The organism is Streptomyces sp. NPDC088124 (assembly GCF_040685895.1).
Lineage (GTDB): Bacteria > Actinomycetota > Actinomycetes > Streptomycetales > Streptomycetaceae > Streptomyces.
In genome coordinates this window covers 1-89,684 of the sequence record NZ_JBFBJB010000039.1, presented here as the reverse complement: position 1 = coordinate 89,684, position 89,684 = coordinate 1, and the positions used below count along the sequence as shown (strand labels likewise).

At 70.4% G+C, this 89,684-nt stretch carries 85 protein-coding genes and 4 pseudogenes; 43 read left to right on the top strand and 46 right to left on the bottom strand.

Translation table 11 applies throughout. The annotated features are described in order from the left end of the window. A partial coding sequence (locus AB0P17_RS28920) for a TerD family protein (protein WP_365815179.1) occupies nt 1–442 on the bottom strand: 442 nt, incomplete at its 3' end. A 207-nt stretch (nt 443–649) separates the two neighbouring features. On the opposite strand from AB0P17_RS28920, the gene AB0P17_RS28915 reads away from it, so the two are divergent. Then, a complete protein-coding gene (locus AB0P17_RS28915; RefSeq protein WP_365815177.1) occupies nt 650–1,063 on the top strand; it encodes a BlaI/MecI/CopY family transcriptional regulator in 414 nt (137 codons plus the stop codon). Between the two features lie 5 nt (nt 1,064–1,068). After that, on the top strand, nt 1,069–2,064 hold the full coding sequence (locus AB0P17_RS28910) for a M56 family metallopeptidase (RefSeq protein ID WP_365815174.1): 996 nt from the start codon (nt 1,069–1,071) through the stop codon (nt 2,062–2,064). 40 nt (nt 2,065–2,104) lie between these two features. Here AB0P17_RS28910 and AB0P17_RS28905 read toward each other — a convergent pair whose 3' ends face one another. The 5 genes from AB0P17_RS28905 to AB0P17_RS28885 all read right to left on the bottom strand — a co-directional run bounded on the left by AB0P17_RS28905 (nt 2,105) and on the right by AB0P17_RS28885 (nt 8,930). Then, complete coding sequence (locus AB0P17_RS28905; protein WP_365815172.1) at nt 2,105–3,625, bottom strand: FAD-dependent monooxygenase; 1,521 nt, start codon at nt 3,623–3,625, stop codon at nt 2,105–2,107. A 158-nt stretch (nt 3,626–3,783) separates the two neighbouring features. Next, entirely contained in the window at nt 3,784–4,194 is a 411-nt protein-coding gene (locus AB0P17_RS28900) for a PTS fructose transporter subunit IIA (protein ID WP_365815170.1), read from the bottom strand. After that, nucleotides 4,191–4,841 carry a dihydroxyacetone kinase subunit DhaL gene (gene dhaL / locus AB0P17_RS28895; protein ID WP_365815168.1) on the bottom strand — a complete coding sequence of 217 codons (651 nt, stop codon included), beginning with the start codon at nt 4,839–4,841 and terminating at the stop codon, nt 4,191–4,193. Before dhaL ends, AB0P17_RS28900 begins: the two co-directional genes overlap by 4 nt. 90 nt (nt 4,842–4,931) lie before the next feature. Beyond that, nucleotides 4,932–5,924 carry a dihydroxyacetone kinase subunit DhaK gene (gene dhaK, locus AB0P17_RS28890; RefSeq protein WP_365815166.1) on the bottom strand — a complete coding sequence of 331 codons (993 nt, stop codon included), beginning with the start codon at nt 5,922–5,924 and terminating at the stop codon, nt 4,932–4,934. A gap of 1,827 nt (nt 5,925–7,751) precedes the next feature. Continuing rightward, complete coding sequence (locus AB0P17_RS28885) at nt 7,752–8,930, bottom strand: aldo/keto reductase (protein ID WP_365815164.1); 1,179 nt, start codon at nt 8,928–8,930, stop codon at nt 7,752–7,754. Nucleotides 8,931–9,447: 517 nt separating this feature from the next. Here AB0P17_RS28885 and AB0P17_RS28880 point away from each other — a divergent pair. Together AB0P17_RS28880 and AB0P17_RS28875 are read left to right on the top strand one after the other, a co-directional pair. Further along, on the top strand, nt 9,448–9,804 hold the full coding sequence (locus AB0P17_RS28880) for a helix-turn-helix transcriptional regulator (RefSeq protein WP_365815162.1): 357 nt from the start codon (nt 9,448–9,450) through the stop codon (nt 9,802–9,804). Continuing rightward, entirely contained in the window at nt 9,804–10,238 is a 435-nt protein-coding gene (locus tag AB0P17_RS28875; protein WP_365815160.1) for a hypothetical protein, read from the top strand. The genes AB0P17_RS28880 and AB0P17_RS28875 overlap by 1 nt, the downstream gene beginning before the upstream one ends. A 221-nt stretch (nt 10,239–10,459) precedes the next feature. On the opposite strand, the gene AB0P17_RS28870 is transcribed toward AB0P17_RS28875, so the two are convergent. Together AB0P17_RS28870 and AB0P17_RS28865 are read right to left on the bottom strand one after the other, a co-directional pair. Continuing rightward, nucleotides 10,460–11,791 (bottom strand): metallophosphoesterase, encoded by a 1,332-nt coding sequence (locus tag AB0P17_RS28870; protein ID WP_365815158.1) that lies wholly within the window; start codon nt 11,789–11,791, stop codon nt 10,460–10,462. Nucleotides 11,792–12,058: 267 nt separating this feature from the next. After that, nucleotides 12,059–12,574 carry a cyclophilin-like fold protein gene (locus AB0P17_RS28865; protein ID WP_365815156.1) on the bottom strand — a complete coding sequence of 172 codons (516 nt, stop codon included), beginning with the start codon at nt 12,572–12,574 and terminating at the stop codon, nt 12,059–12,061. Between the two features lie 100 nt (nt 12,575–12,674). Here AB0P17_RS28865 and AB0P17_RS28860 point away from each other — a divergent pair, with 100 nt between their 5' ends. After that, a complete protein-coding gene (locus AB0P17_RS28860; protein ID WP_365815154.1) occupies nt 12,675–13,556 on the top strand; it encodes a helix-turn-helix transcriptional regulator in 882 nt (293 codons plus the stop codon). A 252-nt stretch (nt 13,557–13,808) separates the two neighbouring features. Here AB0P17_RS28860 and AB0P17_RS28855 read toward each other — a convergent pair whose 3' ends face one another. Then, nucleotides 13,809–14,675, bottom strand: coding sequence for a helix-turn-helix transcriptional regulator (locus AB0P17_RS28855; protein WP_365815152.1), 867 nt, complete (start codon nt 14,673–14,675; stop codon nt 13,809–13,811). A 747-nt stretch (nt 14,676–15,422) separates the two neighbouring features. Here AB0P17_RS28855 and AB0P17_RS28850 point away from each other — a divergent pair. From AB0P17_RS28850 to AB0P17_RS28820, 7 genes are all read left to right on the top strand, one after another. Next, a complete protein-coding gene (locus AB0P17_RS28850) occupies nt 15,423–16,190 on the top strand; it encodes an SDR family NAD(P)-dependent oxidoreductase (RefSeq protein ID WP_365815150.1) in 768 nt (255 codons plus the stop codon). 25 nt (nt 16,191–16,215) lie between these two features. Beyond that, nucleotides 16,216–17,196, top strand: coding sequence for an aldo/keto reductase (locus AB0P17_RS28845; RefSeq protein ID WP_365815148.1), 981 nt, complete (start codon nt 16,216–16,218; stop codon nt 17,194–17,196). 42 nt (nt 17,197–17,238) lie between these two features. Further along, a complete protein-coding gene (locus AB0P17_RS28840) occupies nt 17,239–18,216 on the top strand; it encodes an aldo/keto reductase (RefSeq protein ID WP_365815146.1) in 978 nt (325 codons plus the stop codon). 43 nt (nt 18,217–18,259) lie between these two features. Next, the gene (locus AB0P17_RS28835) at nt 18,260–18,631 is read left to right on the top strand and encodes a DUF2255 family protein (protein WP_365815144.1); all 372 of its coding nucleotides are present in this window, start codon (nt 18,260–18,262) and stop codon (nt 18,629–18,631) included. A gap of 117 nt (nt 18,632–18,748) precedes the next feature. Then, the gene (locus tag AB0P17_RS28830) at nt 18,749–19,414 is read left to right on the top strand and encodes an SDR family NAD(P)-dependent oxidoreductase (protein ID WP_365815142.1); all 666 of its coding nucleotides are present in this window, start codon (nt 18,749–18,751) and stop codon (nt 19,412–19,414) included. A gap of 56 nt (nt 19,415–19,470) precedes the next feature. Then, the gene (locus AB0P17_RS28825; protein WP_365815140.1) at nt 19,471–20,508 is read left to right on the top strand and encodes a hydroxyacid dehydrogenase; all 1,038 of its coding nucleotides are present in this window, start codon (nt 19,471–19,473) and stop codon (nt 20,506–20,508) included. 11 nt (nt 20,509–20,519) lie between these two features. Then, a complete protein-coding gene (locus AB0P17_RS28820) occupies nt 20,520–21,197 on the top strand; it encodes an HAD-IA family hydrolase (RefSeq protein WP_365815138.1) in 678 nt (225 codons plus the stop codon). A gap of 28 nt (nt 21,198–21,225) precedes the next feature. On the opposite strand, the gene AB0P17_RS28815 is transcribed toward AB0P17_RS28820, so the two are convergent. From AB0P17_RS28815 to AB0P17_RS28780, 8 genes are all read right to left on the bottom strand, one after another. Next, nucleotides 21,226–22,290 carry a zinc-binding dehydrogenase gene (locus tag AB0P17_RS28815; RefSeq protein WP_365815136.1) on the bottom strand — a complete coding sequence of 355 codons (1,065 nt, stop codon included), beginning with the start codon at nt 22,288–22,290 and terminating at the stop codon, nt 21,226–21,228. A gap of 67 nt (nt 22,291–22,357) precedes the next feature. Next, complete coding sequence (locus AB0P17_RS28810) at nt 22,358–23,080, bottom strand: nitroreductase (protein ID WP_365815134.1); 723 nt, start codon at nt 23,078–23,080, stop codon at nt 22,358–22,360. A gap of 89 nt (nt 23,081–23,169) precedes the next feature. Next, nucleotides 23,170–24,156, bottom strand: coding sequence for an NADP-dependent oxidoreductase (locus tag AB0P17_RS28805; RefSeq protein WP_365815132.1), 987 nt, complete (start codon nt 24,154–24,156; stop codon nt 23,170–23,172). A 159-nt stretch (nt 24,157–24,315) separates the two neighbouring features. Beyond that, complete coding sequence (locus AB0P17_RS28800; protein ID WP_365815130.1) at nt 24,316–25,428, bottom strand: NADH:flavin oxidoreductase/NADH oxidase; 1,113 nt, start codon at nt 25,426–25,428, stop codon at nt 24,316–24,318. A 195-nt stretch (nt 25,429–25,623) separates the two neighbouring features. Continuing rightward, nucleotides 25,624–26,493: a helix-turn-helix domain-containing protein gene (locus AB0P17_RS28795; RefSeq protein WP_365815128.1), complete on the bottom strand. Its 870-nt coding sequence runs from the start codon at nt 26,491–26,493 to the stop codon at nt 25,624–25,626. A 114-nt stretch (nt 26,494–26,607) separates the two neighbouring features. Beyond that, the gene (locus tag AB0P17_RS28790; RefSeq protein WP_365815126.1) at nt 26,608–26,826 is read right to left on the bottom strand and encodes a hypothetical protein; all 219 of its coding nucleotides are present in this window, start codon (nt 26,824–26,826) and stop codon (nt 26,608–26,610) included. 20 nt (nt 26,827–26,846) lie between these two features. Beyond that, nucleotides 26,847–27,251, bottom strand: coding sequence for an XdhC family protein (locus AB0P17_RS28785; RefSeq protein WP_365815124.1), 405 nt, complete (start codon nt 27,249–27,251; stop codon nt 26,847–26,849). 546 nt (nt 27,252–27,797) lie between these two features. Beyond that, a complete protein-coding gene (locus AB0P17_RS28780; RefSeq protein ID WP_365815122.1) occupies nt 27,798–29,009 on the bottom strand; it encodes an asparaginase in 1,212 nt (403 codons plus the stop codon). A gap of 126 nt (nt 29,010–29,135) precedes the next feature. Here AB0P17_RS28780 and AB0P17_RS28775 point away from each other — a divergent pair. The 3 genes and pseudogenes from AB0P17_RS28775 to AB0P17_RS28765 form a co-directional block, all read left to right on the top strand. After that, nucleotides 29,136–29,511: pseudogene (locus AB0P17_RS28775) on the top strand (transposase family protein); the annotation flags it as partial. Between the two features lie 308 nt (nt 29,512–29,819). Further along, a complete protein-coding gene (locus tag AB0P17_RS28770; protein WP_365815120.1) occupies nt 29,820–30,671 on the top strand; it encodes an SDR family oxidoreductase in 852 nt (283 codons plus the stop codon). 85 nt (nt 30,672–30,756) lie between these two features. Then, on the top strand, nt 30,757–31,524 hold the full coding sequence (locus AB0P17_RS28765; RefSeq protein WP_365815117.1) for a glucose 1-dehydrogenase: 768 nt from the start codon (nt 30,757–30,759) through the stop codon (nt 31,522–31,524). A 452-nt stretch (nt 31,525–31,976) separates the two neighbouring features. Here AB0P17_RS28765 and AB0P17_RS28760 read toward each other — a convergent pair whose 3' ends face one another. The 4 genes from AB0P17_RS28760 to AB0P17_RS28745 form a co-directional block, all read right to left on the bottom strand. Further along, nucleotides 31,977–32,210: a hypothetical protein gene (locus tag AB0P17_RS28760; protein WP_365815114.1), complete on the bottom strand. Its 234-nt coding sequence runs from the start codon at nt 32,208–32,210 to the stop codon at nt 31,977–31,979. Between the two features lie 375 nt (nt 32,211–32,585). Then, nucleotides 32,586–33,440: a recombinase family protein gene (locus AB0P17_RS28755; RefSeq protein ID WP_365815112.1), complete on the bottom strand. Its 855-nt coding sequence runs from the start codon at nt 33,438–33,440 to the stop codon at nt 32,586–32,588. Between the two features lie 73 nt (nt 33,441–33,513). Further along, nucleotides 33,514–33,654, bottom strand: a complete 141-nt coding sequence (locus AB0P17_RS28750; protein WP_365815185.1) for a recombinase family protein — start codon at nt 33,652–33,654, stop codon at nt 33,514–33,516. Nucleotides 33,655–34,201: 547 nt separating this feature from the next. After that, nucleotides 34,202–35,110 (bottom strand): helix-turn-helix transcriptional regulator, encoded by a 909-nt coding sequence (locus tag AB0P17_RS28745; protein WP_365815110.1) that lies wholly within the window; start codon nt 35,108–35,110, stop codon nt 34,202–34,204. 137 nt (nt 35,111–35,247) lie between these two features. Here AB0P17_RS28745 and AB0P17_RS28740 point away from each other — a divergent pair, with 137 nt between their 5' ends. The 3 genes from AB0P17_RS28740 (at nt 35,248) to AB0P17_RS28730 (ending at nt 38,777) form a co-directional block, all read left to right on the top strand. Next, nucleotides 35,248–36,489, top strand: coding sequence for an MFS transporter (locus AB0P17_RS28740; RefSeq protein WP_365815108.1), 1,242 nt, complete (start codon nt 35,248–35,250; stop codon nt 36,487–36,489). A gap of 159 nt (nt 36,490–36,648) precedes the next feature. Further along, nucleotides 36,649–37,671: a zinc-dependent alcohol dehydrogenase family protein gene (locus AB0P17_RS28735; RefSeq protein WP_365815105.1), complete on the top strand. Its 1,023-nt coding sequence runs from the start codon at nt 36,649–36,651 to the stop codon at nt 37,669–37,671. Between the two features lie 134 nt (nt 37,672–37,805). Further along, entirely contained in the window at nt 37,806–38,777 is a 972-nt protein-coding gene (locus tag AB0P17_RS28730; protein ID WP_365815103.1) for an NAD(P)-dependent oxidoreductase, read from the top strand. A gap of 204 nt (nt 38,778–38,981) precedes the next feature. Here AB0P17_RS28730 and AB0P17_RS28725 read toward each other — a convergent pair. Next, nucleotides 38,982–39,845, bottom strand: a pseudogene (locus AB0P17_RS28725) (beta-galactosidase); the annotation flags it as partial. Nucleotides 39,846–39,945: 100 nt separating this feature from the next. Here AB0P17_RS28725 and AB0P17_RS28720 point away from each other — a divergent pair. The 7 genes from AB0P17_RS28720 to dgoD all read left to right on the top strand — a co-directional run bounded on the left by AB0P17_RS28720 (nt 39,946) and on the right by dgoD (nt 45,365). Continuing rightward, on the top strand, nt 39,946–40,227 hold the full coding sequence (locus AB0P17_RS28720; RefSeq protein ID WP_365815101.1) for an SDR family oxidoreductase: 282 nt from the start codon (nt 39,946–39,948) through the stop codon (nt 40,225–40,227). A gap of 64 nt (nt 40,228–40,291) precedes the next feature. Then, nucleotides 40,292–41,002, top strand: coding sequence for a FadR/GntR family transcriptional regulator (locus AB0P17_RS28715; protein WP_365815099.1), 711 nt, complete (start codon nt 40,292–40,294; stop codon nt 41,000–41,002). A gap of 263 nt (nt 41,003–41,265) precedes the next feature. Continuing rightward, nucleotides 41,266–41,904: a hypothetical protein gene (locus tag AB0P17_RS28710; RefSeq protein WP_365815097.1), complete on the top strand. Its 639-nt coding sequence runs from the start codon at nt 41,266–41,268 to the stop codon at nt 41,902–41,904. Beyond that, complete coding sequence (locus AB0P17_RS28705) at nt 41,904–42,848, top strand: sugar kinase (RefSeq protein ID WP_365815095.1); 945 nt, start codon at nt 41,904–41,906, stop codon at nt 42,846–42,848. The genes AB0P17_RS28710 and AB0P17_RS28705 overlap by 1 nt, the downstream gene beginning before the upstream one ends. Continuing rightward, complete coding sequence (locus AB0P17_RS28700; protein ID WP_365815093.1) at nt 42,845–43,588, top strand: IclR family transcriptional regulator; 744 nt, start codon at nt 42,845–42,847, stop codon at nt 43,586–43,588. The genes AB0P17_RS28705 and AB0P17_RS28700 overlap by 4 nt, the downstream gene beginning before the upstream one ends. Next, nucleotides 43,585–44,217, top strand: coding sequence for a bifunctional 4-hydroxy-2-oxoglutarate aldolase/2-dehydro-3-deoxy-phosphogluconate aldolase (locus AB0P17_RS28695; RefSeq protein ID WP_365815091.1), 633 nt, complete (start codon nt 43,585–43,587; stop codon nt 44,215–44,217). The genes AB0P17_RS28700 and AB0P17_RS28695 overlap by 4 nt, the downstream gene beginning before the upstream one ends. Next, complete coding sequence (dgoD, locus tag AB0P17_RS28690) at nt 44,214–45,365, top strand: galactonate dehydratase (RefSeq protein WP_365815089.1); 1,152 nt, start codon at nt 44,214–44,216, stop codon at nt 45,363–45,365. Before AB0P17_RS28695 ends, dgoD begins: the two co-directional genes overlap by 4 nt. 475 nt (nt 45,366–45,840) lie before the next feature. Here dgoD and AB0P17_RS28685 read toward each other — a convergent pair whose 3' ends face one another. Next, entirely contained in the window at nt 45,841–46,434 is a 594-nt protein-coding gene (locus tag AB0P17_RS28685; RefSeq protein ID WP_365815087.1) for a hypothetical protein, read from the bottom strand. Nucleotides 46,435–46,786: 352 nt separating this feature from the next. After that, entirely contained in the window at nt 46,787–48,193 is a 1,407-nt protein-coding gene (locus AB0P17_RS28680; protein ID WP_365815183.1) for a glycoside hydrolase family 76 protein, read from the bottom strand. A 240-nt stretch (nt 48,194–48,433) separates the two neighbouring features. Here AB0P17_RS28680 and AB0P17_RS28675 point away from each other — a divergent pair. Further along, nucleotides 48,434–49,838: pseudogene (locus tag AB0P17_RS28675) on the top strand (VOC family protein). On the opposite strand, the gene AB0P17_RS28670 reads toward AB0P17_RS28675, so the two are convergent. From AB0P17_RS28670 to AB0P17_RS28640, 7 genes and pseudogenes are all read right to left on the bottom strand, one after another. Continuing rightward, nucleotides 49,831–51,369: a tripartite tricarboxylate transporter permease gene (locus AB0P17_RS28670; protein WP_365815085.1), complete on the bottom strand. Its 1,539-nt coding sequence runs from the start codon at nt 51,367–51,369 to the stop codon at nt 49,831–49,833. The pseudogene AB0P17_RS28675 and the gene AB0P17_RS28670 sit on opposite strands and share 8 nt — an antisense overlap. Nucleotide 51,370: 1 nt before the next feature. Next, a complete protein-coding gene (locus AB0P17_RS28665; RefSeq protein WP_365815083.1) occupies nt 51,371–51,883 on the bottom strand; it encodes a tripartite tricarboxylate transporter TctB family protein in 513 nt (170 codons plus the stop codon). Continuing rightward, nucleotides 51,880–52,299, bottom strand: coding sequence for a tripartite tricarboxylate transporter substrate-binding protein (locus tag AB0P17_RS28660; protein ID WP_365815080.1), 420 nt, complete (start codon nt 52,297–52,299; stop codon nt 51,880–51,882). Before AB0P17_RS28660 ends, AB0P17_RS28665 begins: the two co-directional genes overlap by 4 nt. A gap of 56 nt (nt 52,300–52,355) precedes the next feature. Further along, on the bottom strand, nt 52,356–52,778 hold the full coding sequence (locus AB0P17_RS28655) for a helix-turn-helix domain-containing protein (RefSeq protein ID WP_365815078.1): 423 nt from the start codon (nt 52,776–52,778) through the stop codon (nt 52,356–52,358). Between the two features lie 44 nt (nt 52,779–52,822). Beyond that, a pseudogene (locus AB0P17_RS28650) lies at nt 52,823–53,176 on the bottom strand (DJ-1/PfpI family protein); the annotation flags it as partial. 165 nt (nt 53,177–53,341) lie between these two features. After that, nucleotides 53,342–53,992 (bottom strand): NAD(P)H-binding protein, encoded by a 651-nt coding sequence (locus AB0P17_RS28645; protein WP_365815181.1) that lies wholly within the window; start codon nt 53,990–53,992, stop codon nt 53,342–53,344. A 353-nt stretch (nt 53,993–54,345) separates the two neighbouring features. Then, entirely contained in the window at nt 54,346–54,804 is a 459-nt protein-coding gene (locus AB0P17_RS28640; RefSeq protein WP_365815076.1) for a hypothetical protein, read from the bottom strand. 4 nt (nt 54,805–54,808) lie between these two features. On the opposite strand from AB0P17_RS28640, the gene AB0P17_RS28635 reads away from it, so the two are divergent. From AB0P17_RS28635 to AB0P17_RS28620, 4 genes are all read left to right on the top strand, one after another. Next, the gene (locus tag AB0P17_RS28635; RefSeq protein ID WP_365815074.1) at nt 54,809–55,102 is read left to right on the top strand and encodes a hypothetical protein; all 294 of its coding nucleotides are present in this window, start codon (nt 54,809–54,811) and stop codon (nt 55,100–55,102) included. After that, nucleotides 55,099–55,530, top strand: coding sequence for a hypothetical protein (locus AB0P17_RS28630; protein ID WP_365815072.1), 432 nt, complete (start codon nt 55,099–55,101; stop codon nt 55,528–55,530). Before AB0P17_RS28635 ends, AB0P17_RS28630 begins: the two co-directional genes overlap by 4 nt. Before the next feature lie 77 nt (nt 55,531–55,607). Further along, on the top strand, nt 55,608–56,339 hold the full coding sequence (locus AB0P17_RS28625; RefSeq protein ID WP_365815070.1) for a TetR family transcriptional regulator: 732 nt from the start codon (nt 55,608–55,610) through the stop codon (nt 56,337–56,339). A gap of 173 nt (nt 56,340–56,512) precedes the next feature. Then, nucleotides 56,513–57,376 (top strand): 3-hydroxybutyryl-CoA dehydrogenase, encoded by an 864-nt coding sequence (locus AB0P17_RS28620; RefSeq protein WP_365815068.1) that lies wholly within the window; start codon nt 56,513–56,515, stop codon nt 57,374–57,376. Here AB0P17_RS28620 and AB0P17_RS28615 read toward each other — a convergent pair. The 7 genes from AB0P17_RS28615 to AB0P17_RS28585 form a co-directional block, all read right to left on the bottom strand. Beyond that, nucleotides 57,364–58,017 (bottom strand): TetR/AcrR family transcriptional regulator, encoded by a 654-nt coding sequence (locus AB0P17_RS28615; RefSeq protein ID WP_365815066.1) that lies wholly within the window; start codon nt 58,015–58,017, stop codon nt 57,364–57,366. The genes AB0P17_RS28620 and AB0P17_RS28615 overlap by 13 nt on opposite strands. A 120-nt stretch (nt 58,018–58,137) precedes the next feature. Beyond that, complete coding sequence (locus tag AB0P17_RS28610; protein WP_365815064.1) at nt 58,138–60,798, bottom strand: family 78 glycoside hydrolase catalytic domain; 2,661 nt, start codon at nt 60,796–60,798, stop codon at nt 58,138–58,140. 43 nt (nt 60,799–60,841) lie between these two features. After that, on the bottom strand, nt 60,842–62,215 hold the full coding sequence (locus AB0P17_RS28605; RefSeq protein WP_365815062.1) for an MFS transporter: 1,374 nt from the start codon (nt 62,213–62,215) through the stop codon (nt 60,842–60,844). Between the two features lie 201 nt (nt 62,216–62,416). After that, on the bottom strand, nt 62,417–64,228 hold the full coding sequence (gene uidA / locus AB0P17_RS28600) for a beta-glucuronidase (protein WP_365815060.1): 1,812 nt from the start codon (nt 64,226–64,228) through the stop codon (nt 62,417–62,419). A gap of 80 nt (nt 64,229–64,308) precedes the next feature. Continuing rightward, nucleotides 64,309–65,232 carry an SDR family NAD(P)-dependent oxidoreductase gene (locus AB0P17_RS28595; RefSeq protein WP_365815058.1) on the bottom strand — a complete coding sequence of 308 codons (924 nt, stop codon included), beginning with the start codon at nt 65,230–65,232 and terminating at the stop codon, nt 64,309–64,311. A 27-nt stretch (nt 65,233–65,259) separates the two neighbouring features. After that, nucleotides 65,260–66,483: a family 1 glycosylhydrolase gene (locus AB0P17_RS28590; protein WP_365815056.1), complete on the bottom strand. Its 1,224-nt coding sequence runs from the start codon at nt 66,481–66,483 to the stop codon at nt 65,260–65,262. Between the two features lie 406 nt (nt 66,484–66,889). After that, a complete protein-coding gene (locus AB0P17_RS28585) occupies nt 66,890–67,588 on the bottom strand; it encodes a pyridoxamine 5'-phosphate oxidase family protein (RefSeq protein ID WP_365815054.1) in 699 nt (232 codons plus the stop codon). Nucleotides 67,589–67,828: 240 nt separating this feature from the next. Here AB0P17_RS28585 and AB0P17_RS28580 point away from each other — a divergent pair, with 240 nt between their 5' ends. Together AB0P17_RS28580 and AB0P17_RS28575 are read left to right on the top strand one after the other, a co-directional pair. Further along, nucleotides 67,829–69,358: an AAA family ATPase gene (locus AB0P17_RS28580; RefSeq protein ID WP_365815052.1), complete on the top strand. Its 1,530-nt coding sequence runs from the start codon at nt 67,829–67,831 to the stop codon at nt 69,356–69,358. 193 nt (nt 69,359–69,551) lie between these two features. Further along, complete coding sequence (locus AB0P17_RS28575) at nt 69,552–70,457, top strand: universal stress protein (protein ID WP_365815050.1); 906 nt, start codon at nt 69,552–69,554, stop codon at nt 70,455–70,457. 102 nt (nt 70,458–70,559) lie between these two features. On the opposite strand, the gene AB0P17_RS28570 is transcribed toward AB0P17_RS28575, so the two are convergent. From AB0P17_RS28570 to AB0P17_RS28560, 3 genes are all read right to left on the bottom strand, one after another. Beyond that, nucleotides 70,560–70,841 (bottom strand): DUF1876 domain-containing protein, encoded by a 282-nt coding sequence (locus AB0P17_RS28570; protein WP_365815048.1) that lies wholly within the window; start codon nt 70,839–70,841, stop codon nt 70,560–70,562. Nucleotides 70,842–70,916: 75 nt separating this feature from the next. After that, complete coding sequence (locus tag AB0P17_RS28565; RefSeq protein ID WP_365815046.1) at nt 70,917–71,780, bottom strand: universal stress protein; 864 nt, start codon at nt 71,778–71,780, stop codon at nt 70,917–70,919. A gap of 55 nt (nt 71,781–71,835) precedes the next feature. Continuing rightward, on the bottom strand, nt 71,836–72,822 hold the full coding sequence (locus AB0P17_RS28560) for a nitroreductase (protein WP_365815044.1): 987 nt from the start codon (nt 72,820–72,822) through the stop codon (nt 71,836–71,838). A 236-nt stretch (nt 72,823–73,058) separates the two neighbouring features. Here AB0P17_RS28560 and AB0P17_RS28555 point away from each other — a divergent pair, with 236 nt between their 5' ends. The 5 genes from AB0P17_RS28555 (at nt 73,059) to AB0P17_RS28535 (ending at nt 78,057) form a co-directional block, all read left to right on the top strand. Then, the gene (locus AB0P17_RS28555; RefSeq protein WP_365815042.1) at nt 73,059–73,748 is read left to right on the top strand and encodes a CBS domain-containing protein; all 690 of its coding nucleotides are present in this window, start codon (nt 73,059–73,061) and stop codon (nt 73,746–73,748) included. Beyond that, nucleotides 73,745–74,623, top strand: a complete 879-nt coding sequence (locus AB0P17_RS28550) for a universal stress protein (protein ID WP_365815040.1) — start codon at nt 73,745–73,747, stop codon at nt 74,621–74,623. The genes AB0P17_RS28555 and AB0P17_RS28550 overlap by 4 nt, the downstream gene beginning before the upstream one ends. Nucleotides 74,624–74,693: 70 nt before the next feature. After that, a complete protein-coding gene (locus tag AB0P17_RS28545) occupies nt 74,694–75,119 on the top strand; it encodes an Hsp20/alpha crystallin family protein (protein ID WP_365815038.1) in 426 nt (141 codons plus the stop codon). Between the two features lie 41 nt (nt 75,120–75,160). Then, nucleotides 75,161–76,207: an alcohol dehydrogenase catalytic domain-containing protein gene (locus tag AB0P17_RS28540; RefSeq protein ID WP_365815036.1), complete on the top strand. Its 1,047-nt coding sequence runs from the start codon at nt 75,161–75,163 to the stop codon at nt 76,205–76,207. Between the two features lie 128 nt (nt 76,208–76,335). Then, a complete protein-coding gene (locus AB0P17_RS28535; RefSeq protein ID WP_365815034.1) occupies nt 76,336–78,057 on the top strand; it encodes a GAF domain-containing protein in 1,722 nt (573 codons plus the stop codon). Nucleotides 78,058–78,090: 33 nt separating this feature from the next. On the opposite strand, the gene AB0P17_RS28530 is transcribed toward AB0P17_RS28535, so the two are convergent. The 4 genes from AB0P17_RS28530 to AB0P17_RS28515 form a co-directional block, all read right to left on the bottom strand. Next, a complete protein-coding gene (locus AB0P17_RS28530) occupies nt 78,091–78,795 on the bottom strand; it encodes a response regulator transcription factor (RefSeq protein WP_365815032.1) in 705 nt (234 codons plus the stop codon). Nucleotides 78,796–78,909: 114 nt separating this feature from the next. Next, nucleotides 78,910–79,371, bottom strand: coding sequence for a cyclic nucleotide-binding domain-containing protein (locus AB0P17_RS28525; protein WP_365815030.1), 462 nt, complete (start codon nt 79,369–79,371; stop codon nt 78,910–78,912). Nucleotides 79,372–79,383: 12 nt separating this feature from the next. Continuing rightward, complete coding sequence (locus AB0P17_RS28520) at nt 79,384–80,046, bottom strand: CBS domain-containing protein (protein WP_365815028.1); 663 nt, start codon at nt 80,044–80,046, stop codon at nt 79,384–79,386. Between the two features lie 268 nt (nt 80,047–80,314). After that, entirely contained in the window at nt 80,315–81,193 is an 879-nt protein-coding gene (locus AB0P17_RS28515) for a universal stress protein (protein WP_365815026.1), read from the bottom strand. 543 nt (nt 81,194–81,736) lie between these two features. Between AB0P17_RS28515 and AB0P17_RS28510 the strand changes: the two genes are divergently transcribed. Beyond that, on the top strand, nt 81,737–83,098 hold the full coding sequence (locus tag AB0P17_RS28510) for a nicotinate phosphoribosyltransferase (protein ID WP_365815024.1): 1,362 nt from the start codon (nt 81,737–81,739) through the stop codon (nt 83,096–83,098). Nucleotides 83,099–83,165: 67 nt separating this feature from the next. On the opposite strand, the gene AB0P17_RS28505 is transcribed toward AB0P17_RS28510, so the two are convergent. Continuing rightward, on the bottom strand, nt 83,166–83,594 hold the full coding sequence (locus tag AB0P17_RS28505; protein ID WP_365815022.1) for a cyclic nucleotide-binding domain-containing protein: 429 nt from the start codon (nt 83,592–83,594) through the stop codon (nt 83,166–83,168). 357 nt (nt 83,595–83,951) lie between these two features. Here AB0P17_RS28505 and acsA point away from each other — a divergent pair, with 357 nt between their 5' ends. From acsA to AB0P17_RS28480, 5 genes are read left to right on the top strand one after another with little or no spacing between them, the layout of a single operon-like run. Beyond that, complete coding sequence (gene acsA, locus AB0P17_RS28500; protein ID WP_365815020.1) at nt 83,952–85,742, top strand: acetate--CoA ligase; 1,791 nt, start codon at nt 83,952–83,954, stop codon at nt 85,740–85,742. Continuing rightward, entirely contained in the window at nt 85,739–86,869 is a 1,131-nt protein-coding gene (gene pdhA / locus AB0P17_RS28495) for a pyruvate dehydrogenase (acetyl-transferring) E1 component subunit alpha (RefSeq protein ID WP_365815018.1), read from the top strand. The genes acsA and pdhA overlap by 4 nt, the downstream gene beginning before the upstream one ends. Beyond that, the gene (locus tag AB0P17_RS28490; RefSeq protein ID WP_365815016.1) at nt 86,866–87,861 is read left to right on the top strand and encodes an alpha-ketoacid dehydrogenase subunit beta; all 996 of its coding nucleotides are present in this window, start codon (nt 86,866–86,868) and stop codon (nt 87,859–87,861) included. The genes pdhA and AB0P17_RS28490 overlap by 4 nt, the downstream gene beginning before the upstream one ends. Before the next feature lies 1 nt (nt 87,862). Continuing rightward, nucleotides 87,863–89,233 (top strand): dihydrolipoamide acetyltransferase family protein, encoded by a 1,371-nt coding sequence (locus AB0P17_RS28485; RefSeq protein ID WP_365815014.1) that lies wholly within the window; start codon nt 87,863–87,865, stop codon nt 89,231–89,233. Then, entirely contained in the window at nt 89,230–89,475 is a 246-nt protein-coding gene (locus tag AB0P17_RS28480) for a phosphopantetheine-binding protein (protein WP_365815012.1), read from the top strand. The genes AB0P17_RS28485 and AB0P17_RS28480 overlap by 4 nt, the downstream gene beginning before the upstream one ends. The last annotated feature ends 209 nt before the right edge of the window (nt 89,476–89,684 follow it).

Genomic DNA, 89,684 nt, shown 5'->3' with positions numbered 1-89,684 from the left:
CCTCGCTCAGGTCGTAGCGGGCCAGCTCGGCGCCGCCCGCCTGGTTGACCACCCGGATGTACGCGTTGCGCACCTGACCGAAGCTCTGGCCGCGGTTCTCGGCGTCATGGATCGACACGGGGAAGACGATCTTCGAGACCTGGGCCGGCACATTGGCCAGGTCGACCTTGACGGTCTCGTCGTCGCCGTCGCCCTCACCGGTCAGGTTGTCACCGGTGTGCTCGACGGAGCCGTCGGGGCTCTTGAGGTTGTTGTAGAAGACGAAGTGCTGGTCGGAGGCGACCTTGCCGGACTCGTCGACCAGCAGCGCGCTGGCGTCGAGGTCGTAGTCCGTACCGGTCGTCGTCCGTACGTCCCAGCCGAGGCCGACAAGGACCGCGGTCAGTCCCGGTGCCTCCTTGCTGAGCGAGACATTGCCGCCTTTGGACAGGGAAACTCCCACGCTGCTCCTCCTGAGCTGAGCTGGTTCGGTCATGCGAAAGTAAAATCTACAGCAGTGTAGAAGTAAAACGGGAGCGAGATCCGGCCCGCTCCCCGGCCGGTGTCCGACCCCTTCCCCGCCACCCGGCCGGGTGGCGCCCGCCCCCGGCTCCGTAGCATGGACGCGCATGCGTCGTGGTGCGTCCGCGAGGCCGGAGGGGAGACAGCGGTGACGGAGCACGGGGGCCCTGACGAGCGCCCTCGCAGGCGCGGCCAGGGCGAGCTGGAGTCGCAGGTGCTGGCCGCGCTGCGGCAGGCACCCGGGCCCGTCACGGCCGCCTGGGTGCAGGAGCGGCTCGGCGGGGACCTCGCGTACACGACGGTGATGACCATCCTGACCCGGCTCCAGGCCAAACGGGCCGTCACCCGGGAGCGCGCGGGCCGCTCGTTCGAGTGGCGCGCGGCCTCGGACGAGGCGGGGCTTGCCGCGCTGCGGATGCGCAAGGTGCTGGACGGCGAGACGGACCGCGAGGCCGTCCTCGCCCGCTTCGTCACCACGCTCTCGGCGGACGACGAACGGCTGCTGCGCGACCTGCTCGCCCTCCCGGAGGACGGCTTCCCCGAGGGCGGGGCGGAGGGCTGACGGCGATGGGGGTGTTCGTCTTTCTGCCGCTCGTACTGCCGCTGACCGCGCTGCCCGTCGCGCGCCTCGCCGCACTCCATCTGCACCCCCGGGTCGCCACCCGCCTGCTCTCCGTCCTCGCCGCCGTCCTCGCGGTGTGCAGCACGCTCTGCCTGGGGCTGCTGGTGGTCGTCGGTACGGCGCAGCTCCCCGGCAACCCGCTGCCCGACGCCTGGTCGGACCCCGAGGTCCGCGAGGCGGTCCCGTACGACGAGATCGCCGGCAAGGCGGCCATCGTGGCCCTCGCCGCGGCCGGAGCGGGGTGCGCCGGCGCCGCCTGGCGCCACCGGCGCGTACGCCGCCGCGCGCAGGAGGCGCTGGCCGGTCTGCCCGGCGGCGAGCTGGCCGTCCTGGCCGACGAGGCACCGTACGCCTACGCGCTGCCCGGTCCCGCCCGCGCACCCCGCGCCGCGGCGGGGGAGGGCGACGACCCCGGCGACGGGCCCCGCGGCCCCGGGCGGATCGTGGTCTCCACCGGGATGCTCGCCTGCCTCGACGAAGCCGAGCGGGACGCCCTGATCGCCCACGAACGCGCCCATCTCGCGGGCCGGCACCACCGGTTCCTGCTGACGGTACGGCTCGCCGCCCGCGCCAATCCGCTGCTGCGCCCGCTGCGTGCGGCGGTCGCCTACACCAGCGAGCGCTGGGCCGACGAGGAGGCCGCCCGGGTGACCGGCGACCGCACCGTCGTGGCCCGCGCCATCGGCAAGGCCGCGCTCGTCTCCCGGGGCACCCCGGCGCCGACGCTGGCCGGGTTCTCCGCGCCGAGCCCCGGACCCGTGCCACGCCGGGTCGCCGCGCTGCTGGGGCCCGCGCCGTCGGCCGTCCACTGGCCCTCGGTGCGCAGCGCGGTGGGCCTGGCCGTCTGGGCGGCGGCGGCCGGAACGGTCGGCTCGGCCCTGTCCTCGGCGAACGCCACGGTGACGCTCTTCCTCGTCCTCCACGCGGCCACACCGTTCTGAGCACGGGATCGGCGCCCGGCCGCCGCCCGCCGGGGCCGGGTCAGCCGCGCACAGGCCGCGCCAACCCCGGCTCCCGCTGCGGCTGCGGCTCCGCGAGCTCGGGCCCGACCGGTGTGAAGAGCACCGCGCGCAGGACCCGCGGTGTGAAGAGCACACCGACCGTCGACGTCAGATGGGTCACCTGCCGGAACGCGTCCCCGACGACCGGATCACCGGCCGCGCGCGCCACCACCCGGCCCAGGTACCAGGCCCCCGGCCGGTCCGCCGCACGGATCCGCGCGGCGTTGCCGCGCGCGCCGGGCAGCGGCCGGTCGGCTCCGGCCGAGAGGTCCCACGCCTGCCGCGACGCCTTCAGCAGCGCGCGCTGCACGCGCCGGGTGGTGGGTGTCCGGCGGGGATCCGAGAGCGCGTTCCCCAGCGCGAGGGCGCCGAGCGCGGCGATCGTCATGCCCTGCCCGTACACCGGGTTGAAGGCGCACAGCGCGTCCCCGGTGGCGAGGAATCCGGCGGGCCGCCGCCCCGGCCGGTCGTACCGCCGCCGTACGTTCGCCGTCGAACGGAACGCGTGCACCGGCGACGCCGGCTCCGCCTTCAACAGCCATTCGTGCAGCGCCGGATGGGGGAGCCGGGTGGCGAACTCGGCGAAGGCCTCGTCGTCCGAGGGCGGTTCACCTCCGCGCAGCCCGGTGAGCGTGACGATGTGCAGACCGCCCTCGACGGGCAGGACGACACCGCCCTCGGCGTGGTCCTTGTCCCCGACGAAGAAGTAGCCGTGGCAGTCCGGTCCTTCGCCGTTCTCCGGGGCCCGGTAGAGCCGGGACGCGTAGGCGAGCCCCGTGTCCAGCGTCTCCTCGTGGGGCGGCTCCGCGCCGATCCCGGCCAGCCAGTCCGGGGCGCGGGTCCCGCGCCCCGAGGCGTCCACGACCAGGTCGGCCGCGAGCGGGCGCACGTCGTGACGCGTCCCCGCCCCGCGCTCACGCAGGCGTACGCCCCTGACCCGGGTGGCGTCCCCGACCAGCCCGACCACCTCCGTGCCCTCCACCACGGTGATCCGCGGATCGGCCAGCACCCGGCGCCGTACCAGCCACTCCAGCATCGGGCGTGAACCGGTGAGGAGATGGGTGGACGCCGGAGTGCGCCGGTAGAAGCTCCCGCTCTGCCACTGCACGAGATCGTCGGGCTGGCCGACCCGGGGGGAGCCGTTCTCGCGCAGTTCGTCGAGGATCCCGGGCAGTAACTCCTCCATGGCCCGTTGCCCGCTCGCCAGCAGCACATGGAGGTGGCGGCTCTGCGGGACCCCCGCCCGGGGCTCGGGACCGTCCGGGAAGCGGTCGCGCTCGACAACGGTCACCCGGTCGGCGTGGTCGCTCAGCACCCGGGCCGTCAGCAGGGCCGAGAGACTCCCTCCGACGACGACGGCGTGCCGCGCCCGGCGGCCCAGGGAACGGTCCGTCCCCCCGGGCCTCTCCTCGGCCGCCCCGGCGCCCGTTCCCCCATCCGTCCCCTCGCCCCTGCCGTGCGCGTCCTGTGCGCCGGTGTCCACGCCCGCCGAGTTCGCCATGCCTGTCCTTCCGGAAGTTCTGGACCGCCACCGGCGCGGAAGGCGCCGGTGCCTGCGTGACGGCTCAGTATTCCGGTGGCGCGATGCCCGGATCACGACGACTCCGCGCCTTTTCCCGGTCCGGGGCCGATTCCGGGCGCATGCCGTACGGGTACGGGTCACTCCTTGCGGTACCGGTACGCCTCCTCCGCCGCGGCCACCACCGCGTCCAGATCCCCGCCGGCCGAGGCGGTGACGTACGCGGCCACCGCTCCCTCCACGAACGGCGCGTCCACCAGCCGGGCCCGCTCCGGCAGTTCGTCGCCCTCGGCGAGCAACGCCTTCACCGTCAGCACGGCGCTGCCGAGATCCACCAGAAGAGCGACCCCCGCACCGCGGTCGACCTCCGCCGCCGCGGCCGAGATCAGCTCGGAGCTGGTCCCGAGCCCGCCGTCCCCGGTGCCGCCCGCGGGCGCGATCGGGGCCGCGCCGCCGCCGCCCGCCAGCCCCCGCGCGAGCGCGGCGACAGCCGTGGCGACCGCCGCGCTGTGGGACACCAGCACGATGCCGACCGGCGCTCCGCCACTCACCGTGCCGCCTCCGCCGTGTCGGCGAGGGCGGCGATCAGCAGCGCGGACGACGTGGCGCCCGGGTCCTGGTGCCCGATGCTGCGCTCGCCCAGATAACTCGCCCTGCCCTTGCGCGCCCGGAGGGGCACGGTCGCCAGGGCGCCCCGCTCGGCGGCCTCGGCGGCTGCCCGGAAGGACGGGCCGGCCGGTGCCGGGGCCTCCAGCGCCTCGACCGCCGGCTCCAGCGCGTCGATCATCGTCTTGTCCCCGGGCGCGGCCCCGCCGAGCTGCGTCACCGCCGTGACTCCGGCCCGCAGCGCCTCGGCGAACTGCTCGGGCGTGACCTCGGCGGCATCCCCGAGCGCCTTGCCCGTACGGCGCAGCAGTGTCCCGTACAGCGGTCCGGACGCGCCGCCCACGGTGGAGATGAGCTGGCGGCCCGCCAGGATCAGCACGGCGCCCGGAGAGGCGGGCGCGTCCTTCTCCAGCGTGGCAGTGACGGCCCGGAATCCGCGCTGGAGGTTGCTGCCGTGGTCGGCGTCCCCGATGGCCGAGTCCAGTTCGGTGAGCCGGTCCGCGGCACCCTCCACGGCCTTCGCCGCGACCACCCCCAGCCAGCGGCGGAAGAAACCCGCGTCGAGCGTGCGGTCCGATGTCTCGTCGGTCACGTGATCTCCTCACCCCGTGGAACGTTTCCTCACGTCCCTTGTCCTGCCTCGCGTCGCCGTACCGTCGCGTGCCGCCGTGCTGACGGGCGCTCAGCGGCCCCAGCGCAGCGCAGGGGTCTCGACCGGCGCGTCCCACAGCCGCAGCAGCTCCTCGTCGACCTGGCAGAGGGTCACCGAGCAGCCCGCCATGTCGAGCGAGGTCACATAGTTGCCGACGAGGGTACGGGCCACCGCCACACCGCGCTCGCCCAGCACCCGCTGGACCTCGGCGTTGAACCCGTACAGCTCCAGCAGCGGCGTACCGCCCATGCCGTTCACCAGGGCGATCACCGGTCCGGAGGGGCGCAGGTCGTCCAGTACGGTGTGCACCGCGAAGTCCGCGATCTCCCGCGCGGTCATCATCGCGCGCCGCTCGCGCCCGGGCTCACCGTGGATCCCGATGCCCAGCTCCAGCTCGCCGTCGGGCAGGTCGAAGGTGGGGCTGCCCTTCGCGGGCGTGGTGACGGCGCTCAGGGCGACCCCGAAGGTCCGGGACAGCTCGTTCACCCGCCGCCCGATCGCCTCGACCCGCTCCAGCGGCGCCCCCTCCTCGGCGGCGGCGCCCGCCATCTTCTCGACGAACAGCGTCGCACCCGTACCGCGCCGCCCCGCCGTGTAGGTGCTGTCGGTCACCGCCACATCGTCGTTGACCAGCACTTTCGCGATCTGGATGCCTTCGTCCTCGGCCAGCTCGGCAGCCATGTCGAAGTTCAGGACGTCGCCCGTGTAGTTCTTGACGACGAACAGCACCCCGGCACCGCTGTCCACCGCGGCGGCGGCCCGGACCATCTGATCCGGCACGGGGGAGGTGAAGACCTCACCGGGGCAGGCGGCAGCGAGCATTCCGGGCCCGACGAACCCCCCGTGCAACGGCTCGTGCCCGGACCCGCCCCCGGAAACGATCCCCACTTTCCCGGCCATGGGCGCGTCGCCGCGTATCACCACACGCCGTTCGACATCGACGGACAGCTTGGGGTGCGCGGCGGCCATGCCCCGCAGCGCGTCCGCGACCACGGTCTCCGGCACATTGATGAGCATCTTCAACGGTATCTCCCAGGTAGGCTAGTAGATGTGCCTCTGGTCAGCGTTATTGCAGGTCAAGATGCGTGTGAGCGCTTGGTGATCTTGGCGGTTCTCGGCGCTTCCGAGCGGGGTCCAGCGGTACTGACGCTGGCCTCATGCCGACTTTTCTGATACATCGCCAGCTCCCTGGGGCGCGGTCCGGCGCGGCGGTCTGCCGCCCGATTCCAGTATCGATCGAACCTGGCCAGGTGGCACGGCATGCGGCGAGATCGGGGGCGAGGCGTGTGTTGCTCCGCCTTGTTTCAAGCGAGGCTGAGCCGCTTCCCCGGGGATCGGCTCAGTTTGTCTTTCATGACCTGCGGCTTTGTCTCCTGGAGGACCTCCAGACTATGCCGGTGGCTCTTTCTGATCTTTCAGGGGCCTGTCGAACTGTTTTCATCTGTCGATCATGATCTTCATGTCTGAGCGTGGTTCGTCGGCGGTAGTCGACCGTGCGTGCGAGGTTCTCGGCTGTGGTGCGCTCCCTACCCGACGTGCCCACCAACGGGAGGATTCTCCTGGAACGATGTCCAGTCGAGAATGGAGGGGTCGTCCAGATGTCCTGCTCGGGAAGGTGCAGGGTGAGGCGCGCCTTCATCCGGAGTCCAGGGCTGATGTCAGGGCTCTGCCATTGTCGGACGACGGCCTGTTCCGTAACGAGGAGCCGGTCAGGCCGCAGACGCAGTCGTGGCGGGGTGAAGATTTCCGCGAACAGGGCCATCACCGCCTCTCGGTGGTCCCCGTCCTCCTCGAATCGCTCCTGCCACCTCTTGAGTTGCTCAAGCGTGGCTTCCACTGCGTCATCCGTGGACAACAGGGACTGCCAGGTGTGGACGAAGTGCTCTCTCGTCTGCGCGTCTTGCGACGTGACGAGGGCCAGGTCTGTGCCCACGTCACTGGAGACGAGTGCCAGGAAAGCTTCCAGTGCCACGCGGCGGGGCGAGCACCACCCTGTTCGAGAGGCCGAGAGGTAACGGTCCAGCGCTGGACGGTACGGGTGTGCGCCGTGTCGCACCGGCGACTCGCCCAGCTCCCCACGCACCCGGGCGAGGCCGCCCGTCGCCCGCAGGCCGGCACGAGCCAGCCCAAGACGGCGGACAACCGCGCCAGCGCTCGGACGACACTCACGGTTGCACCTTGCCCCGCCTCCTCCGCCCTTCGCAGCCGTGCGTGGCGCCGATGACGGGAGTCCGGCAGGCCGGTGACCGGCCTGCCGGACTCCGGGAAACCCCCTGGACAGCCAGCTTCACCTGCTGTTACGGATGGAAACAGAAGGACCTCGCCCCGGAGGCGACGCTTGTGCTCAGAACCACCGACCGCCCCGCAGAGCAGGAATCCGTGTCGTCCGTTCTCCCCGCCGGCATCGAGCCCCTGCTACAGCTCGAATTCGAGATACAGCCGTCCAGCGGCCCAGGGTCGACGCGCTGTCTCGGCCACCCGAGCGAGCTGGTCCTTCATGGGATCCCCGCGATGTGCCCGACCTGCCGCGCCCGGCGCGACTGGCTGCTCGTCAACCACGGCCGCAACGTCTGGGTCTGCTGTCGCTGCAGCAACCAGTGGCTCGGACGCGAGATCAGCCGTGCTGACTTCGACTCCCTGATTGCCGTCCGGACGGGACGACCCACTGCAGCGTCGAGGAGGGCCTCGCCGTACTCGGTTTCGACGGGGCCTTCGCCGACGCCTATCTGGATTAGAAATGAGCCGAAAGCGGATAGGAATCACTTCGGGTCGAGGATGGGTATATCGGCCCGGACTCCGAGCGGCTTTCCGGGCATGGCGGGACGAGCGAAATTGATCTCGTCGATTACTTCACGCTGTCTGGTCGACCATTTGCATCTGCATTTCATTCATGCGTTCGCCGTGTACTTTAACTCCGGCGAAAGCGGTTTCGATTTCACCGAGGTCTCCGGCCGACAGTTGAACGTTGAGTGCGCCCAGGTTCTCGTTCAGATGCTTCGGGTTCCGGGTGCCCGGGATCGGGACAATCCACGGCTTCTGTGCAAGGAGCCAGGCCAGGGCGACTTGCGAAGGTGTCGCGTTCTCGCTCTTCGCGATGCGCCTGAGGAGATCAACGACAGGCATATTGGCCGCCAGATTTTCCGGGGAGAAACGGTCAAATGTCGCTCGAACGTCTGTTTTTGGATCCAGCTTTGATCGGGCGTCTATCGTCCCCGTGAGGTACCCCATTCCCATGGGCCCCCATGGGACGAAGCCGATTCCCAGCTCCTCGCAGATCGCGAGCACGCCGTTCTCCTCCGGGTCCCTTTCCATCAGTGAATATTCCGTCTGGATCGCTGTGACGGGCTGAACGGAGTGTGCTCGTCGGATGGTCCTGGCGCTCGGCTCGGAGAGGCCAAAGTGCAGAACCTTTCCTTCTGCGATGAGGTCCTTGACCGTCCCGGCCACGTCCTCGATCGGCACATCCGGATCCACCCGGTGCTGGTAGTAGAGATCGATGCGGTCCGTCCGAAGCCGCTTGAGCGATCCCTCGACCACTTTCCTGATGTGGTCCGGCCTGCTGTTGAGTCCGCTCTTCGCCTTGCTGTCGAAGCCGAACTTGGTCGCGATCCTGACCTCGTCGCGGAGGGGTGCGAGTGCCTGTCCCACCAACTCCTCGCTTGTGTGCGGGCCGTACACCTCGGCGGTGTCGAAGAACGTGACACCCCTTTCGTGGGCCTCCCGAAGGACCCGGATTCCCTGGTTGATGTCGGCAGGAGGCCCGTAGTTGGCGCTGATGCTCATCGCGCCGGCCCCCATTTCCGAAACCTCCATCTCTCCGAGCATTCGTGTCCTCATTCCGCTGCCCCTGGGCACGGTGCTTTCACTGCCCCGACTGCTGCTGACCGGGGACTGATCCGAGCAGGCGGACAGGAGCGACGTTCCGACGACCAGCCCGGCCCCGACGAGACCGGTCCTCGCCATGAAGTTGCGGCGGCTGAAGGCGCCATCTCGATTATTCGATTCCGTTTCGTTCGTGCGGTTCTTCATGACAGGTCTCCCCTATGGTGGATTGAAATGCCTATCGGCAGGAGTATTTCGTGGGGCGTTCGCCCGTTGTACGGTCCGCGGTTGCCTTCGTCCGCGGGTTCCGCGGTCATCAGGACGAGTGGCTCGACGGGACCAACGGTTTCGAACGGGCCGGACGTCGACAGGAAGCGAAGCCGATGCCCGTGATCAGAGCAGGCGGTCTTCTTCGACCGTGTCGTCGCCGTAGTGACCTGGCCGGGAGAGACGCTTCGTGGAAGACGCGGGCGCGCACAGCCGAGTGGCGTCACCCGCGTCTCCCGACCCGCCGGTCCCGGAATTCGTCGTACGGTCCTTCGCCTCGTCGCCATATGACCGCGGGGCCAGGCTGGGTAACCCCGCACGGAATCTCGGTTGCCTTGTCGTCCGTGTCCTCCGGTGCCGACCATGCAACCGGTCACCGGGAGGGTGAGGAAGTCTCTGCCGGAACGTGTACTGACAGCCCACCCCACGTGCCTGGAATCCCGCCTGGCTTTGAGGGGTGGACAACCGTGACGCGGCCGACGCCTTCCTCAGCTCCCGCCGGGCCGAGATCACCCCTGAGCAAGCCGGGCTGCAGCACTGCAGCCGCAACCGGCGGGTGCCCGTACTGCGCCGTAACGAGGTCGCCGACCTGGCCGGGATCAGCGTCGAGTACTACGCCCAACTCGAACGGGGCAACCTCAATGGTGTCTCCGACAGCGTCCTTGGCGCCCTCGCCCGAGCACTGCAGCTCGCCGAGGCCGAACGGGCGCACCTGACCGACCTCGCCCCGCGCGGCCGGTCCCGCACTCCGTACCCGTCGCAAGCCCCCCCACCCGGCAGGTCCGGCCCGGCGTGGCGCGCATCCTTGAGCTGATGACCGAGGTGCCGGCCTTCGTGAACAACGCGCGCCTCGATGTCCTCGCCGCGAACTCTCTCGCCCAGGCACTGTACGCGCCGTTCTTCGCGGACCCGGGGCCGTCCGGCCAACCATGCCCGCTTCGCGTTCCTCGACCCCCGGCCCGCGATTTCTGCCTCAAGTGGGAGCAGGGCGCCGACGACACCGTGGCCGTGCTGCGCACCGAAGCCGGCCGTGACCCGTACGACAGGGCGATGACCGGACTCATCGGTGACCTGCACCCGAACTTCGAGACCATGGAACTGTCCGCCGCCCCCGGCCTGACCCTGACTGCCCTGAGCGCTGAAGCCGGGTCACCCCACGAGGACGCCCTCCGGATCCTCGCGAGATGGGCCGCCCACCACCCGGCCGACGCTCTGGCCGAACCGGGTGCGAGCCACAGGCACTGCTGAGCGGCCGGCCTCGTCGCCCTCATCACCGCCTCCCGCTGGGGAGGGAGGGGCGCCCGCCGGGTCATCGTCAAGTACGAGGCGGAGGGCCGGGGTTACTGCGCCGGGATGGCCGCCCTGCTGAGCCGTGCCCCCAGGGGCCGGTGGCTCGGCTCATCTTCCCGCGACGACCTGAGGGAAGGCCACGACTCCCGACCTCCCTCTGCAGCTGTGGGCTCACAGCATCAGGTGCCTTTCGAGGCAAGCTCGACCACGGTGATGTCGGACGGGGCGCCTACACGGACCGGTGGGCCCCAGGCACCGGCACCGCGGCTCACGTAGAGCTGGGTGTCGCCGTAGCGTTCAAGGCCCGCGAGTGCTGGGTTTGCCAGCTCGGCGATGAGGTTGCCTGGCCACAACTGGCCGCCATGGGTGTGGCCGGAGAGCTGGAGATCGACGCCGTGGTGGACGGCGTCGTGGATGACGATCGGCTGATGAGCCAGAAGGACGGCGGCACGGGAACGGTCGCGGTCACCGAGGGCCTTGCCGAAGTCGGGGCCCTCACCCTCCCTTTCGCCCGCCACGTCGTTGACGCCCGCCAGGTCGAAGCCGGGTATCTCCACACGGGCGTTCTCCAGCGGGCGCAGTCCCAGGTCGCGCACCTTCTCGACCCATGGCTCGGCGCCTGAGAAGTACTCGTGGTTCCCGGTGACGAAGTAGGTTCCGTGGCGTGCCCGTAGTCCGGCGAGCGGCTCGACGGCCGAGCTGAGGTCTTCGACGCTGCCGTCGACCAGGTCGCCGACGACGGCGATCAGGTCGGGCTGGGTCGCGTTGATGGTGTCGACGACCCGCTGGGAGAAACCGCGGCCCAGAATCGGTCCCAGATGGATGTCGCTGACCACAGCGATCCGGAACCCGTGTGCGCTACGAGGCAGTTCGGCCAGCGGGACGGTGAGGCGCTTCACCTGGGGGCCGCGCAGCACACCGTAGGTCCCGTGGGCGACCGTGCCGACGGCAACGGCCGCTGCCGTACCGCCCACGACACGCGAGACGAAGAGGCGGCGGGACAGGCCCGCCGGGCCGGGGAGCGAAGGCGCGGACGCCGGCGCACGCGGGGGCTCGGCCACGGCGACAGGCTCCGTCGTGTTTCCCGCGGTACCGGACCCGTCATGCTCCACCACCGGGGACCGGGGCGGGCCGACGGCGACGAGGTCCTCGCCCCGGTGCGCCCGTTCCTTCGTATCCGCTCCGGCGTCCTGCCATGCGAGCCACCGTCGCAGCAAAGGCCGGACCGCCTCGCCCGCCAGCAGTGCGAGCAGCACGTACAGGAACACCGCCATCCACAGATATCCGGGCCAGGCCAGGATCTGTTCGAGAAGGAAGGGAACCCACGGTCTCTCGGCCACCAGCGCGCCGCCCGTCAGCAGAGGCCCGGCCACGAAAACGACGCTCCCGGCACGCCGCTGGAGCGAGCCCCGGGGCATCGTGTCGCGCACCAGACGACGCCACGCGTACCAGTGGAGGGCACCGAACGCCGCCAGCACGACGAGTCTGACCAGCATAAAGACGAAGATCACGGCCGAGCGGGCCCTTCCTGGAGACATCCTCGGGACGGATGAGTCCCACAACGGCCTGATGCCCCCGTGCCTTATGGTCCACGACGCGGCGTGCCCGCAGTCTGCGGAACCCCCCGGGGCGAGTGGGACACCGCGCCGTACGTACCTTGGCACGGGTCGCACACCGCGTGGGAGGGAGAGTTTTCTACCTGGTTGCTCGGTTCGCGATGACGGCATCGCGGCTGATGTACCCGCATGAGCGGCTGAGGCGCACGCACAAGTGGAGCGTCACCCGACCTCGATTCGCATGTCTATGTTCGCGGGCAGGTCTTCGAAGACGCTCACGTCAGATGTGATCTCGCCCATTTTCGTGAGGGTCGGGACCGAGGTGGTCGGCTCGTAGATGATGGTCACGCTGTCACGTGGATTGTAGTAAACAATGTCACCGGGCTGGACATCGGTGTAGAAAGGCCCCGTCTCGGTCAGCGGGTCGGACAGCTCGGAGATGTACTCGATATCCAGGTTCCTGAACCACGGCAAAGTGACCGGCAGCATTTCCTCGAAATCCCGGGCCGCGTCACTGTTATTGAGCCTGGCCTTGATGGTGCGGTCTCCGGCGGTAAACGTGATGGGCGTGCCCTCGTTCACCGACGCGTCGGCGTCCGCGGACGGGCGGGACCCGGGCGAGGAGACCTCGGCGGTCTCTGAGGGCGATCCGGTGGAGTCGGCGACTGTGCTGGAGGAGCACGCGGTGAGGGTGACCGCAGTCGCCGCGCCGGTCACGGAGGCGAGAAATTCCTTCATGGTCCCAGTCGATCTCAGGCCAACTCGGCGAGGAAGTCACTGCTGAGAGGTGTACTGACAGCACATCCCTGCGCGGACCGGCTTCTTCTAGGCTGAAGGCGTGGACAACCGCGAAGAGGTCAAAGCCTTCCTCAACTCCCGACGTGCGAGGATCACCCCTGAAGACGCCGGCCTGACGATCCATGGCCGCACCAGGCGCGTGCCGGGCCTCCGCCGCAGCGAGGTCGCCGAGCTGGCCGGTGTCAGCGTCGAGTACTACGCGAAGCTTGAGCGCGGCGACCTCAGCGGTGTCTCCGAGAGCGTGCTGCATGCCCTTGGCCGAGCGTTGCGGCTGGATGAGGCTGAGCGATCGCATCTGGCAGATCTCGCCCGCGCCGCCGGCGCCCCGCGCCGTGCCCGCCGTCAGACTTCCGCTCAGAAGGTCCGGCCCGGCGTGGCCCGCATCCTCGACGGGATGAGCGCGTTGCCGGCCTTCGTGCACAATGGGCGTCTCGATGTCCTCGCGGCGAACCCTCTTGCGGAGGCGCTGTTCGCGCCTGTGTTCGCAGAACCGGCCCGGCCGGTCAACCACGCCCGGTTCAACTTCCTCAACCCGCGTGCCCGAGACTTCTGGATCGACTGGGAGAGGGCTGCCGACAACACCGTGGCCCTGCTGCGCACGGAAGCCGGACGTGACCCCTACAACAGGGCACTGACTGATCTCGTGGGGGAGCTGTCCACCCGCAGCGAGGCTTTCCGGGTCCGCTGGGCCTCACACGACGTACATCTGCACCGCACCGGACTCAAGCACATCCACCACCCGGTCGTCGGCGTTCTGCACCTGTTCTACGAGGTCTTCGATCTTGCAGCCGACCCGGGGCTGGCCCTGGTCGTCTTCAGTGCCGAGGCGGGGTCACCCAACGACGACGCGCTGCGGTTGCTCGCCAGCTGGGCCGCCACCCACGATCCGGCCGATGCTCTGGCGAGACCCGACCAGGGGTGAGACCAGTACTACCAGCGGGCGGGAGTCGCCCGGTTGTCCGCCCGACGGGTCCCGTCGAGGCGCACGTTCGGTGACAGCAGTCCCGTTCGGCGCGTAGGCCAGGTAGCGGGCGGTACCGGTCGGCCGGGCCCGTACCAAACCTCGGCGCTGGGCGGGGTCAACCGCCGGTGGAGGACGTCTCGGTGAACAGAATTCGCGCCGGCCTTCGGGCAGGAGACGGGGTGGTGATTCCTGAACGGAGGACGCCCGCGATCAGTTTGCTGCGTCGGCTCTCGGCTCGTGGTTGGCGGCCCAGGAGGCGAGGAAACGCAGCGCCTCGTGTGAGGGAGTGCCTGGCTCCGCGGTCAGGATGACGAGCTGCTGGTCGGGATCGGTGGGACAGGCGAGGGTTTCCCAGTCGAGGGTGAGGTCGCCGGCCACGGGATGGCGGAATATCTTCGTCCCCGTCGAGTGGTGGGCCACATGGTGGGCGGCCCACCACTCCCGGAACTGAGGATCCCGTTCGGACAACTCATCGACGAGTGCGGTCATGCGCGGATCGCCCGGGTTATCAGCTGCTTCCATCCTCAAAAATGCCACGGTGTTGCGCGCGGAGCTTTCCCAGTCCGCGTACAATTCCCTGAAAGAGGGATCGGTGAAGACCAGTCGCACGGAATTGCGATGCTCCTCCGGGATCTGGGAGAAATCCGTCATCAAAGCTGCGGCGAGGGAATTCCAGGCGAGAATGTCCATGCGGCGGCCGAGAATGAGGGCGGGTGTGTCGCTGAGATTGTCGAGGAGCCGCCGCGTGGGCGGCCGGACCTTCTGCGCTGTCTGCCGCCGTGGCCGCGTGTTCTCCTTCCCCGCCAGTTGGAGCATGTAGTCGCGCTGGTCTTCGTCCAAGCGCAGCACCCGGGCCAGGGCGATCAGGACCGGAGTGGAGGCTTCGATCCGGCCCTGCTCCAGGCGGGTGTAGTACACGGTGCTGATCGCGGCCAGTTGCGCCACCTCTTCCCTGCGCAGGCCCGGGACCCGCCGCAGGGCACCGCTCTCGGGGAGACCCATCGCATGCGTGCTCAACTCGGCGCGCCGGGCCTTGAGGAATTCACCCAGCTCGCTGAGGTGTGCGTTCCTGCTCATGTACGTCACGGTACTGCGGAAGCCGCTTCGGCACAGCTCGGCTGAGGGGTAGAGATCTATACCTGGAACATGCGTCTCCAGTAAAGGAGAAATTCGCCTACGCCTCCTCTGTGAAGGTGTTCGTTTTTCCGATCATGATGATCAGGGGAGCGGGGCCGCCGGAAGGATGCGTATCCTCTGCGGTCTCGTAGCCGCCAGTAGTCGACGTGCCGGTCGAATTCTGCCCCCCCTGTACTTGTGCGAATTAATTTGGAGTCGACTGAACTATTTCACTGGACAGCCGGGACGGTCGGAGGACTGCGACCGATGCCGACGACACAGCTTACGAAGGCTTCTGGTGATCCTGCGTGCTCGATGGCACGGACTGCTTTCAGGCGCACGGCCTCGGGAGTCGACTCGACGCTCTGAGCCGCAAGGGATCCCGACACTCAATCGGGATGCGGAGCTGCGCTCCGACCCCCGCGCCCGTCCCTCGGGTAAATCGCCGGGGGGTAGAGTTTTATACCCGGAAAGATTTCTCCCATTGTCGCCTTCGGAAGCCGATGGCACCGTTGTATATGTGTCCATGGACAGATCGGAAAGACGGTTGCCGGCCAGGTGTTCTTCCTCCGCCGGATGCGGCTGGCAACGGTACATGCCCAACGAATGCTGGGTACGCCCGATCTGGCCGCGCGGCCGACCGGGGCGGCCGCTGTGATACGCCGCCGCTTATCCGTCCCTTCATCGTTCAGAAAAGAGAAGTACCCCATGGCAACGAATCTGGCCGGTACCGTCGCCCTCGTCACCGGCGCGAGCAGCGGGATCGGCGCCGCGACTGCCCGCCAACTCGCCGAGCGCGGCGCGTCCGTGGCGATCGTGGCCCGCCGCAAGGCCCGCCTCGAAGAGCTGGCCGCGGAGATCGAGAAGGCCGGTGGCACCGCCCTGGTCGTCGAGGCGGACATCACCGATCGCACCCAGGCCGAGGCCGCCGTGCAGCAGACCGTCGAGCGGTTCGGGCAGCTGGACATCCTGGTCAACAACGCCGGTCTCATGCTTCTGGGGCCCGTCGTCGGCGCGGACGTCGAGGAGTGGGAGCGGATGCTCGCGATCAACGTCCAGGGCCTGCTGTATACCACCCGCGCCGCCCTGCCCCACCTCCTCGAAGCCGCCGAGGACGGACCGCGCCGGGTCGCCGACATCGTCAACATCAGCTCCATCGCCGGACGCGTCGCCTGGAACGGCTACGGCGTCTACAACCTCACCAAGTTCGGTGTGAACGGCTTCACCGAGTCCCTGCGCCAGGAAGTCACCCAGCGGCATGTTCGCGTCAGTGTCCTGGAGCCGGGCGGCGTCGACACCGAACTCGGTTCCCACAACGACCACAAGCCCGAGGTCCGCGAGGCGATCGGCGCCTTCAACGAGCGGACCGAGGTCCTCCTCGCCGACGACATCGCCGACGGTGTCGCCTACATCGTGACCCGGCCCCGGCGCGCCTCGATCGCCGAGCTCTGGGTCATGCCCACCGACCAGGCATGACGGCCACCACCGCAAGGAGAATGAGATGAAGCACGTATCACTGGGCGGGCTCGATGTCTCGCGCATCGGCCTGGGCGCCATGACCATGGCCGGCACCTACACGACGGGCGGCGGCCTCGACGACGACGAGTCGATCCGGACCATCCACCGGGCGCTGGACCTCGGAGTCACCCACATCGACACCGCCGAGATCTACGGCCCCTTCCACAGTGAGGAGATCGTCGGCAAGGCCATCAAGGGCCGACGCGACGACGTCGTCGTGGCGACCAAGTTCGGTCTGGTCTCCCACGCGGGAGGCGGCCCCGGAGTCACCGACAGCGCCGCCGGTAACGTGAAGGCCGCGGTGGAAGGCTCCCTCAAGCGCCTCGGCACCGACCACATCGACCTCTACTACCAGCACCGCGTCGACCCGAACACTCCCATTGAGGAGACCGTCGGCGCCCTGGCCGAACTGGTCGCAGAGGGCAAGGTCCGCCACATCGGCCTCTCCGAGGCCGGCCCCGAGACGATCCGCCGCGCGCACGCCGTACACCCGGTCGCCGCGCTCCAGACGGAATACTCCCTGTGGACCCGCGACGTCGAGGCCGAGATCCTTCCGCTGCTGCGCGAGCTGGGCATAGGGTTCGTTCCCTACTCGCCCCTGGGCCACGGCCTGCTGACCGGGCAGATCCGCACCGTCGACGACTTCGCCGACGACGACTGGCGCAAGACCAACCCGCGTTTCACCGGCGAGAACTTCCAGCGCAACCTGCGCATCGTCGACGAAGTCCAGGCCGTCGGCGCCGAGATCGGAGCGACCCCGGCCCAGACCGCCCTGGCCTGGCTGCTGACCCGCGGCAACGACATCGCCCCTATCCCCGGCACTCGGCGGGTCTCGCGCGTCGAGGAGAACACCGCCGCCGACGGCGTCGAACTCAGCGCGGCTCAGCTCGACCGTCTCAACAACCTCACACCGGCCTCGGGCGCACGCCACGACGAGGCGAACATGGCCAGCATCGACCGCTGACCGCTGACCGGCTGCGCCACACCCCTGCCGAAGGAGAACGCAATGAAGTACACGTGCCTGGGGACTTCGGGCCTCACCGTCAGCCGCATCGCCCTGGGAACCATGGGATTCGGCGATGGGTCCCGGGAGAAGTGGGCCCTCGGCTACGAGGCTGCCGCACCGTTCTTCCAACAGGCACTCGACCTGGGGATCACCTTCTGGGACACCGCCAACATCTACAGTTTCGGTGCCTCGGAAGAGATCGTCGGCCGGGCGGTCAAACATTTCGCGCGACGTGACGACATCGTGCTGGCGACCAAGGTCCACCAACACATGCACGACGGCCCCGGGGGCTCCGGGCTGTCCCGTAAAGCGATCATGGAGCAGGTCGACGCGTCGCTCACCCGCCTCGGCACCGACTACGTCGACCTGTACCAGATCCACCGCTTCGACCCGCACACTCCGGTCGAGGAGACGATGGAGGCGCTGTACGACGTGGTCAGGGCCGGCAAGGCCCGCTACCTCGGAGCATCCAGCATGTTCGCGTGGCAGTTCGCCAAGATGCAGCACGCCGCCGAACTGAACGGGTGGACGAAGTTCGTCTCCATGCAGGACCAGTACAACCTGGTGCAGCGCGGGGAAGAACAGGAGATGTTTCCTCTGCTGGCCGACCAGGGTGTGGGCAGCCTGCCGTGGAGCCCGCTGGCCGCAGGCGTCGTCGCACGACCGTGGGGCGTGAGCGACACCCAGCGTGGCAAGGACAACCCGAGCACCGACTTCGACGGGCGCCCGCTGTGGCAGGACAGCGACCGGCCGACGATCGACGCGGTCGAGCGCATCGCGAAGGACCGAGGCGTGTCGATGGCCACGATCGCACTGGCCTGGGTCCTCAAGAACCCCGTGGTCGACTCGCCGATCGTGGGTGCGACCAAGGACCACCACCTGCCCGCCGCCGTGGCGGCGCTCGACATCACCCTCACCGACGACGAGGTCACCGCGCTCGAAGAGCACTACGTGCTGCGCGAGCCCACCTACTTCTGACCGGCCCCAAGAACAGTCCCGCCTCCCTGAGAGAAGAATCAGCATGAGCTCCTGGAGCCCTGCACAGCTCCGCGCGATCGCCGAGAACGCGGATCTCTTCGTCTCCCCGTTCCGTGAGGACGGTGCCACCTACGGCACCCCGACCCAGACCTGGGCACTCGTCGTCGACGGCGACGTGTACGTGCGCGCCGCCAACGGACAGCAGTCGAAGTGGTATCAGGCCGCCATCCGCCAGAAGGCCGGGCGCGTGCGCGTTGCCGGCAAGTACCACGAGGTCATCTTCGAACCCGCCGACAGTGGCGTCGGCGCCGCCGTCGACGCCGCGTATGAGGAGAAGTACCCGGGCAGCTCCGCGGTGCCGATCATGCAGGGTGACGGACCGAGATCGGCGACGGTCCGCATCTCACCCCGTTGAATTCCCGCCCGCCCGCCCGGGCACCGGACCACGGCCACGACGACAGGTGTACCGGCTGCGCGGGAGAGGCGGCCGGCCTCGGGGACGTCGGCGGCGAGCCCCCTTGGAGGAGGACATATGACCACCATCGTCATCATCGGAGCGGGACGCGGCCTCGGAGCCGCCGTTGCCCGGCAGTTCGGCCACGGCGGCTTCGACGTCGCCCTGATCTCCCGCAGTCAGGACCGGCTCGACGCGCTGGCGGCCGACCTGACCGCGGAGGGCGTGACCGCACGCGGTTTCACCGCCGACGTACGCGATCCGGCCGCCTTGGAAGCCGCCCTGGACGCGGCAGCCGCGACACTGGGCCCGATCGAGGTGCTGCAGTACAGCCCGGTGCCGCAGAAGGAGTTCATGCGGCCGGTGCTGGAGACCGCCCCCGCCGACCTGGCGGGTCCGATCGAGTTCTCGCTCTACGGACCGGTCACCGCGGTGCGCCAGGTACTGCCCGGCATGCGGATTCTCGGCCGAGGCACCCTCCTCTTCGTCAATGGAGGCAGTGCCGTACGCCCTCACCCCGAACGGGCCGGTACCTCGGTCGCCTTCGCCGCCGAAAGCGTCTACGCCAGGATGCTCCACGACAGTCTCGCCGACGACAACATCCACGTCGGGCAGCTCATCATCCCGGGCGCGATTGCGCCCGGTGACCCGCACACGGATCCCGCCGTCCTTGCTCGCACGCTGTGGGACATGCACGGCGAACGGACGGGGTTCCGGCACTACGTACACGACCTGGACACGTGACCGTCGGACGGGCACGGACCACCGGGCCGATCTCCGTACACACGCAGAGGAGTTCCGTGAGTACTCCCCATCTCACCCCCGCCAGGCCGGTCGTGGTCCTGCGTCCCGCCCCGCAGCGCACGGACCGCATCTTCACCCCCGCCGCGATGGAGTTGCTCCGTGACCGGTTCACCGTGGTGGACCTGGAGAAGGATCCCTCCGAAGAAGCACTGGAGGAGGTTCTGCCCGATGCCTTCGCGATCGTCGGACAGCCCGACCTGCCGGTCCAGCGGCTCGCCCGCGCGGGCAGGTTGCGGGCTCTGCTGAACGTCGAAGGCAACTTCTTCCCCAACGTCGACTACGAGACCTGCTTCGAGCGCGGCATCCACGTCCTGGGCTGCGGACCCGCCTACGCCCAGGCCGTCGCCGAGTACTCCCTCGCACTCGCGCTGGACCTCGCCCGGGGGATCAGCCGTGAGGACCGTGCCTTCCGGGCCCGAAGGGAGCGGTACGTCTCCGACAGCAACGCCGACGCTGTCCTGCTGCAGGGCTCCGACGTAGGCCTGGTGGGCTTCGGCAACCTCGGCCGCGGCCTCAACCGGCTCCTTACCCCCTTCCGGCCCACCGTCCGTGTGTACGACCCCTGGCTGCCGCCCGGTGTCCTGTGCGAACACGGGGTGCTGCCCGCCTCGCTGGACGAGACCCTGTCCCGCAGCCGCTTCGTGTTCGTACTGGCCACCGTCACGAACGAAAGCCGCCATCTGATCGGAGAACGCGAACTCGGACTGCTGCCGGACAGCGCCCGCCTCGTCCTGGTCAGCCGCGCACCGGTCGTCGACTACCCGGCACTGCTCGCCCACGTCGCGCGCGGACGCCTGCTCGCGGGCATCGACGTATGGCCGGAGGAACCGGTCGCCGCTGACGACCCCGTCCGCGATCTCGACGGTCTCGTGCTCTCCGCACATCGTGCGGGCGGCATCCCAGAGGCATTTCAGACCATCGGCGACATGGTCCTCGACGACCTGACACTCCTCGCCCAGGGGCTTCCACCCGTCCGTATGCAGAGCGCCGCCCGCGAACTGGTCGGCCGCTACCGCAACCGCCCCGTGACCTGAAGAGATCGCCCATGACCGCTCAGCCCCACCCGTCCACCGTGTTCAACATTCCCTGCGAGGGCCTGCTTTTCGACAACGACGGTGTCCTGGTCGACTCCGACCACGGTGTCGATCAGGCGTGGAGCCAATGGGCCCGCGACCGCGACCTGCCCGCGGAGCAGGTGACCGCCATGGTGCACGGCCGCCGTTCGGCCGACACCGTCGCACTCCTGGTGGCCGATCCGGAGGAGCGGCCGGCCGCGCTCGCCGCGATCGACCGCCTGGAGGTCGAGGCCGCGGCCACCACCACCGAAATCCCCGGCGCCCTCGACTTCCTGGAGAGCCTGCCGAACGGCCGGTGGGCGGTGGTGACCTCCGGCGTAACCGCCCTGGCCCGGGCCCGCCTCACGGCGGCGGGACTGCCCACTCCACCCGTGCTCATCACCGCGGACGACGTCATCCACGGCAAACCGGCGCCCGACGGCTACCGGACCGCGGCGGAGAGACTGGGCTTCGCCCCGACACGGACGGTTGTCTTCGAGGACAGCACCGCAGGGGCGAAGGCCGGAGTGGCGGCGGGTGCAACCGTCATCGGAGTCGGGCAGCGCGGACTGGCCACGGACGCCCCCATCGTCATCCGCGATCTGCGCGGCCTGAAATGGCACGACGGCGTACTCCGCCTCGCGGCCGTGGACCTGCTGCGGTTCTGACCACGCCCTGCGGCACACGGGGGCGCTGTCAGCCGACGACAACCACCGGCTTGACGACGGTCTGGTCGCGGCTGCGCATCAGTTCGAGGCTCTGCCCGACCGCGTCCCAGCCGTGCAGCACGTGCGTCGCGAGGGGCTCGGTGTCGAGCTTGCCGTTCGCGATGAGCAGCAGGAGGCGCTCCATGTAGTCCCTGCCCTGGTTGGCCTGAGCCGCGGTGAGGAACTTCTCCATCACGCCGTAGTTCCAGACGTTCATCGGGATCGTCACGGTCTCGTCGTCGAAGAATCCCGAGACCACCGACACGTGGCCGCCGAACTTCGTGAGTCTCATGGCCGTGCCGATCTGGTCACTCGCGTTGCCGCCGCTGGCGACGAGGACGCTGTCGACCTGCGTGCCGCCGGTCAGGGTCATGATCTGCTCGTAGACGTCACCCTTCTTGTAGTCGACGAGGTCGGTCGCCCCGTACTGCGTGGCGAGGGTCATCGTGTTCGGGCGCGAGCCGACGGCGATGATGCGGCCGGCGCCTCGGAGCGCCGCAGCGGCCACTCCCATCAGCCCCACGGGCCCGACGCCCAGGATGACGACGACCTCGCCGAACTGGATCTCCATCCGTTCGACGCCGGTGAACCCGGTGGCGGCCATGTCGTCGACGGACACGGCCTGGACGTCGGTGACTCCGTCGGGGATGTGTGCCAGGTTGGAGTCGGCGTCGAAGCACTTCACCAGCTCGGAGAACCATCCTCCGTTGGTCGGGTCGTCGGAGAAGTAGGGGCTCTTGCTCTGGTGGAACTTGCCCTCTCCTCGCTGTGCCCGGGGGTGGCGCCAGTCGGCGAGCCCGGCGGGAAGAACGACACGGTCCCCGGGGGCGAAGTCGGTGACCTGGTCACCGACTCGTTCGACGACTCCGACCGCCTCGTGGCCGATGACCTTGCCCAGCGCGTTCGGCAGCGAGAGCGAATCGATGAGATGCACGTCCGTCGTGCAGGTGGCCACCGCGGTCGGGCGGACCAGGGCGTCGTACGGTCCGATCTCCGGTACCGGAACCTCCTGCCAGTCGGCGCGGCCCTTCTCCTGGATGACGTAGCCCTTCATGGCGCTGTTCCTTTCGTGTGGTCTGTACGGGGACCGGCCGGCCCGGCGTGGCGCCGTCGGCCACCGGTCAGGCGGAGGTGGGGGATGGGTGGTTGTCGAACAGGCCGGGGGTGTCGTGGGTGACGACGTTCTCCTGGAGGGGGACCCTGTCGAGGCGGTAGCTGTTGTCCGGGGATGCGTGGTCTTCGTATCCGAACGAGATGCCGAAGAACAGCTTCAGGTCGTCGGGAACGTCCAGGACGTCGCGGACGGTGTCGGCGTAGAGACCCAGCACGGTCTGGGGGATCCCGCCCAGCCCTCGGGCGGCGAGGGAGAGCAGGAAGGTCTGGGCGTACATGCCGATGTCGCCGCCCACGCGCACGCCGTCACCGAAGGCGGGAGCGAAAAGCATGGCCACGTGGGGAGCGCCGAAGAACGCGAAGTTGCGCCGGTCTGCCACGCGGCGTGCCGCGCGGTCCGACCGGGCGATGCCCAAAGCGTCGTTGCGGGTCTTGGCCTGGTGCGCGGAGCGCTGTGCGTACGGGCCGAAGTACTCGTTCTGGTCGAAGGTGAAGTCGCCGGATGCCTCCCCTGCTGCTTCGGCCCGCAGAAGCTCCTTGCTCAGCAGATCACGCTGCGGGCCGGAGACGATGTGGATCTGCCAGGGCTGGGTGTTGCAGTTGGAGGGGGCCATCCGTGCGTCCTCCAGCACGCCGCGGATCTGCCCGGCGGGCAGTGGTTCCGGCAGGAACGCGCGAGCGGCGTGACGGGCCCGGACGGCCTCGGCGAAGGGAAGGGTGTCGCCAGACACAATGCTCCTTGTGCGGACGGGGTGGTAGCAGGGCGATGCCCGTGCACGGGTGGGACGACGCTCGGTCTCGGTACTCCCGCGACGCCTTTTCACATGGCTGCCGTGGGCGGGAATTCGAGGATGAGTCGCCCCCGCAGGCCGCCCTTCTCAAGCAGTCGATGAGCCTCGGGAGCCTGGTCGGCGGGCAACGTCGCCGCGACTCGGAGGGTCAGCTCTTTCGATTCGACCTGTTCGCGCAGCCGGGTGATGGATGCGGCGTCGGTGACGCGTGAGCGGACGTTCACGGGATGCACGATGACGCCGCGGCCCGGATCGCCGTCCCAGAAACGGAGGACCGCGATCTGTCCGTTGCCGCGGATCGCGGGCGCGATCCGGTCGTGCAGCATGGCACCGTCCGCCACGGCGTCCGCGCCACCGGGCACCACGTCCAGCACGCGTCGCGCGATGTCGTCACCGCGCGCGACGAAGTCGTCGGCGCCGTGGGAACGCAGCCACTCCTCGTCGTGCGCCGACGCCACTGCCACCACGCGCAGGCCCTCGGCGGCGGCGAGTTCGACGACGTAGCCGCCGACGGCGCCGCCGGCTCCGGTGACGACCAGTGTCGAGCCGGGCGCGAGGGCGAGGGTGTCCAGGACGCTGCGGGCGGTCAGCGCGTTCATCAGGAACGAGGCTGCTTCCGGGAACGTCGTTCCGGCGGGCTGGTGTGTGACGGCCGCGGCCGGCAGGACGACGTACTCGCTGTAGCCGCCGTGACGGCCGTGGTTGTCGACGATGCCGATCACGGGGTCGCCTTCGGAGAGCCCGTACGCGGCCGTGACGTCGTCTGCGGCCTCGTCGATCGTTCCGGCCACGTCCATGCCGGGAATGAAGGGAGGTTCGAGATCGCGGTACCACGCGGCGAGGGAACCGTCGCGGAGCATGGCGTCGGCCGGGTTCACTCCGGCGGCACGCACCCGCACCCGCACCTCGCCGGCACGGGCGTGCGGCTCAGGAAGCTCGACGGTACGCAGCACTTCCGGGCCGCCGTAGGTGTGAAGGCCGATCGCCTTCACCGATGGGGACTGCCTTGTGCTCATGAGGAGGTGTTCCTTTCGTGGATGCCGGCGGTCGGCTCACCCGCCGCCCCTCGGCGGGCGGGAAGCGTGTGGACCGTCTCGCGGTGCTGGTGGGCGGATACCGCCTGTTCGGTGTGAAGTCCTCCCCGCGCGTCCACCGCGCGAGGGACCTTCCCCCTTTCAGCGCTTGCCGCGCCGTCGGACGGCGTAGCCGTACTGCTCGGGCCAGCGGGGCTCGGCGCCGAGTTCGAGTGCGGCGTGCTGGGGCCAGTACGGCTTGCGCAGCAGTTCGCGGCCGAGCAGGACGGCGTCGGCCTGTCCGGTGGCGACGATGTCCTCGGCCTGGGCGGGTTCCAGGATCAGGCCGACGGCGCCGGTGGGGAGCCCGGTCGCCGCACGTGTCCGGGCGGCGAAGGGCACCTGGTAGCCGGGACCGACGGGGATCGTGGCGTCGGGGACCATGCCGCCGGTGGACACGTCCAGCAGGTCGACGCCGTGGGACTGGAGTTCCTTGGCGAGGCGGACGGTGTCGTCGCCGGTCCAGCCCTCGCGCGCGTCCTCCGGATTCTCGGTCAGCCAGTCAGTGGCCGACGTGCGGAAGAAGACCGGCAGGTCCTCGGGCCACACCTCGCGTACGGCGTCGACCACCTGAAGGGGAAAGCGCAGGCGGTTCTCGAAGCTGCCGCCGTAGGAGTCGGTGCGGTGGTTGGAGGCCGGAGAGAGGAACGAGTTGATCAGGAAGCCGTGGGCGCCGTGCAACTCGACCACCTGGAAGCCCGCGGCCAGCGCGCGCTCCGCCGACTCGGCGAAATCACGCACCAGTTGCTGGATCTCGTCCACCGTGAGCTCGTGAGGCACCGACCGCCCGGTGAACGGCACCGGGCTGGGCGCGACCGTCTGCCAGCCTCCCTCGGATTCCGGGATGTACCGGTCGGTGAGCCAGGGCTTGTCGACGGATGCCTTGCGGCCGGCGTGGCCGAGCTGGATGGCCGGGACCGACCCGTGGGAGCGGATGACCGCGGTGATGCGGGCGAACGCCTGCTGCTGGCGGTCGTTCCACAGGCCCAGGTCCCAGGGCGTGATGCGCCCGTCGGGCCGTATCCCGGTCGCCTCGGCCATCACCAGCCCGGCACCGCCGGCGGCCCGGCCGGCCAGGTGGGTGAGGTGAAAGTCGGTCGGCACTCCGGTCTCCGGCCCGTCCGAGGCGGCGGAGTACATGCACATCGGGGATGTCCAGACGCGGTTGGGGATCTCAAGTGACCGCAGGGGCAGGGCGGTGAACAGGGCACTCACGGGTGGTTCCTCATCAATGTGGGATGTACTGGCCCAGGGGCGGGCAATGGCTTGGGGCGCAACGAGGTGCCAGAGGTGTGACGCGACGGTGCGCCACGACACAGCCTTCGCGCAGGACGGACCGTGGTTGTGGATCGCCGATCGCGGGTGTGTTGTATTCCGGCGGTGGTCCCCGGCCGGTCTGTACGGGTGTGGTCAGGTGGTGGTGTCGGGTGCGGGCTGCTGTTGGTCCGTGGTCCAGGAGGCGAGGATGCGCAGCGCGTCGTGGGACGGGGTGCTGGGTTCGGCGGTCATGACGACGAGTTGCTGCTCGGCGTCGATGCCGGCGGTGAGGGTGTCCCAGTCGAGGGTGAGCTCACCGGCCACGGGGTGATGGAAGGTCTTGCTGCCCATGGTGCGGGCGGCGACATGATGGTCGCCCCACCAACGGCGGAAGTGCGGGTCCTGCACCGACAGCTCTCCGACGAGGGCAGCCAGCCGGGGGTCGTCGGGATACCTGGCAGCCTGCATCCGCAATTGCGCCACGGTGGTGTGGGCGACCTCCTCCCAGTCCGCGTACAAGGTTCTCATCGCGGGATCGGTGAAAAGAATCCGTGTGTGGTTTCTTTTCTTCTCCGGGATTTCCGCGTAATCGGACATCAAGGCGGCGGCCAGGGAATTCCAGGCAAGGATGTCCGTGCGGCGGCCCAGAACAATGGCCGGAGTGTCGATCAGGTTGTCCAGGAGGCGCTGCAGCGTGGGCTGCACCTTCTGCGCGGCACGACGGCGCGGCCGGGCCTGGTCCTTGCCGGCAAGTTCGAAGAGGTAGTCCCGTTGGTCGTCGTCCAGCCGGAGTACCTGCGCCAGAGCGGACAGCACGGGCCCTGAAGCCTGGATGCGGCCCTGCTCAAGGCGGGTGTAGTACTCGGTGCTGATGGCGGCCAGCAGAGCGACTTCCTCACGGCGCAGTCCCTTGACCCGCCGCAGGCCGCCCGTCTCCGGCAGGCCCACTGCGCGGGGGCTCAGTTCGGCCCGGCGGGTCTTGAGGAACTCGCCCAGCTCGTTGAGATGCGCGTTGCGAGTCATACCTGCCAGTGTGACACCGAATGGAACGGCAATGGAGGGTAGGAATTTATACCAGGAACTTTTTCTCCGGGTAAGAGATTCTCCCCTTTGTGGATTCGTGCGAAAGTGCGAGAATCAAGGGCCGCGATCCGGCGGGTCGGTGAGGCTGCCAGCCGCGTGAGCAACGATTTTGGCGGTGATGGAGACAACCGTCTCCTGGGTGTGCGCGCCAAGGGCAAGTCTGATCGCTGAGTTGAGGCGCGTGAGGCGTTGTTCACGCACGCCGGCCCCGCGCAGGAGCCAGAGCCGATGGTCGTGGGCGCGTCGCGAGCCCATCGCGCCGATGCAGCGCACCGGCAGGCCGAGTGCGAGCCTCAGCAGAGGAATGTCGAAGTGACGTCGTGGATGAGGACACAGACGGCGGTGCGGGCGTCCACCTCGGTGGCGGCCAGGTACCGGTGCGGCCAGCCCGTTACGATCCCGCCCCGTTGGTTCTTCCGGACCGTCCACAATCTCGGCCACGGCGGCGGGACGGCCTGCCGCCACCTCGGCAAGGGCTGCGGTGAGATGCGGCTGAACCGTAGGTCCACACGCTGTACCAGGATCTCGATCTCGCCGCCGTGGGGCGAACCCACGGCGAAGGCGTCGGAGTCGAAGTGGCCGAAGCGCGCCGGCACAGGAACCCCGCCGGATTCGAGGGTCTCCCGGCACCGTTCCTGGACGACTCCCTCCACACAGTCGCCGGAGACACTGCCGACCACGTCGCCGTCGGAGTTCACGGCCAGCGCGGTGTCAGCGGCAGAGGTGCGCTGCCGCTGACACCGACGACGGTGGTGAGAGTGAAGCGGCGGTCCTCGCGACGCCAGTCGTACAGCCTGCCCGCGATGTTCAGCATGAAATGGTTTCCCCGGGGGCGGAGTGAGCAGGCCGCCGCCGCGCCGCAGGGGGACCCGGCGAGCGGCGACGGCCCTGGTGCGGCGAGGCGTGTCAGCCCACCGGACGGATGTGAGGAGCCTGGTGCTCGAAGCGGGGCTTCCGCGGTGATGGGTAGCTCCCGGATTCGGCGGTCAGTGGGTGGAAGACCGCGTTGGCGATGGCGGGTGAGCCGATGCCTCGTGCCGAGCAGGAGCGTCGTTGCGGATCGATCGGCGAGCTCGGCTGCTCGGAGCGTCTGTTCACTCGGGATCTTCAGGTTCCCTCAAGCGTGGTGGCTTCGCGCGCCCTGTGGCACGCCGCGTTGTGCCAGGGAATTGTGTTCCGTGGTGTGACAGGTCATCCCGCCCGCCCACCTCGTGCCTCTCATGCAGGAGAGGCTGGCAGGCCTGTTACCGGCGGAAGGCGGACATATCGAACTCAGGGTCCCCGATGGTGGTGAACCACTTGCGAATCCGCTCCTGCTTGTCACTGAAAGTCAGGCCCAGCTGGAGCAGGATGCGTGCCTTCTGCGGGGCGAGGTCGGCGGCCCCGATCACACCGGGTGTTCCGTCGTCATACGTGCCCTCGCCCCCGGTTCGGGTGGCCGAGACGAAGAGCACGCCCTTCTTGATCGCCTTTGCCTCGGCCGCGCTCTGGGCGGTCGAGATGCCGCCCGGGCCGTGCCCCGAGGTCACGATGCCCTTGTTGCCGGCCGCCACCAGAGCGTCGATCGGAGCCGGGGAGGAGCCGATGTAACCGCTCACGATGTCCACCGGGGGCAGGTCGGTCGCCTTCTTCTTCGACAGGTCGAACGGAGTCTTCCAGGAGGTCCTGCCGCACTCCATCACGCGGGCGGGCGCGCGCATCGTACGGACGTGGTCTTCGTTGACGACGCCCAGCGCGCCGTAGTTGCCGCCGCCGAAGGTATCCATCCGGTAGCCGTCGGTCTTGGTGACCTCGCGGGCGGCGAAGAACTGGTCGTTCATCAGCATGACGGTGCCGTAGCAGGTCGTCTTGGAGCTGGCTGCCAGCCGGATCGAGCTGAACATGTTGGTAGCGCCGTCGGTGGTGAAGGTCTTCGACTGGTGCATCGACCCGCTGATCACGACCGGCTTGTCGGAGCGCACGGTCAGGTCGAGGTAGTACGCGTCCTCTTCGAGCACGTTGGTGCCGCTGTTGACGACCACGCCGTCGATCCCTGGCAGGGCGAGTGCGGCGTCCACGGTGCGCGAGAGGTCGTACATGTTCTCCGTGCTGGTCTGGGAGGACGACCCGGTGATGTCGGTCCGTACGACCGAGACGTTGGCCACCTTTCCGAGCTCCGGATACAGCGGCTTGAGCACCCCGCGTACTCCGTCGGGGAGGGCCGGCCCGTAGTGCAGGTAGCTGATGCGGTCGGCCGCGGTGGAGGTGATGGTGCCGCCGGCGTCGACCACCACGATGTCGGGCAGCTTCGGGTTCCGGTCGGCCAGCGGGACCGGCCTCACCGTGACCTTCGGTATGCCCGCCGACGTGGAGACGCCGGCGGGGGCGGACCGCGATGCCGTGCTGGCACCGGCGGTTGACGCTGAGAGCACGGCCAGGGCGACACCGGCGGCCGCCACTGCGGCGGCTGGAGTCATGCAGCGCTTCTTGAGACCGGAATGCATCTCGCTCCTTGATCGGAGAAATCCTTCATGGCGCCGCAAAGTGAACCAATCTTGATAATTCCGCTCAAAGTCACGCAAGTTAACGATCTGTAAACGCTGCACCATGGCGGCAACGTCCAGGTCGTTTCCGCAATCTTCGGCTGGCCGTTCTGGGTTTCGCCGGTCCGGCCCGGCCGCGAGCAAGACACCACCTGCGCCGTCCCTCGACATCCCCACCCTGACCGACCTCGGCTACCAGAACGCCGGCCCAGCCCTCCGTTCCGGTCAAGGGCCTCAGGGCGGCGAACTCACCAACGACGCCAAGGCGTTCAACTCCGTCATCTGAGGCGTCCACGGCGTGGCCGAACGTGCCAACGTCCTCTTCAAGGTGACCTTCAAGGCTCTGCGCATGGTCAGCCTCGACCCTAAGGCGATCACCCGGATCACCCGCACCACCCCCGTCCTGCTCCAGATGGAACACGGCCGCACCAGCTGAACGAAGATCACGAACCGCTACGAGACGCTACCGGGAAGGGCTCAGTGTGCACCGAATCGACCGGCCGTGGGGGGCAAGAAACTGTACCTGGAACCTTTTCTCCGGGTAAGGAATTCTCCCCTTTGCGGATGAGCGTGAAGCTGCGAACGTTGATGACGTAGGCGGAGGGAACCGACCGGTGCACAGGCGGCCCCGGCTGCGCCCCTGATCCCGCCCGCCGAAGGCCGGACGCCCGACCCCGTTGGCTACGCCACGCCTCATCACCGCACCACGCACGGGTGTCGGATGCGGCATCTGAAAGGAATCTCATGAGCAAGGTCATTTTCGTCACCGGCGCCGGACGCGGTCTGGGCACCGACATCGCCCGCGAGGCCCTGGTGGCCGGCCACCAGGTCGTCGCCACCGGTCGCCGCCCGGAGGAGGTCGAGAAGACCCTCGGCGGTCCCCAGGGCAACCTGCTGGTCGCCAAGCTGGACGTCACCAGTCTGGAAGACGCCGAGGCCGCCGTGCGGGCCGCTGTCGACCGCTTCGGCCGCATCGACGTCCTGGTCAACAACGCGGGGAACTTCTTCGCCGGCTACTTCGAAGAGATCTCACCCGCGCAGATGCGCCAGCAGATCGAGACGAATCTCTTCGGCCCGATGAACGTCACCCGCGCTGTCCTGCCCGTCCTGCGCGCTCAGCGCGCCGGCCACATCATCACCCTCTCTTCCTCCGCCGGTCTGATCGGCCAGGAGTTCTGCGTCGCCTACGCCGCCTCCAAGTTCGGCGTCGAGGGCTGGATGGAATCCCTGCGCTACGACGTCGCCCCGTACAACATCCACACCACGGTCGTGGAACCCGGCTTCTTCCGCACCGAGCTCCTTGTGGACGGCTCCACCATCTGGCCCGAGCCGACCATCGACGACTACACCGAGCGCACCACGGCCACCGTCGCGGCCTGGAAGAGCATGAATGGCCGGCAGACGGGTGACCCCGCCAAGCTCGCCCGCGCACTGCTCACCATCGCCGGTCAGAGCGAGCCGTTGCCGCGCTTCGTCGCAGGCGCCGACGCCATCGAAGGCGTGACGGCCAAGGCGCGGGAACTCCTCGCACAGGCCGAGGCCTCCCGTGAACTCGGCGGCGATCTGGGTTACGACGACACCGACACCCACGTCTGAACGCTCCGAGCCCCGACGACGGCGACATGATCACTTCTCTGACCGGTCGGTGCCATGCCGACCGGCGTTTGGAGCTACGCACACGATGAACCCGACCTACAACTTCGAGAACAAGGTGGCGCTCGTCACCGGCGCGGCGTCCGGCATGGGGCTTGCTACCGCGCGGGCCTTCGCCGAGGCCGGCGCCGCCGTCGTGCTGGCGGACGTCGATGACGGCGCGGTCCGGGCCGCGGCCGAGGAACTGACGTCGTACGGTCGGCAGGCGATCGGTGTCACCTGCGACGTCACCGATGAAAGTCAGACGGCCGCGATGGTGGAACGCGCGGTCACCACGTTCGGCCGCCTGGACATGGCGTTCAACAACGCCGGTGTGCAGGTGCCACCGATGGACGCGGCCGACGAGCCGGCCGAGAACTTCGACTTCGTGAACGCCGTCAACCTGCGCGGCATCTGGGCCAGCATGAAGCACGAACTGCGCCACATGCGGGAACAAGGCAGTGGCATCATCGTCAACTGCTCTTCGCTGGGCGGCCTCCTGGGCGCGCCTCAGCGCGCGGCCTATCACGCGTCCAAGCACGGCGTGATCGGCCTGACCAAGAGCGCCGCGGTCGAGTACGCGCCCAGGGGAATCCGGATCAACGCGGTGTGCCCCGGAGTGATCGACACTCCCATGGCCGCGGACATGGTCGAGAACCAGGCCGAAGCCATGGCGGAGATCATGAAAGAACAGTCCATCGGAAGGCTGGGGCGCGCGGACGAAGTCGCCGCAGCCGTTCTCTGGCTGTGCAGCCCGGGCGCCAGCCTTGTGGTCGGCGTAGCACTTCCGGTCGACGGCGGCTTCACCGCTCACTGACCCACTGCGAGGTTCGCCGCTGGTCGTACGACAAGGCCCCCTCGACGTGGCGAGGGGTTGAGGGCGGCGGTCGCGACCGCGAGGGCGGCGCACAGGCCGAGGGCCTCGTGGATGGTCGGGCGGATCAGGCGCGGCCAGTCGTCGGGGCGGAGGGCCAGGAGGCGAGCCGCATCTCGGTGTTGGCCAGGCCGAGGTGGGCCGTGATGTCCCAGCCCGCGAGGGAAGCCGGTTCCCAGCGGAGGCGAACGCGGCCGAGTGGAGTCTCTGGGGGCGTCGGGAGAGGGCCATGCGATGTCGAACGGCCCGTCGGGCAGGGCGGAGAGGCGTTGGACGAGCGCACCGCGTACACCGTCTGGCATCGGCCGTCTGGCGAGGTCGTGCAGCGGTAGGAGGGATGTTGGATGGGATCGCGGTGAGATAGGGGCCTCCGAGGCGTGATCGGTGGGGGTAAGTCAGGCCCAGGCGAGGGCGTCGCTGACCTTGAGGTCTTCGGGGAGCCAGCCGACATGGACGTGGCCGTCCGTGCTCGTCGCGTGGACGTTGCCTTCCGGGGTAGTGACGATCTTCCAGCCGAGGGCGTCGAGCAGGTCGAGGACGGGGCCCGCGCAGTAGTCGGAGGGGAGCCAGGAACGCCGCTCCGAAGTGGGGCGGGCGACGGCCGGCGGAAGAGTGGCGGCGGTGTTCATGGTGGAACGACCCCTCCGTTGACCTGTGGTTTTTACCGACACTCGTACGTTGACATGCGGTGCGCCGAGGTCCGTAGTCCTCCACAGGGAGGGAGCGTCTGCCCTGCACGAACTGGCCGTTGGCAGCGGATGGTCCCTGCCCCGGGAATGGATCGGCCGGTTGTCTCAACCGGTTGCGGAACGGGGCCGCACGTTGCGGAATGGGGAGCAGGCGTGACGTCGCCGAGCAGAGGCTGGGACGGGGCGGGGCTGGAGCGCAAGGTCCGGGCCGTCGGGCGGCCGTGGACGGTAGACGACATCGCGATGGTCGCCGACGGGCAGTGGGCCGTCGGTAGCCAGCCCGACGGACGGTACCGAGGGCGGTACGGCGGTTCATCACCGGATCGCGGATGGGCGTCGCGTCGAGCTGACGTGGGAGGAGCCGGTACGCGCGGTTGGCACCCGCATCGGAGATGCCCACCACGAGGAGGGTCTCGCCTGACCGATCAGCGGCGCGGCCCCGGCCCGTTCGTCGGGCCGGCGGCGGACGGTGGCGCGGGCTGGTCGGGTGCTCGCCCCACGGCGCGGGGTGCGTGCCCGGAGCGGGCGACAGCGGCCTGGGCCAGCCGGACTGCCGGTGCCCGGTCCGCGGGCGAGGTGGCTTTCGCGCACTTCGATCACGTGGCTGATCGCCTGCAGGGCCGTGCGGCTCTCAGCGTGGGCGACGCGGAGGGCCGTCGCTGAGCTGGTGATTCGCTCCAGGTCACGGGGCCCGGGGACTTCGCCGGCCTGGAGCGTGGCGAAGTCGGCGTGGGCCTGCTCGACGGCTTCGGGGTATGCCTCGCGCTTGGCGTGCTCGGCGAGCGCCCGGTAGAGGCTGGCGACGGACGGGCTCCGTCCCTTGCGCTTGCCGGTGGGGATGATCAGGTCGGGCCGGATCTGCTCGACGGACTCGCCAAGTGCCCAGCGGCGGAGCACGGTGTGGAGCATGTCGTCGGTGATGACCGGCGGCCGGCCGCCGTGCTTGCCCTTGCGGGCCGCGGTGTCGAGCCCCTCCAGCGTCGACTCCCGGATGTTCTCCCGCTCGGTCTCCGCCATTGCCGCGAAGGACGCGAACAGCAGCTTCCCTGGGCCGGTGGGGTCGTAGATGCCGGGCAGGGGTCCGGCAAGCATCTCCAGAACCAGGCCGTAGGCGGTGAGGTGGTCGGCGAGCGCGGTGAGTTCGGCGGCGTCGCGGCCGAGGCGCTTCATCTCGTACACCGTGAAGATGACCCGGCAGTGGGGGGGGGGCGTGCGCCTTGACCTCCCGCACGGTCCTCAGTGCCTACTCGAACCGGGGCCGCACGCGGATGCGGGTGCTGATCTTCTCGCTGAAGATCTTGTCCCTGGGGATGCCGTGCTTGCTGAGCGCGTCGAGCTGCGAGTCGAGTTCCTGCCCGAGGGTTGAGCAGCGGGCATACCCGATGCGGAAGTCCGCGCTCGGCAGGTCCGGGTCGATCGGCGCCGGGGCGGGTGCCCGGCCGCCATGGCCGGCCCGGTCTGCGGTCGGCCGGGGTCGGCACCCGCAGCGCCTTCTTCAGCCGGGGCACCATGGTGAAGCGACGGGTGTGGTGTGCGGAGGCGACTGCGCCACCGCGCGAGCGGCACGGCGAGCCGGGCTGCGCGTCACACTTCGGACAAGCGCGCTGTTCGATGTCGTCGGCGTCCGATCGGTCGGACGGGGCGGACTGCTGAGGGTCTGTCATGGGCCCGGGTTTTCGCATAATGCAAGTCTCAGAAGGGGGTCCGTCCCACTCTTGAGTGAGAACGAGATCTGAGAACCGTTCGAGGGCCGGGAAGGGGCCCGCAGCCGATTGTTGATCCTGCTTGCGCAAAGGGCCGTTTGTGATAGTCACGCGGAGCTTCGGGAGTGCTCTGGGACGCCTGCCCCGCAGGGCGGGCCGTGGATCACCTGCTGGCCGTCCATGTTGGCACCGTGCAGTGATCTTCGCGCGGCTCGGCCGAGGCGAGGCTCAGCGGTCGCTGTCGCCGGTGGGGTGGGCTTCCTGGAGTCGGGTCGCCGCCCAGCTGGCGAGGAGCTTGAGCCGGTCCTCGTCCGGGGTGCCCGGTTCGGCGGTGTAGATGGTCAAGGAGTGCGCCTCGTGGGCGGACATGGGCAGGTCGAGAGGCTGATAGGTGAGAGTCATGAGGCCGGCAGCAGGGTGATGGAAGCTTTTGACGCCGCCGTGGTGGATGCGCACGTCGTGGGCGGCCCAAAGGGTACGGAATTCGAAGCTGACCGTTGACAGCTCACCGATGAGTTCGCGCAGTGCCTTGTCGCCCGGGTAGCGGCCGGCTTCGGCGCGCAGCAGTGCGACGGTGATCTTGGCGGCGCCCTCCCAGTCGTCCATGAAGTCGTGCGAGTCGTCGTCGAGGAAGTAGTACCGGGCGAAGTTGGGGCGGCCGCGCTCGTCCGTGGTGCCGCTGTCGAACAGCGGTGCGAACAGGCTGCGGGCGAGTGCGTTGGTGGCCACGATGTCCAAGCGGCCGTCGCTGACGAAAGCAGCTGACAGGGTCATGGAGTCGAGCAGCCACTGGACGCGGGGCGGGATGTCGACGGCTTTGCGTCGGCGCCGGGCGGAGGATCTGGGCTGGGCGGCTTTGGCCAGGTCGAACAGGTAAGTGCGTTCGTCTTCGCTCAGCTGCAGGGTGCGGGCCACCGCGTCGAGGACATCTTCGGAGACGCCGCTGATGTGCCCTTTCTCGAGCCGGGTGTACCACTCGGTGCTCACGCCGGCGAGGACGGCGACCTCTTCGCGGCGCAGCCCCGGCACCCGGCGCCGGCCGCTGGTGGGCAGACCGACCCGCTCCGGGGTGAGCTGGGCACGGCGGGTGGCGAGGAAGTCACGGATGTCGGCGCGGTTGTCGGGGCGGCGTTCCATGCCCTCCACGCTACGGCCCGCAACCGTGAGGAGGGGGGGTGAGCTTGTACCCCCGATAAGCGCGGCCTCCCGCGTGCGCGGCAGGGACGGTTTCGTGGGCTGCGCACCACGTTCTCGATCCCCTCAGGAGACGATGTATGACCATCCGAGGAGGAACCCTCCGTGCCCCCGCCGACGGCCGTGCCGACTCCCGCGAGCAGCCGCCCACTCGGCTCCCGCTCGTCGTGTATGTGCTGGCTTTGGGCACGTTCCTGATGGGCACGACCGAGTTCGTGGTGGCGGGCCTGCTGCCCCGGATCGCGGGCGATGTGCAGGTCAGTGTGGCCCGGGCCGGGCTGCTGATCACGGTCTTCGCGGTCGGGATGATCATTGGCGCACCGGTGATGGCGATGCTGACGCTGCGGCTGCCCTGGCGGCTCACGCTCATCCTGGCTCTGGCCGTCTTCGCTGTCGGGCATGTCATCGTCGCCCTCGGATCCGGCTTCACGCTGCTGCTGGCGGCCAGGTTCCTGACGGCGCTGGCGACGGGTGCGTTCTGGGCGGTGGCCAACGTGGTGGCCGCCCGTGCCGCCGGTCCCGCCGCGAGCTCTCGCGCTCTGGGCGTCGTGGGCGCCGGCGCGATGCTCGCCAACGTCGTCGGTGTGCCACTCGGTGCCTTCGCCGGGCAGCTGATGGGCTGGCGGGGACCGTTCTGGGCCCTCGCCGTCCTCGGCGCGGCCGCCATGGCACTCATCGCCCGCCGGGTACCGCACGACACCGACGGCGGCCGGGCGATCTCGGTCCGCTCGGAGCTGTCGGCTCTGCGCTCTGGGCGCCTGTGGCTGGCGCTGGCGGCCTGCACGACCACGGCCGGTGGCGTGCTGTCGACGTACACCTACATCTCGCCGCTGCTGACCGGCCGGTCCCATCTGGCGACCGGACTGGTGCCGCTGGTTCTCGTCGGCTTCGGTGTCGGCGCTCTGGCGGGCTTCCTCGTGGGAGGCCGCCTCGGGGACAGGCGTCCCTACACGACGACGATCGTGGCCCCCGCGGTGACCACGGTCCTGCTGCTGGCGATCTGCCTGCTCTCCAGTCACGCCGGACCCACGGTCGCCCTGGTTGCCTTGCTGGGGCTGTTCGGGCTCGGTGCGAACCCCGTGCTGATCTCCTTGGCCGTCCGCTTCGCAGGCCAGGCCCCCACCCTCGGGTCCGCACTGACCGTCTCGGCGTTCAACCTCGGCACCGCCGTCGGCTCCTGGATCGCCGGACTTGCACTCGAATCTCCGTTGAGGGACACGGGCCCCGCCGCCATCGGCACCGTCATCGCCGCGCTGACTCTGGTTCCGACGATCGCCCTCGCGCTCACTCGGCGCCACCGCCCGGCGCCGTCGCACGCCTAATACCACGGCAGTGGCGACCAGCTCAGGGCTGGCTACGCCCTTCCAGCGGGCTCGGCGGTGTGAGCTGCACAAACCGAGGAAGCTGCGGGAATGCCGTGCCTTCCTGAACACGAAGCGGCGCCGCAGGCGTCGGCAAACAAGATCAAGGAGACCCCACCTATGCGTGGAGTAGTTATGTACACGGCCGGCGACGTCCGCGTGGAGGAGCGCGACGATCCGAAGATCGTCGAGCCGACCGACGCGATCGTGAAACTGACCGCGACCTGCATCTGCGGCTCGGACCTGTGGCCCTACCGAGGCATCGAGCCCGCCGACCACCAGGTCATGGGACACGAGTACGTGGGCGTCGTCGAAGAGGTCGGCTCCGAAGTGAAGAACGTCAAGCCCGGAGACTTCGTTGTCGGGTCGTTCGTCATCTCCGACAACACCTGCGAGATCTGCCAGGCCGGATTCCAGTCCAAGTGCGTGCACGCCGAGTTCGTCGCCCAGACGATCGGCACCCAGGCCGAGAAGGCCCGCATTCCGCACGCCGACGGCACCCTGGTGGCTACCCCAGGCCAGCCCGACCCCGAGATGATCCCCGCCCTTCTGGCCGCCTCCGACGTGCTCGGCACCGGCTGGTACGCCGCCGTCGCCGCCCAGGCCAGGCCGGGCAAGACCGTCGCGGTCGTCGGCGACGGCGCGGTCGGACTCATGGCCGTCCTCGCCGCCAAGCAACTGGGCGCAGAACGCATCATCGCCATGTCCCGCCACCCCGAGCGGCAGAAGCTGGCCCGCTACTACGGCGCCACCGACATCGTCGAAGAACGCGGCGCCGAGGGCGTCGCGAAGATCAAAGAACTCACCAACGGGCTCGGCGCGCACTCGGTCATCGAGGCCGTCGGCACCCAGGAATCCTTCATGCAGGCCATCGGCGCCACCCGCGGCGGCGGGCACCTGGGCTACGTGGGAGTGAACTACGACGTGACCATCCCCGGGATCGAGCTGTTCTTCGCCGGCATCCACACCCTCGGCGGCCCGGCCCCGGTCCGCCGGTTCCTGCCCGACCTGATCCAGCTCATCTGGGACCGCACGATCGATCCCGGCAAGGTCTTCGACCTTACCCTGCCCCTGGAGCAGGCCCCGGAGGGCTACAAGGCGATGGACGAACGCCGCGCCACCAAGGTGATCCTCACCCTCTGAGACGTCACGGATTCCCCGTCGCCAAGCAGCAGCGCCCGACTCGGCCTGGCTGTCCGCCGGGGTGCACCGGCCCGGTGTAACCCTTTGTGAGCGGAGCACGAGTAGATCGCATGTCATCTGATCAGAGGAGCAGCATGAGAATCGTGGTTATTGGCGGAAGCGGCCACATCGGTACCTTTCTCATCCCACGGCTCACCCGCGCGGGCCATGAGGTGGTCAACATCAGCCGGGGGAGCCGCACCGCCTATAGCGAGTCGCCGGAATGGCAGCACGTCCAGCAAGTGGTAGCAGATCGGGAGCGGGAGGACGCTGAAGGTGTTTTCGGCGACACAGTGGCCCGGCTGCGCCCGGATGTCGTCATCGACCTGGTGTGCTTCACCCTGAAGTCGGCTGAGGCCCTTGTGGCACGACTTCGCGGGGAGGTAGGGCACCTGCTGCACTGCGGTTCCCTGTGGCGTTACGGGCCGAGCCAGAAGCTGCCCATTGCGGAAGAGGCAGGGACCGAGCCGTTCGGCGAGTACGGCATCCAAAAGGACCGCATCGCTCGGATGCTGAAGCACGAGACCGCGTCCGGGGGTCTGTTGACCACCTCCCTGCACCCCGGGCACATCGTCGGTCCCGGCTGGTACCCGATCGGCCCGCTGGGCAACTTCGATCCCGCCGTCTGGGCCGTGCTCTCGGCCGGACGGCCGCTTCAGATCCCGGGCAGCGGCGCAGAACTGATGCACCATGTGCACGCCGACGACGTCGCCCAGGCCTTTGAACGAGCGATTGAACATCGGGACGCGGCAGCGGGAGAAGACTTCAACGTCGTCGCTCCCACCGCGCTGAACGTTCGCGGCTACGCGCAAATCGCAGCCGGCTGGTTCGGACAGACAGCGTCGCTGGAACCAGTGACCTGGGAGGAGTTCCGCAAGACCACGACACCCGAGCACGCCGAGAAGAGCTGGGACCACCTCTACCGCAGCCACTGCCTCACCATCGAGAAGGCCAAGACCCTCCTCGGATACTCCCCCAGCTACGAACCCGAGGCTGCCGTGCTTGAGTCCGTTCGCTGGCTCATCGATCACGACCAGCTCAAGGCGGACCGTCCCCTCGTCGTGTAATTCCACGCAGCCGCCAAGCTCGATCCGGCGTCGCTGACGACAGGGAGCTGACGTGGGGAGCGCTGGCCAGACCCTTTCCCGGCCCAGCGCCCCTCGCCCGGTCAACGCTCCAGCAGCCTGTCAGCGATGCTGAGCCCAGGGCTTCAGGATGCCGACCCGGCCACACCCTCCGTTGCCGGTTCGGGAGCCTGCTTATCGGGCACGGGGGTCCTGGTAGACGTCGACGGAGGCGACATCCTCGTGGGCGGCCCAGCCGAAGGTGTCGACGTGCTTGTGCACACCGATGAAGTTCGTCGTCACGGGAATGTCCGGGGTGATGCGCCTCAGCACCTCCTTCTGCGCCAGACAGCACTGGAGGAGTGCGTCGTCGGAGAACCGGGCGAAGTCCAGCTGCTGGGCGGGGTTGGGGAAGGCGGGCGCGAGCCGTGGCGGCAGCACGTCGCCGAAGGTGTCGTAACGCTGTGCCCAGAGGGCCGTCGACCAGGCTTCGTTGAGCGTCTCGATGTCGCCGTACCGCTCGGACAGCCAGCGCCGGAAGTCGGCGGCCGACTCGTCGCACCAGCACATCGGGGTGTGGCAGCCGTACTCGTTCCCGATGTGCCACATCTCCAGCGCGGGGTGGTCGGCGTACCGGTCGGCCAGTCGCTCGACCAGGCGCGTGGCGTGCTCCCGGTAGACGCGACTGGAGGGGCAGTAGTGCTGCCTCCCGCCCGGCCACATCCGGCGGCCGTCGGCGGTCTCGGGAAGGATCTCGGGGCGCAGCCGGGACAGCCACGGCGGCGGGGACGCCGTCATGGTGGCCAGGCATACGGCCACACCGGCCCCGGCGAGGTTGTCCATGACCCGGTCGAACCAGGCGAAGTCGAACTCGCCCGGCCTCGGCTCCACCTTGGCCCACGAGAAGATCCCGGCCGTCACCATGGATACGCCCGCCTCCTTCATCAGCGCGACGTCCTCGGCCCACACCTCCTCGGGCCACTGCTCAGGGTTGTAGTCGCCGCCGAAGGCGATTCCGGCCGGGCGCAGACGCCGCCGGGCATCGGTCGCTACCACATCTGAAGGTCGCATGCCGGTCAGTTTTGGAGCCCGACCACGGGCCCGTCAAGATATATGCATTATTAATTGAAAGAGCTAGGGTGGCTGCAGTACCTTACTTGGAGAGCGTGTGATGACGTCACCGACATCGACGACACGGCCGGAAAGGCGGTGGCCGCGGCCATCACGGACGGCGGAGGGCGCGCTCTGCCCGCTGGGGCGGCAGCCGGCCGTCGAGTACGGGCCCACATCCGGATCAACGTGCAGGGTGGCGGCCACGGTGGCGCGGCGCTTCGGCGTGCCGGAAGGGGTGGCCTCCTCCGTCGCGTTTCTGGCATCGGCGGACGCCTCCCGTGTGACGGGTGCGAACCTTGTGGTCGACGGAGGCTGGAGCGTCATGAAGGAGTCCTCGTGAGCGTGCGTCATGCGGTGAGCTGCGAGCACTGCCCGCGGACGGGGCCCGAGCGGAGACGGAGGACGTGGTGACCCTGCCAGGTAAGGGGCTGCACGGTCAGGCGGTGGAGGAACTCGGGCGGCGCATCATCCGCGGCGACTACCCACCCGGCTCCGTGATCGACTCGGTCGGGCTCGAAGCGGAACTGGGTGTCAGCAAGACGGTGGTGCGCGAGGCGCTGCGGGTGCTGGCCTCCAAAGGACTGATCGAATCACGGCAGAAGCGCGGCACGACGATCCGTCCCCGCGCCGACTGGAATCTGCTCGACAGCGACCTGCTGCGCTGGCAGGGCAGCAGTGCTCCGACCGATGGCTTCCTGGAGGACCTCGCCGAGGTTCGCGCCATCGTGGAGCCTGCCGGAGCTCGGCTCGCCGCGGTCCGTCGCACCGAATCCGACCTCGACGCGATGCGGCTGGCTCTCGACGCGATGGCGGCGGCAGGGGCGGACATGGACGCGATGGTGGAGGCGGACCTGGCCTTCCACCGCGCTCTGCTGGACGCCGCGCACAACAAACTCCTGAGCCGGATGGAGGTCGTCATCGAGGCCGGTCTGCGCATACGCGACCGGATCGTGCACGGCGCCCAGCGCTTCTCCGACTCCATCCCGGTGCACCGGGAACTGCTGCGAGCGGTCGAGGCAGGCGACCCCGATGCCGCGGTGACCGCTGTCGAGTCGCTCCATGTGCAGGCGTCTCGGGACCTGGCGGCCGTGCGGACGTTCCTGTCGGCGCCGTGACGGCAACTGCCGTGTCCGGGCGACCGGTTCAGTCGTGTCCGGATCAATCATCCGTGGCGGGGCCGACTCGACTTGAGGCGGTCCGACAGCGGGGTGGGCGGTTGACAGTGTGTCAGGAATTAGGTGTGCACCATGCGCACAAGCTGTGCGCGGTGTGCTTTGGGCGAGGTTGGTGTGACCGAATCACTGTGGGCGGCACAGGCCCTCGCGGCGCCGTAGCGCCGTACGAGCGACAACACCCCGCCCCGTGCAAAGGAGCACACATGGCAGACCTCCGACCAACCCCGGCACCCGACGCCGATCCCCAGGCGGCCTCCCGCAAGCGCAACGCCCTGGCAGCCGTCGTGGGATCCGTACTGGTGTTCTGCCGCATCCTCCAGGGGCTGGGCGTCGGCGCGACGCTCGGCGGCGCGTACATGTGGACCACCGAGAGCGCCAAGCCCACTCAGCGCGGTTTCTACGCGGCGCTGCCCACCCTGTTCGCGGCGCCGTTCTGGCTGCTCGTCGGGACGAAGTCACTGCCGGTGATCTCCATGGCCGTCAGCTTCGCGTTCGCGGTGACGCTCAATTCGGTGGTCTTCGGTCCCGCGGGCTCCTTCTACTCCGAACTGCTGCCGACCGAAGTGCGGTTCAGCGGCCTCGTGCCCGCCCGCGAAACCACGGCCGTGCTGTTCTCCGGCACCGCCCCGTTCATCGCCACCCTCCTGGTCGGTCCGTGCCGGAGGGGACACCCCATGGCTGCTCGTCGGCTACTTGGCGCTCTCGGGGATCATCACCGCCATTTCGGTTCTGCTGCTGCCGGAGACCGTCCCCCGCGCGCGCTGCGCCGCAAGGCGATCGAGTCCGGGGCCAGTGACGGCAGTACTCCGATCGACGTCGAATACGCGGAGGTGTGGAAGTAGTGTCAGACCACGAAGTCCTGTGCCTGGGCGAGGCCATGGTCCTGGTGGCGCCCCGGCACGGGGAGCCGCTCGCCATGGCCCGGGACGTGACTCTCTCGGTCGCGGGTGCCGAGTCCAACGTCGCGCAGTACCTTGCCGATCTGGGCCACCGGGTGGCATGGGCGAGCCGGGTGGGCAGCGACCCCCTCGGTGACAGGGTGCTCCTGGCGGTCGCCCGGCCCGGGGTGGACGTGCGCCATGTCGAGCGGGATCCGTCCGCTCCGACGGCTGTCTACTTCAAGGACCCGTCCCGCGAGAACGGCACCCGGGTGCACTATTACCGGCAAGGGTCCGCGGCCTCGCTGCTCACCCCCGCGTACCTGGACACACTCCCGATCGCCCCGGCCCGGCTGGTCCACCTGTCGGGAATCACCGCGGCGCTGTCGGCCGGCTGCGCCCGTACCGCCACGGCCCTGTTCGACCGTGCGCGCGAGGCCGGGGTCCTCCGCTCGTTCGACGTGAACTACCGTCCCGCGCTGTGGAGTACCGAGGACGCCTCTGTGCCGCTCCTCGCCCTGGCCCGGCAGGCCGACGTCGTGTTCGTCGGGCTCGACGAGGCGGCGGAGGTATGGGGCACCACGACCGCGGAGGACGTACGGGACCTGATCGGCCCTTCGGCGAGCGTGGTGGTGAAGAACGCGGACGTCGGCGCCGTGTTGTTCGAGTCAGGCACGGACCCGGGCACATTTGTCCCCGCCGAGCCGGTCGACGTGGTCGAACCGGTCGGCGCGGGCGACGCGTTCGCGGCGGGCTACCTGTCGGCGTGGCTACGGAACGACACACCGGCCGAGAGGCTGCGCCTGGGGCACCGCGTCGCCGCGTTCGCGCTCAGTTCGGTCGAGGACCACGCCGACGCCACGTCGCTGCGCCGTCCGGCACACGACCCGGACGGAACGCCCCGGTGAGCCAGTCGGCCGAGCGGGCCATCCGGATCCTGGAGATGCTCAGCAAAGGCCCACAGCACCCGGCCGCGGTCGCCGAACGGTTCGGCGTGCACCGGACCACCGCACTGCGCCTGCTCCAGGACCCCCGCCGGGGCGGTCTCGCCCGCAAACGGGAAGACGGCACCTTCGCGGTCGGGTACCGCCTGGCCGGACTGGCGGCAGCCGCCCTGGAACAGTTCGATCTGCGCGCGAGCGCGCACCCGTTCCTCGCCGAGCTCGGCCGCAAGCTCCGGCTCACGGTGCACATCGCCACCGTCGAGAACGGGCGCGTGATCTATGTCGACAAGGTCGAACCGCAGGGCACCGTACGGCTGTACTCGGAGATCGGCAAGCCGGTCGTGCTGCACAGCTCCGGTGTCGGCAAGGCGATCCTGGCGTTCCTGCCCGAGCCCGAACGCGAGCAGCTGCTGGCCGGTTACGTCTACGAGCGGTTCACCGACACCACGGTGACCACCGCCGGCGCGTTCGCAGCCCGGCTGCGCGAGGTCAGGGCACGCGGCTGGGCCGAGGACGACGGGGAGTACGAGTCGTTCGTCAACTGTGTGGCCGTCCCGGTCCGGGACGGCACCGGAACCGTACGCACGGCCATCTCGGTGACGGCGCTGAGAGCACAGACCGACCTCACCGTCCTGCACACACATCTGCCGGCCATCAGACACACCGCACAGACCGTCTCACGCACACTCGGGTGGACCCAATGAACACCGCATCCGGACAGTTCTTCCAGGACGCATTCGACACGCTGCCGCTGATGGCCATCCTGCGCGGCTTCGACATCGCACGCACGGTGGAGGTGAGCCGACGGGCATGGGACATAGGCATCCGGCTCGTCGAGGTGCCCGTACAGAACGGGACCGCGGTGGCCGCGCTGCGTGCCGCGGTCGAGGCCGGAGCGGAGCGCGGAGCCGTGGTGGGGGCCGGTACGGTGACCACCGTCGAGCGGGTCGAGCGAGCGGTGGAGGCGGGTGCGGGCTTCACCGTGGCTCCCGGCTTCTCCCGCGAAGTGGCCGAGGCGTCACTCGCCGCGGGCCTGCCGCACCTGCCGGGCGTCGCGACCGCGTCCGAGATCCAGCAGGCCGAGGCTCTCGGGCTCACCTGGCTCAAGGCGTTCCCCGCGGCCGACCTCGGTGCGGGCTGGATCGCCTCGATGCACGGCCCCTTCCCCCAGGCGCGCTTCGTCGCGACCGGCGGCATGAACCTCTCCAACACCGGGGAGTTCCTTGCCGCAGGGGCCGCGGCGGTGTCACTCGGGTCGGCGCTGGCCGACCCCGACCAGTTCGCACAACTGCCCGCACTCATCACGTCGATCACAGGAAAGGCAGATCAATGAAGATCGTGGCACTGGAGACCTTCTCCGTGGCGCCCCGCTGGTTGTTCCTGGCCATACGCACCGACGAGGGCGTCACCGGATGGGGCGAGCCGGTCGTCGAAGGACGTACGGCGACAGTCGCCGCGGCCGTCGAGGAACTCTCCGACTACCTCATCGGCAAGGACCCCTTCCGTATCGAGGACCACTGGCAGGTGATGACGAAAGGCGGCTTCTACCGGGGCGGCCCCATCCTCTCCAGCGCGGTGGCCGGGATCGACCAGGCGCTGTGGGACATCAAGGGCAAGGCGCTCGGTGTGCCGGTGTACGAACTGCTCGGCGGCGCGGTACGCGACCGGGTGCGTACCTACTCGTGGATCGCCGGTGACGAACCGGACGGGGTCGCCGAGCACGCGCTGGAACGTATGGAGCAGGGCTTCGACGCGGTCAAGATGAACGGGACGGGGAGGGCACGGGCGCTGGAGTCCAAGGCGGAACTCGACCTGCTGGTGGGGCGGGTGGCCGCCGTACGTGAGGCCATCGGTGACACGGCCGACATCGCCGTCGACTTCCACGGGCGGGTCTCGCCCGCGGTCGCCCGCGAGGCGTTGCGCCTGCTGGAGCCCCTGCACCCGCTGTTCGTCGAAGAGCCGATCGTGCCCGAGCTGACCGCGGACTTCGGGCGGATCTGCTCCTCCACGACCGTGCCGATCGCCACGGGGGAGCGGCTGTACTCGCGCTGGGACTTCCGTGATCTGCTCGGATCGGGGATCGCGGTCGCGCAGCCGGACCTGTCCCACGCCGGTGGTATCTCCGAGGTCCGCCGCATCGCCGCGATGGCGGAGGCGTACGGGGTGGCGCTCGCCCCGCACTGCCCACTCGGCCCGATCGCGTTCGCCGCCAGCCTCCAGATCGACTTCGCCAGTCCCAACGCGCTGATCCAGGAGACCAGTCTGGGCATCCACTACAACACAGGGGGAGGCTCCGATCTGCTCGACTACCTGGTCGACAGAAGCGTCTTCGACTTCGCCGACAGCCACATCAGCCGGCCGACCGCGCCGGGGCTCGGCATCGAGATCGACGAGACCGCCGTACGCAGGGCCGCCGAGGTGGGCCAGCGCTGGCGCAACCCGGTGTGGCGCAACGCCGACGGATCACTGACCGAGTGGTAGGAGCCGGACGGTCGGCAGGCCGGCAGACCTCTCCGCAGCCGGTGAACCATCACATCAACGTGCCTACAGGGCGACGGTCCGCCCTGGGCGGGGTGCGCGGCCGCGCCCTCGCCCACCACGACGACCGTCCTGCCCGGCCCCGCCCGAGCGCCCATCGCGTTCACCCATTCGTGCCGAACGCAGGAGGTCCGGTAGCCGGCGCGGCGGTTCTCGCAGCGGGACACCCTCACCGTCCACACGGATCGCGCTGTCGCGCTGCACCGGCACGCGGTGCCCCCGACGCCTCCGCCGCCCCCGTCACGCGCGACCTCGGCCCGAAGGGCACCACGTACCGGCCTTCTCTGCCGGAAAGTTCTACTGCCGGGACCGGGACGCCGGCAAGGCGATCAACCGCATACTGTCCTGGTTTCGCCGACGCTGAGTCCCGGAGGGGCGCCGCACCGCGGACGCGGCACGGAACCGGGTGTACGGGGCGCTAGAAGTGCCGCAGGCGCAGCAGGAACTGGCAGCCGCCGGAGCGGCCGTCGGCGTCGATCTTCACCGTGACCGGAGTGCCGACGAAGGCGGAGCGGAACTGGCCCGCGGGCAGAGCGTCCGGGCACTGGCCCGCGTCGCCGTCCGGGTAGAACTGGACGTCGAGGACGATGTTGCCCGTCACGGTGAAGGTGAGGTTGCACCAGCCCGGCTGGCCGTCGGTGTCGACCCTGACGGCCTGCCCGAACACCGGGATCGGCAGGATCGGCATCGAGTAGGTGTCCTGGTAGGACCCGCACTGACCGGCTTCACCGCCGGGGCTGGGCCGGAGCGAGTAGCTGATGGTGGAGCCGGCGAGGGTGCGGTCCGGGTCGTAGACGCCGAACGCCAGCTGGCAGCCGCCGGGACGGCTGTCGGTGTCGAAGCGGATGGCCTGCGTCCAGTCCGGCGAAGGGGCCCACTGCTCCCCGGTCCTCCCGCCGCACTGGCCCGCGTCGCCGTCGGCGTTGAACTGGATGCCGAGCTGCGGAGCGGCGGCGCTGAGCGGGGCCGTTTCCGTCGCGTACGCCGCCGTACTGGACAGACCAGCGACCATGAAAACGCCTGCGGCCAAGAGGCGGGTCAGCGATCTCAGACGTCCGGTCATCCGTAATCCACTCATACGAGCGTCTCCTCGTTCGTGGGCGCGACGGCTGGGCCCGCCGCGCCGCTGTCGTGTGCCGACCGGCCGGTACGCCCGGCGGGTCCAGACCGCAGTATGGGCGCTGACACCCCGCTCGTATCGCCGTGAACACGCCAATCTTTGGGCCCCGGCCGAGGCCGTCGGAGTGCCGGGGTCGCATGGGCACGGGGAGGCCGGTTGAACGCGGGTGGCCCTGGTCGCGCCCCGCTCCCGAGGAGGTGGCCCGCTGTCTCCCCGCCTCGCCTCCGTGCGGGGAGTCGGGAGGTCAGGGCGCCGCGTTCAGCAGGTCGAGCGCGCTGTGCTGGCGTGCCGCGTCCGTCGTGTCGAGCGGGCCGTTCCAGCGGAGCCCGTACTGGCCGAGCGGATTGCGGTCACGGGCGTACGCGGCCTCTGCCTGCCGGGACAGATACGCCGTGTAGGGGTGGTCGGCGAGCGCCGCGTTGAGCTTGCCGAGCCCGCGTACGTGCGCGCCCTTGAAGGACGGGCCGTCGGCCCCGCAGTCACCGCCCTCGCACGGGTCGCGCAGGATGCCGCCGGTGTTCAGGGACGAGGAGGTGGTGGCCGCGTCGGCGATCTGCCGCGCCGTGGTGAGGAGCGCGGTGTCCTGGGTGGCCCGGTTCAGCTCCGTGAGCGCGCCGAGCAGCACACCCTGGTTGTACGACCAGACGGCGGCGCCGTTGTTGCGGCAGGTGGACAGATCGATGCCGTCGTTCACCAGGCGCGCGCTGTTGACCATCCCGGTCCCCTGGAACCACGACCAGCCGGCGCGGGCCCGGCCCAGATGGACGGTGTCGCCGGGGACGCGGTTGTGCAGTGCCGCGTTGAGCTGGATGTAGAGGGAGTTGGCGATGGCGTTCTTGTAGGTCTTCGCGGTGCTCCACCACACACCGCCGCCGCAGACACCGTCCCAGTAGGCGGCCATGTGATCGGCGTCCGCGCGTGCGGTGTTCAGATAGCGGCTGTCACCGGTCGCGTCGTACGCGGCGATCCAGGCCAGCCCCCACCACCCCGTGTCGTCGATGTAGTCGTTGCGGAACTGGCCTCCGTGCGCGTTCAGTTGGCGATTGTAGGTGTTGGCGATGGCGTACCGGTAGCTGGGCATTCCCGAGACGCGGATGTTGTCGATGACCGCGGTGAGCGCGTTGGCCGAGTTCCACCAGCCGGTGGTGTCGAACAGTCCGGTGCCGTTGTTGTAGAACTGCATCTGCGCCGTGGCCGCGGCGGTCCGGCGGTCCCACGCGTTCCAGGTCGTACGTGCCCAGGGGGTGCAGGCGATGTCCGTACGGTCCCCGGCCTTGCCGCAGGCACGCAGGGCGCCGACCCCGTTGGTGTTCCAGTCGTCCACGTTGTACATGAGGGTGCGCCGGCCGCGCTGTCCGGCGGCCACGGTGGTGGCGCCGAGGCGGCTGCCGGAGCTCCAGGTGCGCCCGCCGTCGAAGGACCGGTCGAGCCAGACCTCGTCGCCGGGGCTGCCGTTGTCCGTCGAGGCCCAGCCCATCGCGTCCTGGTCGTCGAAGTGGAGGACGATCGAGCGGGAGAAGAGCGTGGTGGAGACGGGGGTACGGTCCTGCGGCGAGAGCGCCGGGTCGCGGGCGTCGCAGTACGTGTTGCAGATGGCCGCGGTCGGGGCGGCGGCCGCGGCTGCCGCCGGGGCCGCGGCTTGTGGGGTCAGGGCGGCGAGGAGTGCCACGGCAAGCGGCGCCACCAGATGACGCGGCCGGACTGACAGCGTTGTCCACACGGGCGGCTCCGGGATCGGCTGGGGGTGGCTGAGAGCGCTCCCAGAACGTAGGGCAATGACGTGCTCGCGTCAATGCGCCACGAAGTTCCCCGGCCACGCCACGTCTTGTACGTTGCTCCAAAAGGCACGCCGTGGGGTGTGACTCCCGCCAACGGGAAGGCAGCGATCTCGATGACCGGCCAGTGGCAGTTGCGTGCCGCGTTCGCCGCGCGGCTCTCCGACATGTACGGGCGGGAGGTCCCCGCCTACACCACGCTTGTCGATGTCTCCCGCGAGGTCAACGAGGAGGTGCTGCGCGCCCAGGGTGCCGGAGCCGAGCGGCTGGGGTCCATCAGCCGCGTGACCGCCGAGCGGCATGGCGCGATCCGGGTCGGCACTCCACGGGAAATGCGGCAGGTCGCGCGCGTCTTCGGGGCCCTGGGCATGCACCCGGTCGGCTTCTACGACCTGCGCGAGGCCGCCGGCGGCGCGGTCCCGGTCGTCTCCACCGCCTTTCGCCCCATCGCCCGCGACGAGTTGGCGCGCAACCCCTTCCGCGTCTTCACCTCCATGCTCACCCCCGACCGACCCGCGGTTCTTCGATACCGGTCTGCGCGCCGGCCTGGAGACCTTCCTCGCCGGCCGTGAGCTGTTCCCGCCGGAGCTGCTCGCTCTCGCCGACCGGGCCGAAGCCGAAGGGGAACTGCCCGAAGCGGAGGCCGAGCGTTTTCTCCACCTGGCCGTGCGGGCCTTCGAGCTGTCCTCGGAGCCGGTCGACAAGGCCTGGTACGAGAGCCTGGAGCGGGTCTCCGCCGTCGCCGCGGACATCGGCGGTGTCCGCAGTACCCATGTCAACCACCTCACCCCGCGCGTCCTGGACATCGACGAGCTCTACCGGCGCATGACGGAACGCGGCATCGAGATGATCGACACCATCCAGGGACCGCCGCGCTGGGACGGTCCCGACCTGCTGCTGCGCCAGACGTCCTTCCGCGCTCTCGCCGAGCCCCGGGCCCAGCGCGCCCCGGACGGCAGTGTGTTCACCGGGGCGCTACGGGTGCGGTTCGGCGAGGTCGAGGCGCGCGGCATCGCCCTCACCCGCGAAGGCCGTGCCCTCTACGACCGGCTGCTCACCCTCGTCGACCAACGGGCGGCGGCCCACCCCACGGCCGACCGGGGCGAACTCGCCCGCGCCCTGTGGACGGAACACGTGCCCTCCACCGAACGGCAGCTCGCCGCCCGGCGGTTGGCCTACTTCACCTACCATGTGACGCCCGGCCGGCCGCGGGACGGAAGCCGGCCGCCGGCCGGCGTCGGCGAGTTGGTGGAGCAGGGCTGGCTGCGGGCCGACCCCATCGTCTACGAGGACTTTCTGCCCCGCTCCGCGGCCGGTATCTTCCAGTCCAACCTCACCGGCGACGGTGTACGGAACGACCAGCACGCGGGCACCGACTACGACAGCGAGTGGCTGTCCGGTGCCATCGGGCGCCAGGTCCTCGACCCGTTCGCCCTCTACGAGCAGCAGCAGAACGACTCCCTCGCACAGGCCGCCCGTGTCCTGGAACTCGACGGCGCGGGAGAGTCACGGGCTACCTGACCGAGGTCGGCTCCGGCTGGTCGGACGCGCCTTCCTTACGACCCGGCCGGCCGCGCAGGGAACGTACGGCCACCGGGCCGACCAGGGCCGCCAGGGCCAGGAACAGGATGGCCGCGGACAGGGGGCGGGTGAAGAACACCGTCCAGTCACCCTCGCTGAAGGTGAGTGCGCGGCGGAACTGGGTTTCGGTCATGGGGCCGAGGACCGCGCCGAGGATCAGAGGGGCCACGGGGTAGCCGGTGCGGCGCATGAGAAAGCCCAGGATGCCGAAGACCACGGCGATGCCGAGGTCGACGGCGTTCTGCGACAGCCCGTACACGCCCAGCGTGGCGAAGACGATGATGCCCGCGGTGAGCAGCGGCCGGGGCAGTCTGAGCAGCTTCACCCACAGCGGGATCAACGGGAGGTTGAGCACGAGCAGCATCACATTGCCGATGTAGAGACTGGCGATCAGTGTCCACACCAGCGCGGACTGCGTCTGGAACAACTGCGGCCCGGGCTGGACGTCGTACATCTGGAAGGCGATCAGCAGCACACTGGCCGTCGCCGAGGTGGGGATGACGAGGGTGAGCAGCGGCATCAGCACACCGGAGAACGCCGCGTTGTTGGCGGCCTCGGGGCCCGCCACACCCTCGATCGCGCCCTTGCCGAACTGCTTCTTGTGGCGGGAGAGCCGGCGCTCCAGGTTGTAGCTGAGGAAGGTGGGGATCTCCGCGCCGCCCGCCGGCAGCGAGCCGATGGGCAGGCCGATGGCCGTACCGCGCAGCCAGGGCTTCCAGGAGCGCCGCCAGTCCTCGCGGCTCATGCCTATGCGGCCGCCCACGGGGAGCATCTCCTCCTGGGGCGCGCGTCGTATGCGGGCGGCGGTGTACAGGCCCTCGCCGATCGCGAAGAGCCCGACGGCGACGGCCACCACCTGGACGCCGTCGTACAGTTCCGGCACGCCGAAGGCGTAGCGGACCTGGCCGGTCAGACTGTCGATGCCGACGAGTCCGATCGCGAGCCCCAGGAAGAGGCTGCACAGCCCGCGGGCCGGGGCGTCGGCGACGACCGCGGTGACGGTGGCGAAGGCGAGGACCATCACGGCGAAGTACTCGGCGGGCTGGACGCGCTCGGCGACCCGCGACATGGCCGGACCGATGAAGGTGATCGCGACGGTGGAGACTGTGCCGGCCACGAAGGAGCCGATGGCGGCGGTCGCCAGCGCGGCGCCGGCCCGGCCGGAGCGGGCCATGGGATGGCCTTCGAGGGTGGTGGGCACCGAGGCGGTCTCGCCGGGGACGTTCAGCAGGATCGCGGTGGTCGAGCCGCCGTACATCCCTCCGTAGTAGATCCCGGCGAACAGCACCAGCGCGCCGACCGGGTCGAAGACGTACGTCAGCGGGAGCAGCAGCGCGACGGTGGTGGCGGGGCCGAGGCCGGGGAGTACGCCGACGAGCGAGCCGAGCGTGCAGCCGACGAAGGCCAGCAGCAGATGCGTCGGGCTGAACGCGCTGGCGAACCCGTCTCCGAGGTTGGTGAGCACATCCATGTCAGAACGCCAATCGGATGATGCCGGGCGGCAGATGGATGCCCAGCAGACGGTCGAAGAGGAAGTACACGGCCAGCGCCAGCACGAGCCCGACCAGCGCGTCGCGCAGCGGCCTGGCGCTGCCCAGGATGCGGGCGACCAGGGTGAACAGCACCGCCGTGGACTGCCAGTAGCCGAGGGGGCTGAGCGCGAAGAGGTAGCCGACCAGCAGCGCGAGCAGGACGGCGACCGGACGCCAGTCGGTGAGCCGGGCCTCCTCGTGGGCCTGCTCGTTCTGTTCCCGGTCGGCGCCGCGGAAGGCCTGCGTCACGGAGATCGCGGCCGATACGCACAGCCCGGCGCCGACCAGCAGGGGGAAGGCCCGGGGGCCCACATCCTGGTCGGTGGCCCGCTCGGGGATGGCGAACGCCCAGCCCAGTACGATCACCCCCGCCGCGAGAAAGAGCAGCGCCGCGACACGCGGGCCCCAGAACGTCCCGGGGGCCTCGGGGGACGCCTCCTGCTGTGTGCTCATGAGGTCAGCCCCACTTCCTTCAGCACCTGTGTGACCTGTTTCTGCTGCCGGTCGATGACGGCCCCGAACGTGTCGCCCGGCAGCCACACCGCCTTCCAGTCGTTCTGCTCCAAGGTCTGCTTCCAGCACGACGTACGCCGCATCCGGTCCACCATCCGTACGACGGCCTGCTGTTCGTCGTCGCCGAGTCCGGGCGGGGCCATCACACCGCCGATGCTTTCCGTGCTGGCCTCGCCGTATCCGAGCTGCGTCAGGGTGGGAGCGTCCATCCCCTTCGGGGACTCCTTGCCACTGATCGCGAGGACCCGGAGCTTGCCGGCCTCGATCTGCGGCCGGATCTCCGTCAGTGTCGACATGCCGGCCTTGGAGGGCGTACTGGACGCGGTCCGCGCGTTCGACGCCGGTGTGCTGTCCACCCGTACACCGTTGTAGGGATCCTGAAACCAGGTGTCTCGCGCGGACGTTCCGACGGTCACGCGTCCGCTGTCTCGTCCTTGTGACGGAACAGGGTCCGGTATTCCTGAGGGGAGGTGCCGAGGTGCCGATGGAATGTGGCCCGCAGGGAAGCGGGAGCACCGAGACCGGTCAGGCGGCCGATCTGCTCGATGGGCACGGTGGTCGCCTCCAGCAGTTCGCGTGCTCGGTCGATGCGTGCGTCGGTCAGCCAGGTCATGGGCGGGGTGCCGGTCTCCTCGCGGAAGCGGCGGATCAGTGTCCGCCGTGACATGTTGGCGCGTTCCGCCAGGCGGCCGATGGTCAGGGGCTCCGCGAGGCTGTCGAGCATCCACTCCCGCAGGGGCGCGAGTTCCTCTCCGATCGCTTCGGGGCGGAAGCGGTCGATGAACTGTGCTTGGCCTCCCCGGCGCCGCGGTCGGTGGGGATCAGGTGCAGGCACAAGTCGATTCCCGCGGTCACGCCGGCGGACGTGAGGATGTCGCCGTCGTCGACATAGAGCTGATTCGGCAGGACATCGACGTGTGGGTAGCGCTGACGCAACTGCTCGGCGTGCCGCCAGTGGGTGGTCGCGGGGCGCCCGTCGAGCAGCCCGGCGGCGGCAAGGGCGAAGGCCGCGGTGCAGATGGAGACGAGTCGGGCGCCACGGGCGTGAGCTGCTCGCAGTGCGGCCAGAAGCTCGGTCGACAGGCCGCGTCGATGTCGTCGTAACCCGGAATGATCACGGTGCCGGCGTCGTCGAGCGCTTCGAGGCCGGCCGCGACGTTGATCGCGAAGCCGTACCCGGGTACCAGGCCGTTGGGAGGCTGTCCGGATGGTCGGGGAAGGGGCGAGCGCCATATCCTCGGTCCATCAGGTGGTCGGTGCGCGGTTGTAGCGTTCTACCGGCCGTGCCCGGCCGCCGACGCGCAGCACTTCCGTGCCACGGCCGGTCGCCGAGCAGCGGGGTGCCGAGCCCCCCCGGGCAGACCCGCGGGGGCTCGGCACCCCGCTGCGCCCTGTCGGTCAGTAGCCGACGGTGAAGCGCTGCCGGCGGTGGCCCGGCCGCTCGATCTCGTCGACGAGGGCGACCGCGTAGTCCTCCACGGAGATGGTGCTGTTGCCGTCGTCGTCGCTGACGAGGTCGTCCACGGCGGTGCGGTAGCTTCCGGTGCGCGCGCCGGGCTCGATCATGGCCGCGGGGCTGATGTTGGTCCAGTCGACGTCGGTGACGGTCCGGTAGTAGTCGAGGGCGTCGCCGTGGGCGTGCATGATCTGCAGCAGGAAGTCGGGCAGGCCCGGGGCGTCCCACACCTGCTTGCCGTCGGGGGTGCGCAGAGAGCCGGCGCCGCCGACGGTGATCAGGCGGGGTGCCTGCCCGCCGAGGGGCCGCAGCCCTTCGACGAGGGCGACGGCGGCAGGCTTGATGGTGGCGATGTGGCCGGGGCCGTCACCGCCGCCGACAGCGCTGACGACGACGTCCTGGCCCTTCGCGGCAGCGGCGACCGACCGGCTGTCGAGGATGTCGCCGGTGGTGACGGTCAGGTTCGCGTGGCGTTCGGTGACCTTGGCGCGGTCGCGGACGACGGCGATGACGGTGTGGCCACGGTCGAGGGCCTCGCGGACGATGGCGGAGCCGATGGTGCCGTTGGCTCCGTAAACAGCGATGTTCGTCATGACGGTGCTTTCCTTCGTGATCTGTGGTGGTGGTTCGGTGGGCGGTGAGGCGGTAGCGGTGGCGATGTGCCGGTCGGCGCCCGGGATGTGCGGGTACGCCGCCAGGGGCAGGGCCCGCGGGCCGGAGAAGAGGCCGCCGGACAACACTCGCAGCCCGATACGGTCCGCGTTGCGGCCGGTGAACTCCCGCAGCGCCGGGCCCGAGCCGTAGCACCAGCCGCAGGAGGCGTCGAACGCGTACGTCAGACGGATGAGGTCGGTCATGCGGGGCCTCCTGACACGGGTAGAAGTGAGTCATCGGTAGGGGCCGGGAGCTGCGACATCCTTACCGCCGCATATGCTCCCCACTGACTTCAAACGTAGAAGCCGCGAAAGGTTCCGCCCAGGTACGGTGAGGTCTCGGCGTGGTGAAAAACGGACACGAAGCGATCCCGGAGATCCCGTACGTCCCGCCCGCGCCCGGCACGGTCGGGGTCGAGGTGATGCCGATCGCCGAACTGCGCCGCCGCATGCACCGCCTCGGCGGGGCGGACGGCGCGCGGGACGCCGAGGGAGCCGGCCGCGCACAGCGCCCGGACTTCCACCTGCCTCTCACGGTGGAACAGGGGCTGCTCCGGCACATGGTCGACTTCGCCGACTTCGCCGTCACCGACAGCACCTGGCTGTGGGTCCGCCCCGGCCAGGTACAGCGTTTCGGCGACCTCGGCGCGGCGACCGGCACCCTGGTGCTGTTCCGGCCCGACGTCCTCGACCCCGTCACCGCCACCGACGTCGGGCTCGACGCCCCCTTCGGACGCACCCTGCGCGGACACCAGCGTGTCCGAACTGCTCGCCGAGGCGTCCGGCGGCCGGGTCACCCTGCGTACCTCCGCGCCTCCGCGCGCCGCCCAGGTCCTGCACGGCGCGGGCGCCACCGTTCTCGCCACCGGCCCCGACACCCTCGGCGTCACGGGCCTGCCCGACGAGGAGATCGTGGCCCTGCTCGCCCGGAACGAGGTGCCGTTCTCCCAGGTGTCCGCGCACCGGGCGACGCTCGAAGAGGCGTACATGGAGCTCACCCGGGACGCGGTGGAGTACCGGGGCATCCCGGCGGGGGAGGCCACGCGATGACCGCCACCCTCACCCCTCGCCCCCCGGCCACGCGGCGCGCCGAGCGGGGCGGGTTCCTCAGGACGCTGCACGCCGAGTGGACGAAGTTCCGTACGGTACGCGGCTGGGTCCTCGCCATGGCGGGGGCGCTCCTGGTGACGATCGTGGTCGGCCTGCTCGGCACGGCCGCCCCCGCCCCCGGAGGTAGCGGCGCCGGCTCCGCCTCGTACCCGGAGGGCCCCGGCGGCGAGGCCGTCAACGACAGCTTCTACTTCGTCCGCAAAACGCTCACCGGCGACGGCACCCTCACCGTTCCCCTGCGTACGCGGCCCGACGCGGGCAACTCGCGGCAGATCGTGTGCCCTTGTGGTCCGCTGGACCTGGAGGGGGCCCTCGACATCCGATCCGAGGTACTCAGTACCCTGGAATATGCACACTCAGTGTCATAGGTCGACACCTGCGTCTCCCGCCCGCGCAGGAGGCGCCGTCGCCGTGGGCAGGCTCCCTCCGGTGTTAGGTTCCCGGTATGAACGCGGTACAGGGACACGGTCCGGGATCCGGCGACGGCGCTGCGAAGCCCTCGATGAGGGGCGCCCTTGTCGAGGCGGCGTTCGAGTTGTTCTCGGAGCGCGGGTTCGAGCAGACCACGGTCGACGACATCGTCAAGCTCGCCGGGGTGGGGCGGAGGTCCTTCTTCCGCTACTTCCCGTCGAAGGAGGACGTGGTCTTCCCCGACCACGAGGGATGCCTCGCGGAGATGACGGACTTCCTGCGCCACGGCAGCGGCGAGGAGGAGCCGGTGGCGCGTGTCTGTGACGCCGCGCGCCTGGTCATGCGGATGTACGCGGCCAATCCGTCCTTCTCCGTGCAGCGTTATCGGCTGACCAGGAGCGTGCCCGGGCTTCGCAACCATGAGTTGTCCGTGGTCTGGCGATACGAACGCGCCCTCGCCGACTACCTGCGCCGGAGGTTCACCGGTTGGTCCGGCGGAACCCTGCGGGCGGACGTGATCGCCGCCGCCGTCGTCGCGGCCCACAACAACGCGCTCCGTTCATGGCTTCGCTCCGGCGGTCAGGGGGATGTCACGGCCCGCGTGGACCACGCCCTGGAGTATGTGCGGAGTACCTGGGGCCCGGGGGCCGAGGCTCCCGGGGAGGGGGAAGGCGCGATGGACGACGTGGTGGTGCTCATCGCGAAACGCGGAACGCCGATGTGGCGCGTGGTCCGGGGTGTCGAGGCCACCCTCGACGAAACCTGAACCACGCCCCACGTCGCCCCCTTTCCCGGAGGGGACTTAGTTCCTCTACCAGTGGTACTTGGTGCCATACTCTGGCGAGGATACCTGTTCGTCGTCTCTCCGCGGCGCTGAGCGGTGGGCCCGGACGGCGTCGACCGGTCCAGCCGCTACCTCGATGAGAAGAGGCTTTTCGCATGGGTGAGATCGTCACAGTAGGGGTCGTCGGCTGCGGGCTGATGGGTTCCGGAATCGCCGAGATCTGCGCTCGCGCGGGTCTCGACGTCCTTGTCGGCGAGGTCGGTCCCGAGGCGGCGGTGGCCGGCCGGCGTCGCGTCATCGCCTCCCTCGACCGTGGCGTCCGCAGCGGCAAGCTTTCCGAGGAGGACCGGGACGCGGCGCTGTCACGGCTGGCCTTCTCCGCCGATCTGGGGGACTTCGCCGACCGCCACCTGGTCATAGAGGCCGTGGCCGAACGATTCGAGGTGAAGACCGCCACCCTCGCGACGCTCGGTAAGGTGCTCCGGTCCCCGGACGCGATCATCGCGTCCAACACCTCCTCCATCCCCGTCATGGATCTCGCGGCGTGCACCGACCGACCGGACCGTGTCATCGGCATGCACTTCTTCAACCCGGTCCCGGTGCAGAAGCTCGTCGAAATCGTTCCCACACAGCTCACCTCCGACCACGTCGTCGACCACGTCACCGAGTTCGTCACCACACGATTGGGCAAGACCGCGATCCGGGCCCAGGACCGGTCCGGATTCGTCGTCAACGTCCTTCTGGTTCCCTACCTGATGTCCGCCGTCCGGATGCTCGAGTCCGGCTTCGCCTCCGCCGAGGACATCGACGCGGGCATGGTCCTCGGCTGCGCCCACCCCATGGGGCCCTTGCGGCTGCTCGACCTCATCGGCCTGGACACCGCGCAGTCCGTCGCGGAGTCGATGTACGAGGAGTTCAAGGAGCCGCTGCACGCCCCGCCCCCGCTGCTGCGCCGTATGGTCGCCGCGGGCACGCTGGGCCGGAAGACGGGCCGGGGTTTCTACCGCTACGACGAGTGACCGCTTTGGCGCCGGCGGCCCGAAGGGCCGTCCCCGTCGCCCCTGTCGTCCCGGTCGAGGAGCAGGCGCACGAAGTCGTTGAGAGGTCCGGTGACGTCGATATCCTGGTCGAGTACCCACTGCAGCTGAAGGCCGTTGAGTACGGCATGGAAGAGCACCGCGGCGCTCTCGGGGCTGAGCTCCTCGCGCAGCCGGCCGTGGTCCGCCGCGTCGCGGAAGCCCTCGGCGAACTGCGCGCGCCCGCGTTCGTACCGCTCGACGAAGTAGGCATGAGCAGGATGATCCAGGCGTGAGGCCGTGGCGGCGAGTTCGATCCACAGGCGCATCAACTCGGGGGCCTTCTGGTGATGACGGATGAGCTCGCCGAGGTAGGGCGCGAGCTGCTCCGGATGTTCGACCTGGGCCAGGCCCTGCTGCCACTCCTCGGAGTCCCGCTCGGCGAGCACTTCGGCGAGGAGTTCCTCCTTGTTGCGGAAGTGATGGAGGAGCCCGGCGTGGGTGATGCCGGCCCGCTCCGCGATGTCCCGCAGGGAGGCCTTGGCATAGCCGTTCTCGGCGAAACTGTCACGTGCCGCCCGTACGATCTCCGCTCGGCGGGCCGGTGTCTTGGCGTACGGCCCACGCCCCTTCGCCTCACCCACGGTGTGCTCGCTCCCTTCGGCGGTGCCGGTTCGCGCGGGTCCTCGCGTGGCAACGCGTGGCAATGCTGGCTGAAAATTACCATGCGGTCGGATTTTGCCGGGTCGCGTCCGGCCGTCGGCTCAACGCGCGTTCCCCATGGGGCGGGTGGCACGGAAGGTGCCCGGGGCCGCGGTCCCGGCGGTGCCGTCGGGAAAGACGACGCGCGCGGTGGTGCCCGGCGGCACGTCGACGGTGAGGGTCAGCTCGCCGCCGCTCATCCGCCACTCCACCGAGATCGTGCCCTGCGGCGACACGTGAGTGCCTCGGGCCCATGCCAGCGACGGGTGGGGTACGGGCGCCACCTCGAAGGACTCCCAGGCCACCGACCCCGGTGCCTGCCGCAGCCCCAGCGTGTGGGTGTGCAGGAAGCGGATCACGGCGCCCTTGCTGTAGTGGTTCAGGGAGTCGTGGGCGTCTCCCTTCCCGTCGACACCCTCCCAGTCCTCCCAGATGGTCGTCGCGCCGTGGTCGAGCATGTACAGCCAGGACGGTGCGGTGCGCCGGAAGAGCAACTCGTAGGCGACGTCGGCATGGCCGGTGTCGCAGAGCACGGGGAGCAGGTCACCGGTGGCGAGGAAGCCGGTGCCGAGGTGGGTGTCGGCGGCGCGGATCAGTTCGACGAGACGCGCGGCGGAGGCGCTCCGCAACGCGCCGGGGACGAGTCCGAGGGAGAGCGCGCGCACATAGCCGGCCTGGGTGTCGCCGGTGGTGCGTCCGTCGGGGGTGAGGAACTCGGTGCGCCAGGCGTCGCGGACCCGCTCGGCGGTCCGGGTGTGGCGGGCCGCGTCCTCGGTACGGTCCAGTACCCTCGCGACATCGGCGAGGGTCGACAGCGAGCGGTAGAGGAACGCCGTGCCGACCTCGCCCTTGTCGGCCGTGAACCAGGCGACGGGATCGGTCCTGACCGGGTCGACGGGCGTGCCGTCCGACGCCTTCGCCTTCGGCTCGGTCCACTCGCCCCAGTGAAAGGAGCCGTCCCACAGGTACCGCTCATGAGGGAGAGGTTCGGCCGAGCGCTCGGTACGGGAGGGGTGGCGCGCGGTGCGGGCGGTCGCGAGCGCCCACTCGACCCAGCGGACCATCGCCTCCCAGTTCTCGGCGAGGACCTCCCGGTCGCCGTAGGACACGTACATCTCCCAGGGGACGGCGACGACCGCGTCGCCCCAGCCCGCCGAGCCGGTCATCATGGCGAACTGGTCGTCGAGGTGGTGCTTGATACGGCGGCCGTCGGGCGAGAAGTTGGCGATCCGGCCGTCGGGCAGCTGGTCGTCGCGGACCGAGCGGAGCCATTTGCGGCTGAAGCCGAGGACGTCGTACAGGCGTGTGGCGGTCGGTGCGAAGACCTGGTAGTCGCCGGTCCAGGCGAGGCGTTCGCGGGTCGGGCAGTCCGTGGGGACATCGACGGCATTGCCGCGGAAACTCCAATCGGCTATCTCGTGCAGCCGGTTGAGGTCGTCGTCGCTGCACGCGAAGGCACCGGTGCGACGGAGGTCGGTGTGGACGACGCGCATCGAGATGCTCGCGGGATCGAGCGGGGCCCCGGCGCGGCGTACACGCGCGTACCGGAAGCCGTGCACGGTGTGGCGTGGCTCGAACGTCTCGCCCCGCCCCGCCGACACCACCTCGTCGCGCTGCACGAAGGGGACCGGTTCCGCACCGGGACGTACGGAGTCCAGGTGGGCGGTGGTCAGGTCGCCGTCGGCGCCGACATGCTCGCCGTAGTCGACGACGGTGCGGGTGCCGGCCGGCCCGAGCTCGCTCAGGGCGATCCAGCCGGAGGCGTTCTGGCCGAAGTCGGCGGTCCAGCACCCGTCCTCGACCCGCTCGACCCGCAGGGCCGGACGTGACTCCACGACGCGCACGGGCGGCGCGGGCGACCAGTCGATCGCGGGCGCCTCGACCTGGTCCACGAGGACCGGCCGCCCGGTGCCGGGCCTGTCCCGGAAGTCGGTCGTCTGCCCGTCCATGAGGCCGGCCCGGGTGATGGCCGACCGGGTGCTCGTCCAGGTCTCGTCGCTGCGCACGACCTGCCGTGAACCGTCCCCGTACGCGATGTGCAGCTCCGCGCGCGCCCCCGGTACGGTCCCCCAGCCGGCCGGCAGGCGGAAAGCGCCGACCTGGCCCCGGTACCAGCCGTCGGAGAGGACGATCTCGATCAGGTTGCCTCCCGCCTCGACAGCGGCCGTGACATCCGCCGCCTGGGCGTAGAGGGTACGGTCGTAGGAGGTGGACCCCGGGGACAGCTCGGCGGTACCGGCCCGCTCGCCGTTCACGTACGCCTCGTACACACCGAGTGCCGTCGTGTACAGCCGCGCCGAGCGCACCTCGGGCCGTGCCTCGAACCGTGTCGTCAGGGTGTGGGCCGGGCGCCTGCCGTAGCCGGGGTCGCCGGATTCGGCCGGCGATATCCAGCGCGCCCGCCAGTCCTCGTCGAGGAGCCCGACCTCGAACGTGCTCCACTCCGACCACGGCGACGGGCCCTCGGTGTGCCCGGCCCGCACCCGCCAGGCCACCCGCCGGCCGCTGCGCAGCGCCGCCCAGGGCCAGGGGAGGAACCGGTGCCGGCCGGGCGCGGCCCGCACGGCGGGCCGCGCCGCACCGTCGACGGCGCACTCCAGCTCGTATCCGCGCGGAAGTCCCACGCCCGACGGCGGCTTCCACGACAGGCGGGGTGCGGGACCCGACACGGCGAACTGGTCACCACCGCTGGCGATACGCAGGTCGAACGGCGCAGTGTTCATGCTCTGCCTTCTGTGGGATCGGTGACGTGAGGGGTAGGACGCGTCACCGGACCGACCTGACCTTGAACTTGATGATCAGGCCGCCGGCCAGGGCGAGGACCGCGCCGCTCAGATAGAGCTGCGTGTAGTTCTTCTCACCGCCCGTCACACCGATGGTGATGATGAGCGGGGCGATCAGCGGGGCGATGGCGCTGGGGATCTTCTGCGCGAACGCGACGACCGCGAGATAGCGGCCGGCCTGTGCCCGGTCCGGGAGGACGGCGAACACGATCGCCTGGTCGACCGCGCTGAACACCGCGATGGCCAGCTGCATCAGCACCGCGCCGATGACGAGTTGCGGCAGCGAGTGGGCGAACGCCTCCACGACGGCGCCGACGACGAAGACCCCGGAGCCGATCAGGGTGAACAGCTTGCGCCGGCCGAGCTTGTCGGAGAGGAAGCCGCCTCCGATGGCGCCGCCCGCCGCCGCCAGTATTCCGATGGTCCCGATCGTCGCCACGACACCGGCGACCTCCTTGATGGGCAGGTCGAGCCGCTGGGCGTAGAAGAACGTGCCGAAAGTGGTGTTGAAGTACAGGCCCATGAAGAAGACGAAGCGGCCGAGCCAGTTCCAGCCGAAGTCCGGGTACCGCCGCGGACTGAATCCGTAGCTGGCGACGAGCCCCCTGAGGGTCACATCGCCGGTACGGACGAGTTCACGGGAGTCCCCTTCCGGTTTGAAGACGGGGAACAGCAGCAGCAAGGCGGCGCCGAGGACGCCCGGGACCAGGAACACCAGGAGGGTGCTGGAGGCCACCGCGTACGCGATGCCGATGCCGATCACCGGCGCGACCTGGCTCGTGACACCGGTCAACGCCGAGACGCGGCCGCGCTGTTCCTCGGGCACGCGATCGGCCTGGACGTTCTGGATGGCCTGCCCCGCCGTGGACCAGCCGACCATGCCGACGACCCACGACAGGCCCACCAGGAACACGGTCGGCGCGGCGCTGACACCGAAGAGCGCGATGACGCCGAGGACCGTCCCGGTGATCAGGAACGGTGTCCTGCGGCCCAGGCGGGAGCGCGTCCGGTCGCTCCAGAACCCGATCAGGGGACTGAGGACCAGATAGACGAACTGGGCCGACCCGGTGACGTATCCGAGCAGTTCCTCGCGTCCGGGAGTGAGTTCGGAGATACGCAGGGCCAGCGAGTACGACAGCGGAACCATCAGCGCCAGCGAGGCCCCGAAGTTGCCGATCATCATCCAGGAGATGTAGCCCGCGCCGACCTTCTTCAGCGGCGGGGCCGTCGGCCCGAGGGTGTCGGCCGGTTGCCCGCCGTCGCGCTGCGCCGGCTCCGCGTGCTCTTCGCCGTCCTCTCTTTCCGGCTCGGCCGGCGGGGGACCGGTCACGCTGGTGTCACGATCGTTCTGAGGCATGAGGACTCCTTCGTCTCATGTCCGCCGGGGGCACGGCGGTTGGCGGAGGGCGGCACACGCGTTCGCGCCTGATCCGGTGGGGCCGGCCGCGGAGCGGAGTGTGACCGGGCCGACCCGGCGGCCCGCCGCATCCCCGGGCGCCGCGCCGTCGGGTGCGACCGCGTCGGCCGGATGCCGGGGGAACGGGTGGGGGGAGAAGTGTCAGTCGTGCGTGGCAGGTCCTGGCTTGCGTCCGGCCAGGCCGCGCCAGCGGCGGCGGAGCGCGAACGCGGCCGTCTTCGGCTTGCGGTCGCGGGTGAACACGCCCTTCTTGTTGCCGTCGACGCGGTGGATGCCGGCGGAGGTCTGGAAGTCGGCGAAGTTCCAGACGTGTTCGCCGATGAACTCGGGGATGCGGTCGAAGACGCGGTGGTACATGGCGAGGTAGTCGCTCTGGTACTCCTCGCTCCACGGGGTGTCCCAGACGGAGTGCAGGCCGGGCTGGGTGTCGGCGCCGTACTCGGACATCATGACCGGTCTGCCGAAGCGCCGGACCCAGCCGCGGAGGTCCTGCTCCAGGTGGTGCTCGGCGGTCGCCAGGTCGCCGGTGAAGAGGTACCAGCCGTAGTAGCGGTTGATGCTCAGCACGTCGAACAGGTCGCCGATCAGGTCGTTCCGCGGCGTCGCGAACATGACCGCGGCGTAGGTGAGGGGGCGGGTCGGGTCGAGCGCGCGGGCCAGCCCGACCAGCGGCTCGAAGTACTCCCGCGCGCCGTCCTCGTTGGAGGCCGGTTCGTTGGCGAGGCACCACATCACCACGCTCGGGTGGTTCTTGTCCCGCTCGATCAGTTCCCGAAGGTGCTGGGCGTGGGCGTCGCGGGTGAGTCCGCCGAAGTTCTCCGGTGCAAAGGTCGGGGTCGGCGCGGCCCCCGTGAGGCCCCCCATGACGCCCAGGTTGAGGCCGACGGCGGCGGTCTCGTCGATGATGACGATGCCGTGCCGGTCGGCGAAGTCGAGGACCTCCTCGGCGTACGGGTAGTGCGAGGTGCGGAAGGAGTTGGCGCCGGTCCACCGCATGAGCTGGAAGTCGTGGACGAGGTGGGCGTCGTCGTGGCCCTTGCCCCGAACGGGGGTGTCCTCGTGCTTGCCGAAACCGGTGAAGTAGAACGGCTCGCCGTTGACGAGGAACTCGGTGCCCCGCACTTCGACGGTGCGGACACCGAAGGGCTGGGGGTAGCTGTCGACGGTTTCGCCGTCGGCTGTCAGCTCCACCACGAGGTCGTAGAGATAGCCGGCACCGGGCTGCCAGAGAGTGACATCCTCGATGCGCAACGTACCTTCGGATCCGTGTGCCTCCGCCACGGTCCGGCCCGCCTCGTCGGTCGCGCGCACCCGGACGGCGGTCACGCCGGCGGCCTCGCCGCCGGTCTCCACGCGGTAGTCGACGGTGCCCGCCGGGCCGTCCCGTCCGGTGACGACCGTGATGTCCTCGACGAAGGCCGGCGGCGTGCTGCACAGGCGGACCGGGCGCGCGATGCCCGCGTAGTTGTAGAAGTCGTGCAGGTACGACTGGCGGGCGCGCCCGTCGGGGCCGGTGGTGACGGTGCCGGGCGGGATCGTCTCGTTCGTCAGCCGGTTGTCGACACCGACCGTGAGCCGGAACTCCGCGCCGGGACGGACGATTCCCGTCAGATCCGCCTCGAACGGGGTGTAGCCGCCGGTGTGTTCGGCCACGAGCCGGTCGTCCGCGTAGACCCGCGCGGCGTGGGTGACGGAGCCGAAGCGGAGGACCACCCGTTCCCCCGCCCAGCCGCGCGGCACCCGCACGTCGCGCTGGTACCAGGCGATCCCGACGTGGTCACGGATCTCCGCCTCCACGAACAGGTCGTTGTAGCTGGCGGGGACGGGCGCTTCGAGGGGCGAGGGGAGGCGTGACATCCACGGGGTGGCACCGGCGCGGGTGTCGAGGGCGAACCGCCAGAGGCCGTCGAGGCTGACGACGTCGCGGGTGGGGCTGGTGCGGGGCGCGAGCATGGGGCTCCTACATTCCTGCGTGTGGTCGCCGGGCAGTGGTCCGAGCGGCGACGGGGCCGGGGCTGGTGCGGCGTCGCGGATCAGATCGTTTCGCCGGCGTCGGCGAGAAGCGTGCTCCCTGTCATGAAGGCCGAGAGGTCGCCGGCGCAGAACAGCACCACCCGGGCGATGTCGTCAGGTACCCCGAGCCGGCCGAGCAGGCTCGGGCGCATCACGGACGCGATGTCCCCGGCGTCCGTGGGGACTTCGGTGGTTCCGGCGTCCGCGGGGGCTTCGGCGTTCCCGGTGCTTCCGGCATCCCTGCGGGCCTCGGTGTTCCCGGTGCTTCCGGCAGCGCGGCTGTCCGCGAGGGCCGCCGCGGCCGCCGCCATGTTCCCCTCGGTCGGTACGTACGTCGGTGCGACGCCCAGTACCCGGATGCCGAACGGGGCGAATTCAAGGGCGAGTTGCCGGGTGATCCCGCGCACCGCGTGCTTGGAACCCACGTACGCGGCGAGCCCGGGGGCCGTCCCCCGAAACCCGGCCGTGGAGACCACGTTGACGATGACACCGCCGCTCCCGGCCTCGCGCATGCGGCGCGCGGCCTCCCGGGAGCCGAGGAAGACACCGCGCGTGTTCACGGCGAACACCTCGTCCCACGTACCGCCGGACATCTCCAGCGCGGGGACGCTGGGGAAGATCCCGGCGTTGTTGACCCAGATGTCGAGCCCGCCCAGCTCCCGGACCGCCAGGTCGGCGGCCGCGGCCACGCTCTCCGCGTCGGTGACGTCCAGGTGGGCGGCGAGCGCACAGCCGGGGCGGCGGGTGTTCAGGTCCTCGGCGACGGTGGCGGCGAGCTCGTGCGCGATGTCGGCGACGAGCACGTCCGCTCCCGCCTCGGCCAGGCGCCGGCTGACGGCGCGGCCCAGTCCGCGGCCCGCGCCGGTCACGACGGCGCGCCGTCCGGACAGCGAGATCAGTTCGGCCAGGGGCCGCGACGAGACGTCGGGAACGGATACCTGCACGGTGTGTCCTCCGGTGGCGGGGAGCGGTCAGCGGCACGCGCGGCGAGCGGTCTCGCCCAGCCACGCGAGGCTGGGCTTGGGGCGGCGCTCGAAGGTCTCCCGGTCGACCTCGACCAGGCCGAACGTCGGCTCCCAGTGGCCCCACTCGTAGTTGTCCAGCAGGCTCCAGTGCAGGTAGCCGCGCACATCGACGGTGACGTCGCCGTTGCCGGCGCCTCCGGCCATCGCCGCCCCGAGGTGGTCCAGGGCCTCGCGGGTGTAGGCGATCCGGCGGGTGTCGTCCCGGGTGGCGATCCCGTTCTCGGTGATCAGGATCGGCATGCCACCAGTGACCTCGGCGGTGTGCCGTACCGCGATGCTCAGGGCGTCGGGCCGGTAGGCGGTGCCGACGAGTGTGTTGTCCGGGTGTTGCGGGTGGGGCTCGACGCCGTCCGGGCCGACCCACTGGCTGGAGTACGACTGCACGCCCACGAAGTCGTCGCCGCGTGCTCCCCGCAGGTACAGGTCCTCCCAGACGTACTCCAGCTCCCGCTTCTTCGTCTCGGCCCCCGGGCGGGCGACGAAGGCGCGATTGGCGACCGTCCAGCCGACCTTGGCGCCGGTGAGGTCGCGCAGCACCTCCCGGACGGCGTGGTGTGCCTCGACCAGCCGTTGGCCGGTCTTCACATCGGGGGCCGGCAGCGGCGGTCGCGGGCCCTCGTGGTCGACGGTGGGGCTCTGCCACTCCTCGGCCGCCTGCTGGTTCCGCATGGCCCGCGCCATGTCGACCATGATGGCCAGCATGTTCGGCTCGTTCATGGTGACGACCCACTCGACGCCTTCGAGGATCGGGGACACCGCCTCGGCGTACGCCCGGAACCGCTCGACGGCGCGGTCACCGAGCCAGCCGCCCTCCTCGGCGAACCAGAGCGGGCCGGTGAAGTGGTGCAGGGTCACGACGGGGGTCAGGCCGAGCTCGCGGGCCGTGTCGATCATGCGCCGGTAGTGGGCGAGTTCGGCCCGCGAGAACATCCCGGGGACCGGCTCGATCCGCGCCCATTCGATGCCGAAGCGGTAGGCGTTGAGCCCGGCGTCGGCGAGCAGTTTCATGTCCTCGCGGTACCGGTGGTAGCTGTCGCAGGCGTCACCGCTGCGCTCCATGCCCGGCATCCGCCCCTCGCTCGCCCAGAAGTCGCTGTTGAGGTTGTTGCCCTCGATCTGGTGCGGTGCGGTGGAGGCTCCCCAGAGGAATCCGGGACCGAACTCGATCATCGTCGACTGCCTTCCTGCGTGTCGGTGGTGACGGGCGCCGGCTGCGAACGATTACCACGTGGTTGGTTTTCGATCGGACCGTAGACCGGGATCACAAGGGTGGGAAGGTCGCCGATCGGCTTCGTGATCAGAACGTTACGCGGATGGTGTGGCGGCAGTTCACCTCGCACTGAGGGTGGAAGGTGTGCCGGGAAGCCTGGTCGGCGTCGTAACAGCCGCGCCTGGAAGGCGGTTCGTCGTCACGCGGGTGGCGCCGGGCAGTTCGTGCGTGCGCCGGAGACCAGGGCTTCAGTGCCTCACGAACACGTCACTTCCTTCAGACCTCGCCCCGGAAGGGCGGTTCCCGGGCGCTTCGGTCCGGGCGGTACCGGTGGAGCCTGGAGCGCCCGGGCGCGCCCCGTCGGGGTCAATCGCCCGCCGGGGGCTGGATGTCGATACGGCGCCCCGTCGTGCGGGTGGGGGCGATCGACACCCACAGCCGGCGCTCGCCGCCCGCCCACGGCGTGGTGCGTGCGTGCCGGTCCAGACGCCGCACGTCGTTGTCGCCGGTGACGGCCCGCGCGGTCCCGACGACGTTGACGCTCCAGCCCCTGCTCATCGCGTCGTCGATGTGATCGGTCTCGAAGGCGACCTCCTGGCCGACGGCCTCGGCCGCCGCTGTTCCGGGAGCGGTGCGGTACGCGACGTCGTCGCCGACGACGACGTAGTTGACGGGAACGACGGCCGGGCCGTCCCACGTGGAGACCGCCACTCTGCCGACCCCGTGGGTGGACAGCAGCTCACGGCATTCCTCGGTGCTGAGAGTCGTCAGCGCCGGATGGTAGGCGGCCAGCCCCGTGCCCGGGGGCAGTTCCGTCGTGCTTCCGGTCAGTGTGTCGACCGTTGTCTCCAGGGCGTCGGCGAGCCGCAGCAGGAATCCGATGCCCGGGGTCGACTGCCGTTCCTCGACGAACTCGATGTAGCCGGGAACGGATCCCGCTCGCGCGGCCACCGCCTCCCGGCTCAGTCCCAGCTGTTCCCTGCGAGCCGTGACACGCCTGCCCAGGTCGCTGCGGGGTGCGTGGACGGTCCGCCCGCGCGATTCCCCTCGCCTGTGATCCGGCATGGTGAACGCACATCCTTCGGGTTCGGGAACGAGCCCCTTCTGTCACTTGTCACTGCCACACTGTGCGCCGGACCTGGTCCGGCGCGTGGGCCGGACGGTTCCCCGCACAGGGCTGACCGGCCCCACGGGTCCGTGGAAGGACTACTCGGCCCTACGCGACCGGGGCAGTGGCCGCGCACCATGAAGAGGCTGGGACCCCGGCCTCGGCGTGGGGCCGGTCGCTGTACGGAGGAGCCGGTGATGTCATCGAATTCCGGAGAAAGGCCGAGCGGCGCGGACATCTCGCGGACCGCAGCGGTGGCCGAGACGCACACCGCGGTCGTGGTATTCGTCGGACACCACGCCTACAAGGTGAAGAAACCCGTCGACCTCGGCTTCCTCGATTTCCGCAGTCCTCGTGCCCGGCGCGCGGCGTGTGAGCGGGAGGTCGCGCTCAACCGGCGCTTCGCCCCCGACGTGTACGACGGAGTCGCCGAGGTCAGCCTGCCGTGGGGCGGCCCGCCCGAGCCGGTGGTGGTGATGCGCCGGATGCCGGCCGAGCGCGGACTCGCGCATCTGGTCGCTGTCGGCGCACCGGTCGATGACGCGCTGCGGCGGACCGCCCGGGTGCTCGCGGCATGCCACGCCGATTCCCCGCGGAGCGCCGTGATCTCCCACGAGGGAACCCGGGACGCCCTGCTCGCCCGCTGGGAGGCGAGCTTCGAACAGATCCATGCCCTGGACGGGCGGCCTCCCCTGCCGCACATCGGTGAGACAGCGCATCTCGTACGCCGCTATCTGGCCGGCCGGAAGGACGTCTTCGACACTCGTGTCCGTGAGGAGCGGGTGGTCGACGGCCACGGCGACCTGCAGGCCGAGGACATCTTCTGTCTCGACGACGGTCCCCGCGTCCTGGACTGCCTGGAGTTCGACGACACACTGCGCTACGTCGACGGTCTCGACGACGCCGCCTTCCTCACCATGGACCTGGAACGGCTGGGGGCGCCGCAGGCCGCCGCGTACTTCCTCGCCCGGTACAGCGAGTACTCGGGTGACCACGCGCCTCCTTCCCTGCGCCACCACTACGTCGCCTATCGCGCCTTCGTCCGCGCCAAGGTCGCCCTGTTCCGGGAAGAGCAGGGCGTGCCCACCGCACGGTTGGAGGCGGAACGGTTCGCCGACATCACGGTGCGCCACCTGCGGACCTCGGCGGTACGGCTCGTCCTGGTCGGCGGTCTGCCCGCCAGCGGCAAGTCGACCCTGGCCGGCGCGCTCGCCGACCGGCTCGGCCTCACCCTTCTGAGCAGCGACCGGCTGCGCAAGGAACTGGCGGGCCTCCCGCCGGAGCGGCCCGCGCCCGCGGAGTACGAGAAGGGCGTCTACACCCCCGAGTGGACGAGGCGCACCTACGGCGAGCTGATCGACCGCGCCTCGGCGCTGCTGTCCGCCGGGGAATCCGTGGTGCTCGACGCGACCTGGAACGCGGGGGAGTGGCGGAGGGCCGCGGCCGAGGCGGCCCGGCTCCACGGTGCCGATCTTGTTCCGCTGCGCTGCGAGGTCCCGCGTGAGGTCGCCGCGCACCGGCTCGCGGCCCGCCCGCCGGGCCCGTCCGACGCCGGCCCTGATGTGGGCGAGGCCATGGAGGCGGCGGCGGAACCGTGGCCGGAGGCCGTCACGCTGGACACCAGCGGGCGCCTGGAAGCCGCGGTCGGGCGGGCGGTCGCGGCGGTACGGCCCGACGGCGCCGAACGGACGAGCGTCTTCCGGCGGCCGTACATGGCGCCCGACTGAGCGGTCCGCACACCGGCCAGGTCCCGGCTCCCTGCTCCCGGGGCCCCTTCGGCCCCCGAAGCACCCCCGTCGGCCCTCGCCGCGTCCGCACCCGCCTTGGCAGCGTGGGAAGGGCCACGGGAGAGGAGACCGCTCCTCGTACTCCGCGGCGGGCATCTGACCACAAGAGCACCGGACCAGGAGGAGGTCGGCCATGGATGGCAGCACGGGCGAGAACGGCGACAACGGCACGTTCGGTACGCGAACGCTCGGGCCGGTGGTGGCCGGCACCGACGGATCCGACCATGCCACCAGGGCGGTGCTCTGGGCCGCCGGCGAGGCGGCCTCGCGGAGGGGCCCACTGACCATCGTTCACGCGATCGGCGTCGAGCAGGCGAGGTACCTTGCCTTCGACGACACCCACACCGTCCTCGGCAAGGCGCGGGAGACGCTCGACACCGCGGCGGCGCGGGTGGCGCGTGAGCACGCGGACGTTCCCGTCTCCACCGTGCTGAGCCGGGACGAGCCGGCGGAGAGCCTGCTGGAGGCGGCGGGGGAGGACGGCACCGTGGTGGTGGGCTCCCGGGGGCGGGGCGGGTTCACCGCCCTGCTCATGGGGTCGGTCGGACTGCGGACCGCCGCGCGGGCGAAAGGCCCGGTGATCGTGGTGCGCCACACCACGGAGGGTACGGGTGGGGTCGTGGCGGTCGCGGTACGGGACGACGGTGACCGGGACGCCCTGACCTACGCCGCGCGGACCGCGCGGCTGCGTCACGCCTCGCTCCGGGTGGTCAGCGTCTGGTTGTTCCTCCAGAACGTGGGGTCCATGGCGACGATGGTCGACGATCTCAGCGGTATGGCCGAGGCGGAGGGCGAGGCCACGTCGCACATGGTCGAACCGGTCCGGAAGGAGTTCCCGGACCTGGAGGTCGTGGTGGAGACCGTCCGGGCCACCTCGGTCGCCGGAGCCCTGGTCGAGGCGGCCGCCGACGCCGCGGCGGACCTGCTCGTGATGGGCGCCCGCAGGCCCGCGCACCGTATCGGCTCCCCGCTGGGGCGGGTCACACACGCCGTCCTGCACCACGCGCCCTGCCCGGTCGCGGTGGTCCCGCGCGCCTGAAGCACCCGACATCCGTCAGAGGCCGCTGACGGATGTCGGGTGCTTCACCGCACGGCACCACACATGCATGGCCGACACCACACATGGCGTCACCACATGGCGTCACCACAGGGACGGATCGGCGGGCCCGGTCAACTGCACGATGTCCTTGGACGCGACATCGTGCAGACGGACCGCGAGGTCCTCCAGCGCACGGCTCGCCGCCAGTTCGTCGCCGATCTCGGGGATGGAGCGGTCGATCGGATTCCGGCGGGCCGCTCCTCTGCCCACCACGTGCGAGGTGTCCGTGCGCGGGGAGTCCTCCGTCACCAGGACGGCACGCGCCCGTGTCTCGTCACCGTCCTCGGTGAGGTAGATCTGCGCGCTCCACTGCTTGGCCTTCATGATCGCTCCCTTCGTGGGCCCGGGTTCTTCCCGTGGGCCCGCTCTCTTCGGCACGGTCGTCGTGCCTCCGGCCGTTCAGCGCCCCTCCGGGATCACCGCGACGGGGCACGGGGCGTGGTGCAGCATCGCGTGAGTGACCCGGCCGAGCTGCAGTCCGACGACGCCTCGCCGCCGTTGTGCTCCGACGACCAGCAGGTCCGCGCTCTCCGACTCCTCGATGAGCGCCTGGTGCGCCGTGCCCTGGAGGAGTTTGCGCCGCACGGTGACCTCCGGGACATCGCGGACGGTGACACCGAGTACCCGGTCCAGGCACTCGTCGGCCTGCTGCCGGTAGGCCCGCGTCTGTGCCCCGTCGACCAGCGGATACGGCATGTTCTCGTACGGGGGACAACGCCAGACGCGTACGGCGGTCAGTTCGCACTTCCTCGCCCGCGCCTGGCAGAGGGCGAAACGGGCCACGGCGGTGGACCCGGTGCTCTCCCCGACCCCGAGCACGACACGGCCATACGTGGAACGTCTGTTCGGTTCGGCGCCGCGGGCCACGACCACCGGGCAGGACGCCCGGGCGGCGACGGCCAGGCTCACCGACCCCAGGAGCATGCCCACGATCGGACCGTGGCCGCGTGGCCCGACGACGAGGAGCGCCGCCTCGGTCCCCTCGTCGAGGAGCGCCGTCACGGGATCATCCGGTCGCACATCGGTGGAGACCTTCACATCGGGGGCCTGCCGGTGCACGCGTTCCTCGGACGCCGCGACGAGATTCTCCGCGAAGACCTGCTCGGAGGGGCGGTCCTCCGAGAGCCTCGGCCGTATTCCCTCGTAGTGCTCCCACAGTGAGGCGTGCACCAGTCTCAGGGGCCGGCCGGAGCGCTCCGCCTCGGCCGCCGCCCAGTCGACCGCCTGAAGGCTGCCCTCCGATCCGTCCACTCCCACAACCACGGGAAGCTCCATCCCTCCCACCGCCTTTCCTCCGGGTTCGTCTGATGACCGGTGGTCAGTCCTCGACCACCAGTACGTGCGGTACCGGACGGCGGGGTGTCCTCGGTCCCGCCGGTCCGTAGCCCAGCCTGATCACCATCTGGACGTGCCCCGAGCCTGAGTCCGGGTCGCGCAGCACCCAGCGCAGGTCGGGCCATTCGAGTGCCTGCGTGGCGAAGGAACTGCTCAGACCGTGGAGCGTGGCGATGAGCAGGACCCGTTCCAGCGCCTGTCCCGCGCGCAGCCAGTCGGCCGGTCCGTCCCGCACGGTACGCAGCAGGGCCAGCTGAGGACGGTCCTCGAAGTCGGCGAGGCGACGTCCGTGGGCCGGGACGCGGCCGGCGAAGTCCCGGACGGGAGCCGATCCGCCCCGCTTGAGCGGCCCGAAGGCATACTCCGGTATGCCGTCCACGGGTGCTTCCCTGGTGGTGTCCCGTGTCCACCGCTCGGTCTCAGCCTCCCTGCCCGTGTCCATGTGGCCGTACCCTTCGGCGTCCCGGATCAGGGCGAGCACGCCCTCCAGGTGTGACCCGGCCGGGAAGACCAGATCCGCGTCCTCGTGGTGTGCCGCCTCGGTGAGGGCGCGGCGGACCTCCGCCGGGATGGGCCGGCCGGAGTAGGGGTACCGGCTCGTGTGACGCTCGTGGATCGCCGGGTGGAGCACGGCGAGTCCGTCGATCCGGTCCTCGGGGTCGTCGAGCCGTACGGTCGCCAGCAGCCCGGGGACCGCCGGGTCGGGAAGCAGTTCTGTAACCGGCCGCAGATGGGCGTGGACGGCGGCGACCCGCAGGTTGAACAGCGCCGCGCCACAGCCGATGTGCAGCCCGCGGGTGGTGGGATCGGCGTGCGGCAGGGCGCGGGTCAGGTCCGCGAAGAGGCTGAAGGTCCGGCTGCCGCGGGCGTAGTGGAAGCGCCAGGGCTGCGCGTTGTGCATGGACGGTGCGGCGGTCGCGTCACGGACGAGGTGGGCCACGGCCACCCTGCCCGGCGTGTGTACGGACACCAGGACCTCCCGGTCATGTCGTGTTCTCCGTTCCCAGAGTCCGACGGGATGGACCGCTCGCGGCAGGGGCCGGTAGGCCCTGACCCGTGCCTCATGGCCCCATTCGGACTACGGCCCGGGGGCTTCACGGTCATACGGAAGGGGCCGGGTGGCACCTGCCCCGGACCGAGGGCAGGAGCCCAGGCTTGGAAGGTGGCCGCGGCCCGGGGCCGTGGGTGACAAGAGGGAGCCTTGACATGGATCACCGCAGGATCAGTGAACTCATGACCCATGACGTCGTGAGCGTGCGGGTCGATACACCGTTCAAGGAAATTGCCCGGACGCTCATGGAGCACAACGTGAGCGCCGTGCCCGTCCTCGACGGCGCGGGCCGGCCGGCAGGGATCGTGTCGGAAGCGGATCTGCTGCGCAAGGCGGCCGACCGCTCGGACCTGTCGGGCAGGACACCGCTGCCGCACCTTGAGGCGTGGGAACGGGCCCGGGCCGAGGGCCGCGACGCCGGAGAGATCATGTCGGCCCCCGCGGTGTGCGCTCATCCGGAGTGGACGGTCGTGGAGGCCGCGCGGCTCATGGCCGTGCAGAACGTCAAACGGCTGCCCGTGGTCGACGAGGCGGACAGGCTCCTCGGCATCGTCAGCCGGGCGGACCTGCTCCGGGTCTTCCTGCGGCGGGACCCGGCGATCCGTGAGGAGATCACCCACGACGTGCTGGGCACGACGCTGGGCCTCGCGCCGTCGGACGTCACCGTCGAGGTCACCGAGGGGCAGGTCTTCCTGCGCGGCACGGTGGACGACAGCGGGATGATTCCCGTACTCGTACGGCTGTGCGGCAGCGTGGACGGTGTCGTCTCGGTCTCCGAGAGGCTCACGTACCGGGCGGACCGCACCGGGCGTGACGTCCGGGCCGGAAGCGGGGCCGTGCCGTGACGGACGATGCCGCGAAACCGGTGGTCACCGTGGGGCTGGACGGCACCCCCGAGTCGCTCTCCGCCGCGCTCTGGGCCGCACAGGAGGCATCGGCGCGCGGCGCCACCCTGCGGCTCCTGCACGCCTGGGCGATGATCGCTCCCGAACGGGGCGACCACCCGCGGGAGAACGACCGGAACTACTGGCCCAAGCGGATCGTCGCCGAGGCGTGCGGAACGATCGAGGAGCGCTTCCCCGACCTGCCGGTGTACGAGGACCTGGTCGCGGAGGAGCCGGTGGACGCGCTGCTCGCCGCCGCGGCGAAGTCGCAGTCGCTGGTGCTCGGTTCGCGCGACGTGACAGGTCTGGCCGGCTATTTCCTCGGCGCCGTCGGTATGCACGTACTGGCACGGTCCGGGACCGTGACGGTCCTCGTACGCGCCAGGGAGGATCCGGCCTCGATCGAGGAGAACGGCGACGTGGTGCTCGGACTCAGCCTGCGCGGCACGCCCGACGCGCTCCTCGCCTACGGATTCGGGACGGCGGCCCGCCGCGCGGCCGTCCTGCGGGTGGTGCACGGCAGGAATCTGCCGCCCCCGGCGTACAACCGCGGGGGCGTCGACCCTTACATCTCCCACGAGATGACCACCCGGGCACAACGCGACCTGAGCCGGACACTGCGCCCCTGGCGCGACCGTTTCCCGGATGTGCGGGTGGTGGAGAGCGTGCGGATGGAGAGCCCGGCCCGCGCCGTCGTACGCGACATCGCCGGGACGGGACTGCTCGTCGTGGGGCGCCGGAAGAAGCGGCCCGCGCTCTCCCCGCGTATCGGCCACGTGCTGTCGGCGGCGGTGCACCACGCGCCGTGCCCGGTGGCAGTCGTACCGCACGAGTGAGGTGCCGCCGGAAGCCGGAGGCCGCAACCCAGAAGCCGGAAATGCAGGAACGAACCAGAAGGAGGCCGACATGAGCGGGAAGATCGAACGCCGGATGGGCTGGCCCTCAGGCCTGCCCGACCTGCTGGGATGGGCGGAGGAAGGCGCCCCCTGGCTCCACCAGGTACCGGGACTCCACAGCATCCGCATCGAGGAATCCCTCACGGACGGCACCTACGCCCTCCGCGCGGAGCTGCCGGGAATCGACCCGGCCAAGGATCTCGAACTCACCGTGGCGGAGGGCATTCTGACCCTGCGGGCCGAACGCAGTTCGGAGTCCGAGGAGAAGAACCGCACGGAGTTCCACTACGGCACCTTCATGCGGTCCGTGCGGCTGCCGGCCGGCGCCCGGGGCGAGGAGGCCACAGCCGCCTACAAGGACGGTGTGCTCACCGTCACCGTTCCGGTTCCCGGCGCGGAGACCGCGACCCGGACCATCCCGGTTCAGCACGACTGAACACCCGGGCCACGCTTCGTCACCGTGAAGGAGGTGACGTCATGAAGGCACTGGTCTACCACGGGCCCGGACAGTCGTCCTGGGACGAGGTCCCGGATCCCGCCGTCGAGGACGCGGCGGACGCGATCGTACGGATCGACGCCGTCACGATCTGCGGCACCGACCTCCACATCCTCAAAGGGGATGTACCGGACGTCGAGCCGGGAACGGTCCTCGGCCACGAGGCCGTCGGTGAGGTCGTGGAGACCGGCGGCGAAGTGCGGTCCGTACGGCCCGGGGACCGGGTCCTGGTCTCCTGTATCTGCGCGTGCGGCCGCTGCCGTTACTGCCGGGAGTCCCGGTACGGCCAGTGCCTGGGCGGCGGTGGCTGGGTGCTGGGGCATCGGATCGACGGGACCCAGGCCGAGTACACGCGCGTTCCCTTCGCCGATTTCTCCGTCCACCCGTTGCAGCCCGCTCTCGGCAACGACGACGCGGTCCTGTTCGCGGACATCTTCCCGACCGCCTACGAGGTGGGGGTCCTGAACGGGCGCGTCCGGCCGGGCGGCACCGTGGTCGTGGTGGGCGCGGGCCCGGTCGGACTCGCCGCGATCGCCACGTCGGGACTGTTCGGCCCCGGCCGGATCATCGCCGTCGACCCGGACCGGTCCCGGCTGGCTGCGGCACGCGGGCTCGGGGCGGACGCGGTGGTGAGTTCGGAGGAGGATCCCGCACGGCTGGTCGCTGACCTGACCGACGGACAGGGGGCGGACGTGGCCATCGAGGCCGTGGGCGTGCCGGAGAGCTTCGAGCTGTGCACCCGGGTGGTGCGTCCCGGCGGCCATGTCGCCAATGTCGGGGTGCACGGCAAACCGGCCGCGCTCCACCTGGAGGAGCTGTGGATCAAGGATGTGACGATCACGACCGGGCTGGTCGACACCCACTCGACGCCGATGCTGCTCCGGATGGCGACGGCGGGCCGGCTGCCCACGTCGGCACTGGTCACGCACCGCTTCGGCCTCGACGCGATGGAAGAGGCGTACGGAGTCTTCTCGGAAGCCGCGGCAAACGAGGCCCTGAAGGTGGTCCTGGAACGGTCCGCCGACTGAGCTGATCCGTGTGATCCGCTCACGTACGGTCATGAGGGCAGGGCGCCGAGATGCCCGGCCGCCGCAGACCGTTACCGTGGACACGTGGAGCACTCCGCTCCGCCCGGCTGGGGCCGACGGAGGACACGGTGACCGAGGACGGCGGCAAGTGGGGGGACGGCGCGCCTCCCGGGCTGGACGTGCTGCCCCGGGAACTGCGGGCGCATCTGGCCGCCGTGGAGCGTGGAACCGGGGAGTCCATGCGGAGCCTCCTCGAAGCCGTCCTCGCGGTCGGCCGGGAGCTGGAACTCCCCCAGGTACTGCGGCACATCGTCGAGGCGGCCACGGTGCTCGTGGACGCCGAGTACGGAGCCCTGGGCGTCGTCGGCGAGGACCCCACCCGCCTCTCGCAGTTCCTCACCACCGGCGTGAGCGAGGAGCAGGTACGCGCGATCGGCCCCCTCCCCTCCGGCCACGGAATCCTCGGCGAGCTGATCCGGCACCCCGAGCCCTTGCGTCTGTCGGAGCTGTCCGAACACCCGGCCTCGTACGGATTCCCGCCGAACCACCCGCCGATGCACTCGTTCCTGGGGGTGCCGATCAAGGCGGGGGGCAAGGTGTTCGGCAACCTGTATCTCACGGGGAAGCGGGGCGGCAAGGCATTCGACGGTGAGGACGAGACCGTCCTCCTGACCCTGGCCATGGCCGCGGGGGAGGCCATCGAGAACGCGCGGCTGTACGAGATGTCGCGCGACCGGCAGCGCCGGCTGGAGGCGAACGCGGAGATCGTCGCCGCCCTGTTGTCGGGGCAGGACGATGAGCGGGTGCTGCGACTGGTCGTGGGTCACGCGCGCCGGATCCTCGCCGCCGATCTGGGCGCGCTGGCGCTGTCGGCCGGCGGGGACGGGAGCCTGCGGGTGGCGTACGCCACCGGTGTCGACGCGGACATCCACGAAGGGCTGGTCCTCCCCTGCGAGGGCTCCCTCGTCGGCGCGGCATTCCGGGCCCGGGAACCGCTCATCAGCGGGGACGTACGGCACGATCCGCGCATCACCGCAGGCCCGCCGCGCTGGCGCGGTCTGCGGTACGCCGTCGCCGTGCCCCTGGTCGCCGGTGACACGGTGCAGGGTGTCCTGCTCCTGGCGCGGAGCGAGGCACGGGAACCCTTCACCGAGGCCGGTACGGACCCGCTGCTGTCCTTCGCCGGGCAGGCCGCACTCGCCATGGAACTGGCCGAGCGACGCCATGACGCAGAAGAGATCGTCCTGCTGGAGGACCGTGACCGGATCGCCCGTGACCTGCACGACCTGGCCATCCAGAGACTGTTCGCGACGGGCATGACGCTGCAGAGCGCTCTCCCGTTCGTGGATCACCCGCAGGCACGTGAGCGGCTGCTGCGCGCCGTGGACGAACTCGACGAGACGATCAAGACCATCCGTTCGACGATCTTCGGACTGCGCTCGCGCAAGACGACGCGCGATCGCCAGGGGCTGCGGGCCCGGGTCACCACCGCCGTCGAGGAGGCCGTGCGGACCCTCGGCTTCACCCCCGCGGTGCGGATGGAGGGCCTGATCGACACCGATGTGCCGGTGGTGACCGGGGACCATGTCGTGGCCGTACTGGGCGAGGCGCTGAGTAATGTCGGGCGCCACGCCCACGCCGACGCCGCCGAGGTGTCCCTCGTGGTCCGGGACGGTCTGCTGACCCTGTCCGTCTCCGACAACGGCACTGGTATCACCCCGGACGGCCGCCGCAGCGGCCTCGACAACCTCACCCGGCGGGCGGAGAGCCTCGGGGGCGGACTGACGGTCGAGGCACCCCGCCAGGGGGGCACACGGCTTGTCTGGACGGTGCCGCTCGTCCACACGTGAACCGGCGTCCCGGCCCGGGCCGCCGTCCGCGCTTCAGCGGAGTCCGTGGTCGCCCGTGACGGGGCGCGCCGCGGACTGGGTGGCGAGAACCGCGGCCTGGACGCGCCGCGCGACACCCAGCTTGGCGAGCAGACGCGAGATGTGGTTCTTGACGGTCTTCTCCGACAGGTACAGGCGCTTGCCGATCTCCTGATTGGTCAGACCTTCACCGATCAGGACGAGGATCTCCCGCTCCCGTGGCGAGAGCTGCGACAGCGCGTCCTCCTCGGCACCGGCGGCGTCCTCCTCGCCTCGCAGGCTGCTCATCAGCCGGGTCGTGGTCGCGGGGTCGAGCATGGACTGACCGGAGGCGACGGTCCGTACGGCCGCGACGAGGTCCGCCCCCTTGATGTCCTTGAGCACGTAGCCGGCGGCCCCGGCCATGATCGCGTCCAACAGCGCGTCGTCGTCGTCGAACGAGGTCAGCATCAGGCAGGCGAGTTCCGGCATCCGCGAACGCAGCTCCCGGCAGACCGTGATCCCGTCCCCGTCCGGCAGCCGTACATCGAGCACGGCCACGTCCGGCCGCAGGGCCGGCCCCCGGGCGAGCGCGTGGTCGACCGTGGCCGCGTCGCCCACCACGTCGAGGTCCGGCTCCGCGTCGAGCAGGTCCCGCAGGCCACGCCGGACGACCTCGTGGTCGTCCAGCAGAAAGACGCGGATCGGGCTCTGCGGTGAGAACCGCCGTGCCTCGCTCATGCTCGCTCCTCCGACGCGCTCGCGCACCAGGCTTCCGTACGCCTTCCATCGTGGCCCCGGCCCACCTTGCGAACCAGGGCCGAACGGGCCCCGGGGGCCGCGCACAGGGGCGGGTCACCCCGGTGTGGTGCCGCTGCCCCGCGGTCCGTACAGGTCCAGGAGACGGGTACGGCTGCGGTGCAGCCGGTCCGCCACCACCTCGGCGACGGTCAGATACACCGCGCGGCCGAACGCGGGGTCGGCCGCGCACAGGGCCCGTACGACCGTCGCGTCGAACTGCTCGGCGTGGACGGTGCCGACGGCCCGCGCGCCCAGGTGCCACACGTACGGGGAGAGCAGCCAGGACCAGCCGAGCAGCTCACCGGGGCCGAGCGTCGCGACGACGGCGGCCTGCCGCCCGGGGACATGCAGGTCCAGCGCGACCTGGCCGCTGCGCACCACCCAGAACCGGTCGGCGCGCCGGCCCTCCTCGAAGATGCGCGTGCCATCCGGGAACGTCACCTCCGTGGCGGCTTTCCGTAGCCGTTCGCGCCCGTCGGGGGACAGCTCGCCGAACAGGTTTCCCGAACCGGTCATCGTCGTCGCATCTCATCCCGAAGCCCGAGCGTGCCGACCGGTCAGCTCGTTCACCACGGCGACCACCCCGTCGACGCGGGCGGCCATCCCCACCGCGACGGACACGTCCGCCGCATGCCCCAGGCGGCCACGCAAGGTCACCACTCCGTCGGCGACGGAGACCGTGAGCGGTGCGGGATCCAGGTACAGGGCGCGGACCACGACCTCGTCGAGAATCTCGTCCCGGAGGTCGGAATCGGGGCGGACGAACACCCGCAGCAGATCACGCCGGGTGATGATGCCGATGAGCCGGGCCTCCTCGTCCACCACCGGCAGCCGCCCCACGTCGCGGTCGGCCATGATGCGACCGGTCAGCGCGATGGAGTCCACGGCACGGACCGTGACCGCCGGAGCCGACATCAGTGCTCCGGCGGTGGGGCCTTCGGTGGCCCGGCCGGTGGCCACCGGCCCGGCCACCGAAGGCCCGGCGGGCTGGCCGGAGTGCTCCGTCCCGCCCCTGTGCCGTGTGAGATCGGATCGGGTGACGACTCCGAGCACCCTGTCCTCGTCGTCCACGACCGGCACACCGCCGATCCCGTCGTCCGCGAGCGACCGGGCCACCTCCGCGACCGGCGTGGCAGGGCCCACGCGGACGGTGTCCGCGGTCATCACGTCACCGGCCCTACGAAATCTCATCTCGTGCCCTTCAGCCGATCGTCGGGGACATGCATCCGTCGGAGACACTCCTCAGCGTTCGCCCCCGGGCAGGCGGTCCGCTGGGGCTGGCCGGGGGCGTGGTGCCGGCCGTTCGGCCCTCCGGCGGGGACCTGTCGGCACGACGGGCCCGGGCGGCCCGACCCGCGCGCCCGGCGGCACGGTGGCGAAGGGACGCGGTGCACGAGCGGCGCGCGGCCGGAATCCTCACGGATCGGCCCGTCGCACCGCTTCTCCGGGGTGGCCCGGTTCAGTCGTGGGGGACGACGGCGACAGGGCAGCGCGCGTGGTGAACGGCGGCCTGGGCCACGGAGCCCAGATGCGGCCCCAGGTCGGGGTGGCGTCTGCGTCGGCCGACGATCAGCAGTCCGGCGCCTCCGGCGGCCGCCACGACGACGCTCGCGGGGCTTTCGAGACGGATGGCGTCCGTCACCTCCACGCCCGGAAACTTCTCACACCAGGGGCGGAGGGCCTGATTCAGTCGCCTCTGGGCGTCCTGGACGATCTCCTGGGTCACGGTGTGGTCCACGCCCCAGGGGGTGTAGGCGTGGAGCGGAGTGCTGTGGCCGTGGACGGCCCGCAGCGGCAGGCCCCGTGCCGCCGCGGTGGTGAAGGCGAAGTCGAGCAACGCGTCGTTCGGGCCGTGCAGTTTCAGCGCCACCACGATGTCGCCGACCGCGCCGGGTCCGGCCGCCCGGGCCTCCTCCGTACTCCCGTCGGCGCGCACCAGGACCACGGGCCGCTCGGAGCGGCCCACGACGATCATGCTGATGTCGCCGAGGAAGTAGCTCTCGACGGGGGTCAGGCCGCGGGATCCGAGGACGAGCATCTCGCACTCCGTAGCCGCTTGGAGCAGAGCGTTCTGGGCGTCGTCGGCCACGAGGTTGCCCACGATGGTGAGGCCCGGGTGATGCGCCTGGAGTTCCGTCCGGGCGTTGTGCACCAATCGTTTCGCCCAGTAGTTCTGGTCCAATTCCGCGGGGACGTGGGTCGGCTCCGGTACCAGCAGAGGCCACGCGTGCAGCAGGCGCAGGACGAGACCGCGGCGCTGGGCCTCTTCCGCGCCCCAGCGCGCGGCGGCGAGGCTCTCGGGTGAGCCGTCGAGGCCCACGGTGATGACTCGTTCCATGGTGACTGCCTCCGTCGCGTACGAGGCCGAGAAGGTGCGCGTGGCCGCTGCCGGACAGCTGCCCCGGTGCGCCGCCTTCGGGGGCCTGGGGGAGCAGACCTCCGGGCGCGCTCCGCGCAGCGTGTCGGTGTGCCGTGCCCTCGTGTTGAGCAGGGTGCTTCTCCCACGAGGAGTACCCCAGATCTCCGGCCTGCGCATCCGGTCCCCGGGCCGGGGGAGCCCTGAGGCCGTGGACCGGCCCGTGGAGCGGCTCGGACACCGGCCGCTCCGTCACCCGCACAAGGGCGGATGCGCGGGGGTCCGGTGGGCCGGGTGGTCGGCGGGCAGGGACATCCGGCCCCGTGACCTGGATCCGCTGTCGCCGGAATGTGGTGAGAGTGACGTGGAGCGCGGGGGACGCGGAGGTGGCGCGTACCGGCGGGCACCTGGCGGGCCCGGCCATCCGGGGCCGGACACCGGAGGTGAGCCGACGAGGGTCGTGCGTGCCGGACGGTCACAGGGCGTCCCGCTCCTTCCCCGCTGTCCAGGAGGAGGCGGCTGCGGATGTCCTCGGCGACGACCGTTGACCTGTACGAGGTCACGATGGCGATGTCGTATCTGCGGGAGGGTATGACCGGCCCGGCGACGTTCAGCTTGTTCGTACGCGACATGCCGTCCGACCGCGGCTTTCTGGTGGCCGCCGGTCTGGAGTCGACGCTCGACTTCCTCGCCGGGTTTCGGGTCGGCCCCGACGACGTCGATGCCTTCGCCTCGGCGCTGCGCCGGCCTCCCCGTGATCTGGCCCCGCTGCTCGGCACACGGTTCACCGGTCAGGTGCGGGCGGTGCCGGAGGGGAGGATCGTTCTCGCGGGAGAGCCCCTGCTGGAGGTGACCGCTCCGCTCCCGCAGGCGCAGTTGGTCGAGACGTACGTGCTCAACCAGGTCAGCCACCAGACGACGATCGCGTCGAAGGCGGCGCGGTGCTTCCTGGCGGCCGCCGGGCACCCGGTGGTGGACTTCTCCCTGCGGCGCACCCACGGTCCCGAGGCCGGGTTCCAGGCCGCCCGACTGGGCGCCATGGTCGGCTTCGACGGCACGAGCAACGTCGCCGCGGCCGTTGCCGAGGGGATGCCCGCCGTCGGCACGATGGCGCACTCGTACATCGAGGCGTTCGGGACGGAGGAGGAGGCGTTCCGAGCCTTCGCCCGGTCTCATCCCGGCCCGGTGACCTTCCTGGTGGACACCTACGACACCGAGGCGGGGGTGCGGGTCGCCGCGCGTGTCCTGCGCGACCTGGGCCGGCCGGCCGGCTCGGCCGTGCGACTGGACAGCGGTGATCTCGCCGCACTCGCGTGGCGGGCGCGGGCCGTCCTGGACGCGGCCGGCCTGCCGGATGTACGGATCACCGCCAGCGGCGGCCTCGACGAGTACGCCGTGGACGAACTGGTCCGTTCGGGTGCGCCGATCGACGTGTACGCCGTCGGTACCCGGGTCGGGGTCTCCGCCGACGCTCCGTACCTGGACTCCGCGTACAAGATGGTCGAGTACGACGGAAGGCCGGTGATGAAGTTCTCCCCGGCCAAGGTGACCGCCCCCGGGCGGAAGCAGGTGTTCCGTGGCTCGGGATTCGCCGATGTGATCGGGCTCCACGACGAGCCGGGGGCCGACGGGGCCGATCAGCTGCTGGACACCGTGATGCGGCGGGGAGAGCGCGTGGCCGAGCGCCCGGTGCCGGCGGAGAGCCGGGCGAGGTTCGCCGACGACCTGGCCGGCCTCCCTCCGGAGGCACGGCTCGTCCGGAGTCCCGTCGCGCCGCGGGCGGAGAGCTCGGCGCGACTGGTCGCGCTCACCGAACGTGTCCGGCGCCGTATCGAGGCCCACGTGTTCGCGGCGGCTGCGGGATCCGGACCTCCGCGCGGCGGATGACCGCCGACGCCGCTCGTCCGCCCTCCCCGGATTCCGGATTGCGGCCGGCCGGAGCCAGGCTTCCCCGTCAGGGCACTTCCCCCGCGCCGTAGGGCGCGTACAGGTCCAGCAGCCGCACCCGGGCGGCCCTGAGCCGGCGCGCGATGACGCCGGCGACATAGGTGCACAGCTCGTGATCCAGCGCGGGGTCTCTCGCGCACAGCTCACGGACCGTCGCCGCGTCGAACTCGTAGGCGCGGACCGGGCTGCTGGCCTCGGCCCCCAGATGCCAGCGATGCGGCGGGACCAGCCAGGACCAGCCCAGCAGTCTCGCGGGCCCCAGAGTCTCGATCACTGCCGCCCGCCGGCCGGGTACACGGAGATCGAGCGTCACCGTGCCGGTGTGGATGATCCAGAAGTGGTCGGCCCTGCCGCCCTCGTCGAAGACGCGCTCACCCGTCGCGAACGACACCTCACGAGCGAGCGACATGAGCTGTTCGCGATGTTCCCCGGTCATCGCGCCGAAAATACCGGCTCTCGCAACCACAACGGCCTTCCTTTCCACGGTGCCGGAAGGAGGGGCGGGCGGACCGTCCGGTCCCGTCATTCCCTCCGCTCAGGTCCATGGCCTCTTCGGCTCGAAGGTGGTGCCGGTGACAGGCCGCACTCGGCGTTGTCCGGCCTCCGGGCCGTACACCTCCACGATCGCCGCAATCCGACGTGGTGCAACCCGATCGGGATCCTCGGTCCGGGCACCGTCCGCGGGAGAGCTACGCGAAGTGACCGGCCGTAGCCCTGAGCGGGTCCGTCGCCATGCGGCCTGTGCCGGTCTCGGCCACTCTGGGGGCAGAGGCAGGCATCAGGAGGAGCGCTCATGAGACGGGAGACGGTCCGCAAGGACGCCGCACCGCGCGTTGCTCCGCATCTCGCCGACTACGACCGTGCCCGTGCCACGTTCTCGTGGTCACAGGCGCGCGCCGCACTGACGGGGCTGCCCGGGGGCGGGCTGAACATGGCCTTCGAGGCGGTCGACCGCCACGCGGGGCCGGAGCGTGGGAACAAGGCAGCACTGCGGTGCGTGGCCCGCGACCACACGGTCTCGACCGTGACGTTCGCCGAACTGGCCCGCCGTACGGCCCGCTTCGCCAACGTCCTGCGCTCCCTCGGTCTCGGCCCCGGGGACCGGGTGTTCACCCTGCTCGGCCGCTGCCCCGAGCTCTACACCACGGTGCTCGGCACGCTGAAGAACACCAGCGTGCTGTGCCCGCTCTTCTCCGCCTTCGGCCCTGACCCCGTGGAGCAACGGATGCGTCTCGGTGACGCCCGCGTGCTGGTCACGACCGCGGCCCTGTACCGGCGGAAGGTGGCGGGGCGGCGGGCGTCGCTGCCCGGGCTGGAGCAGGTGCTCATCGTCGGGCCGGGCGCCGGGGAGCTGCCCGGAACGGCCTCCTTCGACGAACTGATGTCCGGCGCGTCCGACCGCTTCACCATCCCGCCGACCTCGCCGGAAGACATGGCCCTGCTCCATTTCACGAGCGGCACCACCGGTACGCCCAAGGGCGCGGTCCACGTCCACGAGGCGGTGGTGGCCCACCATTCCACGGCAGCCCACGCGCTCGACCTGCACCCGGAGGACGTGTACTGGTGCACCGCCGACCCCGGCTGGGTCACCGGCATGTCGTACGGCGTCATCGCCCCGCTCGCCCACGGCGTGACCGTCGTCGTCGACGAGGGCGACTACGACGCCCGCCGCTGGTACCGGATCCTGGGTGAACAGCGCGTCAGCGTCTGGTACACCGCGCCCACCGCGCTGCGGATGCTCATGCGCGCCACGCCCCGCCAGGGGCCGTACGACCTGCCCCGCGCGTACGACCTGTCGGCCCTGCGTTTCGTCGCGTCCGTCGGTGAACCACTCGACCCGGAGACGGTGCTGTGGGGACGGGACGTACTGGGCCTGCCCGTGCACGACAACTGGTGGCAGACCGAGACGGGCTGCATCATGATCGCGAACTTCGCCGGCTGCGACATCCGTCCCGGCTCCATGGGACGCCCGCTGCCGGGCGTGGAGGCCACCGTACTGGAGCGCGGCGAGGACGGCGGAGCGCGTATCACGGACGGCCGGGTCACGGAGGTGCGGAGCCCGGACGTCGAGGGCGAGCTGGCGCTGCGGCCCGGCTGGCCGTCCATGTTCCGCGCCTACCTCCACGACAGGGAGCGCTACGAGGCCGCGTTCGCCGGCGGCTGGTACCTGACAGGCGACCTGGTCAGGCGGGACACGGACGGCTGGTACTGGTTCGTCGGCCGGGCCGACGACGTCATCAAGTCGGCGGGGCATCTGATCGGTCCGTTCGAGGTGGAGAGCGTGCTGATGGAACACGCCGCGGTCGCGGAGGCCGGAGTGATCGGCCGCCCGGACCCGGTGGCGGGCAACCTCGTCAAGGCGTTCGTCTCGCTGCGTCCGGGGATCGAGCCGAGTCCCGGTCTGGAGCGGGAACTCCTCGCCTTCGCCCGACGGCGTCTGGGGCCCGCGGTGGCCCCCCGGGAGCTCGCCTTCGACCAAAACCTGCCCAAGACCCGCAGCGGCAAGGTCATGCGTCGGCTGCTGCGCGCGCGGGAACTCGGCCTGTCCACCGGTGACGTGTCGACCCTGGAGGGATCCGTATGAGTCCGGCTCGTGCCGCGTCCGGGCGGAAGGGCCGGGCTGCCCCGCAGGCGAAGAAGGCCGGGGGGAAGGAGAGACGGAAGGCGACCCCCGAGTCGGCGAGCCCCGCCGCGAAAGCTCCCACCGACCGGCCGGGTACCCGCGACAACGCGGCTCGTTCGGACGCCCGGCACAGACGGGACCTGCTCGCGGCGATGATGCGCATCCGGCGCTTCGAGGAGCGGTGCGTCGAGTTGTACAGCGCCGCGAAGATCCGCGGCTTCGTCCACCTCTACATCGGGGAGGAGGCTGTCGCCGTCGGCGTGACCGCGGCGCTGGACCCCGAGGACGCGGTGGTCTCCACCTACCGTGAGCACGGACACGCCCTGGCCAGGGGCGTCCCGGCCGAAGCGATCATGGCGGAGATGTACGGCAAGGCCACCGGCTGCAGCCGCGGACGCGGCGGGTCCATGCACCTGTTCGACGCGAGTCGCCGCTTCTACGGTGGCAGCGCCATCGTCGGTGGCGGGCTCCCCCTGGCGGCCGGACTCGCGCTCGCCGACCGCATGCGCGAACTCCCCCACGTCACCTGCTGCTTTTTCGGCGACGGGGCCTTCGCCGAAGGCGAGTTCCATGAAACGGCGAACCTCGCGGCGCTGTGGCACCTGCCGCTGCTGCTGGTCTGTGAGAACAACCTCTACGCCATGGGCACCGCTCTCGCCCGGGAGCACGCCCAGACCGACCTGGCCATGCGCGCCGCCTCCTACGGGATGCCCGCCTGGGCGGTGGACGGCATGGACGTACGCGCGGTCGAGGACGCCGCCCGCCGTGCCGTCACGGGGATCCGGGCCGGCAACGGGCCGCACTTCCTGGAAGCCCGTACGTACCGTTTCCGAGCCCACTCGATGTACGACCCCGACCGCTATCGCGACAAGGAGGAGATCGCGGAGTGGAAGGCCCGTGACCCCGTTCCCGCGCTGCAGGAACGCATGCGCAAGGCTGCCGAACTGGACGACTCCGCCCTCGCGGAACTGGAGGACACGATCGCCGCAGAGGTGGAACGCGCGGTGGAGGCGGCCGAGCAGGCACCGGCCGAACGACCTGAGGATCTCCTGCGGTTCGTCACCAGCCCCCCGCGGACGCGGTCATGAGCGGAACCTCCGGGACGGTGCCGAGGACGACCTACCGCGAGGCGGTGCGCGAAGCTCTGCGCGAGGCGCTCAGGGAGGACGAACGCGTCTTCCTCATGGGGGAGGACGTCGGTCGCTACGGCGGGGGGTTCGGGGTCAGCCTCGGACTGCTGGAGGAATTCGGCCCCGACCGGATCCGGGACACCCCGCTGTCGGAATCCGCCTTCGTGGGCGCGGGTATCGGCGCGGCCCTGGCCGGTATGCGGCCGATCGTGGAGATCATGACGGTGAACTTCAGTCTCCTCGCACTGGACCAGATCCTCAACAACGCGGCCACCCTGCTCCACATGTCGGGAGGGCAACTGCCGGTTCCGCTGGTGATCCGGATGGCCACCGGAGCGGGACGGCAGCTCGCCGCCCAGCACTCGCACAGTCTGGAGGGCTGGTACGCGCACATTCCCGGTCTCCGGATTCTCACCCCTGCCACGCTGGAGGACGCCCGCCACATGCTGGCCCCCGCCCTCGCCGACCCCGATCCGGTCCTGATCTTCGAGCACGGCAGTCTCTACAACGCCTCCGGGGAACTGGGCCCCGACACGGTTCCCGACGGCCTGGACCACGCGGCGGTCCGCAGGCCGGGCACGGATGTCTCACTGATCACGTACGGCGGATGCCTGCCGAAGACTCTGGACGCCGCTCGCGTGCTGGTGTCGGACGGTATCGACGCCGAGGTCGTCGACCTGCGCACCTTGAGACCTCTCGACGACGCCACCATCCGTGCCTCCGTGGCCCGCACCCACCGGGTCGTCGTGGTGGACGACGCGTGGCGCACCGGCAGCCTGGCCGCCGAGGTGTCCGCTCGCATCATGGAACAGAGTTTCTACGAACTCGACGCCCCGGTGGAGCGGGTCTGCGCGGCGGAGGCTCCCGTGCCCTACGCCCGGCACATGGAGGCGGCGGCCCTGCCCCAGGTCGACGACATCGTCGCGGCCGTGCGCCGGACGGTGGGCTGACATGCCGGAGTTCACCATGCCTTCGCTGGGGGCCGACATGGACGAGGGCACCCTCCTCGAATGGCTCGTCCGGCCGGGCGACCACGTGCGTTCCGGCGACGTGGTCGCCGTGGTGGACACGTCGAAGTCGAGCATCGAGATCGAATGCTTCACCACGGGCACGGTGGACAGCCTGCTCGTCGACCCCGGCGCCACGGTGCCCGTCGGGACCCCCCTCGCCGTGATCACCACACCCGGCGGCATCGGGCCGGCCGACGCCCAACCGGTCCCGGCGCGGGCACCCGCAGTGGGACATACGCCCTCCCCGGCACCGGAACCCGCCCCTCTGCCGCCGTCACCCCACGCCGGAACCAGCCGCCCCCGGCGGCGGGGACGCGCCGCCGCCGGCCTGGCCTCTCCGCTCGTGCGGCACCTCGCGGAGGACAAGGGCGTGGACGTGGGCGCCGTGCACGGGTCCGGACCTGGTGGCCGGATCACCCGCGCCGACGTCGAACGGGCCGCCACCGGAGTCACGCGCGTCCAGGCCACCCCGTACGCCCGGCGGTTGGCCGAGGAACTGGGCGTGGACCTCACCCAGGTGCGGGGAACCGGTGAGCACGGTGTGGTACGCGTCGCCGATGTACGGTCGGTGACGCGGGGGGAGAGCCGTCCCGGACCTCCGGAGCCCCCCGCCGTCGCGCCCGTCCCGTCGTTGCGGGACGACGACAGGGCCCTGGCGATACGACGTACCGTCGCCGACCTGATGAGCCGTGCCAAACGGGAGATCCCGCACTACTACCTCTCGACCACGGTCGATCTGGCCGGAACCGTCGAATGGCTCCGGGAGCACAACCGCCGCCTCCCGGTGAGCGAGCGACTGGCACCCGTAGCACCGCTGCTCAAAGCCGTCGCCCTCGCCGCCCGGCAGGTTCCCGAACTCAACGGCTTCTGGACCGGGGACCGGTTCGTCCCCGGCGTGGGCGTCCATGTGGGCGTCGCGGTATCCCTGCGCGGTGGTGGACTGGTGGCTCCGGCGCTGCGTGACGCCGACGCCCTCACCGTGCCCGAACTGATGGCGGGCTTGCGTGACGTGGTCGCCAGGGCGCGTACCGGACGGCTGCGGGCCTCCGAGACCGCTGACCCCACCATCACGGTCACCAACCTGGGGGACCAGGGCGTCGAGTCGGTGTTCGGCGTGATCTACCCGCCTCAGGTCGCGCTGGTCGGCCTCGGCCGAGTGGTCGAGCGCCCTACTGCCGTGCGCGGGCTGCTCGGGGTGCGGCCCTCGGTGACGGCGACCCTCTCCGCCGACCACCGGGCCAGCGACGGCGCGGTGGGAGCGCGTTTCCTCGCCACGCTGGACCGACTGCTGCAGAAACCGGAGGAGCTGTGAACCGCAGCGAAGCACTGGACCACGTCAGCCGATCGATTCGGACCGTCGTGCCGGACGCCGACTTCGACGGCGTGTCACCGGACGCCGATCTTCGCGAGACGTTCGAACTGGACTCCCTGGACTTCCTCTCCTTCGTCGAGACCCTCGGTGAACGTACCGGCTGCCGGATCGATGAGGACGACTACCCGGCGCTGGCGACCTTGTCCTCCAGCGCGGACTTCCTCCTCTCGCGTGCCGGCTGAGGGGGAGACCGGGAACGGTGGCGCCGACGGTGGACCTGCACGAGCCGACGCCCGCGCGTCGCCTCCCTCGTGCCGGGGCACGCGAGCCCGGCATGATCCGAACGAGAGGCCCTGGGGCGTGTTTCGAAAGTAGCGCCGTCCGCCCGCAGGGCGGGGCTTGCGGCGTCTGGTGCACTGCACTCGCTCCGCTCGCTCCGTCTCGGCACATT

Coding starts and splice junctions, on each gene's coding strand:
- AB0P17_RS28910 (WP_365815174.1), top strand. CDS start 1,069: ATGGGGGTGTTCGTCTTTCTGCCGCTCGTACTGCCGCTGACCGCGCTG.
- AB0P17_RS28905 (WP_365815172.1), bottom strand. CDS start 3,625: ATGGCGAACTCGGCGGGCGTGGACACCGGCGCACAGGACGCGCACGGC.
- AB0P17_RS28885 (WP_365815164.1), bottom strand. CDS start 8,930: ATGAAGAACCGCACGAACGAAACGGAATCGAATAATCGAGATGGCGCC.
- AB0P17_RS28875 (WP_365815160.1), top strand. CDS start 9,804: ATGACCGAGGTGCCGGCCTTCGTGAACAACGCGCGCCTCGATGTCCTC.
- AB0P17_RS28865 (WP_365815156.1), bottom strand. CDS start 12,574: ATGAAGGAATTTCTCGCCTCCGTGACCGGCGCGGCGACTGCGGTCACC.
- AB0P17_RS28855 (WP_365815152.1), bottom strand. CDS start 14,675: ATGAGCAGGAACGCACACCTCAGCGAGCTGGGTGAATTCCTCAAGGCC.
- AB0P17_RS28850 (WP_365815150.1), top strand. CDS start 15,423: ATGGCAACGAATCTGGCCGGTACCGTCGCCCTCGTCACCGGCGCGAGC.
- AB0P17_RS28845 (WP_365815148.1), top strand. CDS start 16,216: ATGAAGCACGTATCACTGGGCGGGCTCGATGTCTCGCGCATCGGCCTG.
- AB0P17_RS28840 (WP_365815146.1), top strand. CDS start 17,239: ATGAAGTACACGTGCCTGGGGACTTCGGGCCTCACCGTCAGCCGCATC.
- AB0P17_RS28835 (WP_365815144.1), top strand. CDS start 18,260: ATGAGCTCCTGGAGCCCTGCACAGCTCCGCGCGATCGCCGAGAACGCG.
- AB0P17_RS28830 (WP_365815142.1), top strand. CDS start 18,749: ATGACCACCATCGTCATCATCGGAGCGGGACGCGGCCTCGGAGCCGCC.
- AB0P17_RS28820 (WP_365815138.1), top strand. CDS start 20,520: ATGACCGCTCAGCCCCACCCGTCCACCGTGTTCAACATTCCCTGCGAG.
- AB0P17_RS28815 (WP_365815136.1), bottom strand. CDS start 22,290: ATGAAGGGCTACGTCATCCAGGAGAAGGGCCGCGCCGACTGGCAGGAG.
- AB0P17_RS28805 (WP_365815132.1), bottom strand. CDS start 24,156: ATGAGCACAAGGCAGTCCCCATCGGTGAAGGCGATCGGCCTTCACACC.
- AB0P17_RS28795 (WP_365815128.1), bottom strand. CDS start 26,493: ATGACTCGCAACGCGCATCTCAACGAGCTGGGCGAGTTCCTCAAGACC.
- AB0P17_RS28780 (WP_365815122.1), bottom strand. CDS start 29,009: ATGACTCCAGCCGCCGCAGTGGCGGCCGCCGGTGTCGCCCTGGCCGTG.
- AB0P17_RS28770 (WP_365815120.1), top strand. CDS start 29,820: ATGAGCAAGGTCATTTTCGTCACCGGCGCCGGACGCGGTCTGGGCACC.
- AB0P17_RS28765 (WP_365815117.1), top strand. CDS start 30,757: ATGAACCCGACCTACAACTTCGAGAACAAGGTGGCGCTCGTCACCGGC.
- AB0P17_RS28760 (WP_365815114.1), bottom strand. CDS start 32,210: ATGAACACCGCCGCCACTCTTCCGCCGGCCGTCGCCCGCCCCACTTCG.
- AB0P17_RS28755 (WP_365815112.1), bottom strand. CDS start 33,440: ATGAAGCGCCTCGGCCGCGACGCCGCCGAACTCACCGCGCTCGCCGAC.
- AB0P17_RS28745 (WP_365815110.1), bottom strand. CDS start 35,110: ATGGAACGCCGCCCCGACAACCGCGCCGACATCCGTGACTTCCTCGCC.
- AB0P17_RS28740 (WP_365815108.1), top strand. CDS start 35,248: ATGACCATCCGAGGAGGAACCCTCCGTGCCCCCGCCGACGGCCGTGCC.
- AB0P17_RS28735 (WP_365815105.1), top strand. CDS start 36,649: ATGCGTGGAGTAGTTATGTACACGGCCGGCGACGTCCGCGTGGAGGAG.
- AB0P17_RS28730 (WP_365815103.1), top strand. CDS start 37,806: ATGAGAATCGTGGTTATTGGCGGAAGCGGCCACATCGGTACCTTTCTC.
- AB0P17_RS28720 (WP_365815101.1), top strand. CDS start 39,946: ATGACGTCACCGACATCGACGACACGGCCGGAAAGGCGGTGGCCGCGG.
- AB0P17_RS28710 (WP_365815097.1), top strand. CDS start 41,266: ATGGCAGACCTCCGACCAACCCCGGCACCCGACGCCGATCCCCAGGCG.
- AB0P17_RS28695 (WP_365815091.1), top strand. CDS start 43,585: ATGAACACCGCATCCGGACAGTTCTTCCAGGACGCATTCGACACGCTG.
- dgoD (WP_365815089.1), top strand. CDS start 44,214: ATGAAGATCGTGGCACTGGAGACCTTCTCCGTGGCGCCCCGCTGGTTG.
- AB0P17_RS28685 (WP_365815087.1), bottom strand. CDS start 46,434: ATGGTCGCTGGTCTGTCCAGTACGGCGGCGTACGCGACGGAAACGGCC.
- AB0P17_RS28670 (WP_365815085.1), bottom strand. CDS start 51,369: ATGGATGTGCTCACCAACCTCGGAGACGGGTTCGCCAGCGCGTTCAGC.
- AB0P17_RS28665 (WP_365815083.1), bottom strand. CDS start 51,883: ATGAGCACACAGCAGGAGGCGTCCCCCGAGGCCCCCGGGACGTTCTGG.
- AB0P17_RS28645 (WP_365815181.1), bottom strand. CDS start 53,992: ATGACGAACATCGCTGTTTACGGAGCCAACGGCACCATCGGCTCCGCC.
- AB0P17_RS28630 (WP_365815072.1), top strand. CDS start 55,099: ATGACCGCCACCCTCACCCCTCGCCCCCCGGCCACGCGGCGCGCCGAG.
- AB0P17_RS28625 (WP_365815070.1), top strand. CDS start 55,608: ATGAACGCGGTACAGGGACACGGTCCGGGATCCGGCGACGGCGCTGCG.
- AB0P17_RS28620 (WP_365815068.1), top strand. CDS start 56,513: ATGGGTGAGATCGTCACAGTAGGGGTCGTCGGCTGCGGGCTGATGGGT.
- AB0P17_RS28610 (WP_365815064.1), bottom strand. CDS start 60,798: ATGAACACTGCGCCGTTCGACCTGCGTATCGCCAGCGGTGGTGACCAG.
- AB0P17_RS28605 (WP_365815062.1), bottom strand. CDS start 62,215: ATGCCTCAGAACGATCGTGACACCAGCGTGACCGGTCCCCCGCCGGCC.
- uidA (WP_365815060.1), bottom strand. CDS start 64,228: ATGCTCGCGCCCCGCACCAGCCCCACCCGCGACGTCGTCAGCCTCGAC.
- AB0P17_RS28590 (WP_365815056.1), bottom strand. CDS start 66,483: ATGATCGAGTTCGGTCCCGGATTCCTCTGGGGAGCCTCCACCGCACCG.
- AB0P17_RS28585 (WP_365815054.1), bottom strand. CDS start 67,588: ATGCCGGATCACAGGCGAGGGGAATCGCGCGGGCGGACCGTCCACGCA.
- AB0P17_RS28580 (WP_365815052.1), top strand. CDS start 67,829: ATGTCATCGAATTCCGGAGAAAGGCCGAGCGGCGCGGACATCTCGCGG.
- AB0P17_RS28575 (WP_365815050.1), top strand. CDS start 69,552: ATGGATGGCAGCACGGGCGAGAACGGCGACAACGGCACGTTCGGTACG.
- AB0P17_RS28570 (WP_365815048.1), bottom strand. CDS start 70,841: ATGAAGGCCAAGCAGTGGAGCGCGCAGATCTACCTCACCGAGGACGGT.
- AB0P17_RS28555 (WP_365815042.1), top strand. CDS start 73,059: ATGGATCACCGCAGGATCAGTGAACTCATGACCCATGACGTCGTGAGC.
- AB0P17_RS28545 (WP_365815038.1), top strand. CDS start 74,694: ATGAGCGGGAAGATCGAACGCCGGATGGGCTGGCCCTCAGGCCTGCCC.
- AB0P17_RS28540 (WP_365815036.1), top strand. CDS start 75,161: ATGAAGGCACTGGTCTACCACGGGCCCGGACAGTCGTCCTGGGACGAG.
- AB0P17_RS28530 (WP_365815032.1), bottom strand. CDS start 78,795: ATGAGCGAGGCACGGCGGTTCTCACCGCAGAGCCCGATCCGCGTCTTT.
- AB0P17_RS28525 (WP_365815030.1), bottom strand. CDS start 79,371: ATGACCGGTTCGGGAAACCTGTTCGGCGAGCTGTCCCCCGACGGGCGC.
- AB0P17_RS28520 (WP_365815028.1), bottom strand. CDS start 80,046: ATGAGATTTCGTAGGGCCGGTGACGTGATGACCGCGGACACCGTCCGC.
- AB0P17_RS28515 (WP_365815026.1), bottom strand. CDS start 81,193: ATGGAACGAGTCATCACCGTGGGCCTCGACGGCTCACCCGAGAGCCTC.
- AB0P17_RS28510 (WP_365815024.1), top strand. CDS start 81,737: ATGTCCTCGGCGACGACCGTTGACCTGTACGAGGTCACGATGGCGATG.
- AB0P17_RS28505 (WP_365815022.1), bottom strand. CDS start 83,594: ATGACCGGGGAACATCGCGAACAGCTCATGTCGCTCGCTCGTGAGGTG.
- acsA (WP_365815020.1), top strand. CDS start 83,952: ATGAGACGGGAGACGGTCCGCAAGGACGCCGCACCGCGCGTTGCTCCG.
- pdhA (WP_365815018.1), top strand. CDS start 85,739: ATGAGTCCGGCTCGTGCCGCGTCCGGGCGGAAGGGCCGGGCTGCCCCG.
- AB0P17_RS28490 (WP_365815016.1), top strand. CDS start 86,866: ATGAGCGGAACCTCCGGGACGGTGCCGAGGACGACCTACCGCGAGGCG.
- AB0P17_RS28485 (WP_365815014.1), top strand. CDS start 87,863: ATGCCGGAGTTCACCATGCCTTCGCTGGGGGCCGACATGGACGAGGGC.